Raw genomic sequence first — 111,557 nt, forward strand, 5'->3', positions numbered from 1 at the left:
GTACGTTGAGCCTCCGAGCGATGCGAGGTGCGCGAGGCGAGGAATAACTCGCCTCGCGTTTGCGCACGGGCGCGAGATGGTAAGCGTCCAGTGGAAGCCTGGCGGCCTTTTTCAACGTCCTGCTTGGTGCTACGATTCCTCGGGGGGGACCGTCAACCCATACTTCGACATGCGGTAGCGCAGCGTGTTACGGGTGATCTTGAGCAGCCGGCTCGCTTCGGAAATATTCCCCGACGCCTTGTCGAGCGCTTCCTTCAGCATGGCCTTTTCGACCTCTTCGACCGACAATCCGAGCGATAAGAGCGAGATGGGATCCGCGGTCGATTTGGGCGACGTCGATGCGGGACTCGTGCCCGCTCGCAAATAGGAGGGCAAGTGTTCGGGCTTGATCTCACCCTCGCGACAACTGATCGTGATCCATTCGACCACGTTGTAAAGCTCGCGCACGTTTCCGGGCCACTCGTGGCGCGCGAGAATCTCCAGCGCTTCAGGCGAGACGCCTCGAATCCGTAGCCCGCGTTCGCGGCACGCTTTGGTCAGGAATGCCTCGAGCAGGTCGGGGAGGTCCTCACGCCGCTCGCGAAGCGGCGGCAGGTGCAGCGGGCACACGTTGATGCGGTAATACAGGTCTTCGCGGAACTTGCCCTTCTTGATCAGCTCGCTCAAATCCTGATTGGTCGCGCCGATCACACGGATATCCACCTGGGTGCCGCGCGTCGCGCCGAGCGGTTCGACGGTGTGGTCCTCGAGCACCCGGAGGAGCTTCGCCTGCGCCGACGGGCTCATCTCGCCGATCTCGTCGAGAAACAACGTGCCCCCGTCAGCCAATTGGAATCGGCCGGGTTTCGATTTCTTGGCATCGGTGAACGCGCCTTTCTCGTACCCGAAGAGCTCCGATTCCAAGAGGGATTCGGGAATTCCGCCGCAATTGACCGCGATCAGCGGGCCGGCGGCCCGCGGGCTGGCATAGTGGATGGCCCGCGCGAGCAGTTCCTTGCCGGTCCCGCTTTCGCCGGTAATGAGGACGGTCACGTCCGCGTTCGCGACGTCCTTGGCGAGGCGTTTCAGTTCCTCCAGCACCCGAGAGCGTCCGACGATTCGATCAAAGCCGAAGCGCTCGTGGAGGCCGGCGCGCAGCGCTTGGTTATCTTGCGAGAGGCGTCGTGCCTCGAGGGCGCGCGCAATGACGATCTTGAGCTCATCATGGTCCACCGGCTTCGAAATATAGTCGTACGCGCCCTTCCGCATCGCCTCGACCGCCGATTTCACCGTCCCATACCCGGTGATGATGATCACGGGCACATCCGGCATTTGCCGCTTGGCCGCTTCCAAGACGTCCAGGCCGGACCGGTCGCCGACTTGCAAATCGGTAATAATGAGATCGAACGGCAGCCCTTCCTGGATGGCCTGAATGCCCGCCTCGCCGGAGTCGACCACATGCAGCCGATAGCCTTCGGCCTGGAGCACGAGTTCGAGCAGCCGCCGCATCCGCTCCTCATCTTCGATGATCAACAGGGTGGCGAGGCGCATAACGAGCCAATCTCAAGTGGCGAGTGATGAGCGCTGAGTGCTGAATTCAAGCTCCTGCTCCTCCCCTTAGTTCAGGGAGGCGGGGTGGGAGCCACCGCCTGCGGCCTCCCGTTCCTCCCTATTTTGAATGAGGGGACACATCACGCACCAGGACGTCCTGAATTCCCGGTAGAGTGAACTATAGTACCCGGTCGAAACCTCTGCAAGCGACGATGCACTACGGTCTCGAAGCGTCGATGAAGGCGGGCGCCTGCTCGCGGGCGTTTGCGGAGGCGATGGCGACGTTGGCGAGTAACCCCGTGTATTTGGCGCGGCGGACGGGACTGTCGGCAAAGACGGCCGTGAAGGCCGGCTCCGTCAGCGACGACAAGGAGCAGAGATCGGGCGCAAGCGTCCGGGCGGTTCCATGAAAGGCCGGCTCGGGTGTCGGTGTCGCATTGGCATTGTAGGGGCAGACGTCGAGGCAGTCGTCGCAGCCAAAAATGTGGTTCCCCATTCGCGAGCGCAGCTCCTCGGGCGCAGTGGCACCGGTGCGGGGCAATTCAATGGTGAGATAGGAAATGCAGCGGCGGGCGTCAACGACATAGGGCTCGACGATCGCCCCGGTGGGACACGCACGGATGCAGAGCGTGCATGACCCGCAGAGATCGGTTCCCGCCTCATCAGGCTCCAAGTCGAGCGTCGTGAGAATTTCCCCGAGCAGCAGCCAGGACCCAAATTGCGGTGAGACGAGATTGGAGTGTTTTCCGATCCACCCCAGGCCGGCTCGCTGCGCCCAGCGTTTTTCCATCACCGGCCCTGTATCGACGTACCACCGCATCGCCGCACCGGGTGCCAATGCCTGAATGCGCATGCCGAGCGCCTGTAGTCGCGTGCCGAGCACAGTGTGATAGTCCTGTCCCCAGGCGTAGCGTGCGATGCGCCCGTTGCTCGGCCGTTCATCGGCGTGCTGGCCGGTGTAGTAGTTCATGGCGACGACGATGATGGACCGGCAGCCTGGCAGGAGACGGCGAGGATCGGCACGCCGCTCGGGATCCCGGGCGAGCCAGGCCATGCTCCCGTAATACCCGCGGCGCAGCCATTCGGCTAATCGCGCGAACCCTGTCTGCACGCTCTGATCGGTCGATGAAAGGCGGGCAATGCCGACGGCATCGAAGCCCAGCGTGCGGGCTTCCTGCTTGATCGTCTCGGTCAGCGTCATGGCTTGGCCGGCGGAGCGGGAGCAGTGGGCGGTGGCAGGGTCCCGGAACAATCGAAGCGGACGGCGAAATGGGCCGAGCAGTGAACCGTGTTGCACTTCGTGCAGGTGCCCGTGATCCGGGTCTTCCAATCGGTTTCTTTCTCATTGAAGCGGCACGTCGTCGCGCCCCCTTTCGAGATCGTCGTCCATGGCTTCTTCGTGCCCGGAAAGTTCGCGACGATGCAGCCGGGCGGGACGGGTACCCGGCAACTCTGCCGTGGTTCGCCTTTTTCCATTCCGAAGCTACAGGACGATTCGGTGGTTGCGGATGAATCACCCAAGGGCTGGGCGGACGCAAGCCCGAAGAGGCCCGCCAGGATGAGGAGCGATAGAGGGACCCGTACGAGCAGCACACGCCGGCACAACATGCGCGCATGCTACCACAACGTCCGGCGTCAACGCGACGCCGGCGCGTGGCGCACGTTCACCCAATCGCCATGGCTTCCTAGCAACCGTGCCATGAACGCGCTATGATCCTTCGCACGAACGTCAATGCAATGACGAGAACGCAGGGAGGAATTGAGGAATTATGGAGCGGTTGTCACTGACGATCATGATCGCCGTCTTCTGTACCAGTCTCGGATGTGCCGACCGGAACGTGACCGAGACGACTGGCGCCCCGGCTGTTCTCACGCGGACGGCGACGCCTTCGACGGCCGGCATGTATGAGGCCACTCGACGCACGATCGACGTCAACGGCGTTCAGTTGAGCATTCTTGAAGGCGGGACCGGCGATCCGATCATCTTCGTCCACGGGGTCGTGACGACCAGCAACATCTTCCGGCCGTACCTCAGCGCCTATTCGCCGGCGTTTCGAGGCATTGCGGTCGACTTGCGAGGCTACGGCGATTCGGACAAGCCGCCCACCGGGTTCACCATCGATCAATTTGCCAACGATCTGATCGCGCTCGCTGATCGGCTTGGCATCGATAAACCCGTCTGGGTCGGGGTCTCGATGGGCGGGATGATTCTGCAACGCCTCGCCTTGAACCACCCCGACCGCGTGCGGGCGCTCGTGCTGGTCTCGACGGTGGATGGTCCGATGATTTTGGACAAGGATGTGGACACCATCGGCGCGCCGCGTGAGTATCGCGCGGTGTCGACGACCATCATTCAGGAGAGCTTCCCCCCGGGCACCGCGCGGGCTGTCTATCAGCCGCTCCTCGACAAGATCCCCACGTGGAACGCCACGGTACTGCGTGAAGCGCTCGGCTCCATGGCGCGCTTTCATGTTCATGGACGGCTGTCGGCGATCCATGTCCCCACGTTGATCATGGTCGGGGAGAAGGACGATGTGGCGACGGTTGAGATCGCCAAGGGAATTCAGGACCAGATCGAGGGCGCGCGGCTCGCCATCTTCAACACAGGCCATTTCATGATGGCGGAAGACCCCGACGGGTTCAGGCGGGAATTGGGCCGGTTCCTGGATGGATTGAGGCGATGACGCGCCGTCTACTGATCGGCGGCCCGCAACGGTAACCGCGCACAGGTTGTCTGCGCTCCCGTGCCTGCTTGCCGGTCGATATACTCACTGCGCCGAGTGCCGCGACGCTTGTCTCTTGGAGGTTTGCCTCGGGATCACCGTGCTCGGCGGTATCCTCACTTGGCTCTGAATGTGCTTCTCCACCATCCCACGGCGACGAGCCCGCTGGCGAACAACACGGCGGTCGCAGGCTCCGGCACGGCAGTGAGCGAGCCGACGCCTCCTGTTTCGCCGGCGATCGTCGTGCTGCCATAGACCGATTGCACTGCCGCCACATCGTTCGCCGACGGAGTCGTTTTTGCGCCCGTGTAGTAGGGATACATGATATCGTTGGGATCGCCGGTATGTCCGAGGCCCAGCCCGTGGCCCACCTCGTGTGCGGCCACCGTAAACAGATTCAGCGTCCCGGGCATATTCGTCCCCATAGACAAGTCCCAGCGTTCACTCGAGTCCAACAGCACGAACCCTGAGCTGATGTGCCAAGCACTGCCGGCATTGGTGTAGGTGTACCCGCCTTGCCCCACCACGTTCCACGGGCCGTCGATGGGACTCGCCCCGATGTTGAGGATCGAGGACGTCGGCGCCCAGAGGTTCTGAACGAAATGCACATTGGTAATACCGCTCCAGAAGTTGAGTGCGGCGACGGCCACGTTGGCTTCCGCCGGGGTGATCTGGTTCGGCATGCCGGCAATCGTCGGTCGAAAATCGTACATGATGTCGGTGGCTGGTGTGTCGGGAAGCGCATCCGACCAGGAGAGAGCCAATGCGCCCGCTGGCACGCTCAGCACGATGAAGAGGACGACGACCGTCGCGACGCGAGAGTTCAGCATGATGACTCCTTCACTGTTCCTGAGTAAGGGAAACGGGGTCGCGGGAAGATAGTATGGGCTGCGGGGAACGTCTATCGGAGCTCTGCCGACGGATGAAGGCCTAAGGACAAGGACGGGCTCACCGGTCGTCAATGTGACCGGTGGAGTCGCGCAATGCCGATTCCGATCAGTCCGCTCGCGAACAAGATCACACTTGCCGGCTCTGGAACCGTTGACGGATTCAACGACGGGACGATAGATGGATTGGTGAACGCGACGGAAGGATTGCCGACTTGCCCGAATCCGGAGAAGCCGAGATTAAAGGACTGTCCGAATCCGAGTACGTCGAGCGAGTGAAACGCGCCGATCAGTTCGATGGTACTGGTTTGACCCTCGAAGACCCGAAAACTCCCGAATTGCGGAAAGTTGGTGAAGTAGACGTAATCGGCGTCGGCAACCGGGTCGCCGACGTTGATCGTCTGCACGATCGTAAGGTTGAGCTGCGCAGTCTGCGTGAACGTCGGATCACCGTTGAGCGCCGTGCTCTGTAGACGAAGGTCCACGCGATCGATATTGTTTGTGGTGGAACTGTTTTGGAACTGTAGCAAGCCCAACACAAAAGGTTGGCCCAGCGCGGCCGAGAAGCCACGCCCGGTAAACGACAGATTGTTCGGGGGGAGATTCGGCTCGGGGTCACCCCAAAACATGCTGCTGGTCCCTGCACCGCTACACGTCGCCGGCATAAGGAGTTGGATTCAAAAACTGGCCCGTCACCATGCCGGTTCCTACCGGCTCGGCCGAAACGTGCTGAGCCGAAATGACGACGACGGAAACCAAGGCGGCGAGCAGCCGACGCATCTTCATACAGCCTCCGGCATTGGCAATTGCGACTGACATAGCGCGAATTCAGCGAGTGAGGATGTCGGCCGCTCGCGGGTTCTTCGTACCGGCGAACGAGTATTGACGGTACGGCGGCCACTGTACGCATTTGGCCTCTGCCGGACTTTGAAGGCTGGGGTAAGATGAAGACACGAACGAGGGGAACATGACGAATCCGAATCCGTCACCGACGATCAATTATCCCAAGAAATGCGGTCATCCCGGTTGCAACTGCCTGACGTCGGGCGCCAGTTCCTATTGCAGTGAGCAATGCGGGCGATCCCATAAATGGACGCCCGACGGTCCCTGCACCTGCGGCCATCCCGAGTGCAGCGCCGTGAAGACAGGATGAGGATGAGTTGAGGCGAGAGAAAAGATCGAGGCAGGGGTCTTCGGAACGGAAAGCCGTCTATCCCTCCGCCTTCTCCAAGTCGGCTTTCTGAGGGCGCCCTTGAACGTACAGCACCTGCTGATCGCCGTGCTGCGCCACATGGCAGGCGATCCGCAGCATCACCAGGGAGCGATCCTTCTTCATGAGACCGGCGGTACCGGCGGAAAAGGGGGTGCCATGCTTGCGGTCTTGAGCGGGCGCGCAGCGACTGATGATGGCCTGAAGCGCCGGCCCATCGAGCAGGTCACCGAGGCGTTTCCCACGGACCTCCTCTGTTGTATACCCCAAGGTCCGATAGGCGGCCCTATTGGCATCAATCACTGCTAAGCTGGGAAGGTCCACGATGAAAATCGGATCAGTGGACTCCTCAAAGGCAGAAGGCATTTGCTCCAGTAGATAGCAAAAATTTACGGGGAATTCTGTTCGGTTCTAACGCTTCCTTGAAAAAACCAGCCCTGATGTCGGTATTCAGCTGACAGATTTTCACGCCGCCATCCGGTAGCCTTCGTGCTCCGTTGCCTTCCTCGTACTGACACATTCATCCTGACACGTGCAGTAGCTACACAATGTCCGACGCCGACGCCACGGGTCCCACCTTTCACTCGATGCCGCCGCATCTTCTCCTCGTCGATGATGACCCGACCCTTTTAGCCGCCCTCACCACGACGATTGCCCTGCGTATCCCGGGAAGCGATGTCCACACAGCGTCGTCGGCTCAGTCGGCCCTGTCCATGATCGAGGCCATCGATTTCGACGCGATCGTCAGCGACATCAAGATGCCGAGGATGGACGGCTTCGAATTGATGGCCGCGGTACTGAAAATTCGTCCCACGACGCCTACCTTACTCATCACCGGCCACGGCGACCATGAGTTGGCTGTCAACGCCCTCAACGCCGGCGCGTATGCGTTCATTCCCAAGCCGATTGATCGCGACTTCTTCATCGCCTGGCTCAAGCGGGCCATTCAGTTGCGGCAGCTCAGCCGAACCGTCGAGCGGCAGAACGAGCACCTCGAGCGGACGGTCCAAGCCCGCACCGAAGAACTGGAAGTGCGCAATCAGGAACTCAAGGCCGTCATCGCCGCGCAAGCCGAAAGCGCCAAGGCCTTGCGAAAGAGCGAGGACATGATGGCCCGTGCCCAACGGGCTGCTCACGCCGGCACATGGGAAATCGATCTCTTGACCGGGCGGATCACGTGGTCGGACCCATACCGGGCGCTGTTCTCCATCGACCGTGAGACGGAGCCATCGGTCGATGTCTGGCTCGCTCGCATTCATCCTGATGACCGACCAAGGATCGCCGCCGAGTATCAAGATGCGATCGAGCACGAGCGCGATCACAACATGCAGTTCCGTGTCCTCCTGCCCGAGGGGACGATTCGATGGATGCATCGCCAAGGACAGGTCGAACGCGATGCGGACGGCCGGGCGGTGCGTGTCAGCGGCATTACGCTGGACATTACCGCCCGCAAGCACGCCGAGGAGGCGTTGCGGTGGAATGAGGCACAGATGCGCCTCATTACCGACGCGTTGCCAGTTCTTATTTCATACATTGACGGCGAGCAGCGCTATCGCTTCGTCAACCGCGCCTATGAAGAATGGTTCGGCCAATCACGAGCGGCGATTACCGGCTGCATGATGCGTGACATACTTGGCGAGGCCGCCTATGAAACTCTGCGGCCCCACGTAGAAGAGGTGTTGAAGGGCGTGCCGCAACGATTCGCGGGATGGCTTCCATACAAGCATGTCGGCGAACGCTATGTGGACGTAAGCTATGTTCCGGACACCGAGGCCGGCGGACGGGTCTGCGGCTTCTTTGTCATTGTCGTCGATATTTCAGAGTACAACAGGAGCGAGACGGCGCTGCGCGAGAGCGAGGAGCGTTTCCGGCAGACTGTGGAGGCAAATCCGAACGGGATCTTGTTGGTCGATGAGCACGGGCACATCGCGCTGGCGAATGCAGCCATCGAATCGATGTTCGGATACGATCGCAATGAACTCGTCCATCAACCCGTCGACATACTCGTGTCGGAACGCTCTCGCGGCGCCCATCCCGGCCACCGAGCATTATTTGCGAAGGCTCCGAGTGCCAGGCCCATGGGGGCGGGTCGCGACCTGAAGGCCACGAGAAAGGACGGAACAGAATTTCCGGTCGAGATCGGACTGACGCCGATCAAGATGGCGAACGCCTCCATGGTGCTGTGCTCGGTTGTCGACATTACCGCGCGTAAGCGGGCGGAAGAAAAGGCGCGTGCCAACGAGCGGCTGTTGAGTCTCATCTTTAATCAGCAGTTCACGTTTAGTGCGCTGCTCTCACCTGAGGGTCGGGTGCTGAAACTCAGCGAATCGGTCTATCGGAACAATCGCAGTACGGACATTCGGCCGGAAGCGCTCATCGGGCAGATGTTCCTCGATGCACCGTGGTGGCAAGACTTACCCGAAACCGTGGCGGAGTGGCGTCGGCAAATCCAGGAGGCATTGGAGCGCCCCGGTCCGGCGCGCGGCGAAGCGCCCTACCGGCTCGCCGGTGAATGGCGATACGCGATCAATTCGGTCACCGCGCTGCGCGATGAGCAAGGCCACGTCGAATACCTGCTGGCCGAGGGCGTGGACATCACGCCGCAAAAGCTCGCCGAGGAACGACTGCGCGCCCGTGAAGCGGAATTGCGGCTTATCACCGACAACGCCCCCCTCTACATCGCCCACTGTGACACCGACGGTCGTTACAAGTTCGTCAACAAGCCCTATGCGGAGCGATTCGGTCTGCGCCCGGAGGACTGCATCGGGAAGCGCATCTCTAACATCGTCGGCGAGGCGGCCTACGAGAGCTTCCGCCACTACATCGATGAAGCGCTGGCCGGACGTCGCGTGGAGTTTGAAGTCGAAGTGCCGTATAAAGCGGCGGGCCCGCGGTTCGTGCAGTGCTCGTACGTGCCCGACATCGCTCCGGACGGGACCGTTCGTGGTCTCGTCGCGGTCATCCTCGATGTGACGTCTCGTCGGTACGCCGAGGTGGCGCTGCAAGAGAGCGAGGCGCGGTTCAAGGCGCTCGCCGACAACATGAGCCAACTCGCCTGGATGGCGGACGGAACCGGCTGGATCTTCTGGTACAACCAGCGCTGGTACGACTACACGGGCACGACGTTCGAGGGGATGCAGGGCTGGGGGTGGCAACAGATTCATCATCCCGAGCACGTGGATCGAGTCGTTGCGGGGTGGAAGCGGGCCCATGCGACCGGCGAGCCCTGGGAAGATACGTTTCCGTTGCGGGGAACCGACGGGCGGTTTCGCTGGTTTCTCTCTCGCGCCATGCCTATTCGGGACGCCGAGGGACGGGTCACCCGGTGGTTCGGCACGAATACGGACGTGACCGACTTGCGGGAAGCCCAAGAGGAGATTCGGCATTTGCTGGATGAAGCGCGGCGGCGGGAGCAGGAGCTGCGGGTCAAGCACGATCAACTGATCCAGGCCGCGAAGCTCGCGAGCATCGGCGAGTTGGCGAGCGGCGTGGCGCACGAGCTGAACAACCCGCTCAACAACATCGGCCTCTTCGTCGGCAACGTGATGGACGATTTGCGTCACGGCTCGACGGAGCGCGATCGTATGCTGCAGCATCTCGACCTGGCGCGCCAGCAGGTGAACAAGGCGGCGTCGATCATCACTCATCTGCGGACTTTCGCGCGGCGGCCGAAGGCCTTCCATGAACCTGTCTCCGTCAACGACATTCTCCGCGCCGCCGTCTCCCTCATGGATGTGCAATTGCAAGTGCAAAACGTCTCGCTCCGTCTCGATCTCGATCCGAACGACCCGATGGTCAGCGGAAATCCGATTCAACTCGAGCAGGTGTTCCTCAATTTGCTAGGCAATGCCCGTGACGCCCTTGAGGGCTCGATCGATAAGCGCATCACGATGACCTCACGTTGCCGGCGGACACATGTGGATGTCACGATCACCGATTCAGGCCCCGGCATTCCAGCGGATGTCCAAGCGCACATCTTCGAAGCCTTCTTCACGACGAAGGACGTGGGGAAGGGGACCGGCTTGGGACTCTCCATCAGTCATGGCATCATCACGGAACACCAAGGCGCCATCCTCGTCGAGAGCGAAGTGGGTCAGGGCGCCACCTTCACCGTCCGCTTGCCGCTCAGTACTGGCTACCAGTAGCAACCGTCGCCGCGCTCGGGTGTCATTGCCCTCGGAACGTCTTGTCCTGATTCGGACAAGTCTTTCCCGTATTGCCCGTCTTCTCCCGACGCGCCGATTGCCCGCGCGGCTGACTCGCCGCGCGTGTCCGTTGCCTGGTGCTTCCAAACTCCCCGAAAATGAGTCTGTTCCTTTCGCGCTGCCGTGCCGCATGCCGGTGATCGAGTCCTGCTCGGTGTTGCTCGCCTCCGGCCTGCCGCTTGCAGTCTCTCAAGAGTGCTCGCGACGGGAACTCGCTTCTGGTTCGTCGCGGCTTCGCAAGAAACGAGGTGTTACATGGGCAAAGCATTCGTGCTGTGGTTACTGGGAGTGCCGGTCAGCCTGATCGTGATCCTCTGGCTCGTCGGCATCCTACGATAACAGGGCGTGACGGTTTCATCGCGATCCGTGAGAGTTCCTCTATTCTGTGAGAGTCCCTATATAAGGAGGTTGCACGATGTACAACGAGTACGAGGATCAAACATCGGGGTGGTCGGCGTTTCTGGCGGGCGCGCTTATCGGTGCCGGAGTGGCCCTCCTGCTCGCACCGCAGACTGGTGCGGAGCTTCGCGGCATGCTGCGTAGCTACGCGAATCGTGCCAAGGATGAGGTCATGGAGCGTGGCCGCGAGGCGTGGGACACGGCCGTCGAACGCGGCAGAGAATATATGGATACCGCGGTGGAGCGGGGGAAGGAGTACGTCGATCGCGGCAAAGAGTACGTGGAATCCGGCCGTGAAACGCTTCGTGAGGCCGGCCGGCGTGTGAATGAGGGCATCGAGCGAGGAAAGGAAACGGCTAAGGATATGGGCCGCGAGGCCATGAATCGCGGGTAATGATCACCGGGAGGCAAACATGGTGAAGAATGTCGCGGCGTTGATCGCGTCGTTCGGCCTGTTGGCGAGTGTCGCGTGCCAGTCCACGACCGGGAAGACGGCAGGCGAGACGATGAGCGACAGCGCCATCACGGCGGCAGTCCAAGGCAAGTTGACGAGTGATCGCGTGTCGAACTTCACGCGCGTGGACGTCGACACCGAGCGCGGGATCGTCAACTTGACCGGCGTCGTCCAGAGTGCGGATCAGAAGGCCCGGGCGGCGGAACTCGCGCGCCAGGTCAACGGCGTGAAGCGAGTCAACAACAATTTGCAAATCCAGCAAGCGAAGACCGGGAAGGTCAACGACTGACCCGGTCTTGAGGCGGCAGAGGGACCGCGGTCCCTCTGCCACAGAGGAAGCAGGTCGCGTCGATGCCCGGGGCGTTGCGTCGCCGGGCATCGTGCTTCTCGGAGGCTTGAGCCGCGCGCGGAAGGCACGCGTCATGATTCGGTGCACGGTTTGGTGAAGGAGGAGCTGCATGAATCTTCAACAGAAGCAGGACCTCGGTCGCTCCGGCTCCGTATCCCGTGAGCCGAACGTCGGTGAGGGGGAACAGCTTGCCTCCGTCGTGGCGGGCGCCGGGCTCACGCTGTATGGCGTGATGCAACGACGGATGTCCGGCGTGGGATTGGCGCTTCTGGGCACGGCTCTCATCTACCGCGGTGTGACCGGGTACTGCCCGTTGTACGGCCTGCTCGGTGTGACAACGGCGGAGCCGGAAGGGCCTGCTCGTCGTGAGCGGGGTGACCGCCCCCGTCGAATTGCTGCGCACTTGCTTGTTCATCGTCCGGCTGACGAACTCTACGGCTTTTGGCGTGACTTGGAACATCTGCCGAAATTCATGCATCACCTCGAATCGGTCAGCATGGGAAGCGGCGGGCGATCGCACTGGGCGGTCAAAACACCGCGCGGCATGCTGGTCACCTGGGAGAGCGAAGTCACGGCGCACGATGCGCGTCGGGTGATCGAGTGGCACACCGCGGGAACTGAGCGCCCGGACTATGCCGGCCGCGTGCAATTCGTCGCTGTCGGCGACGACCGTACGGAGGTACGGCTCATGCTCGAAATCAATCCTCGCGGCGGTCTGGTGGCGGCGACGCTCGCGGCGCTCCTCGGACAGGACCCGGCCCGCACCCTGATGGCCGATCTCGAACGCTTCAAGCAGCTGATGGAAACAGGTCATGACGTCGCCGCCTCCGCCGCCTCTGCCTGACTCTCGCCATCTGTACGACGTCATCATCGTCGGCGCCGGCCTTGCCGGCCTCTCCGCCGCCATCTATCTCGGACGCAGTCACCGCGACACGCTCGTCATCGAATCCGGGCACTCCATGGCCGTCTGGGAGTTGGACGTCCAGAACTACCTGGGCTTCTCCGACGGCGTGGCCGGGCGAACGCTGCTGGAGCGAGGACGCGAGCAAGCGGTGCGGTTCGGCGCGCGCGTTCTGACGGAGACCGTCACGGACATTGCCCGCGATCATGCCGGCTTTCACGTCAGGACCGGCCGGACTAGCTATCGAGCCAAGCGGGTCCTGTTGGCGACGGGTCTGACCCACCTGCCGCCGGAGATTCCCGGCGTGCGGGAATGCTTGGGCAAGAGTCTTTTCTTCTGCAAGGACTGTGATGCATTTCGCGTCGCCGGCAAGCGGATCGCGATCATTGGGCGCAATAACGAGGCGGCGGATTACGCGCTCGCGATGCTGGCCTACTCACCGAGCGTCGTCATCGCCACGAACGGGAAGCCGCCCCGGTGGGACTCGGCGCACGAGCAGTGGCTTCTGGAGTACCGGATTCCGGTTCAACCGTCGGCCGTTCGGGACATTGTGCATGACTGCGGACAGCTCTGCGCGATGACGTTGGAGGATGGTCGATCCCTGGCGATCGACTGTGCCTTTACCACGCGAGGCGATGTGTACCACACCGATCTGGCCGAAGCCTTGCAAGCGGATTTGGACGAGGCGGGCGAAGTGAAAGTGGATCAGGACATGCGGACCACGGTGCCGGGCTTATACGCGGCCGGCTGCGTCACGCCGGCCAATTGCCAGATGATTATCGCGGCGGGGCAAGGCGCGACGGCCGCCCAGGCGATCAATCGCGATCTGTTCGAAGAGAGTTTGCGGACGCATCGGTTACCGATTTTTCGGGCCATGCCGGAGACCGGCCGGCGTGTCCCTGCGCAGTCCGTCGCCGGCGACTCGTGAAGGAAGGAGGAGGAATGGCCGACGGTTCCGAGCATCGACGCATCGCCGCGGTCGCCGATCTCCATTGCCCGCGGGCCTCGCGAGAATCCATTCGGGCGTGCCTCGCGGCGGCTGCAGCGGAAGCCGATGTGATCCTGCTCGGCGGGGACTTAACGGACTACGGCAAGCCCGATGAGGCGAAAATTTTCGTGGACGCGCTGCCGACGCCGGCCCGGGTTCCCATCGTCGCCGTCCTCGGCAATCATGACTACGAGTGCGGCGCGCAGGATGAAGTGGAGCGAATTTTGAAGGAGGCCGGCATCACGGTGTTGAACGGGACCGCGGTCGAGGTCGCCGGGATCGGCATTGCCGGGGTGAAAGGGTTTGCGGGAGGCTTCGGCGATCGTGCCCTGCACCCGTGGGGAGAGCCGACGCTCAAGCGGTTCGTGCAAGAAACGGTGGACGAGGCGCTGCGATTGGAATCGGCCCTGGCGAAGCTGCAGGCGGTCCAACGGATCGTGCTGCTTCACTATTCCCCGATCCTCGATACCGTCGTCGGCGAGCCGGCCGAGATCCTCCCCTTTCTCGGTTCCAGCCGGCTGGAAGAGCCGATCAACCGATACGGCGTGACGGCCGTGTTCCACGGTCACGCTCACCACGGGGAACTGGAAGGGCGGACGCGGGACGGCATTCCGGTGTACAACGTCGCGATGCCGCTGTTGCTGCGGCGCGCCCCGGAGCGACCGCCGATCCGCTTCCTCGATGTGCCGATTGCCAAGGAGTCCGTGCTGCGATGAGCCAGCAGGCGGTCTCGGTCGAGAGTCATGCGAGCGGAGCGGCGCAGGAGTTCTATCGTGAGTCGCTCCGCGTCTTGAAGGACACACAGATCCCGTTCCTCGTCGGCGGCGCGTTCGCCCTGGAGGTCTACACGGGCGTCTCGCGACACACGAAAGACCTCGATGTCTTCGTCCGTCCCAACGACGTCGAACGGCTGCTCCTTGTCCTGACGCAAGCCGGCTATCGGACCGAACTGCGGTTCCCCCACTGGCTGGCCAAAGCTTACAAGGACGAGCATTTCGTCGATCTGATCTTCGGCTCGGGTAACGGCATTTGCACGGTCGATGACGGCTGGTTCAACCATGGATATCCCGCCGAGGTGGTCGGCGTCCCGGTCGTCTTGACGCCACCCGAGGAAATGATCTGGTCCAAGGCCTTCATCATGGAACGGGAGCGCTACGACGGAGCCGACATCGCGCACCTGTTCCGCGCGCAGTCCAAATCGCTGGATTGGTCGCGGCTGCTCTATCGCTTCAACGGGCATTGGCGAGTCCTGTTCAGCCACCTCATCCTCTTCGGGTTCATCTACCCGTCGCAGCGCCTTCAGATCCCGAGTTGGATCATGGAGGAGCTGATCCGCCGGCTTCGTCTCGAAATGCATTCGGCGCCGTCTGACGACAAATTGTGCCAAGGCACGCTGCTGTCGTGGTCGCAGTATCTGATTCACACGGAGGACGGTGAATATGAAGATGCGAGACACAGGCCCCGAGGGACATTGAGCTCGCAGGAGACGACGTACATTACGAACAGGATGACCGAGGATCAGGAGAAGAAGGCAAGCTGACCGAAGGCGCCTTGTCGTACGCCTCCTCGTCAGCCTGAACCTTCACCCTGTAGGACGAGGTTTCCCATGATCGATCGTACCGTGAAGAAGGTCAGTTCCGCCTTTTCGCCAAAGGGTCAGATGGGACAGAAGTATTTGGTCTCGGGAAAAAGCCTCTCGATGCGGCTGTGGGAGAGCGAGCCGGCCGGCCCGGCGAAGGAGCCGAGTCAGCGTGAGTACGAGACGGTCGGGTACGTGATCAAAGGCCGAGCGGAATTGCAATTGGAAGGGCAAACGATCTTGCTCGAGGCCGGGGATTCCTGGTTGGTCCCCAAAGGGACTTCCCACAGCTACACGATTCTGGAACCCTTTACGGCGGTGGAAGCGACGAGTCCGCCGGCAGAGGTGCATGGGAGAGATGAGTGAGGTGACCTATGGGTACCTATCCTTTGACCACGCTGATCGGCCGCGTGTTGCTGGCCGCGATTTTCATCATGTCGGCGCTGAACAAGATCGCGAATCCCGCCGGGACGCAACAGTACATGCAGGCCATGGGCATTACGTGGGCGACGTGGCTGTTCTTGGTTGGAGCGATCATCCTCGAGCTGGGCGGCGGCTTATCCGTGCTCGCCGGCTTGTGGACCCGGGTCGGTGCCGCCGCGTTGGTGCTGTTCATGATCCCGACGACGTGGATCTTCCACACGAACTTCGCCGATCAGAATCAGATGATCCACTTCATGAAGAACCTCGCGATGATCGGCGGGCTCTTGTACGTGGCGGGTTTTGGCCCCGGACCGCTGAGCGTGGACGCCTGGTTGACCGGCCGCGGCGCGCGGACGGCGCCTGTCACGTTGCCGTGGATGACAGGATCCGACCGGCGGAGGACGGGAACGGATTGAACGAATCGCATTGGGCCGTGAGGTCCGTTAATGGCGTTAAGTTCGTTAATTCCGTTCTACGGACCTAACGGACAAAACCGACTCAAGGGACCCAACGCCCTCAACGCTTCCATGAAAGTAGGCGCATCATGGCGCATGTGATCAACGTACACTCACGGGACAGCATCCGGGATATCTGGGGTGAGCGGACGCCGACCGTCGATGGCCAATGGCCGACCCGCGTCGATATCCACGTCGCAGAGGAGCCCGAGCGCTGGGTGCAGTCGGCCTGCGTCTTGTGCTCGAACGGCTGCGGGCTCGACATCGGGATCAAAGACGGGCGCATCGTCGGGGTGCGAGGACGCGAGGACGATCGGACGAATCACGGGCGGCTGGGGCCGAAAGGCCTGCACGGGTGGGTTGCCAATCACAGCGCCGATCGCCTGACGCGGCCGTTGATTCGTCAAGGTGGAGCCTTGCGTGCGGCCACGTGGAACCAAGCGATGGAGCTGATCGTCCGTCGCACCAAGGACATCATGGCGACGCACACGGGCAGCGCCATCGGGTTTTACACGAGCGGCCAACTGTTTCTCGAGGAATATTACACGCTGGCGGTGATCGGGAAGGCGGGCATCGGCACCCCGCACATGGACGGCAACACGCGACTGTGCACGGCGACCGCGGCGGCCGCGCTGAAGGAGTCGTTCGGCACGGACGGTCAGTCGGGCTCGTATCGCGACCTGGATGTCACCGACGCGATCGTCCACATCGGGCACAATATCGCCTCGCAGCAAACGGTCCTGTGGACGCGGATCCTCGATCGATTGGCCGGTCCCAATCCCCCCACGCTCGTCGTCATCGATCCGCGGCGGACGGAGACCGCCAAGGCTGCCTACCTCCATCTCGCGCCGAGGGTCGGGACGAACGTCGCGCTGCTCAACGGCATTGAACACCTCTTGATCACGCACGGCTGGATCGACCGCGACTACGTCGAGGCCCACACCGTCGGGTTCGAGGAACTGGCGCGGATCGTGGCGTTGTGGCCTCCGGAGAGAGTCGAACGGGTGACCCATGTGCCGGCGCGGGATCTTGAGGCGGCGGCCGAGATCATCGGGCAGAGCCCGACCCTCATGTCGACCGTCTTGCAAGGCGTCTATCAATCGATGCAGGCAACGGCCGCCTCGGTCCAGGTCAACAACATTCATCTGCTCCGCGGCCTGATCGGCAAACCGGGGTGCGGGATCTTCCAAATGAACGGGCAACCGACCTCCCAGAACACGCGGGAGTGCGGGGCGGACGGTGATTTGCCAGGGTTTCGCAATTGGGAGAACCAGGATCATCTCAACGACCTGGCGCGCATCTGGAACATCGATCCGCTGCATCTGCCGACCTGGGCGCCGCCGACGCACGCGATGCAAATCTTCCGGTATGCGGAAGAAGGCTCGATCAAGATGTTGTGGATCAACGGGACGAACCCCGCCGTCTCGCTCCCCGAACTCGGCCGCATCCGCCACATTTTGAAGAAGGCCGGCTTGTTCGTCATCGTCAACGACGCGTTCGAGACGGAGACGACGGAATTCGCCGATGTCGTGCTGCCGACGGCGCTCTGGGGTGAGAAGACCGGGTGCTTCACCAACGTCGACCGCACCGTTCACATTTCCCACAAAGCCATCGAGCCGCCGGGGGAGGCGCGCTCGGATTTCGGTATTTTTGTTGATTTCGCCCGCCGCATGGACTTTCGGGACAAGGACGGGGCACCGCTGATCAAATGGACGACGCCCGAGGACGCCTTCGAGGCGTGGAAGGTCTGCTCGCGCGGCCGCCCGTGCGATTACAGCGGGATCACCTATGAGAAGTTGAGTCGCGGGCCGATCCAGTGGCCCTGTAACGAGCAGCATCCCGAGGGGACGGAACGGATCTACACCGACGGCGTCTTCAACACCGATGCGGATTACTGTGAGACGTTCGGGCATGACCTGACGACGGGCGCGGTCAACACGCCCGAGGAATATCGCGCCCGCGATCCGAAGGGCAAAGCCATATTCCACGGCGCGGATTATCTGCCGCCGCACGAAGAGCCCGATGAAGCCTATCCGTTCTGGGTGACGACCGGGCGGATTGTTTACCACTTTCATACGCGCACGAAGACCGGCCGATCACGCGAGCTCAGCGAGGCGGCGCCGGATGCGTTCGTGCAACTGTCGGAGGACGACGCGGCACGCCTCGGGATTCGCGAAGGCGACCTGGTCGAAGTCGAAACACGCCGCGGCCGCATCAGCGCCCCCGCACGGGTCGGCGACATCCTGAGCGGCCATGTCTTCGTCCCGTTTCATTACGGGTACTGGGATCATCCGGACAGAGCGCGGGCGGCGAACGAGCTCACCATGACGGAATGGGACCCGGTGAGCAAACAGCCCTATTTCAAGCACGCGGCGGCCAAGGTCCGGAAGGTCGAGGGGCAGTCCATGCGAGAGCGCGTGGCGGAAGTCGCGGCGAGCGTCGGTGAACAATTGAAGACGACGGTGACGGAAGCGATGGAAGTCCCGGCGAAAGTGAAGAAGGCCGTGTTCGCCGCGGAAGACGAGCGCCCGCTTGCGATCTATCTCGGTCTGCTCCATCGCAGCGAAGGCCATCTTGCCGAGGCATTCATGAATGTCGCCGAGCACCACATCGCCGAGCCGGACGTCTATGCCATGTGCACGTTGTTCGCGAAGTGGTCGCGGGAACACATCGAGAAGCTGCGGCCCTTCATCGATCGATATCGGGAAGAGTCGAGCGCAGAGCCGGACCGGCTTCGAAAGGCTCTCTTCGAAGGCCCGCGCACGGGTGGGGTGGGTCTGCTGCGAGACCTCCATGACCTGTGGTTGGCGGCCTCGGAAGTCCATTTAAGTTATGAAGCGCTGGGGCAGGCCGCCAAGGCGCTTCGCGACAAGGACCTGCTCGACGGCTGTGTCAGCTTGGGTAAGGAGACGGACCGCCAGATGGCGTGGTTGCGAACGCGGATTGATCATGCAGCGCCGCAAGCATTGGTTGTAACGTAGCAGGCTGCTGAAACAGGTCTCCAGCGGCGTTCTCAGTCGCCTGCCTCCCTGCGACGTACCCCAGAGGGTACGCCTCAGTCGTCAGGCTCCCAGCGGCCTTGCTGGAGAACCTGTTTGAGCCGCCTGTATTGATATCAAAAACATGAGGCTGAAAATGGCCGCCTGCTCGCTTCGGAAAAATCCTCAACGTACCCTACGGGCAGGAACGCGTCTTGGCGCGCGTGGGGCGGGCGGCTGAAATAGGTACGCCTCCGGTGCGGGCTTCGCCTGCGGCCTTGTTGGAAGACCATTTTGAACATCCAGCAGTTGATTTACTTTTCTGTTTCGTCTTGAAGACACGCAGCACTCGCAACTCAGCACTCAGCACTTCCCCATGCAAGCTCATCTTCGATTAGGCCGGCTCTTCGGGATCGACATCGGCCTTCACTACAGTTGGCTGGTGATCGCGACGCTGATCGCGCTCTCGCTGGCGGGACATTTTGCCGACGTCAATCCGGATTGGCCGCCATCGGTCGTCTGGATGGCGGCGATCGTGACGGCGGTGCTGTTCTTTGCATCGATCGTGGTCCATGAACTGGCCCATGCGCTGGTGGCGCGGTCGAGAGGGCTCCCGGTTCGTTCGATCACCCTGTTTGCACTCGGCGGGGTCGCGTCGATCGAGAAGGACGCCGGGGATGCCAAAACGGAATTCTGGATGGGCATCGCCGGACCGTTGATGAGCCTCGTGATCGCGGCCGGCTGCATCGGGCTGGCATTTGTGCTCGGGTGGAGTGCGAAGCTGACGCCGAGCAGTCCCCCGATGGCCGTGTTGGTGTGGCTCGGCTACATCAACGTCATGCTGGCCCTGTTCAATCTGATTCCCGGATTTCCACTCGACGGCGGACGGGTGTTGCGGGCGGCGGTTTGGTGGGGGACCGGGAACGCGGATCAAGCGACGCGTCTCGCGGCGCGGATCGGGCAAGGCGTCGCGTTGTTCTTCATGCTCCTGGGGCTCTGGCAATTTTTGAGTGGCGCGGGGATCGGCAGTTTATGGATCGCGGTGATCGGGTGGTTCCTGCTCGACGCGGCGGGCGCGGCCTATGCGCAATTGGAAGTGGTGGCAGGACTCCGCGGGCTCCGCGTGCGGGACATCATGGCGAGCGATTGCTTGCGGGTGGACGGCCGGCTGACGTTGCAGCGGTTCGCGGACGACTATCTGTTGAAGACTGCCCAGCGCTGTTTCGTCGTCGAGGAGGCTGGACAGGTTGTGGGGCTGATCACGGCGACTGACCTTCGCCGGATCGAACGGGAGCGGTGGTCGATGGTTCCCGTGAGTGCCGTCATGCGGCCGTTCGCCCATCTTCGCACGGTCACGCCCGACACACCGGTGATCGACGCGCTTCAGGCGATGGGGCGCGAAGACCTGAATCAGTTGCCGGTGGTGTCGAACGGACGAATGGAAGGCATGTTGTCGCGCAGCCAAATTCTCCAGGCCCTGCAAGTGCGCGCGGAACTCAGCATGTGAAAGCCGGACGTGAATCATTACCGTGACTCGTGAACCGCTTTCCATGGTCAAGAGGTTTCTCCCCGTGTCGCGAGTCACGAGTAACGGAACGATGAAGCCCGCGGTCAGCGGCCCCGCACAGGACACGCTGTCTCTTACCAACGGCGTCGACTCCGCCAAGACAGCCGGGCTTCGGTACGTCTCCGATCAGCGTCCGGGAATCCGCCGGCAGAGGATCGGTAAGGGGTTTGTTTATGTTCGACCCGACGGGGCCCGCGTGCGCGATCCCGAGACGCTTCGGCGCATCAAGTCCCTTGCCATTCCTCCCGCGTGGCGGAACGTCTGGATTTGCCCCGAGCCGAACGGCCATCTGCAGGCCACGGGGCTCGATGCGAGAGGCCGCAAGCAGTATCGCTATCATACGCGATGGCGCGAGGTTCGCGATCAGACGAAATATGGGCGGTTGATCGCATTCGGCCGCGCCTTGCCGAAGATCAGACGGCGCGTCGAGCAGGATCTCGCGCGACCCGGACTCCCGCGTGAGAAAATTTTGGCGACGGTCGTCCGGTTGCTGGAAACGACCTTGATCCGTGTGGGGAACGAAGCCTATGCGCGCGAGAACGAGTCGTTTGGGCTGACGACGATGCGGGATCGCCACGTCGCGGTATCCGGCGGGACGCTGACCTTCGAGTTTCGTGGCAAGAGCGGCATCAAACACACGGTGGACCTCACCGACCGGCGGATCGCGAAGATCGTCAAACAGAGCCAGGACCTGCCCGGGTACGAGCTGTTTCAGTACGTCGATGAGCAGGGGGTTCGACGCAGCATCGATTCGTCGGATGTCAATGCGTACATCAAAGAGGTGGCGGGCGAGGAGTTTACGGCCAAAGATTTCCGGACGTGGGCAGGCACGGTGCTCGCCGCTCGGGCACTGGAGGAGTTTGAGCGGTTCGATTCACAGGCGCAGGCGAAGCGCAATGTCCTTCGCGCGATCGAAACGGTTGCCGCGCGGCTGGGAAATACGAAGGCCGTCTGCCGCAAATGCTATGTGCATCCGGCGGTCCTCAACGCGTACATGGACGGCGGGCTCGCCGATATGTTGCGTCGAAAAGTGTCCCGGACGTTACGGCACTCGCTGCACGGATTGCCGCCGGAGGAAGCCGCGGTGTTGGCGTTGTTGCAGGAACGGTTGACGCGCGAGGTCCGGTCGGACACCCGGGAGAAAGCGCGGTCCCTCACCACGCTGTTGCGCGCCTCGCTCAAGAAGAGAGCATCGTGACGGGCGCTTGGCGTGCGAACTCTGCATGTCGAGGAACACAGCCGGGGGATTGACCGACACGCTCACGAGCCTGTCAGCGGGGAAGCTCGACCTCTCGGACCTCCTAAACGCTAAACGTTCGGCGGCCCTCAGCAGCCCATCGCGCTCATGGAGATTCGGATCGGCACATCGGGTTGGCACTATCGCCACTGGCGCGGTCCGTACTATCCTGCCGATCTCGCGCCATCCCGAATGCTCCCACACTATCTTCTCGATTTCGATACGGTCGAACTGAATGCGACGTTTTACCGGCTTCCCACGCCCTCGGCCCTCGATGAATGGTATGCGACCGCGCCGCGCGGGTTTTGCTTCGCGGTGAAGGGCAGCCGGTTCCTCACCCACATGAAGAAGCTCAAGGACCCGGAGGCGGGGCTGGCCCGGTTCTTCCCGTTGGTGGAGAAACTTCGCGAGAAACTGGGGCCGATCCTGTTCCAGTTGCCGCCTCATTGGCCGTGCAATCCCGACCGACTCGCTGCGTTCCTCGCCGCGCTGCCGCGACGCCACCGCTATGCGTTCGAATTCGGGAAAGAAGTTGGCACTGCCCGGCTGTCTACCGTCTCCTGGAACGTTACGATGCCGCGCTGTGCGCGTACGAGCTGGCCGGTTTTCAGTCACCGGTGCTCCTGACGACGGATCTTGCGTATGTGAGGCTCCATGGGCCGGGTGGCGCGTATCAAGGGGATTACTCTCGACGGACGCTCCGAGCATGGGCGCGCCGCATCGAGTCATGGAAGGGTGAGGTGCGGGCCGTCTATGTGTACTTCGACAACGATCAAGCGGCCTATGCGGTGAAGAACGCGCGCGAGCTGAAGAGTCTCCTGAGTGGTGCGGCGGGCGTCGGCGAAAGGCGGACGGCTGCGCCGGCACCGGCGCCCAAAGTCCGACGCGCCGGTTGAACACGCGACGAGAGACGGGAGGACGGATGAATCTGGCGTGGAAATGGACCGCGGAGAACGAACGCAAAGCGATGGCGCGCCTTGGCGTGCAGCGATATCGGCCCGGTCAACGCGCGATTATCGACGCGGTCAAGCGGGGAAAGGACGTGCTCGGGATCCTCCCCACGGGCGGCGGAAAATCGTTGTGCTATCAGCTCCCGGCCTTCTTCTTTCCCCATGCGGTCCTTGTAGTCTCGCCGCTCATTGCTTTGATGCAGGATCAGCAGGAGAAGCTTGAAGACCGTCACATCGCCGCCGCCAAGTTGAACTCGACGTTGACTCGGGCGGAGGAGCGGGACGCGGTGGACGACATTCGCGAAGGAGAACCTGAACTGATCTATGTCACGCCGGAGCGGCTCGAGCAGCGTGACTACCTCGCGCTGCTCGCGCAAACCGGCATCTCGCTGTTCGTCGTTGACGAGGCGCATTGCATCTCGCAATGGGGTCACGACTTTCGTCCGGCCTACCTCTCCCTCCGTGACGCGGCGCGCGCTGTCGGGCGCCCGCCGATTCTCGCGCTCACGGCAACCGCGACCCCGGCAGTCGTCGACGATATCGTGAAGCAGCTCGACATGCGTAAGCCCGAGATCGTCAATCTGGGGATCGACCGGCCGAACCTCTCGTTTGACGTGATCCGGACGGTCAACGAAGAGGAAAAGTTTCAGGCGTTGCTCGATGTCCTCAAGGAGGCGGCGGGGCCGGCGATCGTCTATGTGGCCACCGTCAGGCTGGCCAACGACCTCTGGACCCGGTTAACCCGGGCGGGCGTGACCGTCGGTCGATACCATGGTCGACTTCGCGTTCGCGAACGGGAGGAGACGCAAGCACGGTTCATGCGGAATGCGTACCAGGTCGTCGTTGCGACGAAGGCCTTCGGGCTTGGGATCGACAAGGCCGATCTGCGGTGCGTCGTCCACTACACGATTCCTGACTCGATTGAAACGTACGTGCAGGAGGCGGGACGCGCCGGACGCGATGGGAAACCGGCTAGAGCCGTCTTGCTCTATCGTTTGGAGGATCGCCGGGTCCAGAGCTTTTTTCTCGGCGGCAAATATCCTCGGCGGGACGAATCACTCGAGCTATTCCGTGCCCTGTCGGAAATGGTTTCGCAGAGAACGGGCGGCCCAGGCGTGTCGATCCGGGCGTTGGCCGGGCAGACCGGCCTTCCCGAGAATCGCGTGAAAGTCATCGTGGCGCTCTTGGAATCGATGGGCATCGTGTCGCGCGCTCGGGGCGTCCGACAGCTTCGCAACTTTTCTAGCGCGCAGGAATTCGAAACCTTCCTGGATGAATACGAGACCCGCCATGCCGACGATCGGGAACGGTTGGAGGCCATGATGCGCTATGGGCAGACGACCCGATGCCGCGTCTGCTATCTGGCCGGCTACTTCGGGCAGGAACGTGACGAGCCGTGCGGCCGCTGCGACAACTGCCGGCGCGGCTCGGCCGAGAAGCGCGTGGATGTCGAGGCGGTGCTCCGAGGCGAACGCAAAGCCGTATGACGGGAAGCGACGTCGCGCACCTCGCTCTCGGTCGTCCGCGGACCGCGGACAAAGCCGGGATGGGGTGATGCACAGGGATGAAGCGGCGTCGCCGATAGGACGGTCAACGGCCTTTCCCTACAATGCGGGCTCAAGGAGGAAGCGCCATGAGAGGAAACGGAGGAAGGGAAAGGCCCGAGGTGGTCGTCATCACCGGTGCGTCAGCGGGCGTGGGGCGGGCGACCGTCCGCGAGTTCGCCAAGCGCGGGGCTTCCATCGGCCTGCTCGCGCGCGGTCGGGAAGGATTGGAAGCGGCACGGCGCGAGGTGGAAGAGCTCGGCGGACGAGCCGTCGTGTTGCCGACCGACGTGGCCGACGCGGCGCACGTCGAAGCGGCGGCCGCCCGGGTCGAAGAGGAATTCGGGCCGATCGATATCTGGATCAACAACGCGATGGTGTCGGTCTTGTCTCCGGTGAAGGAGATGACCGCGGAGGAGTTTCGGCGGGTCACCGAGGTCACGTATCTGGGGTACGTGCATGGGACGCTGTCCGCACTCAAGCACATGTTACCCCGGGACCGGGGCGTTATCGTGCACGTCGGCTCGGCGCTGGCCTACCGGTCGATTCCGCTTCAGTCCGCCTACTGCGCGGCGAAACACGCGATCGAAGGGTTTACCGAATCGTTGCGATCGGAGCTGATTCACGACGGCAGTCACGTGCATGTCACGATTGTTCAACTGCCCGCCGTGAACACACCGCAGTTCAGTTGGATCAAGACGCGCATGCCGCGCCATCCGCAACCGGTTCCGCCCATCTACCAGCCGGAGGTGATCGCTCGTGCCATCGTCTGGGCGGCCCACCACCGTCGACGGGAACTCAGCGTGGGTTGGCCGACCGTCAAAGCGATCGTCGGGGACAAATTCATCCCGGGTCTGCTCGATCATTACCTGGCCTGGGTCGGTTATGACGCTCAGCAAACGGACCAGCCCGTCGACCCCGACCGGCCGAACAATTTGTTCGAACCGGTGAACAAAGATTTCGGCGCGCATGGGCAGTTCGATGACCGCGCACGCACTTCCAGTCTGCAACTGTGGGCGAACATCTATCGCCGCTGGTTGGGAATTTTGGGCGTAGCATTCGCGGCCGGCGTGGCATGGCAAATGTATAGACCAGAGAGAGCGGCATACACGCGACGCCCGCTTCGCTCAGACGCACAACGGAGGACGCAGGAGGAGTACGCGGCTGCTAGGTAGGAAGTGTCCGTACGGCTTTCTCCGCCATCACGGTGGGTGTCTAAGAGACGATGAAGTGCGCTGATGGCCGGTGGCGAAGTTGTACCGGGGAGCGCTCTAGTGGCAAGTACAGAAGCGGGCAGCAACGATTCCACTTCCATGTGAAAGGCGACAAGGAGGCGTTATGAGAAGGATGCAGTATATTGCGGCGGCGGCTTTGCCCCTGGCGCTGCTCGCCGCTTGTCAGTCGACGCGTGATCGCGTTCCCGCAGACCGCTATTCGTCCGCGGAGCATGAACGCACGTTGGTGAATGAAATGAACATCAATCGGCCGGGCAAGATCGGCGAAGCGGCGGCGAGCGAGCAGGATAACCGCGCGTTGCGCGAGTCGCTCTCGACACACGCCCATCGAGCACAACCCAGTAGCAACGCGACGACCGCGACGATCAACGAGACTCCCGAGGGGAAGGCGTTACCGCGTTTGCAGGACGAGTCGATGACGGGCCCAACGGCCCTTCCTTCGGACGTCGCGCCGGCGCAGCCACCGACGGTGATCGAAGAGCGGACGATCGTGATCGTGCCGACCGAGACCCCGGAAGAAGCGATGGCGCGCCGTGACCGCGAATCTCAGGACATCGCGTTGCGGCAACAGGCGCAGCAAGGTGAGATGGAGACGGCCAAGATCGGCGATGTGATGGAGTATGAGCCGGACTTCCGGAAGAACTACGATCAAAACTATGCCGAATCCGGGTACGCCTACGAGCAGTACCGCCCGGCGTACGTCTATGGGTATGAGTTGGCCAAGGATCCGAACTATCGTTCGGTGAGGGACTGGACCGAGTTGGAGCCGCGTGTGTCTCGCGAATGGGACGAGGGCGCGATGGGACCGTGGACACGCTATAAAGATGCCGTCCGGTACGGCTGGGAACGGGCCAGGGAAGGAAGGAGCTAGCGGACGAGGAGCCGGGCGCTCGGCGCCCGGCTCTTCCCGCATCAGGCGATCAACAGACGTTATGACGCTTCTCGGGCCAGCGCAGCCGGTGTGGCGGTCACGCACAATGGGTCGGCGGGCATTCGCCGGCGTCGCAACATCGAACGGAGCAGCGCGCGACGGACGACCGAAAAGAAGACGTCGACCACGAAGGGCTTGTGGATGAAGGCATAGGCGCCGAGCCGCAACGCCTCCTTCTCGAGTTGGGGATCACCATACCCGGTAATCAGGACCACCGGCGTATCGGGCCTGACCTCCTTGCAGAGTTTCAGCAATTCGATCCCATCCATACCCGGCATCCGCACATCGCTGATCACGACATCGTACTCGACGGACCGAAGGAGGTCGGCGGCTTCATCGGCGGAAAGCGCCGTGTCTTACCGTAACCCGCCACCGGCGTAGCTCGACGGCCTCGGACAGCGCGTCGAGAAAGACCTCTTCGTCGTCGATCACTAAGATTCTCGCCATTGCCGCACCTGCTGCTGAGACATCGAGCAATGACCCTATAGCAACCACCTTACCCGATGCTGCATCCTTCCTCTATAAGAGAGAAAAATACTTACGTGTCCGTACTCGGCCGACACGATTGGTCCCGAAAGCGTGCCGTGCCGCGAGTTGGGGTCGATCCGCGCCTCGGGGCTGGCCACGGGCCTTTTTTACCGCTGGCACCTCTCGGAATGTCTGTCCCTGTTGAGACAGAGTGCTCGCCTTCTTCGATCCTCGCTCGCTCCACGGTCTCAAGTTTTTTGCGAAAAGGTGTATGTTCCGGCTGATGGCATCATTCGTCCCCCACGGAAAGTCGGTCCGCCGTTTGCACGAAGAACTCAAAAGGAACTGGAGGAGCACCATGGGACGTGCGAGCAAAGAGCGGCGCGTTGAACCGGACATCGAAACAGGCCTCGGGGGCGCGGCGATCAATCTGACCGATGTCGAGCGGGCCGTATCCGGTGTCGCAGGGCTCGCCTTGACATTGTACGGGGCGCGGCGTCGCGGGGTGAGCGGCGCAGCCCTCGCGCTCATCGGGACCGGTCTCTTGTACCGGACGCTGACGGGACATAGCCGGTTGTATGAGGCGTTGGGCCTTCATCTCGTGCGAACCACCCGAGGCGCCCAGCGAATTGAAGTCGTGCGAAACATGACCATCAATCGACGGCCGGAAGAGCTTTACCAGTTCTGGCGTCGATTGGAGAACCTGCCACGGATCATGCGTCACCTGGAATCGGTGCGCGAGGTCGACGGCAAACGGTCCCATTGGATCGCGCGAAGCCCGGGGGGCGGTACGATCGAATGGGACGCAGAAATCGTGAACGAGAAAGAAAACACGCTGCTCGCCTGGCAGTCTTGTGAAGGGTCGGACATCGCCCACTGGGGTGTCGTGCGGTTCGCCCCGGCACCGGACGACCGGGGGACCGAGGTGACGATCGAACTGGAATACGAACCGGTCGCCGGCACCTTTGGCGCGGCGATCGGCAAGCTGCTCGGTGAAGAGCCCGGCGTCCAGCTCAGCGATGATTTGCGGCGGTTCAAGCAACTGATGGAAGCGGGGGAGGTGCCGACGATCGAAGGGCAGCCGAGGGGACCGAAACGATGAAGAAGAGGAGGCGCGCCCGGGCGCCCTTCGTGCTCGCGGACCGCGCACGATCGGAATGTGCTCGGCCGACGCGCGCAGTAAAGGGCGACCCGGGCACGCCTCCAGTGAGTCGTCGACAGTGAGATAATAAGGGAAATAAAAGGAAAGATAGAAAGAAGACGAGAGCCACTGATGCCGAATCAGAAGGATCGAAAAAAGAAAGCCGGGGGAAACAAGGGCAAGAAGACCGAGCGCATGCGGAAGGCGCTGGAGGAGCGGAAGGCGCGGGCCGCGCCGCCGAAAAAATCGCGGACGGCGTCGAAATATTATTCGACGATCGACAAGCCCCAAGAACTGAAACGATTCGTCCCGGGCGGCGCGGATGACAAGTACACGAAGGGGTCGCGCGGTTGCAGTGCGCGAGGAGGGGCACGATGAAAGCCGTGTGTTGGTACGGAACCGAGCGGGTCCGGGTGGAGGAAGTGCCCGAGCCGAAGCTCCTCAATCCGCGGGACGCGATCGTGAAGACGACGCTGACGGCAATCTGCGGTTCGGATCTGCATCCACTCTATGGCGGCTATAACCCGACGATGCAGGCGGGCGATATTCTTGGCCATGAATTCATGGGCGAAGTCGTCGACGTGGGGCCCGAGGTCAAGAGCCTCCGGCCCGGCGATCGCGTGGTCGTCCCGTTCGCCATCTCATGCGGGCAGTGCTTCTACTGCAAGCGGCAGCTCTGGTCGCTCTGCGACAATACCAATCCGAATGCCTGGATGGCGGAAGCCTTGTATGAGGATTCGAGCGCCGGCCTGTTCGGGTATTCGCACTTGTTCGGCGGTTACGCCGGCGGGCAAGCCCAGTACGTTCGGGTGCCGTTCGCGGATGTCGGGGCGGTGAAAATTCCAGCCGGCCTCTCGGATGAGCGCGTGCTCTTTCTCTCCGATATCTTTCCCACTGGCTACATGGCGGCCGAGAACTGTGACATCCATCCGGACGATACGATCGCCGTCTGGGGGTGCGGCCCGGTCGGCCAGTTCGCCATACGGAGCGCGTATATGCTGGGCGCGACACGGGTGATCGCCATCGATCGGGTTCCGGAGCGGTTGGCGATGGCGAAACAAGGCCGCGCGGACGTGATCAACTACGACGAGGTGGATGACGTCGTCGAGACGCTGCGGACGATGACGGGAGGGCGCGGTCCGGATGCGTGTATCGATGCGGTCGGCATGGAAGCACACGGCGCCACGCTGGCGGCGTGGTACGATCGCGTGAAGCAAAGCATGCATCTGGAAACCGACCGGCCGATCGCGCTCAGGGAAGCGATCCGAGCGTGCCGAAAGGGTGGCACCGTGTCGATCCCCGGAGTCTACAGCGGATTCATCGACAAGGTACCGATGGGCGCCGCGTTCAGTAAGGCGCTCACCTTCAAGATGGGGCAAACGCATGTCCATCGTTACACGCGTCCCTTGCTCGAACGAATCGAGCAGGGCGAGATCGATCCCTCCTTCGTGATCACGCATCGTATTCCGTTGGAAGAAGCGCCCGCGGCCTACCGAACGTTTCAGGAGAAACAAGACGGCTGCATCAAGGTCGTGCTCACGCCGTAGCAGAATGGAACATTCCGACAAAGGAGAGACCATGGCCGAGAACGACAAAGAGGAGCGCGATGCCGACGAGGTCATCCGCGAGTACTACGAGAGCCAAGACACGTCGGATGCCGATGCCGACGAAGAAGTGAAAGAGGAGTTTCGGGAAGCACAGGCACAACGCGGTGCCGAGACCCGTCGCGGTGCGATCGAGGACTATGAACCCGGTGCGATGGCGACGGCAGGCGGCGATGTGGATGCGCGATGGGACCGCGAAGATGTCGGCGATGAGACCGTGAGCGGGCAGCATGCCATGCCGGATCAGGATATCGTCGAGGAAGTCGGCGAGGCGGTCGGGTTGACCTTTCAGGATACCGAGCCGTTGGGCGCGGCGGCGAAGATCGAGCAGCGCGACAATGAGCGATGGGAACTGAATCCGGCGTCGTCCGAAGATTACCAAGAACGGGTACGAGAGGAGACGGGAGCGCAGAATTCGGAGGAGCGCCGACGCCAGAAGCGCGCGGGATGACGCACAATGAGACGAGGCAGGATGCTCCAGGAAGCCACATCCTGCGCATCGAAAGGAGCTGGCATGCCGGAACGAAAGACACGTGAACGGGCCAGGCAGAAGAAGCGAGCAGGCAAAGCGCCATCGACTCAGGCCGGCGAGTACGTACGGGAAGAGATGCACCATATGAAGCGAGGAAAGCACCGCGTCAAGAATCGCAAGCAAGCGGTGGCGATCGGCCTGTCGAAGGCGCGCCGAGCCGGCGTGAAGGTGCGGCCGAAAAAGAGCAGCAGCTCGCGCACGGGGGCGAAAGCGACGAGTCGACGCCGTTCGTCGAGCGGAGCAGGTCGTGGGAGAGCAAAGCGGCGATCGTAGCATCGCGAAGCCTTGTGCCGAGTCTGCGGACCGTCGCGTCGTCGCGGGCCTCTTTCCCGACCTTCCCTCTGCCGCTGGGGCCGTGAAGGACCTCAAGGCGGCGGGGTTCTTGGAAGGGGACATCGGTCCTGCCCTCCGCAACACGGAGGACAGCCCGACGCCTCCGCCCATCGCTCCAGCCACACGGGCGCCTGAAGAGGCCGCGGCCGGTGCCGTCGGTGGCGGTGTGTTGGGAGGACTGACGGGGCTGCTCGTGGCCGTCGGTGCCGTCACGGTGCCAGGCCTCGGCCCGCTGCTCGCCGGTGGCACGCTGGCCGGCGTAGTGGGAGCCACCGGGGCGTCGATCGTGACGGGAGCCGGTGTCGGCGCCGCAGCCGGCGGGTTGATCGGGAGCTTGGTCGGGCTCAATATCCCGGGCGAGCACGCTCAGTACCTCGAAGCGGGTATTCGAGCGGGACGCGTGCTGGTGACCGTCGAGACACGAAACCGAGTGGAAGAGGTACGGCGCATCCTTGAACGTCACGGCGCGGACACCGGCGTAGGAGGACAACGCGCGAACGGCGAGAGGATCGCTTCCTGACGCCTATGCGCCGGGTGCTTCTCCGTTCCTCGGCGGCTTAAGTTTCAGGCCCGGTTGACGGCACGTCGCGATGCCCTTGGAAGTCTTCGAAGCCCGAGTTCGTTCCGTGCGGGATTTGACGCATGACGTGCGAGAATTGGACCTCGAGCTGATTCATCCCAAGGAGATCGTGTTCAAGGCCGGGCAATTCATCTCCTTTGAGTTGGTCTCCCCGACGAGCGGCCGTCCCGTCGTCCGTCCCTATTCAATCGCCTCGTCGCCCGCCGAACCCGACCACGTGACGCTCGTGTTCAATCGGCTCCCGGGAGGGATCGGCTCCACGTACCTGTTCGGCTTGACGGTCGGCACGACGGTGGCGTTCCAAGGGCCTGACGGGTCTTTTCACCTACACGACCGACAGCGGGACAACCTCTTCGTCGCGACAGGGACGGGCATCGCGCCGGTGCGCGCCATGCTGATGGATCTGTTGTCTTCGCCGTCGCACGGACGGGCGCGGCTCTATTGGGGGCTGCGCAGTCGACGCGATCTGTATTACCAGGAGGAACTCGAAGCATGGGCGACCGAGGATGATCGGTTCACGTTCACGACGACGCTGTCACAGCCCGATGCTGAATGGCACGGGGCGGCGGGACGCGTGACGGTCCCGGTGCAGCAACACGTGACGTCGGTCGCGAACCTCGCCGTCTACCTGTGCGGCAACCATCGGATGATCGACGACGTGACGCAGCTCATTCGTGCGAAAGGACTCTGCCCGATTTACCGGGAAATCTATTACGACGATCCGCCATCACACCCGGACTATTGAGACGGCGCGTTAGGGTTATTGATGCCCCGGCTGCTCTTGCCGCATGAAGTTCCTCGATTGATCGGGCTCGCAGTGGAACCCGCCCCGGGGCACTCGCAGGCCGTCGGTGGTGGATTCGCCGCTGTCGTCGACTTCGATGACGATGCACAGCCCGTCAGCAGAACGGCGATCAAGACGACTGGGATCATACGTCTCCTTCGCTTCAGCGTGGACCAGCACGGCCATTGTTGCCATCGGTGAATGAAGCACCGCGTGTCCCCAGGATACCGAGTCGACGCGCTGAAGTTGGCAACTCCGTTCGCACGTACCGGCGGACCTTCTCCTCGTCGTTTCGCCGATACAGCCGTCAGTCACGGGCCTATAGCGAGGCGTGCGGGTTGGGTCTAACGTCAAATTAACTGCTCCTGTGTAAGTCCGAGCAGCGAGCAACAGGAGAGGGAGGCACCGATGCATGACAACAAGCGGACACTGACCCAGGAATGGAAGGATTGTATTGCAGCGTGTTTTCGGTGTGCGCAAATTTGCGAAGAGTGTAGCGACGACATGATTGGGATGGAGCATCAACACGAGAGCCAGCTCATGGAGCAGTGTATTCGATTGTGCCGGGAATGCGGCGATATCTGCGTGCTGGCAGCCCAATGGATGAGCCGCGTGTCGCCGCTCGCCGAGCGCCTGTGCGCGTTCTGTGCCGAGGTGTGCGAACGCTGCGCCCAGGTCTGTGAGCAACACGCGCCTCACCATGCGCTCTGTGGGCCTTGTGCCGAAGAGTGCCGTCGCTGCGCCGATATGTGCCGTCGGATGAGCAAGACGACGGCGAGAGCGGCGTAGGCACGATGCGCCACGGTCGGCGTCAGGCTATGGGAGGTGGTGCCATGCTACCGAGCGTGATGATCGCGAGCGGCATGGGAGTGGGCGCGGGCCTCATGTATTTGCTCGATCCCGACCGAGGGACGCGCCGGCGGGCGCTACTCCGCGATCACGCAGCGAAGGCGCGCCGCCTTGTCACGGACGGCGCTGATGCGACGACGCGCGACCTTCGCAACCGGGCGTACGGCTGGTGGAGGGAGATCACGTCCTGCTTTCGTCGGGACGACGCTGTCGCGGACGACACTCTTCGAGAACGGGTGCGGGCAAAGCTCGGCATGCTCCTGCGCCATCCGAGCGCGGTGGTGGTCCAGGTGGACCGAGGCCGGGTGCGACTGACCGGGCCGGTGTTGGCCGATGAGGTCGACCACCTCATCGGGATCCTCAAGCGGGTGCCGGGCGTCACAGAGGTGGTGAACGAGTTAGAGGTTCACCAGGACGCGAGCGGCGTACCTGGCTTACAGGGCGGACCTGTCGAGCGCCGGATCGGCGAGCGCAGCGAGTGGATGCAGCGGCACTGGTCGCCGTCCGCTCGGCTGACGGCCGGGGTCGCGGGGACGGCGTTGACGATGTATGGGGCGTCAAAGCGTTCGCTGCCGGGTGTGACGATTGCGGCCGTGGGGGTCGGACTGTTGGCGCGCAGCGTGAGGAACCGGCCGCTGGCCGAGCAGTTGTTGTTGGTCCGTCGCTGAGCGATGGGCGTGAAGAGCCACCACGTATTCAGCGTCCAACACGAGGATTCTGGAAAAGGAGGATACGATGGCGGAGGTGAACTTCAAAAAGGACAAGGGCAGGCAGGGAAGGCGTCGCAGGGAAGCGAAGGCGGATCAATGACCGCGCGCGAGCCCATGGCCATGAGTTCGTGGGGCCGGATGCCGTCGCTCTTCGCCATGACACCGAGAGAACTGTTCAGCGCGAGCCCGTTCGAGCTGATGCGCCGGTTCTCGGAGGAGATGGACCGGTTTTTCGAAGGCGCCGTGCCGCGCGGTGGCGCGATGACCGAATCGCGCGCGTGGGCGCCGCCGATCGAGGTATCGGAACAACACGGCAACTACGTCGTGTGCGCGGAGTTGCCGGGCATTCGCAAAGAGGACGTGAAGGTCGAGTTGACCCAGGACGGCCTCGTGATCACGGGCGAACGCAAACGCGAGCAGGAAGAGCGGCGAGAAGGCCTGTACCGCTCGGAGCGCTCCTACGGCTCGTTTTATCGGCTGGTTCCTATCCCCGAGGAAGCCAACATCGAGCAGGCGAAGGCGCAGTTCGACAACGGGGTGCTCACGGTATCGGTGCCGATGCCGGAGTCCAAGCGCCGGCGCCGTGAGATTCCAATTGAAACCGGCGGGACCTCACAGCAGGGCGGAGGTACCAGCCGAGCGGCGTAAGTCTTTAACAGGCGTTCGAGGTCCAGGAAAAGGCGGTCTTCAACCTCGAACCTCGAACGCCTTTCCTGGAACGCGTTGCTTTGAGGGGGCACCATGAAAGCGGTGGTCTTCTACGGTGTGGGCGATATCCGGTTGACCGAGGAGCCGGAACCCAAGATCCAGCAACGGACGGATGCGATCGTGCGCCTCACGGCAAGCGCAATTTGCGGGACGGACCTCCACATGGTGCGGGGCACGATGCCGGGTATGGAACCTGGAACAATCCTCGGACACGAGGGCGTCGGCATCGTGGAGGAGGTCGGCCCGGATGTGCGGAATTTCCGAGCGGGCGATCGCGTGGTGATTCCCTCGACGATTGCGTGCGGGTCCTGCGTCTATTGCCGTGCCGGATATCAATCGCAATGCGACCAAGCCAATCCAAACGGTCCGAGGGCGGGCACCGCGTTCTTCGGAGGCCCGAAACAAACCGGACCGTTTCAGGGACTGCAGGCGGAGAAGGCGCGCGTACCGTACGCAAACGCCGGCCTCGTCAAAATTCCGGACGACGTCAGCGACGATCAGGCGATCCTGGTTTCCGATATCTTCCCGACCGGCTACTTCGGCGCCGATCTCGCGGAGATTCGGCCGGATGATACGGTCGCGGTGTTCGGCTGCGGACCCGTCGGGCAGTTTGCGATCGCGAGTGCCAAGCTGCACGGAGCGGGACGCGTGATTGCGGTCGACACGATTCCGTCACGCTTCGCGATGGCGCAGGCCCAGGGCGCCGAGGTCGTCGACTACGAAGCCGAAGACCCCGTCCAAGTGATTTTGCGCCTCACCGGCGGCATTGGCGTCGATCGGGTGATCGATGCCGTCGGCGTGGATGCCTCTCGGCCGCACCACGGTCCTGCGGCCGCCTCGCTCGAGGCGGAGCAGCGCCATTTCGATGAAGAGCAAAAGGAGGTCGCTCCGACGGCGCGCCCGCAGGGCGACAACTGGCATCCCGGCGATGCCCCCTCACTCGCCCTGTCGTGGGCGGTCCAAGCGCTGGCGAAAGCCGGCACGTTGGCGATCATCGGCGTCTATCCGCAAACCGCGCGGGTGTTTCCGATCGGCGAGGCGATGAACAAGAACCTTACGGTCAAGATGGGGAATTGCAATCATCGACGATACATCCCGCGGCTGCTCCATCTCGTCCAAAGCCGGGTCATCGACCCGGCCGTCGTGCTGACGCAGACGGAACCATTGATGTCGGCCATTGAGGCGTACAAGGCGTTCGATACGCGGCAACCCGGATGGCTGAAGGTCAAGCTGGATCCAGCGGCCGTCCATGCGATGGCGTCGTAAACGGAGAACGCGCGGTGCGGATCATGACGATAGCACTTGCAATCGGGTTGATGGTCCTTGTTGGGCCGCTGCCGGCAACTGCCGCCGATCCCACGCCGAGTCCCGGTCCGACCGACCCGACGCCGAAACCGGGGAGCCCGTTCCCGGGCCCGGCGCCCAGCCCGCTGCCGACACCGCTGCCGCCTCCACCGACGCCCTTGCCGCCACACGGGACTGCTCGATGACGGCTGTTGAATGTTGAATCGATCCTGAACGTTCAACATGACATCGATGGTTCCCATGACGGAGCCTACCTACCGGGAATCAATCCGAATCGGGTGGTCGCTGCTCTGGCGGGCGGTGGGAAGTTTTATCGCGTTGCTGTTCCTGATCAACGTGCTGCTGCTGTTCGCGATGCCCGAACTCGCGCGTACCGGGCCCTCGCTGTGGGCCTCGCTCCTTCCGCTCGCCGTCGCGAGCGCCGTGTCGCTTCTGCTCATCATGCCGCTGATCGTGCGCGCGCTCTTGGCGAAGCGGTTTTGCGGCTTTCATCTTCAGCTCGTCCATGATGGTTCTCGCACTCAAGGCCTCGGACCATTGGGGACGGTCGACGCCTCTAAGACGGGTCAGGAGCCAGTGGCCGAGCGCAAATCGGGCTGAACTGTAACGGTGAACGAATGGACCAGGTCTTCCGCGATCGTCGGGATGCCGGTCGCTGCTTGGCCGGCCGGCTGGCGGCCTATGCGAATCGCCCTGATGTGCTCGTGCTCGCGTTGCCGCGAGGCGGGGTTCCGGTCGGCTACGAGATCGCGCACGCCCTGCACGTGCCGCTCGATGTGATGATCGTGCGGAAACTGGGCGTGCCGGGCCATGAGGAGTTGGCGATGGGCGCGATCGCAAGCGGCGGAATTCGCGTCATCAATGATGAGGTCGTCCGGCTTCTCACGATCGCCGAGTCCGTCATCGGCGCCGTAGCGGCAAGGGAGCAGCAGGAATTGGTGCGGCGAGAGCGCGAGTATCGAGGGGATCGCCCGTCACCGTCGCTCGAGGGCCGGGTGGTCATGCTCGTGGATGACGGGCTGGCGACGGGATCGACGATGCGGGCGGCCATCGATGCCGTCCGATCCCAACGGCCGGCGCGGGTCATCGTGGCGGTTCCGACCGCTGCAGCCGAAACGTGCGATGCCCTTCGCGCCAAGGTGGACGAGGTGCAGTGCCTGATGACCCCCGAGGCGTTCTATGGCGTCGGCCAATGGTACGAGGACTTTTCGCAGACCTCCGACGAGGAGGTGCGACGGCTCCTCGATGAGGCCGCGTCCTTTCGACTGAGGAAGACAGGATGACGACGACGATCACTGAAGCCGCCGACCTGCTGCGCGAAGCGGCGTGTCGGCTCACCGGCCCGCGCGCCGATTATGATCCGCTACTCGACCGTATCGGTGCGGCGAGCGTCGTCCTCATCGGCGAGGCGTCCCACGGCCCGCGCGAGTTCTATCGCGAGCGTGCGGCGATCACGAGACGGCTGATCGAGGAAAAAGGCTTTACGATGGTGGCGGTCGAAGCGGACTGGCCGGACGCGTATCGCGTGAACCGCTACGTCAGCGGACGGAGCGCTGACCGGTCGCCGGATGACGCGCTCCGGGGCTTCACACGCTTTCCCATCTGGATGTGGCGGAATATCGAGGTGCAGGACTTTATCGCCTGGCTGCGCGCGCACAACGAGGCCCGGCCCGAGCCGCGGAAGGTCGGCTTCTATGGGCTGGATCTCTACAGCCTGCATGCCTCGATGCGCGCCGTGCTCGGTTATCTCGATCACATCGATCCGGACGCCGCCCGTCGCGCGCGCTTCCGATACGCCTGCTTCGATCATTTCGGGGAAGACAGCCAGCGTTACGGCTATGCGGCCGGCTTCGGCCTGACGAAGACGTGTGAGGATGAGGTGGTGACCCAATTGACCGACCTGCACCGCCGTGCCGAGGACTACTTACGGCGGGACGGCTTCGTGGCGGAAGACGAGTTCTTCTATGCCGAGCAGAACGCGCGCTTGGTCAAGAACGCCGAGCGTTACTACCGCAGCATGTTCCACGGGCGGGTGTCCTCCTGGAATGTGCGCGATCAGCACATGGCCGAAACGCTTGATGCGTTGATGACCCACGCCCGTCGCCGGGAGCCCGAGCCGAAGGTGGTCGTGTGGGAGCACAACTCGCATCTCGGCGACGCTCGCGCGACGCAAATGGCTGAGGCCGGGGAGATCAACGTGGGACAACTCGTGCGCGAGCGGTACGGCCGAGCGGCCGTCCTTGTTGGATTCACGACGTACGACGGGTACGTCACCGCGGCGTCCGACTGGGACGGCGAGATGGAGCGGAAGGCGGTGCGCCCGGCCCTTCCCGACAGCTACGAAGCCCTCTTCCATCAAGTCGGTCTGCCCGCGTTCCTCCTCCGCTGGGATGACACCCGCATCCGCCGCGTGCTCGAGGAGCGCCGCTTGGAGCGCGCGATCGGGGTGATTTACTTGCCGGAGACCGAGCGGATCAGCCATTATTTCTATGCCAAGCTCCCGGACCAGTTCGATGCGCTGATCCACATCGATCGCACGCATGCGGTCCAGCCGCTTGATGTCAATCCGCCTCATCCGTGGAAGGACAGTGAGGCGCCCGAGACCTTCCCGACGGGCGTGTAGCTCGTTATTCCTGACTCGTGAATCCTTCTCGTAAGATCGGAGCGGCACATCTTCACTGTTTCACGGCGAACGATCACGAATAACGACCCACGAATATCGACCCGATGAACGAGTGCGCCATCAACATTCCTGTCGGACGCGCTACGCTGTCCGGTGATCTGTCCATGGCCGACGGAGCGACGGGACTCGTCATGTTCGCGCATGGAAGTGGGAGTGGTCGTCTGAGTCCCCGAAACCGTTTTGTGGCTCACACCCTTCAGACCGCCGGCTTGGCCACGCTCCTGGTGGATTTATTGACGGAAGAGGAAGAGCGTGTGGACGCCTATACGATGGAGCATCGCTTCAATATCCGCCTGCTCGCCGATCGGCTGGTGGCACTGACCGATTGGCAAGAGAGCGTCCGCGATATTGGCCGCTTGCCGCTGGGGTATTTCGGCGCCAGTACCGGAAGTGCGGCGGCGTTGATCGCCGCGGCCGAACGGCCACGGGGCGCGAAGGCGATCGTATCCCGCGGAGGTCGGCCGGACCTCGCGCGTGAGTTCCTGTCGAACGTGTCTGCCCCAACCCTGTTGATCGTCGGTGGCGACGACGTGCCGGTGATCGACATGAACCGGGAAGCGCTCGCCGTCTTACAGTGCGAGAAACGACTGGAGATTGTTCCGGGCGCGACCCACCTGTTCGAGGAGCCTGGCAAGTTGGAGATCGTCGCGCGCCTAGCCCGGGAATGGTTCGGTCGGTTCTTAAATGCTGGTCAGGAGGTACGGTGATAAAGCGGTAAACAGTTCTCTGCGTGTATCCCAACGCACAGTCGCTTCCTCTACCGCCGTCCTGCCTTACCTATCGCCACTTACTCCTTCTGAGCCGCGTCACGAGGTGCGACCCCGGTCTCCAGCCGGCTCTTCATCCGCACGAGATCTTCATCGAGCAAGCGCTTCCGATCTTCGCCGAGCATGCGGGCGACGCTGTGTCCGATCGCGCCGGCTGGCGGATTGTAGGTCATCCGGATGTGAATCGTCGTCGTGCCGTCGTTGTTGTCCGAGAATGTCACGATCCCGGCGTGCTGGATCGCGGAGTCTGGCTCCGTCTTCCAAGCCAGCTCTCGATTCGGGACGAACCGGGTGAGGACGGCGTTCCAGGTCAGCGGCACGCCGCCTGGGCCTTCCAGCCGCCAGCGTGACCGCCCCTCACCGGTTTTCTCCACTTGCCGCACGCGGCTCATGAAGTGGGGAAAGTTCTCGTAATTGGCCCAAAAGCTAAAGACGTGCTCGAGCGGCGCGGACACGGTGATCGTCTTCGTGATGTCGACCGCGCGGCGCCCGGCTGCGACACCCGTGAGGCGCTGGAATTCAAGATTCGTCACGGCCCGCGCGATCAACGCCAAGCCTACCACGGCCAACCCTCGCCCTCGTAGGCTGCGATGAGACAGGCCGTAGGCCACCATCGCTGCTCCGAGCGTGCCTGCCGTCATGCGTGCCGATGGCGACCAGTTCGTCTGCAGAAATTCGAATTGGCGGCGGCGCGGGATTTTCGCCGGCTGGCCCTGTAGGCCGGGGATGTTGCCCGGCTCGTCGTGGACCTCCAAACGGTTCTCGATGTCGGCGAGGCCGGGTACGCGTTCGATCTCGGACAGCAGCCGCTCGACCTCGTCGCGAAGGACCGGTCCACTCAAGATGACGCGGCCCTGCCGGACGTCCACCTCGACGGAACTCGGGTGGCGGACCAGGAATCCAAGCCGCGACCGCACCCGTTCGCGGAGTACCCGATCGTCGGCCGGTCCGCGACCGACGCGTGACTGAAGCGCACGTGCGACACCCACCGCCCGGTTGCGTGCATCGCGCCACGTGGTTCCCATCGCTTCTTGCGTCACATTGGCCGAACGGCGGACTTGATCTCGGAGTAGCGCGCGACGCCGGTTCCCGGTCTCCGGGTCGAGCAGATACATCAACCCGGCCCCCACGCCGATTCCACTCAACGCGAATATCGTCTTGTTCATGGCGTCACCTTTGTCTTCATATTCGATCTCTCACTGGTACCCTGTTCCGCTCAGGTGGCCTAGAGGCCAAGCGGCATCATCCTGTCGGCATGGGGGCTGACAGGCCGTTTCACGGTGACTTCCATGAGTCTTCCTCATCGACTCTGGATTAGCACGGCGCAAGGGGGGGAGAATGCCTGTTCGAGACGCTGAAATGGCAACCTGGTATCGGAGGATGCCATGAACATCAAAGACGTGATGACGACGAGTCCGAACTGTTGTCTTCCCTTCGATACGGCGGTGCGAGCGGCCCGCATGATGAAAGAGAAGAACATCGGCGTCGTACCGGTCATCGAAAACGAGCAGACCCGCCGTGTCGTCGGAGTGGTCACCGATCGCGATCTGTGCCTGGCTGTCGTGGCGGAGGGCCTCGACCCCGCTGCAGTCCAAGTCAAGCAGTGCATGACACCCAATGTCGTGGCGTGTCGGCCCGACGACGACGTGAACAAGGCGGTGGAATTGATGCGTGAAAATCAGGTGCGGCGCATTCCTGTGGTGGACGACGAGGGCGTCATCCAAGGCATGGTCTCAACGGCCGATCTTCTCCAGCGGTCCGATATCTCCACGAGCGACACCCACGAAACACTCAAGAAGGTCACCGAACCGACCGAGGCACCGAGCAAGCCGCGTGGAGCGGTGTTGCGACAAACGGCGTAGTTGGCATCGCAGAATCGAGGGACGCTATGGATCGACAACATACCATCGTGCTCTGTACGGTGGCGTTCGTGCTGTGTCTCGTCGCGGCCGCTCCGAGCCCCGGTGATCAACCGGAGGTCGTGACCGGCATTCTCGAGGAGCTGGACTTGAGCAAAGCGAAAGGCAAACTCAGAACCGATCTGGGGAAGCCGATTTTCTTCGAGGTCGCCAAGCCTGAGCTGTTCGAAGGACTGACGGTGGGAGAGCGGATCACCATTCGGGTGGACAATCAGGGACGTGCGGTCAAGGTGACCGATGTCCCGGCGCCCGAACTCAAACAACCGCTTCCGTGAACCGGAACCGGCGAGGAGAGCTCCGCGAAGACATGCACGCCTTCGTGAAGGCAGGCAGGGCGCACGGACCATGGAGGTGTGATGAGGGGACAGGGAAAGCCGAGCCGATCTGCCCGGCGTCGTACGCCCACGACCCGCTCAAGACGACGAAGCGGTAAAGGAGGCGGATCGACGACTCGCCGGTATTGGTCCGCCGACGTCATGCGGCGCAGTGATGCGTTGGATTTGGAGCCCGGTGTGTTCCGATTCACGAACCCGCAGCAGATTGCGGCGTCGCTGAAACGTTCGGCCGAGCGCAGCACCAGGCGGAAGGGGACGCCCTATCAGTCCGCCATGTCGATGCTGAATTTCTACATCAACCGGGCCGGAAAAACCTTGAGCCCATCTCGCAAACGTATTCTCGAACGCGCGAAGCCCGAGCTGCGGAAAGCGTTCGGGCGGACGTAGCATTTCAGAACGTTCATCAACGGAGTGGAGGACTACCGATGAAAGTGACCATGCCGAGTCCAACCGAGGCGAAGGAATATTTTGAAGTCAAGCTGCAGTGTACGACCGGGCCGGTGGAGCTGGACCGGATGATTCAAGACGGCGAAGACATCAATGTCGTCGATGTCCGAGCCGCGGAAGACTACGCCGAGGGCCACATCCCGTGCGCAATCAACCTTCCGAAGGAGAAGTGGAAGACATTGGCGGGACTGTCGAGAGATCGCGTCAATATTCTCTACTGCTATTCCCAAACGTGCCATTTGGCGGCCGCGGCGGCCGTCGAGTTCGCACGGCAGGGATACTCCGTTATGGAGATGGAAGGCGGATTCAAGACGTGGCGAGACCTTGATCTGCCCGTCGAGAAGTAAGCCGTCGTACCGCCGACGATTCTGTTGATTCCAGCGATCCACGGAAATTTCAAGACGAGATCAGCAATGGCACTTGTGAAACATCTGGAAGACGCGGCAGACAGGCTCAAGAAAGCTGCCACGCAGGTCGAGGAGGCCAGAGGACAGCCTGTAACGCCGGACAATACACGCGTCTGGCTGGAGGCGCTCACCGAATATGTCTTCGCTCTCTCTGCGCTTCAGGATCTGACGACCGAAGCGTTGGAGGAGAAGCTGGAAGAGCTGCGGACGCGGCAGCGCCAGGCGGGGCGTGGAGCGGAAGTATGACGACCAGGCGGAGGTTCCCTCTCTGGATAGAGCAAGCCGGTGGCGCTCTGCGTGACCGGCTTGCGGTTCTCATGAAAACTGGCGGGCCTGGATCGATCGAAGAGAAGATGGCAAACAGCCTTATACTCGTCGTGTTCCTCAATTGCGTGTTCCCTCGAGAGTCGACTGCGCTGCTGTCGAGTTTAATGAGCAGTCCTCCCCGGACCGGCAGTCCTAAGCGGTTTTCGGAATTGCCACCGACGCTCGGCTCTCGGTAATCTTTCCCGGACTCACCGGATCCTTGATGGTACGTCAAGAGATCCACCCCATTGCGACTGCGTCTCAGGCCACATCGTCACGGTTCGTCGTTCTGGTTGTCCGGATGGCTTCATCCGTGCCCAAGCCGATTCTGCTGATCGTGGAGAACGATGACGAAACGAGGCGGCTCTATGCCGATGCGCTGCACCGTCTTGGCGCCACGATCATCGAGGCGGCGAATGCCTACGAAGCCTACGACCATCTGAAGAAGGCGCCCGTCTCGCTCATTCTGACGGACATCAATATGCCGGGAGGAGGGATCGACTACCTGACTCGATTGCGGGAGCGAGTCCCGAGGTGTCCGATTCTTGCCGTATCGGGCATGGCCGGAGAGACCATCCGACAGGCGGCCCTGGAGGCCGGGGCCGATCTATTTCTCGCGAAGCCGGTTTCGACTCGCGAGCTGCAAGAAGCCGTCAAAGACGCCCTGAAAAAGCGAGGTGGGCCATGACGCTCACCATGACGGAGCCAGGTATTGTTCTCCTTCTGCTGTCATCTATCTAAGGCTTCCACCGAATAGACGTACGCCTACACGGCGTAGGAAAATCCCTCCTGACTGATGACAACAATGTCTACGAACCATATCTTGAGTATTCCATGGTGACACCTGTGTCCCTTTTGATCCTTGATGACGATCCGGCGCTGTTGCAAGGCCTCGCGGACATGTTGGAATTTCGCTTACCCGGTGTGGTGGTCGACACGTGCAGCGATCCCAGCCGTGCGGTCTCGCTCGTGCGCGAACGGTCCTACGCGGTGATCCTGTGTGATCTTTGGATGCCCACGCGAAATGGGCTCGAGCTGTTGCCCGAACTACGCTTGGCAGCGCCGGATGCGACTGTGATCCTGATGAGTGCCGTCGACGACGAAGCGATTCGTCATCACGCGACCAGGCTCGGAGCGGCGACCTTTATCGCCAAACCGTTTGACCGCGACGCCGTCTGCGCGGCCGTGAGGCGCTGTCTTACGCCCTTGCCCCAAGAAGCAGGCGTGAAGCGGCCGCGAGTCACGCTGAGGACGACCGCGGCTCAGCCGTTCGGTTCTTTCTGAGTCACAGCACCGCGGCCTTGGCCTACCACTCGATCACCGCCTTGAGCGGCAGGTGATCGGACGCTCGGCGCGCGAGAGGGCTCTTATGGGTCTTTACCTCCACAAGCGTGCCGGGCGGCCGGATCCAAATACGATCGAGCGCAAAGACGGGCAGCCTTGACGGGAACGTCGGCGGAGCCGGCGAGTGGCCGAAGGTCGCCTTGATCCAGTGTAACGGCCGTCCCCACAAAAACCATTCGTTGAGGTCTCCCATCAAGACGCAATGGGTCGTCCCGAACCGCGCGAGCAGCCGTTGCACCTGTACCCTGCGCTCGGCCGGCTTCAGGCCGAGGTGCGTGACGATGAGCTGCAGCATCTCGCCCTCACAGTCGAGGTCGGCATCGATCGCGCCGCGTGGCTCTCGGTCATGCAGACTCAAATCGACGCGCCGGACCGCCGTGATCGGACAGCGGGTCAAGAGCGCGTTGCCGTAATGCCAAGGATCCTGGAGCAGCGTCGGCCCGGCCACCGGGTGCAGTTTCGTCTCATCTGCAAACCACTGCAGCAATTCCAGCCCCCGATGCTCGCGTGAATTGACCTCCTGCAGGCCGATGATATCGGCATTCAATTCGAGAAGGACGCCGAGCACGCGGTCCGGATCGTACCGTCCATCCAACCCGCGGCATTCGTGAATGTTATAGGTCGCAATCGTCAGGCGCATGGCGCATGCATCGCGATTCGTGAGCCGTCACGTCGCAAGGTTCAGATGACGGATGTCCCGGCACTCTGTGTCGATCTTGATTCACGATGCTCGAATCACAGTTCACGAGTCACCCTCCTGCCCGCCTAGCCAACGGCGAAGGATCAGCGTGCCGGCGACGATGATCGACACGATGATGGCCAGCACCGTCACACTTCCGATGCCCGGATCGCGCACGGCCTCGGTGACCTGATCCACGAACAGCGACACACCGAGCAGACCGGGTAATTCGCCGATGATGCTCCCGATGAGGAAATCCCGGAACCGGATATGTGAAGCGCCGGCGACGAGGTTGACGATCGAGAACGGCGCGACCGGAATGATGCGAATCGCGATCACCGCCAGCACGCCCCGGCGGGCTAACCGATGGCTGATGGTGTTCAATCGTGAACCCGAGAGCCGCTTGACCGTGTTGTGCCCCACGACGTGACCGATGCCGAACGTCATGAGTGCGCTCAACGTCATCCCGAGAAACGAGTAGAGAAAGCCTTGCCACGCGCCGAGCGCAAGGACGGTGACGGCAATAAGCGCGGTGACGGGCATCACGACCAAGCCGCCGGCGAGAAAGGCCGTGACCGTCATGAACGGTGCGAGGGGGCTGTCTTTGAAGCGCTCGGCGTACTGAACGAGCAGCGGGATATCGAGCCACTCGCGCAGCGAGGTGTAACGCCAGGCGAGGGCAAGCACGACCAGCGCCAGAAGCACCGCGGCGCCGAGCACGACCTGTCGGCGTGCCGGCCGTCGATGGTCACGAGGCACCACCTGATCGGCCACCACGTCCGCATCCAAGGGACGGTCGGGGTCGATGATTTCGGCATCGGGAATCCAGGTGTCGACCTCGGCAGGGATGCAACTGTCGAAGATCTCCAACGTCCGTTCGCCTCCGGAGAGCGCGCTCACGGCACCGAGCAGCGAGCGATGCCGTGCGGCGGTCTCGGCTACTACCTCGGGCGACGTCCCGAGGTGTTCGGCAAGCAGCCGATGACGGAACCCCGCGATCGCCCGGCTCACCGTCTCGTCGCCACACGCTTCGACGGCGACATCGCATTCGGTGTCGAAGCCCATGGAGCGATTGCTCAAGTTCGCCGATCCAACGCGAACGAGCTCGTCATCGACGATCAAGACCTTGCTGTGAACGCTCAAGCATTGACCGTCCAAGCCGGGGACCCGTGGATAATACAGCTCCAAGCGCTGATGGCGGTCGGCGGCACGGAGGCGCTTGAGCAGACGGCCGCGCAGCACATCCATCGTATGCTGCTCCAGCCACCCGTCACTGTTCGGATGAAGCACGATGAGAATTTCCGGCCCATCGGGCTCCTCGATCCGGCGGCGGAGTTCCTCGCCGATGAGGCGGGACGTGAGATACTGCGTTTCGATGTAGAGATATCGCCGTGCAGCACGGATCGCATCGAGAAACAAATGCTCGACTTCACGCACCTCCGGCCGGCCGTTGTGAGCCGGCTCGGTGCGCGCGATCGCGACCTCGACGTTCCTGAAGTCGGGAAGCACATGCGGCGGCCACGGGTCCTGCGTCGACGGTTGTACCGGCGGTAGCCGTCGGCCCGTCGCGCGTGCCCACCGTTCGCGGGCCAGCTCGCCCAGCGCGTTCGCCGCCATTCCGTCGACCACGACTTGGACGTCGTGGAACGGCCGGCACGGCCTGCCATCGGGAAACCGTCGAAGCGGATGGCGAGGACGATGCTCGGGGGTATCCCACCGGCACTGGGCAAAGTCGAGGCCTCCGACAAACGCCAGCGCATCATCGATGACGACGACCTTCTGATGATGAGAAGCCCAGAGCGGGTGCTGCGCGTCCGTTGTGAAGTGCAGGCGCCGGCTGCTGCCCAGGTTCGACAGCGGCCACCATTCCCGCTCAAGCGCATAAATCACATGGAAATCCCACGTCAGGACGTAAACGTGCAGGCCGCGACGTCGAACGACGAGCGCCCGAAGAAACTCACCGAGGCCCACCGGCAGTCCGTCCGACTCCTCACCATCCTGCAAGCGAATCCGCGTGTCGAAGTCCCACCCGAGAATCACAATTCTCCGCTCGGCCCGTACGGCGGCAACCCGAAACGCTTGGAAGTATGCGGCCCCGTCGATCAGGAACGCGGCACGGTTGGCCGGCTCCATTCGCCAACAGTTCCGTCCGGGCATGAGTGTCCGCGGAGAGATGCGAAGACAGGGGTCAATCAAGAGCAGCTCTCGGCATGCAGGGGTGCGGGAACGATCGCGGGCGGTTGTGTCGCCATGGCTGTTGGATACAGGCAGCAGAGCAGTCGCAAGCGACGCACTACATGCATGTATCGTAAACGTTGACACGCCCCGTCTTTAGTGCAGATAGCAGAGGCGCCGTGTCGGCGGCAGGATGACAATTGGGAGTGCTGTGTGATGAGTGCTGAGTCATAACGTCGGGAACTGGCCGCTCGAATTATGAAGCGTCTTCTTTGCTCCGCGTCTGTCACTCATCACTCAGCACCCAGCACCCAACACTGTTATTCGGGAACGCAGCACTGTCTGAGCGACCAATGGACGCCTACGCGCTTTGGCCGAATCTATGCTCGAACGGGAGAGCCGGTTGGCGTAGCCGCCGCTTCGCTGCCGGTGATGCTCGTGCATGGCCTGGTCGTGTCGAGCCGCTATATGGTTCCAACGGCAGAGCGACTTGCGGGATCGTATCGGGTCTTTGCCATCGACTTGCCGGGGTATGGGAAGAGCGACAAGCCCTCCGTGCGCTTGTCGCTTGCAGAGCTGGCGGATGCGATCGCGGAGTGGATGGATCGACAAGGATTCGCGCGGGCTGACTTCATCGCGAACTCGTTTGGCTGCCAAGTGCTGGCCGAATTCGCCGTTCGGCACGCCGATCGCGTCAGCCGATTGGTGTGGCAAGGGCCGACGATCGATCCCGCGGCCCGAACTCTCTGGCAACAACTGCGGCGGCTCCTTAAGAATTCGCGGCGCGAGTCGCCACGGTTAGGATGGATCACGTTGCGCGACTATCTGGCCGCCGGGCCTCGCCGTGTTGTGCATACGGTCCGTATCGCGCTGGCCGATCGCATCGAGGGGAAGCTTGCGCACGTGAAGGCGCCGGTGCTGGTCGTCCGCGGGGAGCGCGATCCGGTCGTGACACAGAAATGGGCGGAGACCGTCGTGCGTCTGCTTCCCCGCGGGCAACTCGCGGTGATGGCGGGCCTCGCTCATACGATCAACTATACGGCGCCTGACCGGTTCGTTGAGGTCATTCGACGTTTCTTGAAACGTTGAGAGGACGATGATCAAAGAGCCGCCGTATCTCGCCGATTTCGACTCCGCGCTGGGGATGCTGCGCGCGCTGTCGCGGTACCTTCGTGGCGAAGATTTCCCCATGCTCGGCGCCGTCCCGCGATGGAGTGGCCCCGCGATGCGAAGCCTCGGCAAGCTGGTGAACCGCTTGCCCCGTTGGGCCGCCGAGCAGGTCTATATTTGGAGCGGGTGGCTCGAAGCGATCTCCGCGAGGCAGATCGATGACATCGATCAGGACGCGATGGCCGAGTGGATCGTGAGCTGCTATCCCAGGCGGCGGTATCCCGCCGTCGTCATCGGCTCGGCCAACGGCGCGGCCACGCACTTGTGGGCGGCACTCGGTATCCCGTGGCTGCCGCAGACCGTGCTCGTGCCGGTGGCCCGCTCCGGTATTGCGCCGGATGAACCACAACGGGAGTTTGAATGGGGACGGCGCCATGCCGCCCGCGTCTTGTCGCGCAACCCGGCGCTGCAACTCCATCACATGCACGATCCCGTGCAGGATCGGCTGATGGTCCAGCGCATGAGCTACTTTCGCTTCAAGCGTCTGGCCCTCGGCCCGAGTTACGAGCGGTTCTTGAAGGAATGCTTGGAGCCTGGTGGGACGATCATCACCTGCGAGTGCACGCTGACCTGGCCGGTGACCCAGCGCGCCGAGCGGGACCTCTTTCAGTTCGGTGCGCTGGGCGGGGCGACCATCGAAGAGATGCACTGCGGGGGACCGCGCGTGGCGGAGTACCTCGAGCGCCATGGTTCCGGACACCGACGGTGGCACCCGCTGGCAGTGAGCCGGTGGGCACCGGAGGCCGAATGGGGATTTGAACCGGCCCTGTTGGACGACATTCTCCGCCTGGCCGCCGAGCAAGGCTGGCAGGTTCGTCGCCTGCTCTTTGAGCAACCGGAAACCGTGAGTGGGCTCGTCGCCGACCTGTACACCTGGTGGAACGAGCGACGCAGGATCCGAGATCGACGGCTGATCGTTGAGTCATTCATCTTGATGGAACCGTACTGGACGGTACGGACGGGCTCGGTGCCGTTCTGGATGGTGTTCAACAAGCAGCCGTCGCTCGAAGCGTTAGAACGGTACCTGAGCGATCGCGTCTTCGATGAAATCTATCTGATGCTCTTCTCGCACGGCGTCGATTCCATCGGCCTGGTCCCGATCCGTCGGTGGCGGGACACGCTGGCCCGCGCGAGACGACGAGGCGCATTCCTCGGGGGCGATGAGCGAGCGTTTCCTCGCGACTTCGCGGTCTACAGCCGATACCATCAGGCGCTTGTGAGAACGATCAAGGCGCGCTATCCCTTTCCGCCGCCGTTGACTCTTGCAGATCTCGACGTGGTCGTTCGGGGATGGGACTCCTATGGCGTTCGGTGGACTCGCGCGGCGTAACTGGAAGGATTGACCCATGCAGCCCCTGCAACTCGGACGAGTGACGCGCGGTGTCTTGTCTCGGCTCGCGGTTCATGTGCCGCCGCTCGTTCGGTGGTTGCCGGTTGGTGACTCGTTGGTCGCCGAATATCACCCGAGCCTCCACCGCGCCGGTGAACGTGATTTGTTGGTGCTCCTTCCGGGCATCGGTGATATGCCGCGAGATTTTTCTCGGTGGGGCTTCATCGAAGAATTGCACGGACGCGCGTTTCCCATGGATGTCGTCGCCGTCGATACCCATTACGGGTACTACGCGCGCCGCACAGTCATCGAGTGTTTGCATCGTGACGTGATGAGGCCCGCCGGGCGCGTGTACCGGCGTATCTGGCTCGGCGGCATCTCGCTCGGCGGCTTCGGCGCGCTCTATTACGCCTCGCACTATCCCCACGACATCACCGGAGTGATCGCCATGGCGCCGTTCCTGGGCGGCGGCCCCTGCTGGAAGAGATCGCTCGGGCCGGCGGCCTCTTGCGTTGGCAGCCTCGCCCTGAAGAGCGGGATGAGATTCGTCGGCTATGGAGCTGGCTCAAGGATTACGGGGTCGCGGGTCGCGTTCAACCGTCGCTCATGTTGGCGTACGGCGACCGTGACACGTTCGCCATGGCTCATCAGCTCTGGGCCGTCGTGCTGCCGGGCGAGCGCGTCTTTGTCGAGCCGGGCGGCCACGATTGGAAGACCTGGCGCCGACTCTGGGACCGGGTCGTCCAATCGCGTCCCTTCGCGTTGCATCGTGAGCCGGCGACGTGAGCGTGGTCACACGAGATGAAGCGCATCGAGTACCTGTCCGGCCCTGTCTCTTGGGACCATCAGGTAGTTCAAGTGCGTGTAGGTGGGATCGCCTTCGATTCTTGGCTTGGCGATCAGACCGTCGCGCGTGATGATGAAATACGAATAGCCGAGCGGATCCAGCAGCGTGTGAAGCGCCGGCTCGGTCAAGCCGCGCAGGACCTCGCAGATGATGATCGGGCGATCCCGTTCAAGACAGCGCCTGGCGCCGCGTAGCACCTTGTCCTCGGTACCCTCGGTATCGATCTTCATAGCGTCCGGACCACAGCCGTGTTCGGCGGTAAACGAATCGACGGTCACTCCCGACACCGTGATGGTCTCGGCGGGTTCTCTGAATCCAGGCAAGGTCGACGCTTCTGTCGGAAATTGTCCTTTCGGAACGAAGAGCCGAAGGTCACCTTCCCGGTCGCTCACCGCATACGGAAATGTCTGAACGTTCGAGGCGCGATTCAAACTGATGTTGCGTCGCAACCGATGATAGATGCGGGGCACCGGCTCGAACGCGTAGACCGATCGCGACGGATCCTGTACGCCGGCCATGATGGCATAAATTCCCGTATGACTTCCGATATCGAAGACGGTGCCCACATGCGGCAATAACCGCGCAAAGAGATCGAGCGTCTCGCCGCCATGGGTCTCGGGACCTTCGGCTTCGAGATGCATGGCATTCCAATCATCCGTTCTTTCCAACACGAGCTTCGAACGGAATGACGGGATTCGTGGACTGAACAGACCAAAGAGATACGAGTGCGAATTGATCACATGGGCGGGGAGCATGCGGACCGCGCCATGCGGCATCCGTCGGAGTGCCGCACGCAAGAGCGGCTTGAACGGGCGTAGAACGGTTCTCGCGACCCGATCGTCACTGACGGTTCGATGACGTGTCTGCATCCGCTCTTGTAGAGCGAGAATGACACGATGAAAATCGGCAGCGGGCCTACGCTCATTCCCGCCTCCAACCATCCGTCCCGCTCGCCTCGATCCAGATGAGCGGAGCCATCGGGGTGAACTTGCGCACACTCGAATCAGTGCGGACGTGAGCGCGAGACGAAGGGCGAGCGCTATTCATGGTTCCGACATTCAAAAAGCGGACGACGACGCAATGGCGCTCGCTTATCGTTGACTTAAAAGTTCGATGATCTTCCAACCTTTTTTAGCGACGCGCGCCCTGTACGGTTTGGCTCCTCGGTATGCTCATCACGCGGCACGGCATCGGTACATGCTTTGCACCCGTCGTTTAACCATAGCATTCCGGCCCTGGCGCATCCGTCGCCTTTTGATGGCCGACACTGCGTCGAGTATCGGGGCCCGCCGAACCACGGCTGCTTGCTTGGGTGTCTGTTGTGAACCAAGTCGTTCTCATCGCCCTACGCAGACCCTTCACCTTCGTCGTGATGTCCATCCTCATCATGATATTCGGAACGCTGACCGTTCTCCATATGCCGACCGACGTCTTGCCGAATATCACGATCCCGGTCACCTCGGTGGTCTGGATCTACTCGGGCCTACTGCCGCAGCAGGTGGAGGGGCGCATCACGTATCTGTTCGAGCGCTTCCTGACCTCGACGGTGGAAGGCATCAAGTACATCCACAGCAACTCCTACTTCGGGAGCAGCATCACGAATATTTATCTGCAGGACGGAGTCAATGTGGGCAGGGCCGAAGCGGACATCACCGCGATTGCTCAGACCGTCGTCAAGGCGCTGCCGCCCGATATTTCGCCGCCCATGATCATGCGTCTCGCGCCCTCCTCGATCCCGGTGGCCATGCTCGAAGTCAGTGCGGACAACATGACGCCGGGGGAGCTCTTTAACCTCGCCTACATGCGTATCCGTCCCCTGCTCGTGACCGTCAACGGCGCGATCCTGCCACAGCCATACGGCGGCCAAGCCATGCAAGTCATGGTCAACCTCGATCCACGGAAATTGCTTGCACGTCATCTCACGCCGGCCGACGTGCACACGATCCTCAGCCGGCAATACCGGGTGCTCCCGACCGGCGACATCAAGATCAAGTCGACGGACTGGATTGTCCAGACCAACGCTTCGCCGATGAAGATTCATGATTTTGCCAGCATTCCGATCAAGCGAGAAGGTAACGCGTTCGTTTATCTATGCGACGTCGCCACGGTGCAGCTCATGGGGCGGGTGCAACAGAATGCGGTGTTGGTGAAGGGCAAGCAGATCGTCATCATTGTGGTGATGAAGAGCACCGAGGCGTCGACGTTGGCGGTGGTGGATGGGATCAAGAAGATGATTCCGAGGGCTCAGCAAATCGTCCCGGAGGGCGTGAAGATCCGGCTCCTCGACGATGCCTCGACGTTCGTCAAGGACGCCATTGCGGACGTGTTGCATGAAATGCTGACCGCCGGCGCCCTGGTGGGTCTCATCGTGCTGCTGCTGCTCGGCTCATGGAGGGCCACCGTCATCGTGTGGACGTCGATCCCTCTGTCGATCCTGACCGCCCTCATCGGCCTGCATTGGCTCGGGGAGACGATCAACGTGATGACGTTGAGCGGTTTGGCACTGGCCGTCGGTATCCTGGTCGACGATGCCACCGTGATGATCGAGAACATCGACCGCCATATCGAGATGGACAAGGCGCTCGAGCCCGCGATTATCGATGCCGCGAATCAGATCGTGGTCCCGACGCTCGTCGCCACTCTTTGCATCGCCATCGCCTGGTTCCCCCTCTTCGGCCTCGGCGGCGCCTCCGGCTATCTGTTCAAGCCCATGGCGGAGGCGGTCATGATCGCGATGCTCGCTTCCTTCATCCTGTCGCGCACGCTCGTGCCCACCATGGCGAAATACATGATGAAGAGTCACCATAGCGGCGCATCATCCGACAGCGCCGCGGCATGAGGTGCCGGCAAGGACCAGGCGGGCTTCAGATCGAGGACGAACCTGCTCGTGCACCAGGCCGGTAATGCCTCGGACGCATCAATTGCCCGGCAGACCCGCTCGATCGCTCGATCGAGTGCCTGATCGCCGAACATACCTCCATTCGCCAAAAGGACGCGGTCGGGCGTTACAAGGCCCGCATGAACGCGACGAGCGCGGTCTTCTCTTCACGATTGAGCTGGAGGCCGCCGACGACGTTAAAGAATTCGACGGTGTCTTCGAGCGTCAGCAAGCGACCATCATGGAAATACGGCGGCGAGTCCTTGATGCCGCGAAGGACGAAGGTCTTGATCGGCCCATCTCCCTGCGCACCGAATCGCTCGAGCTTCAGGTCGTGCATCTGATGGTCGGTGTACGCGGGCGGTTTGTGGCACGCCGCGCATTGCGCTTTTCCAAAAAACAGCTCCTCGCCCTTGATCTCCTGCTCGGTGGCCTTCGCGCGGTTCAGCCGACCCGTCATCGGATTCAGTTTCGGGGCCGGCGGAAAATCGATCATGTTCTGCATCTGCGCCATATGCGGGACGAGTAGACGATCGATCGGCACCATCCCTTTTTTTGCCGCCCGGATGTGATCGCCGTTGAAGTACGCCGTGCGTTGCTCGAACTCGGTAAAATCCTCGACCGATCGAATGCTGCGCTTCGAGCCGTGGATCTGCTGGTTGAACATGCCGCGAAGACTGACAGTATCGAGGCGCAACCGGTCGAGCTGGGGACGGGTGTCGGGATTCAAGTGAAACTGCCCGGTCGTATGGAAGTTGACATGGCAATCGAGACACGCCACGCCTAAGCTCGGCTTGGTCGACTTGCGATCCGGCGTTCCATTGAACTCTTCTTGCGGCAACTGCATCACGAGCATCCGAAGGCCATCCAACTGGACCGGTGTCACCAGTCCCCGGAAAAGGCGATCGAAGTTCTCCGCACTTAACACCTCGCCTTGCGACACGTCGCCAAGCTCGGGATGCGTCGTTAAAAAGATCGGCGGCGGAAATTCCGGCAGGAAACAGTCCGGGAGATCGAACTCGACGTCGAACCGCTCCAGCCGTGGAAATTGCTTGGTCTGAACTTGCGGAAATACTTGCCCGCCCACTTCCTGTTTCACATGGGGCAAGCGGTCGAATCCGGCCGGGAACAGCTGCTTGCTCTTGATGTCGTCCGCCTCCATCTGTCCCAGCTTCTCCCAGGTCAGGCCGCTCTTGAGCTTCACGGTCGGGCCGATCGGTTGCGACTTGCCCTTTGTCATCGTCACGCCCGGCTTCGACTCGCATCCGAGATCATAGCGCTCTTGAAGCAGGTGCTTTTGTCTATTCATCACCTTCGGCTTGTCGGCGAGATCTTTTGCCATCACCTCTTCAGCGATCTTGTAGGCGTCCTGCCCGGGCGGGGCGCCGAAGAGGTCATGGGAGAAGTCCACTCCGTCAAAGCCTTTCCGTTTGGTCTCGGCGATGTCGGCCGCAGCGGATTCCTTTGATTGGGCTGCGGCGCGGGGCTCATGGCGCGGTTCGGCAGCTCTCAGGTGGCCGGTCCACCACAATATGGCGGTGGTTCCGACGGCGAGGAGAACGGACAGTAATGCTTTCGCGTTCGGCATAGCGTTCCTCTCGTGCGCAGTGTGCAATCGCGCTCTGAGGGTACCTGGAGTCGAAGAGTGGCGACTATCCGAAGCGCGGGCGTACAGATGTCAGTGGAGAAGGATCGGAAACCAGGCGCGAAAGATCGTGGCCAACGCGGCCCTTCCTACAGTAGGGGGCAAAACGGTGGAATCGGCCGTGCAATTGTCTTCAGGTCAACGCGACCGTGCAGTTTAAGTTTAAAGAGTTCCTCACTCGTTACGTCCCGACTCACGGGCCAGCCCGGCGCCATACGCTCTTGAAGAGGCCGACTGCGGCGGTGTTCCGTCGAATCACCTCGTCGGCAAAACCCCGGCATGAGGAGCCCCGTCCGGCTGATGGTCGTGGCGCTTCTGTTCCGACACCATAGGGCCCAGGCCTCAATCAGGGAGGGTCAAGGATGAAAATGGTGGCACCGTATCCCGTCAAATCATTCGATCTCCACAGCCTGAACGGTATTTCGAATCCGACACTGGAGATGCACCTGAAGCTGTATGAAGGGTATGTGAAGGCGACCAATGACCTCGTGGCGCGCATTCGCGAATTTTTAAAGGATGGCAAAGTCGACCAGGAGGAAATGCCGGCCTATTCCGAGCTGACGCGCCGGCTGGGATTCGAATACAACGGCATGGTGCTCCATGAATATTACTTCGAAAACTTGACGCGCGGCGGATCGAATGAACCAGGTCGGGACTCAGGGTTTCGCAAAGCGGCGGAAGAGAGCTTCGGCAGTTATGACGTCTGGAAGGCTGATTTCATCGGCGTGGGGAAGATGCGCGGGGTCGGTTGGGCGATCTGCTATCTGAACCCCGCGAACGGTCGGCTTTCCAATCATTGGATCACGCTGCACGAGATCGGCAACGTGGCGGGATTCGTGCCGGCGCTGGTCATGGACGCCTGGGAGCATGCCTTCATTTTGGATTACGCGCCGTCGCAACGGGCGGAGTACATCGAAGCGTTCTTCTCGAATGTCAATTGGCGGGCAGTCGAGGAGCGGCTCAATGCGCGCCCGGCCTATGCGAGAGCGGGATGAAAGGACGTGATGAGTGTGAGTGCTGGGTGAGCATTCTTAGCGCTCTTTAACTCAGCACTCAGCACTGAAGCATTGTTATGCGTTACCTTGCATTGGCCGCAGATTACGACGGAACGCTGGCGCACGACGGAAAGGTCGATTCAGCCACGGTCGAGGCGCTGGAGCGATTGATCGCGTCCGGCCGACGGCTCATCCTCGTGACCGGCCGCGAGTTGGACGAGCTGATCAGTATCTTTCCGGCGATCGAATTGTTCGAGCGCGTGGTCGCGGAAAACGGCGGGCTGCTGTATCGTCCGGCCACGCGCGAGCATACCGTCCTGGGGCAGGAGCCGCCGAAGGCATTTGTCGACGAGCTCCGGCAACGTGGGGTGCAGCCGTTGTCGGTCGGGCGGTCCATTGTCGCCACCGTGCATCCCAACGAAACGACCGTGCTCGAGGTGATCCGCGATCTCGGGTTGGAATTGCAGGTGATCTTCAACAAGGGATCGGTGATGGTCTTGCCGGCGGGCGTGAACAAGGCGAGCGGCTTGATGGCGGCGCTCCGCGAGCTTACTCTCTCGCCGCACAACGTCGTGGGCGTCGGCGACGCCGAGAACGACCACGCCCTGCTCAAGCTGTGTGAATGCGGGGTGGCGGTGTCGAATGCCGTCGCCACGTTGAAAGAGACGGCGGACTGGGTGACCGAGGCCGATCATGGCGCAGGCGTGGCCGAATTGATCCGAGCGCTGATCGAGGATGATCTGGCACGGCTTGCGGGCAAGCTGACCCGTCACCATATCACGATCGGCCATCGGGACAACGGCGACGCCGTCACGTTCGTGCCCTATGGCACGAATCTCTTGATCGCGGGATCTTCGGGGAGCGGGAAGTCGACGGTCGCGACCGGATTGCTCGAGCGGCTTGGTGAACGAGGCTATCAGTTCTGCATCATCGATCCGGAGGGCGACTACGAAGGGTTCGAAGGGCCCGTCGTGCTCGGTACCAGTGACCGGCCGCCGACCGTCGCCGAGGTGCTCCAGGTGCTTGAGACTCCCGACGCGAACGCCGTGGTGAATCTCGTCGGCCTGCCGCTCCAGGACCGCCCGACGTTTTTCGTGGGTCTCCTCCCGCGACTCCAGGAGCAGCGCGCGAAGACCGGCCGGCCCCATTGGATTCTTGTCGACGAAACCCATCATCTGCTGCCGTCCGGCTGGGACCCGGCGCCCTTGGCGCTCTCGCAAAAGCTTGCGGGCATGATGTACATCACCGTCCATCCGGATCATGTCGCCAATCCCGTGTTGGAAAGCGTCGACCTCATCCTGGCCCTGGGCGAGAACCCAGAGGAGACGATCAAGTGGTTCGCGACGGCGATGGGGCATCGCATTCCTTCTATCGAACCCGTGGAATTGAAGCCGGGCGAGGCATTGATCAGCGCCAGGCCGTGGAGGGAACCTCCCTCGAAGATCCACATCGCGCCGAGCAAGTTGGACCGTCGCCGTCACCAGCGCAAGTATGCGGAAGGGGAGCTGCCGAGCGAGCGCAGTTTTTATTTTCGCGGTCCGGACGGCAAGTTGAATTTACGTGCTCAGAACTTGATCCTGTTCATGCAAATCGCGGATGGCGTGGACGATGAGACGTGGCTCTACCATCTTCGGCAAGGCGACTATTCGCGGTGGTTTCGCGACGCGATCAAAGATGAAGTCTTGGCCGAGGAGGCGAAGCGCATCGAATCACGCCATGACGTGCCGGCGGCGGACAGCCGCCGGTTGATGCGGGGCGTCATCGAACGCCATTACACGATTCCGGCGTGACGGGATCAAGCCGAGCTAGGGTGAGTGGCGAGACCGTGAGCAACAAGTGTTCTTGATCCATCAAGCCGCTTTGCAGTGAAAGCCTGCCCTCAGTGAACCGAATTCGCTCATCGTTCGTGTCGCGGAAGCTGCTCATGCTGACGGCTCTAACTTGCGCGTTCATGATCGGCGGTCCGGCCGACGCTCACGCCTCCGGCAAGTGGGTCAAGCGCGCTCCATTCCCGGAGCCATCGGAGGAACTCGTCGGGGCTGCGGCCGGCGGTACGTTGTATGTGTTCGGCGGGCTCGCGCCCGGATGGGTCCCTCAAGGCCTCGTGTACGAGTATGATTCGTCAACCGACAAGTGGACGAAGAAACAGCGGATGGCCTTGCCGGCGCATCATGTGGCGTTCACCGAGTTGAACGGGAAGCTGTACGCGTTCGGCGGCTTTGTTCTGCCTGAGTCCGGCCCGCCCGCATGGGTCCCGATCAATCACGCGTGGGAGTACGATCCAACCGCGGACACCTGGAAGGCCTTGGCTCCTATGCCGACGAAACGCGGCTCGGCGGTGGCCGCTACGGTGAACGGCAAGATCTACGTGATCGGAGGCGCTGCGGGTCATCGCGCGCTGGGGACGGTGGAAGAATACGACCCGAAGACCAATGCCTGGCGTGAGCGCGTCTCGATGCCGACCGCGCGCAATCATGCGGCGGTTGGTGTCGTGAACAACAGGATTTACGTCATCGGCGGTCGGCTCAGCAGCGCTTTCATTTTCAACGCCAGCAACACGAACGTTGTCGAGGAATACGACCCGGTGACCGACCAGTGGGGGACGGTAAAAGCTCGGATGCCGACGCAGCGAAGCGGGGGCGCGTGGGGCGTGCACGGCGGGCGAATCTACGTGGCCGGCGGAGAGCACCAGGACGGCCAGCTGATGGCCGCGTTTCGCGCCCTCGAAGCCTATGATCCGACCACGAACACGTGGAGCCAGTTACCGATGATGCCCATACCGCGGCACGGATTGGCCGGCGCGGTCGTTGGCGATCGGTTGCATCTCGTGAGCGGCAATGTTCAATCGGCCGGGATCCCAGGGATGCATCTCGATACCGATTCACATGATGTGTTCGAGTTCGCCGACCGCTGATCCGCACCCGGCCGGCGGTGCAGCGAAAGGCCCGAAGAGCTTTCCGCTGGCTCGCGATAGTCGGAAGATACGAGAGAGGGGCGTACCCTCTTGCCGGCACGGCTCAAAACGGAGCGTCACGGATTCGTGACGCCGGGCGCCTCTGCACTCAGCGCGCCTGCGCGACGGCCGGGTCCTGGGGGAGCTTCTCCAGCTCGCTGATGACTGCTTTGACGGCCGGATGCTCGCTTCCGAGAATCTTCTCGCGAATCGCGAGCGCACGCTTGAGCGCCGCCTCGGCCTGCCGCTGATCTCCGAGCGCCGCATAGGCGACGCCCAACCTCGCCAACGTCGCCGCGACCGACAGATTGTCCGAGCCGAGCGTCTGCTCACGAATGAGGAGGGTCTTCTCGAGGAGGGGCACGGCCATGGCCGGGTGGCCTTGGCCCACATAGAGACCGGCGGTCCGCTCAAGGCTGATGGCGGCACGCGGGTCAGCGGGTGACCTGACGGATGACTCGGATAGAGACGCCGTCTCGGGGGCCGACCAAGACGGTGTGACGTAAAGGAATGCCAAGACGACGTACAGAATGAATGGTTTCATACGATGAAAAAGGTCAGCCCCACTCCATCGTAAAAGCAACGAAAGTGCCGCTCGCAGCCCCACGTATCTTCAACAGGGTCGGCGACCAGGAATGTCAAAGGCGAGCGGCACCGCACGTCTCGCACTGCGCGGTTTTGGAGGAACGTGGAACTCGTCCTTTAGCCGATCGCCGTGACCATCATGTGAATAATGCCGATGATCGGCTCCGGATAGACGCCGATGGCGATGAGCAAAAGGGTGAGGGCTGCAAGAGAGAGCGTCCCCATCCAAGCCGTTCCGCCCTGCGACTGAGCCTGCATGGTCGCCTGCACCGGCTGCGGCTCTGCCGCCATCACGACGATGACCCGCAAATAGTAGAACAGCCCGATGACGCTGTTGACGGCGAGGAGAATGACGAGGAGCCACAAGCTGGCATCGGCACCAGCGGCAATCACGTAGAACTTACCCAGAAATCCCCCCGTCAGCGGGATGCCGGCGAGTGAGAGCAGCATGATCGTCAACGAGGCGGCGAGCCAGGGCCTGCGCCAGAAGAGCCCTCGATACTCTTCGAGCGAGTCGGCATCCCGGCCGGGGACCGAAAGCTCGATGACGACGCCGAACGCCCCGATCGTCATGATGAAGTACACGATCAGATAGAACGTCACGGCCTCCACGGCCAGTGGGCCGGCAGCCAACAGTGCGACGAGCAGATAGCCGAGGTGCGCGATCGAGGAGTAGGCCAAGAGGCGTTTGAGGTTGAGCTGGAGCAGGGCGAGCAGGTTCCCCGCGAACATCGACAGGATCGCAATTGAACTCACGATGATCCAGACGGCGGGATAGTGGAGGGCGCCGAGCGTGTAGACGTAACGCAGCAGCACGGCGAAGATCGCGCCCTTGGACACCGTGGCGACGAAGGCGGTCACCGGCGCCGGCGCGCCTTCATAGACATCGGGCGTCCACATATGGAACGGCACGACCGCGAGCTTGAATCCGAGCGCGGTGAAGATCATCGCCATCCCGGTAAAGAACACGGCCGGGCTGACAGCGGGGGATTCGACGGCCTCGGCGATCCCGGCAAACGTCATCGTGCCGGTCTCGAAATACAGCAGCCCCATCCCGAAGAGCAGGAACGCCGACGAGGCGGCGGAGAGAATCAGATATTTGATTGCGGCTTCAATCGGCCGCGAATACGTCCGGAGATACCCGATCAAGGAATAGAGCGACACGCCGATCAATTCGAGCCCAAGGAACAGAGCGACGAAATGACTCGCGGCTACGAGCACCGCGGCTCCCAGCCCGGCGAGCACGAAGAGGACGTAAAACTCTTCGACCTCTTCCCGCTGCTCATGTTGCCGATCGAGATAGCCATAGGACAAGGTCACGACCAGCGCCGTGCCGACGAGGATCAGCGCCATGTAGAACAGCGCGTAGTGGTCGATCATCAGCAAGTCGGTGACCTGACGCGGTGCGACTGTCGCGGCGAGGGGCAGGCTGAGCAGCGCGAGACCACACGCGCCGCCGGCGAGCCACGCGGCAAGTGCGTGCCGCCGGACGAACGCGACCACGACCATCGTGATCACCGCCATGCCGGCAAGGATGAGGATGGGGAGCAGAGCGATGAAATCGGCGACTTGCATCTTACCGTTCGACCATGACGGGTGATGTGAACGGCGCTTGAAGCCGCGCCTGAATCCGATTGAGCGCGGGCTCCGCTGTCGAGAGGACCGGCTGCGGATAGAGGCCGAGCCAGACTTGCACAACGATCATGATCGCGAACGCCGCGGTCGCCACGGGTGACAGATCGGGAACAGGCTGGCGCTCACGTGTTGGTCCATAAAAGGCACGCTGGATGAGCGCCAAGGCATAAATCGTCGCGGCCACGATCCCAAGTGTGGCGAGCACCGTCCCCAGCGCGGTGACTTGGAACGACCCGATCAGCACCAGAAACTCGCCGACGAAATTCGCGAGACCCGGCAAGCCGAGCGACGCGATCGCAAAGAACAGCGCGATGGCGGCCAACCGAGGCATCGTGGCCCACAGGCCGCCCATTTCTCTGGCGTCGCGCGTGTGCAGCCGTTCCTGTAATGCGCCGACGAGCATGAACAACGCGCCCGTACTCACGCCGTGCGCGAGCATCTGCATCGCCGCGCCTTGGAGCGCCACGGTGTTCCACGCGTAGATGCCGAGCAGGACGAAGCCGAGGTGGCTCACGCTGCTGTAGGCGACCAGACGTTTGAGATCGCGTTGCGCGAACGCCAGGACCGCGCCGTACAGAATGCCGATCACGGCCAACGACATTGCGATCGGCGCGAAGGCGAACGACGCGTCGGGGAACAGCGGGACCGCGAATCGCAGCAAGCCGTACGCACCGGTCTTCAACAGCAAGCCGGCGAGAAGAACGCTTCCACCGGTCGGCGCTTCGGTGTGTGCGTCGGGCAACCAGGAATGAACGGGGAACGCCGGCAGCTTGACGGCAAAGGCGGCGAAGAAGCCGAGCATCAACCACATCCCCGTCCGAGAGGACACCCGAGTGTCGCCCAGCGCGGCGGCATCGAAGGTCAGGACGTGCGTCTGCTCGAAGTGAAGGAAGGCCAGCCCGACGATCGCGATGAGCATCAGCAAGCTGCCGGCCTGCGTGAACAGAAAGAACTTCAGGGCCGCATAGGTTCTGTGTTCGTGGCCCCAGATGCTGATCAGGAAGTACATGGGGATGAGCATGACTTCCCAGAAGACGAAAAACAGGAACAGATCCATCGACAGAAAGACGGCGATCGTCCCGGCGATCACCCAGAGTAGATTGAAATGGAAAAACCCGATGCGTTCCCGAATCTCCGTCCACGAGGCGACGATCGCCATCAGGCCGAGGAAGGCGCTCAGAAGGATCAGCAACAGGCTGATGCCATCCATCGCAAGATGGCCGGTCACGCCCCATCGCGGGATCCAGGATCCAGTCCATTCGGCGAGCCATGTCCCAGCGGGAGTGGGACGATCGCCAACGGCGATCCAGACGCCGGCAGCGATCAGGAGATCGAGCGCCAGCGCCCCGCATGCAATCCACCGGGGCCAGCGCGGGCCGCGCTGCTCGGCGATCCAGGCCACCGGCCCGGCGAGGAGCGGAATCAAGATCAGCGACACGAGCATCATGGTTGTGACCACCACAAGGCAACGGCGATCATCGCCACCGAACCGCCGGCCATGGCGGCGGCGTACCAGCGCACGCGCCCTGTTTGGGTTTCCTGGAAGCGGAGCGACAGAAGGCGGCTGAGATCTGCAATCCCCGAGAAGAGCCGGTCGACCACATCGGCCCGGTTCACCTCGGCCAGCCACAGGAACGGCCTGACGAAAAGGCGCTCATACAGTCGGTCGAATCCCCAGCCCTGGAACCAGAAGCGCGACGCGGCGGCGTTCAGGCGAACCTGCGCGACGCGTTCCGCAAGATCGGGCCGAGCGAGGAAGAGGACGTAGCCGAGGAGAATGCCGGCCAGCGCGACGAGCATGACCGTCAATTGCTCCAGCGATTCGGTGGCCTCGATTCCCTCGAGAGGTGTTGGCGCCGGCAGGGCTGTCTCGATGAAGTCCCGGAAGAGCGTGACGTGCCCGAGCGAGCCGGGCATCTCGAGGAATCCCGCAGTCAACGCGAGTCCTGCCAGGACGAGCAGGGGCAGCCGCATAGGGAACCCCGGCCGGCCGTGCGGCACCGTTTTCATCTCGCCAAAAAAGACAAGGAAGACCAGCCGGGCACTATAGACGGCCGTGATGAAGGCGCCGAGAAGACCGGCGGCCCACAACCATCGCGCGCCGCTCGATGAGGCCCACGCTTGCCACAGAATCAAGTCCTTGCTGTAGAAGCCGGCCGTTAGCAATGGAAGCCCGGCCAACGAGGCGGCCCCGATCAGGAAGGTCCAGAACGTCAATGGAAGTGCCTGCCGGAGACCGCCCATGCGAAAGATGTCGTGCTCCTCATGCAGCGCCAGGATGACCGCACCGGCGCCCAGGAACAGCAGCGCCTTGAAGAAGGCGTGCGTCATGAAGTGAAAGAGCGCCGCCGACCACGCGCCCACACCCAGCGCCAGGAACATGTAGCCGATTTGGCTCATCGTCGAATAGGCGAGCACGCGTTTGATGTCGCGCTGCACGAGCGCGCTCGCGGCGGCGAGCAGCAGGGTGGCCGCGCCGATCACGCCGACCATGAGCTGAACCGTCGGTGCCAACTCGTACAGGGTATGCAGACGTGCGATCAGATAGACGCCGGCGGTCACCATCGTGGCTGCATGGATGAGCGCGCTGACCGGCGTCGGACCCGCCATCGCGTCGGGCAGCCACGTCTGGAGCGGGAGCTGCGCCGATTTGCCGACCGCTCCGCCGAGCAGCAACGCCGTGACGAGGACAGCCGAAGTCGCACCGACCGGCCACTCGCGCGGCGCGCGGGCCAGAATGTCTTGAATGTGCAAGGTGCCGAAGTGCGCAAAGAGCAGAAAGAGGCCGACGGCAAACGCCGTGTCGCCGAGCCGGGTAACGATGAACGCTTTTTGCGCCGCGCGGCCGTTGGCGGAGTCTTCATACCAAAACCCGATGAGCAGGTAGCTGCACAGGCCCACACCTTCCCAGCCGAGGTAGAGCAGCAGCAGGTTGTCGGCGAGGACCAGCGTCAACATCGAGGCGACGAACAGATTCATGTAAGCGAAGAAGCGCCGGTATCCCCGGTCGTCTTGCATGAACTCCGAGGAATAGAGATGAATCAAAAACCCAACGAACGTGATGACGCCGATCATGACGAGCGAGAGCGCGTCGAGCTGAAAGCCGATCGCCGGATTGAAGCCGGAGGTGCTGATCCACGTCCACAGGACCTGCGTGTACCGGTTGAGTGGAGGCGGTGAGCTGAGATAAGAGCCGACCACCAGTCCAGTCAGCAGCGCAGACACGCCAACCGAGCCGACGCCGACGAGCGCGATGCCACGGTGAGACAGCCGCCCGCCGACCACCGCGAGGATCACGAATCCGGCGAGTGGAAAGGCGGGTATGAGCCAGAGAAGGTCAAGGATCATTTTCTATCATGTCCTCCCCACCCAAGGACTTGGCTGGAAAGAACGGCGCCTGCCGGAGACGGCCACCTTTCGCCGGCCAAGCGCTTCCTTTTCACCCGCCCTCCGCAGCCGCGCCAAGACGCGGCCCATCCGAACTCACCCTCTCATGACGCTCGCCGCATCGGTGTCAAGCGTTTTGAAGCGATAGTAGAGTTGCAGCAGCAACGCCAACGCGACCGACACCTCGGCAGCGGCGAGGGTGAGGATGAACATGAACATCACTTGGCCGTCGGGTTGTCCCCACCGCGCCCCCGCAGCGATGAAGGCGAGGCCGGCCGCATTCACCATGATCTCGACGGACATCAAGATGAACACCAGGTTTCGCCGCACGAGCAGGCCCACGAGCCCGAGCGCGAACAAGATTCCGGCCAGTATCAGCGCGTGTGTCGTCATCTTGGGTCCTTATTAATCTTTGAGGATGTTCAAAACGGTCTCCAGCAAGGCCGCAGGAGCGCGGCGACTGAGGCGTAGCCTCGGGGCTACGTCGCAGGGAGACGCGCGACGAGAACGCCGCTGGAGGCCGTTTTCAACATCCTGCTAACCCTTTCGCAAGCGCCGCCCCAAGTGATACGCGCCGATCAATCCAGGGAGTAACAACAAGGACGCCAGCTCCACGCCGATTACGTAAGGTCCGAAGAGGCTGATGCTGACCTGCTTCGGATTGATGGCGCCCGCAATGTCGCCCGGCGAGCCTTCGACGTTCATGGCCATGTAGATCAGCTCTCCAAGTAAGACGAGCGCGAGCATGGACGGTCCAACGTACATGCCGGGCTGGAGCCAGGCCCGTTCCTGCTCGATCGCCTTTGGCCCCAGATTCAGCATCATCACGACGAAGATGAACAGCACGATGATCGCGCCGGCATACAGGATGACCTCCAAGGCTCCGATGAACGGTGCCCCAAGGATGTAAAAAATCAGCGCGACGGCCAACAGCGAGACCGTCAGATACAGCAACGCATGGACGGCATCGACATGGGTGATGACCCGGAGCGTCGCCAGGACGGCTACGGTGGCGGCGATGTAGAAGATGAATTCCATGTTATGAACCGCTTCGTCGTTCACTCAGCGCTCAGCACTTTTCGCTCCGCACTGTTGCGCTTACGGCAGCAAGCTCCGGACATCGACCGGCGGTGCTTCGTGTTCGGCTTCGCCTTTGTCCTTCCCGCCGATCGTGACCCCCGAGACCCGGTAAAAGTTGTAGCCCGGATATTTGCCCTGGCCGGCGATCAGCAAGTGCTCCTTTTCGTACACCATGTTCGCGCGCTGGTACTCACTCATCTCGAAGTCCGGGATGAGCTGGATGGCATACGTGGGGCATGCTTCTTCGCAGTGCCCGCAGTAGATGCAGCGTGAAAAGTTGATGCGAAAGAAGGCCGGATACCGGCGGTCGTGCTCCTCGGGGTCTTCGGTCGCCTGGAGCGCAATGCAATCCACCGGACAGGCGACCGCACAGAGATAACACGCGACGCATCGCTCTTTGCCGTCCGGGTCACGGGTCAGCACGATCCGTCCCCGAAACCGAGGCGGGAGATACGGCTTCTCATCCGGATACTGAACGGTGATCGGGCGACGAAACGTGCGCTTGGCGACCACCCACAGTCCTTTGAGCGCGTCAAGAAAGGCTCGAATCAGAGTCATGGTCGGTGTCCAACGTTAGATGCATCTCGGCACACGGTTTAACTGATCAGCCAAAGCTTCACCATACCGGTCACCAGCACGTTCACCAACGTGAGGGGCAGCAAGACTTTCCAGCCCAGGGAGAGGAACTGATCGAACCGCAAGCGAGGCAACGTCGCGCGGATCAAAAAAAACACTCCCATGAAGAACAGCGTCTTGATGAGAAACCAGACCACGGGCGGAAGCCAGGGCCCGTGCCAGCCGCCGAAGAACAGGACGACGATCATCGCTGAAATCAACATCACGCCCGCGTATTCACCGACGAAGAACATCCCGAACTTCATGCCCGAATACTCGGCATGATAACCGGCGATGAGTTCGGTTTCGGCCTCAGGGATGTCGAACGGCGCACGGTGCGTCTCCGCCAGCCCGGCGATGAAGAAAATGATGAAGCCGAGAATTTGCGGAACGATGAACCAGTAGTCCCGTTGCGCCTCGACGATCTCGCGCAAATTGAAGGTCCCGGCGAGGATGACGACTCCCATGAGCGACAATCCCATGAAGACCTCATAGCTGAGCAACTGCGCGCTCGCCCGCATGCTCCCGAGGAACGGATACTTGCTGTTCGATGCCCAGCCGCCGAGGATGACGCTGTAGGCGGCCAACGAGGACATCGATAAGAAGAACAGCAATGCGATGTTGAAATCGACGACTGCGAGGCCCGGGCCGAACGGCACGACGGCAAACGACAGGAGCGTCGTGATGATGACCACCGTGGGGGCCAAGATGAACACCGGCTTGTCCGCGAAGGGCGGCGTCCAATCTTCCTTGAAGAAGATTTTGATCATGTCCGCGAGAGACTGGAGGATGCCGAACGGGCCGACGCGGTTCGGCCCGAATCGCTCCTGCCAGATGCCGAGGAGCCGGCGCTCTATCCAGATCGCGAGCGCGCTCAAGGTCAACACGCCGCCGAGGACGCTCATGATAAGGAGAAGGGTGGCCATCATTCGCTCAACCTGATTCGCCTGGGACGATCGTCGTCCATGTCGGCACTGCGCCACGCGGGAGCTGGCCCACCATCGTGATTCCGGCGGCGCCGCGCGGGATTCCCGGTGACACCGACACCGGAACGGTGATGTTCGATCCGTCGATGGCGACCCGAGCGTCGTGGCCTCGCTCGAGTCCCAGCCGCTGGGCGTCGTCAGGGTGCAGCACGAGAGACGGCTGGGGGACCCGAGAGTGGACCGCGGGCGCACGGCGGCTCAACTCGTCACTGCCGAAAATTTCCCACACGGGCAGCAGCAGCCATTGATCTTCGCGGGGTGCGAAGGCCGGCGGAATATCGGTGAAGTACTGGCCGGCCCAGGTGCCCAGGCCGCGTTTGCGTTCGATGAGCCGGACGCCGGGCACTTCCTCGCGCAGCGGCCCGCCGACCTCGCTTTGGAATTTGTTCAGCGCTTGAATCGAATTCCAACCCGGCGCCCAGAACTGCGGAATGAGCGGCGAAGGCATTGGACCTCGATACCCCTCCATCGAAAAGGCGAGGGGCGAATCGGGATCGGATGGGGGCGCCGGCTCATGAACGGTCACGTTGGCGAACATCGCCGTGCGGCCGCTGTACCGCTCCGGTTGGCGCGGCACTTTGCGATCGACGAAGCGGGCGGTCGCCGGCGGCGCGGCCTTCTCGATGCCGGCGAATGCCGGCATCTCCGTTGAGAGGGCCGTCATGACGTCATCGAGATCGCGCCACTCGACGCGCCGGCCGCAGGCCGAGGCGAGATCGCGGAGCCACCGCCAGCTTTCCTGAACGTCGCCACCCGGCGTGAACACCTGGTAGAACCGTTGCGCGCGGCCTTCGTAGTTCAGAAACGTCCCATCGCCTTCCGCAAACGTCGCGGCAGGCAGCAGCACATTGGCGCGCTCGGTGGTGCGGGTAACGACGCTGTCGAGCACGATGACGGTTCGAGCGCGGCTCAGGGCCGCATCGACAGTGCGCGCAGCCAGGTTCTCGTAGAGGTCGTGTTCCAGAATAATGACCCCCTCGACGTCTCCGCGCTCGATCAACGCGAAGCCTTTCTCCACCTCCATTCCGCCCAAGAGCGCGACGCCCATCGTGTTGCAGTCCGGCACGGCATAACAGAGCTTCGTCGAGGGATTGTGCTTGTGCAGCGCCCACGCGATATTCGCCGCGGCATGGATGAGGCCGTCGTGGCGGGCTCCCATTCCGGAAATGACGACCGGAACGTGTGCCGCCTTCAACACGTCGGCGATCTGTTGCGCCACGCGGGCGAGCGATTCATCAAGATCACTGACGGCCGGTGCCGTACGGTCGATAGCATGCGCGACAGCGAATCCCAAGCGTGCGGCATCGTCCGGTGTGAGTACGACATCTGCCGTCGCACAATCGTGCAACCAGGTGCGACGGGACCCCGCGATGAAGAGAGGACCTTGACGGCCGTGCGTCGCTTCACGCACGGCCGCGTCATGCCACCGTGGGATACCGAGGGGCGCGATCTGCTCCAACGGTTGCTGGCGTATGGATTGGAGGAGAGCCAGGGCCATGCGCGGGGCCGTGTTGAGCAGATCTTCTCCGAGGACGAGCACGGCGTCCGACTCCTCGATGTCGTGAACCGACGCGGCGGGCGCGGTCCCGGTCTCGAGGATGTCCACGATCGTGCGGGCCAACGCGTGATCGCGGGATGAGAGGCCCGTCGAGAAGCGGTCGGCGCCGACGAGTTCCCGCAGCGCGAAATTGGATTCGATCGAGGCGCGCGGCGAACCGATACCGAGGAGCCGCGATCCCTGACCGAGACGTGAGGCCGCTCGCTCGATCGCCTCACGCGCGCTGACCGGAGTCGGCTCTACGGAACGCGTCTCGCGGAATGCAGGTTGAATGATCCGATCCCGATCGTTGACGAAATCGTAGCCGAATCGCCCTCGGTCGCAGAGGAAGTAGCCGTTGACCTGGCTGTTGTAGCGATTCACGATCCGCCGCAGTACCCCGTAGCGCTCGCCGGGGGTCGTATTACACCCCACCCCGCAATGCATGCAGATGGACTGGGCCGTCTGCAGGTCCCACTTCCGGGTGTAGTGGTGAAAAAGCGTGTTGTCGTTGAAGACGCCGGTGGGGCAGACCTCCACGAGGTTGCCGCTGAACTCGTTCTCCAGGATGCCGTCTTCGTGCCGTCCGAAGTAGACGTGGTTGTGCGAGGCGAACACGTCGAAGTCGCGCCCTCCGGCATAATGGCGATAGAACCGGACGCAGCGGTAGCACTCGATGCACCGGTTCATGTCGTGTTTGATGAACGGGCCGAGGTATTGATTGCGGAACGTGCGCTTGGAGAACCGATAGCGCCGATAGGCGTGCCCCGTCATCACCGTCATGTCCTGGAGATGGCATTCGCCGCCTTCGTCGCACACCGGACAGTCGTGCGGGTGGTTGGCCATGAGCCATTCGATCACGGTTGCGCGGAAGGCCTTGGCCTCGGGATCGTCAATCGAGATCCGTGTGCCGTCGACGGCCGGCGTCATGCAGGCCATCACGAGGCGTCCATGGCCGTCGTGCTCGTCGCGAAACTGTTTCACCGCGCACTGCCGGCACGCGCCCACTGATCCCATCGCCGGGTGCCAGCAGAAGTAGGGGAGGTTCAAGCCAAGCGACAGGCAGGCGGCCAGGAGATTCTGCCGGTCGTCGACCTCGTGCGGCCTTCGGTCGATGTAGATCGTCGCCATCGTCACTCCCTGCTCTACCGATCACGCGGAGCGCTGGTATCTCACGTGCGCGGTGGTGTCCTTCCAGGGACAGCGCCGCTCGCGGATGTGCCGCTCGAAGTCATCCGCAAAATATCTGAGCGCGCTCGCCAACGGGTCCATCGCCCCCGGCGCGAGCGCGCAAAATGTATGGCCCGGGCCCAAGAACTTCGTATGCATCCGGAGCAGGTCGAGATCGGCCGAGGTTCCGCGCCCGTCTTCGAGTGCCTGGAGGATCAGCCCGACCCACGGGAGCCCTTCCCGGCACGGCGTGCACCAGCCGCACGATTCCTGTGCGAAGAACTGTTCGAGGTTCAGCACAAAACCGACCGGGCAGATCGCATCGTCCATGACGATCATCGTGCCCGTCCCCAAGCGGCTGCCGGCCTGAGGGACCGACTCAAAGTCCATGGCCACGTCGAGGTGCGCGTCGGTGAGAAAGGCCGTCGAGGCGCCGCCCGGGAGCACACCGCGCAGCGTCCGTCCCGCCCGCATGCCGCCACCATGCGTGTCGAGAATCTCCCGGAGCGTCGTCCCCATCGGTAATTCCCAGAGCCCCGGCCGTTTCACCGGCCCGCTCAGACCGTAGAGTTTCGTGCCGCCGTCCTTCCCTTGCGCGAGCCCGCGATACCAGTCGGCCCCGTTCAGCACGATGTGGGGGACGTTGTACAGGGTCTCGACGTTCTGCACGACCGTCGGCTTGCCCCACAGGCCGGAGACCTGTGGGTACGGCGGTTTCGACCGGGGAATCGCCCGCTTTCCTTCAAGCGCGTTCAGCAGCGCCGTCTCCTCTCCGCAGATGTACCGACCGGCGCTCGTGTGCAAATGAATGTCAAAACTGAAGTTGGTACCGAGAATATGATGACCGAGATGCCCGTGTTCGCGGGCCTCGGCGATCGCGCGCATCAACCGTTGCGCGGCGAGATAATATTCCTGGCGCAAGAAGATGTAGCCGACGTCCGCCTCGATGGCATAGCCGGCCACGATCATGCTTTCGATCATCTGATGCGGATCGCCCTCCAGCAGGTAGCGGTCCTTGAAGGTGCCCGGTTCCATCTCGTCGGCGTTGACGACCAGGTATTTCGGCCGCGGCGCCTTCTCGCCCATCGGGACGAAGCTCCACTTCTTGCCCGTCGGAAATCCTGCGCCCCCGCGCCCGCGCAGCGTCGACTCAGTGACGACACGCTGGACGTCGTCCGGCGCCATGGTCAGTAACGCCTTCCGTACCGACTCGTATCCGCCGGCCTTCTCATAATCGGCAATCCAGAGTGGCTCTTGGCCGGGATGGATGGTTTTCGTCAGAACACGTCCAGCCATTGTAACTATTCAGTTTTGGGTTGTAAGTCCGTACTGTGGACTTAACTCACACTTAGCACTCAGCACTCATCACTGTTCTTATCGGTATCGATCTAAAATTGCGTCCACCTTGTCCGGCTCCACCTTTCCGTGCAGATCCTCGTCGATCATGATGACAGGGGCGTGGTCGCAGGCGCCAAGGCAGACAATGGGAAGGACCGTGAAGCGTTTGTCGGGAGTCGTTTGGCCGAACGTGACGCCGAGTCGTTGTGTGATCGCATGCCGGATGACGTCGTATCCCATCGTCCAACACGAGATGCTATTGCAGATGAAGACGACATGGCGGCCGACGGGCTTGCGAAAGATGAGGTTGTAAAAAGTGGCGACCCCGTCCAACTCATCGGCCGTCATGCCGAGCAACTCCGCCACGCCCTTGAGGTTCTCATCCGAGACCCACCCGTGGCGCCGTTGGACGATCTTCAACGCCTCCACGCACGCCGCCCGCCTGTCGGGGTAATGCTTGAGCTCGTGCTCGATCTCGCGGCGTTCAAGGTCGGTCAGCATGATTCGTTAATTAGTTTAGTCCGTTGTGTCCGTTAGTTCCGTTAATTCCGTCACAGACCGAAACGGACTCAACGGACCAACGGACTCAACGTCCTCCTCATCGATCCACATCCGACAGCACGAAATCGATGCTGCCCAGTATGGCGAGGAGGTCGGACAACAATTCACCCCGTGCAATGAAGGGCACCATCTGAATATGGGGAAAGGACGGCGTTCGAACCCGTGTCCGGTACGAGGTTTGGGCGCCGTCGCTCACGAGGTAGTAGCAGACCTGCCCCTTGGCTCCTTCGATTTGCACGCCGGCTTCTCCAGCCGGAATCACCGGCCCCCAGCTCACGCCGAGGAAGTGTGTGATCAGCGTTTCGATGTCATGCATCGTCCGTTCTTTGAGCGGAGGAGTCGCGAGCGGGTGCAACGCCTTGTACGGCCCTGCCGGCATCTCCCGTAGACATTGCTCGATGATCCGGAGCGACTGGCGCATCTCCTCGACGCGCACGACCGCGCGGTCGTAGCAGTCCCCGTTGGAGGCGACGGGGACATCGAACGACAGATGCTCATAGCCGGAATAGGGCCGTCGCTTGCGGAGATCCCACTTCAAGCCGCACGCGCGTAGCCCGGGACCGGTCACGCCGCACTCGATCGCTTCGTCCAGCGTGTACGTGCCGATCCCGACCGTCCGATCCTTGAAGATCGGATTTTGCATCACGAGGGCGTCGTACTCGTCCAATCGTCTCGGGAAATAGTCGAGGAACTGTTGCACGAGGCGCTCCCAGCCGTCAGGCAGATCGCTCGCCACGCCGCCGATGCGAAACCAATTGGGATGCATGCGCGCGCCGCACACGGCTTCGGCGATGTGATGGACGCGCTCGCGGTCATTGAACATGTAGAACACGGGCGAGAGCGCGCCGACGTCCTGTGCAAAGGTCCCGTACCAGACAAGGTGGTTGGCGATGCGGTAGAACTCGGACATCATGATGCGGATGAGCTTCACGCGATCCGGGACCTCGATGCCCGCCAAGGCTTCCACGGACTGCACGTACGCGAGCTCGTTCAGCAGGCCCTGGAGATAATCGACGCGATCGGTGTAGGGAATGTAGGTGTGCCAGGTTTGGCGCTCCCCCATTTTTTCGGCCGCCCGGTGATGGTAGCCGATGTCCGGGACGATGTCGGCGATCGCTTCCCCCTCGAGTTGCACGACCAGCCGCAGTACCCCGTGGGTCCCGGTGTGCGCCGGGCCCAAGTTGAGGAACATGTAATCGAACCGATCATTCTCGGAGATGGCAAGTCCCCAGTCCTCGGGTCGGAATTGAAGCGCCTCCTCTTCGGCCTCTTTCTTCTCTTCCGGCAACGTGAACCAGCCCATCTCGGTGGCGCGGGCCGGGTGCTCTTTTCGTAACGGATGGCCCTTCCATGTCGGCGGCATCAGCAACCGGCGCAAGTGCGGATGCCCGTCGAAGCGGATGCCGAACATGTCCCAGACTTCCCGCTCGTACCAATTCGCATTCGGCCACAGATCGGTGATGCTCTGGATGGAGGGATGGTCGCCGAGCAGCGGGACCTTCACGCGGACGTCTGCGTTCCGCTCGAACGAGAGGACGTGATAGACGAGGGTGAAATCACTTGCCGGCTGGCCCTCGCGGTTTGTGCGCAGGCGTTCATCGATGGCGGTGACGTCGAACAGCAACCGGTACGGCTGTGGGACCTCGCGCTTGAGACAGGACAGGACGCGCTTGGCGTCCTCCGCCCGGAGCCACATGGTCGGGACACCGTCACGCGTCTCTTGCACCGCGAGCAGCTTCACTCCCGACCTCGCGGTCACCTCTTCGACGATCGTCGGCTGTTCGGTGACGATTACTGATTCAGCCACCGGCTCGGGCTCCATTGGTTTGGCGTGTGTTCGCCGGGCCGGCGCTCGCCGGGACGCCGCCACAGGGCATCCGTATTGGGCAGCGTATCGACCGGGGGATAATCGGTGGCGTGCCGGCGCTCGTCGCGCTTCTTGTCACGCAGGGCCGGCATGACTGGTTTCTGAACGTCCGAGGGTCCGAACAGCCAACTCAACGGCCGCCGCTCTCTGCCCACCTTCTCCTGGAGCAACAGCAAACATTCCATGAAGGCATAGGGTGGCGGCGGACAGCCGGGCATGTAGACATCGACGGGCAAGAACTTGTCCACGCCCTGGACGACTGAATAGATGTCGTACATGCCGCCGGAGTTCGCACACGAGCCCATCGAGATGACCCAGCGTGGCTCCATCATTTGCTCGTACAACTGTTTGATGATCGGTGCGACCTTGATGAAGACCGTCCCCGAGACCACCATGACGTCGGCTTGCCGCGGTGAGCCACGGACGACTTCGGCGCCGAACCGGGCGATGTCGTACGCGCTCGTGATGCTCGTCGCCATCTCCACGTAGCAACACGACAGGCCGAAATTCAGCGGCCACAGCGAATTCTTGCGGCCCCACGCAATGAGGTCTTGCAGGCGTGCGAGCAGGACGGATTCGCGCACCGCGTCCGCCGTCGATGCCGTGTAATCCTGCGTCGGCGATGCCCGGCTTCCTTTGACGCCGCTACGCGACCATCGGTTCTCGCTCACGTTGACGTGCCTCCTTTCCACGTGGCTTCCGCTCATACTGAGCACCCCAATTCAGCGCGCCAACCCGCCAGAGATAGGCGAGCGCGGCGAGCAGGATCGCGATGAACACCGCGATCTCGCCGAAGCCGAGCCACCCGGTTTCGGGCACGGCAATAGCCCACGCGTAGATGAAGACCGCCTCCACATCGAAAACCACGAACAGCATCGCCGCGAGATAGTATTGAAACGGAAGGCGGAGCCGGGCGGTGCCCGTCGGCAGCATGCCGGATTCAAAGGGGAGCGCGGTGCCCCGCTCTCCGACTCGGTCGCGCTTCTGCCTGTGTCGTTCACCCAAGAGCCAAGGCAAACCCACCATCCCGCCCACGATGAGCAGGACCGCGCCGGCATACAGTACGAGCGGAACGAGGTTGTCTTCGCTCACGGCACACTTTCCCTTGCGCTCAAAGGATGCAAGGCTCGGGCCACTGAGAGTTCCACGGCGGTTTGACCCTTGCCGCTGATCGATGCGATTCATCATGATCGCTCTATCGACGATGCAAACTGTCAAAAGTAACGGCTGGGATCGTGGACAGCGTCGGAGACGACGATCCACAAGCCAGGATCATGGGATGTGCGATGCCGAGGAGGGCCGGAGATCACGGCATAGTGCTGTCCATCATTGGGGAAGCAGGCACGGCGTCATTGGGGAAAAATTGGAACGGACAGAGGAATGCGAGAACAGCCTGTCCTCGCGTGGAACAAATGTTTCGAGTTCAGGAGGTGGCCGGGAACCGAGCAGTAAAGAAGGTGCGAGTGACGGACAGATGGCGGTGAAGATCGGCGTCCAATTTCGCGGCGCCGTCTTCCCACTGCTCGGTGGTATAGCCGACGCGCCGCGCGAGAAACACGAAGGCTTCGGAGTCCCGGCCTGGGAGCACGAGATCCTTCGCATGACCGCGGACGATTCGCAGCCCGTCGATGAGCGTGCGAAAGAACACATAGGCCGCGCGGAGGCTGCTCGCTTCTTCCTTCGTCAGAAGCATTGTGGCGGCTAATGCTTCGATGGCCTCCAGCGTGTTCGGGGTGCGGAGCGATTGGTATTGATGGCCGTGGAGGAGTTGAAGGTACTGGACACCGTATTCGAGGTCCAGTAAGCCGCCCGGGCTATATTTAATGTTGAACTGCCCCGGCTCCACGAACTCCTTGATCTGCCGTCGACGCAACTCCAACGCTTCCGCGAGATGCCACGGCTCGGCACTGTAGACAAATCCGTCTCGATGGCGTTCGACCGCTCGGCCCAACTCAGCGTCTCCGACCGCGTGCCGCAGCTTGATGAGGGCCTGTCGCTCGAACGGCGCCGCCAGCCCTTCGGCGCTGTAATATCGTCGAATTTCATCGACGCTGTTGGCGAGCGGGCCCTTGCCGCCGTGCGGGCGAAGGCGCACGTCCAAATGAAAGATTCCTTCCTGCTTGGCCTCGATCCATTGCAGGATGAGATGCACGAGCCGCTCGAAATATTCGCTGTTGTCGATCTTCTGCCGGCCGTTGGTTTCGCCGGCCCCGCCGTAGACGAAGAGCAATTCGATGTCGGAGGCGTAGCCCAGTTCTCTTCCGCCGAATTTCCCCATCCCAAAGACCGCAAAGGGGCAGGGGCTGCCGTCGGCTAGTTGCGGCGCACCGTGCGCGTGCGACAGCTTCGTCTGGCACTCGCGAATCGTCTCCGCGAGGACGACCTCGGCGAGATCGGTGAGCGCCTGTGAAAAATCGACGAGCGTCGAGGTCTCCAAGAGGTGCTTCATGTCGATTCGAAACATCTCTTGGTCCTTGTACTGATTCAGTGTTCGCCGCCGCTGCTCGTCGCTCCGTGCCGATGCCAGTCGTTTGCGCAACTCGCGCATCATCTCGCCTTTTGGCCGGATGAGCGGCAGCTCGTCGTAGCTTTGCAGCATGGGCAAGAGGTTGGCGTGTTGGCGGCGGAGAAAGTCCTCCCAGAGGAAATCACTGGTGCCGAGCAGCTTGGCAAGCGTCGTCAGGGTCTTCTTCTCCTTCAGAAAATCCAGCGCGCGCCCCGAGCGGCGTTCCTCGAGCAATTGATCGAGGAACCGGTCGAAGTGGTCGAGCGCCTTCGCGGGGTCGGGCGCCCAGGTGAGAAAGTGCGTGAACTGCTTGATCAAGGTCGCCGTGAGCTTCAATTCTTGCTGCTCGGCCGGATCGTCGATCTTGCCGCCGTGCCGGCCGCGCACGTAAAAGCGGTCGTGCACCTCGTTGCCATGCTGGTGCACGCGGGCTTTGCGCACGTAGATTCCCCGGATGGCAAGGGCGTTGGCAAACGCATACAGGAAGGCCGGCGTATCGATCGACCGGATATCCATCACCGTTTCACCAGGAGACTGCCGATTATCGAATTCGATATGAATCGGATGGAGGAGGCCGGAGAATCGGCTGCGCACACGGTCGAGCGTCTCGACGAGGCGGCGATTGACGCGATGGCGTGCTTCCTCCACACGATGCGCCTCGAGCAGTCGAATCATTTCGTCGAGGTGCTGAGCCAAGCGATCTTGCTCATGCTCGCCGAACGACACGGCGGGCATGGGGATCACGTGAAACACGTCGACGATCGTTTTTCTCGACAGGCCTGATGGCGGGGACGGACGTTTCCGGACAGGACCTGGCGGGCGGGGCGGGGCGGGGGCGGAGTCGCCCGAGGTGTAGATGCGGCCTTCGCGAATATCCAGCCCGAACACCGAGAGCAGACCACAAATCACGGCGAACTCGGAGAAGTAATCGTAGGCGACGATCGTGAGCTCAAAGGTCGCGTCGTCCTGTCTTCGACAGGTGAGCTGAACGGGGTGGTCGAGGTCGAGACGAGCCGCGAGCCGGATGTGTTCGGCAATCGCCTCGGGTGAGTTCTCGGCGAGATATTCGCGGTCCATTCTGCAAACAAAGTCACGAATGACCTCGGGGGGAACGCCTTCGCACAACGGCTGGACGAGCGGCAGGAGTTGCTCAGCGACAGGAGACGCCATAGGAGGCAGTATACATAACATGAGTGTGCAACGCGCGCTATCTGTCTGTTCCGTGTCGACACCTGTATAATTTCCCGCATGCCACGCCCCGACCCGAGACCGCTGCTCCTCGCCTCTCGACTGGAGCCCGAGGCGGTTGCGCGACTCCTCACTCCCTACGGCATTCAAGACTGCAAACGCGCCGACGCGAACATTCAATCTCTTGCCGGCGACCCGCGCTCGCGGCAACGGCTTGCCGCCATTCTTCCCGATCTGCTGGATGCAATCGCCGAGACGGCGGATCCCGACACCGCGCTCACGCATTGGGACCGACTCGTCGAGGCGGGCGCCAATCGGCTTTCGCTGTTCACCTATCTCTCGAGCGCCCCGCGCATCCTGCATCTGCTCTGTACGATCATGGGGAATAGCCCCTATCTCGCTCAGACACTGATTCGCGACCCGCTCCTCGTCTACTGGCTGGCGGAGGAGCCGGTGCTGACCAAGCGGGCTTCGCACCGAGAGCTGCACAGCGGTCTGCGAACGATGCTCAAGAACGTCACGGCGACCGAGTTGAAGCTGGAAGCGTTGCGCCGCTTCAAGCGGCGGGAGATGCTGCGCATCGGCGTGCGTGATCTGCTCAAGCTCGCCGACGTGTCGGAAACGACCGAAGCGCTGTCCGATCTCGCCGACGTGTTGATTCAGGCGGCGTATGAGATCGTCGAGGCCGATCTCAAGCGCCGGTACGGGACACCGATGCATCGCGACCGGACCGGGAAATGGGTGGAGACGGGTTTCGTGGTGATCGGCATGGGAAAGCTTGGCGGCGGAGAATTGAACTATAGCTCCGATGTCGACCTGATCTATGTCTACGCGTCAGATGAGGGAAGGACGCGGTCCAGGTGCCACGGGCGGTCGGAGTCCATTTCCAATGAGGAGTATTTCGAGTATCTCGCCCGCGATCTCACCAAGGCGCTGACAGATCACACGCACGAGGGCACCGTCTTTCGCGTGGATCTTCGGCTGCGCGCCGAGGGCTCAGTTGGCCAACTGGCGAGGTCGCTGAAAGGCTATCAACAGTATTACGGCAGCCGGGGAGAAGGCTGGGAGCGCCAAGCGTTGTTGAAGGCCAGACCCGTGGCCGGCGACCCCGCAGTGGGACGCGCCTTTCTCCGCATGATTCGCCCCTTCATCTTTCCTCGCAACAAGGAGAAATGGGCGCCGCAGTCGGTCATCGACCAAATCAAATCGATCAAAGCCATGATCGATGAGAAGATGGCCGACCGCGGCCATGAACGCCGCAACGTCAAGCTCGGCATCGGCGGGATTCGCGAGATCGAATTCCTCGTCCAAGGCATGCAGATGCTCTACGGCGATCGGCACCTGTCGATCGTGAATCGCAATACGCTGGCGAGCCTCGTCGCCCTTCGCGAAGCCGGCCTTCTATCTCGCGACGATGCCGACGCCTTGCGGGCCGCCTACATTTTCCTGCGCGATGTCGAGCACAAACTCCAGATGGTCCATGATTTTCAGACCCACGCGATCCCCGATTCTCAAGAAGAGCTGAGCCGGTGCGCAATTCGGCTGAGCTATGGAGGGCGAACGAGGGAACAGGCTACGGAAAGGTTTTTGCGTGATTATCACAGTCATACGAACAATGTGAATCGAATATTTCGCACCGTAGTTGGTGCACCGAGTCGCGTTGGATAATCTGATCGAAGCATTACGAGTGAGGAGTTGTCCTTTTTGGGTGAGACCATGGCCATTGATCGGTCCAACATATACTGGGACTTTTTGCTGAACGGCATTGCTTGGGATTTATCTAGGCCAAATTGGATCAGGTACTGTAGGGAGCATTTTGAAGAAAAAGCAGCGGCAGATCCTGACTTTACGGCTTGTATGCGGGAGGTAGCGCTTGAGGCGATTCAGCATCAGGATGTTTCTGTGATTCGACGGGGGCTGATTGCGCTAGCTTTTGTCGGTAATGACGCCGATGCCACGAAAATCGAAGTCCTCACGAATCATCCATGCGACGAAATAAAAAAGGAGGCGAAAACCTGTCTCTTCGAGCTTCGCCGGATAGGAATTAAATCTGAGTGAACAACAACACGGCCGGATGGCATGCGCCATCCGGCCGTGTTCTCTTGCCTGACAGTTACTCGCTGCCGGCGTCCAGCTTAGTACATGTCGAGCATGTGACCGCCCGGAGGCATGGCCGGTTCCTTCTTCTCTTCCGGCAGCTCTGTGATCATCACCTCGGTCGTCAGCATCAGCCCCGCGACGCTGGCTGCGTTCTGCAGCGCGCTGCGGGACACCTTGGTCGGGTCGATGATGCCAGCCTCGATCAGACCATAGTGGTCTGGCCCGCCGCATCAAAGCCGGGGTCGGTTCGCTCTTCTTTCGAACCTTCCCGGACGACTGACTTCTGGCCTAGAGCCATTGGATCCTCAGGTCATGCTCGACATGGCGAAACTCTGGATCACCCGTGTAGAGATCCTGCTTTCTGATCCTTGCGAGCGCCGCAGCGAAACAATCAGCAAGTGACATTTTCCTAGTTGCTTTAAATTCTCCTGCTACTTCCGCAAGCCCTTGGTCGGCAGGGATAATCTCGATGGGTAACCCGAGAAGCTTAACCCGAACATCCTTCCATTGTTGCGCGCTCGTCTTTCGCTCAACCATATAACGAACTTCAGACCAGTTCACTGCAGTAATAAGCAGCGGGGTGTCCGCTTCTGCGGCTCGCTCAAGCAGCGTGACGATTTTTTCATGGCCGCTTTCCTTGAAGAGCAAAGCGAGTATGGCGTAGCTATCGAGAACGGCGCTTTTCAAGCTTTGCTTCCTCTCGTTCTTTGTCTCGCGCTCGCTCCTCTAAAAGTTCCTCTGTGGCTGAAGTTGTGCTCTTCAGCATGCCGCAGACATTCCGAATGTAATCTTTCGTCACGGGCTGGAAGATGATTTGACCCTCTCGCTCGATGAAGCAGACCTTTGTGCCAGGCTTTATGCCGTATCGTCTACGCAGCTTGGCCGGGACAACGAGCTGCCCCTTACTCGTGACGTAAGCTTCATCCATATTTATCCTCCAATATGGAGGTATCTTACTTTGACTGGAAATGTACGTCAATAGACGAGCAGGGTGAATATTAGAAACGTTGGTTACGACAATGGAATCCTTTCGACGCAACAGCTGCGGCGCTAGAGCAGCGCAATGGGGTTGTTCTTCGAGCAGGTATCAATAACTGAGTCTGCGAATCGACTCGGATGTCGGCTCAAGCGGCTGTGGCAGCGATGGCGAGGATTGTTCGAGGCGGTACGGCAGTGGAAGAACCTAGCAACTTCGTCAGCGAAGCTGAAGCCAGGCCAGGAGTTCGCGGAACTATGGCCTAACCAGCATTATTCATGAACAGTTCTGCTGCAATCGCCGATCAGCTGCTGCGGCTGGCGTCCTAGCCACTCGGTGAGTCACATACTGCAGTGAGTATGCCTCCTTCCCTCGCGGCTACGCTTGTCCGTCTCGCGCGCGGCTCGCCTCCACACCCGCCCGCCCTAGCGCGCCAAGAAGCGCCCGTCGCGAAATTCGCGAAGAACCGTCATGAATTAGGGAATCAAAAATGAAGAGGGCCGAAAGGTTTTCACCCTCGGCCCTCCGGTGCGCCTACAGCTACTCGCTGTCTGCGCTCAGCTTAGTACATGTCGTGCATATGGCCGCCGGCCGGCATGGCCGGTTCCTTCTTCTCTTCCGGCAGCTCTGTGATCATGACCTCGGTCGTCAACATCAACCCCGCGACGCTGGCCGCATTTTGCAGCGCGCTGCGGGACACCTTGGTCGGGTCGATGATGCCGGCCTCGATCAGGTCGACATACTGTTCGGTGGCCGCGTCGAAGCCGAAGGACGTCTTCGATTCCGACCGGACCCGGTTCACCACCACCGATCCCTCGACGCCGGCATTTTCGGCGATCTGGCGGATCGGCTCCTCAAGCGCCCGGCGGACGATGGTCACGCCCACTTGCTGCTCCTCGGATACCTTCACCTTGTCGAGAGCGGGAATGCAGCGCAGGAACGCCACACCGCCGCCCGGCACGATGCCTTCCTCGACCGCGGCCTTCGTCGCGTGCAGCGCGTCCTCGACGCGGGCCTTCTTCTCCTTCATTTCCGTTTCGGTCGCCGCGCCGACATTGATCACCGCGACGCCGCCCACGATCTTGGCCAGCCGCTCCTGCAGCTTCTCCCGATCGTAGTCAGATGTCGTCTCCTCGATCTGCGTCTTGATCTGCTTGACGCGCGCCTCGATCTTCTTCGGATCGCCGTAGCCCTCGACGATCGTGGTGTTGTCCTTGTCGATCGTCACCCGCTTCGCGCGGCCGAGGTCGGTCAGCTTCACGTTCTCGAGCTTCAGGCCCAACTCCTCTGAGAGCACCTGGCCGCCGGTGAGAATGGCGATGTCCTCGAGCATCGCCTTCCGGCGATCGCCGAAGCCCGGAGCCTTGACGGCCGCGACGTTCAGCGTGCCGCGGAGCTTGTTCACGACGAGGGTGGCGAGCGCTTCACCTTCCACTTCCTCGGCGATGATCACGAGCGGCTTGCCCATCTTGGCCACCTGCTCGAGCAACGGCAGGAGGTCCTTCATCGCGCTGATCTTCTTCTCATGGATGAGAATGAACGGCTCCTCGATCGAGGCCTCCATCCGCTCGGCGTTGGTCACGAAGTACGGCGAGATGTAGCCGCGGTCGAACTGCATGCCTTCGACCACGTCCAAGGAGGTCGTCATGGATTTGGCTTCCTCGACCGTAATGACGCCGTCCTTGCCGACCTTCTCCATGGCCTCGGCAATGAGGTCGCCGATCGTCTTGTCGTTGTTCGCTGAGATGGTCCCGATCTGGGAGATTTCTTTCTTGGTCTGGCAGGGCTTGCTGAGCTTCTTCAATTCCTGCACGACGACTTCGACGGCCGCATCGATCCCGCGCTTGATGTCCATCGGGTTGCCGCCGGCCGTGATGTTCTTCGCGCCCTCGCGGTAGATCGCCTGCGCGAGCACGGTCGCGGTGGTCGTTCCGTCGCCCGCCACATCGCTCGTCTTGCTCGCCACTTCGCGGACGAGCTGGGCGCCCATGTTCTCATAGGGATTCTTCAGCTCGACTTCCTTCGCGACCGTCACCCCGTCCTTCGTGATGGTCGGCGCGCCGAACTTCTTATCGAGAATGGCGTTCCGGCCCTTCGGACCAAGCGTCGCCTTCACGGCGTCCGCGAGCTGATTGACGCCTTTCAGGATCGCAGCCCGCGCCTGGTCACTGTACAAAAGTTGCTTTGCCATCGTTGTCCTCCATTAACTGATAGTCGAATCTTCGTGGCTCAGAGGCCAATTGCTCCACAATGGAGCTGCTCGCCGAGTTAGCTCGTAAAGACGCCGAGAATGTCTTCTTCCTTCAGGATCAAGCAGTCCTCGTCGTCGATCTTCAGCTTGCTGCCCGAGTACTTATCGAACAGGATCTGATCGCCGACCTTCACGTTCTTCACGTCCTTGCCGACCGCCTGGATCTGACCGCGCTGCGGCTTTTCCTTGGCGGATTCGGGCACGTAAATGCCCCCGGCCGTGCGCTCCATCTCCTCGGTATAGGTGACGAACACGCGGTCGCCCAGCGGCTGGAAGCCCTTCGCGACGTTCTTTTTCTCCTTGGTCTCTGTTGCCATACGCTACCCCTCCTTCACGAATAAGAGTGAAACGTTCTGTGGAGCTTCAGGACTGCCGGGGATCACTGCGATTTCCCTGGCGGGTGTACAACCGGGGCATTAGATAGTCCCGCTCCCTACCAAGTCAAGGGGCGGGAAGAACTTTATTTTGGCCGAGTGGACGGGGGTTGTCGAACCAGGTCAACACCGAAGCTGATCGAAGTCCTTGACTTCCTTTTTCAGATAGTCGCGCAGGCGTTTGATGATGCGAGATTCGAGCTGACGGGTGCGTTCCTTGGTAATTCCATACTTCCGTCCGAGGTCCTCCAGCGTGACCGGTGTTTCGGACAGGATGCGATTGCGCAGAATGTCCTCTTCCCGTTCATCCAACGTTCGGGCGAACTCAGCAAGCTTCTCCCGGAACAGTTCCCGTAACTGTTGGTCGCCGAGTCGTTCATCGACCGCCGGCTCCTGTGAGGGCAGCACATCCAACAGCGTGCCTTCGGACTCCTCGCTGAGCGGCTGATCCAGCGACAGGTCCCAACTACCCAGACGCTGATCCATCTCAATCACGTCCCGTTCACGGACGTTCAGCCGATCGGCGAGCAGCTTCGTATCCGGGGCAAACCCTTCGCGTTCGAGCTTCGCCTTTTCCTTGCGCAAGTTATAAAACAAGCGGCGCTGATCCTGGGTGGTACCGACCTTCACCAACCGATAATTGTTGAGCAGATAGCGCAGAATATAGGCACGCACCCACCAGGCGGCATACGCGTGGAAGCGGACGTTCTTTGTGGGATCGAATTTCTTGATCGCCTGCATCAACCCGACGTTGCCCTCCTGGATCAGATCCATATGGTCGGCGCCGGTATGGAGGTACTCGGAGGCAATGGCGACGGACACCCGAAGATTGGCCAGGATCAGCTTGACGGCCGCCTCGCGGCTACCCAGACGTCGGTACTCATCGAAGAGCCGGAGCTCCTCCTCGCGTGACAGGAAGGGATACCGCCGGACCTCGGCAAGGTACTGCTGGAGTGTGGTCGTCGGAGCCAGCGCGGTGGAGGCGTCGACGGGTTCCCGCTCCGATGGCAGGGCCGGCAGAAGGGCCGATGCCTGGTCCGCCGCGTGTTCCTCGGTCGGCGGTGCTCCGTCGAAATCTTCGGATTCGAAGTCTTCGGGGACCGCGTCGATTGGTTCGGTCCGCTGTTTCTGGGGACGTGTCGTTTTTGCCATGGCAGAGAGCGTTACAATGAATTTCGATTATAAACGGAACGAGCGTCAGAACAAAGTTTACAAACGTGATGTATCCACCGCTCGACGGCCTACAGGAATGCTGCTCGCTCGAGCCTCGCCGTTCCTTGCCGAGAACAAACGCCGCCATCTATAGTGCTTTCCTTATCGGGAGCGCACAGCATGACCAACGTTCTGGCAGCCATTGAAACCGGACACATGCAAACGTTGGTGGCCGCATGGCTTCACCTCACGCTCAGTTTTATGGTCTGGCTCCTGATCGGGGCGCTCGCTGTTCCCATCGGAGAGGCGGTCGGGCTGTCGGACGGGCAACGAGTCATCGCCGTCGCGCTGCCGTTGTTGGCCGGTGCTCTGTTTCGAATCGTCGCGGGGTGGGCGTCGGACCGGTTTGGGGCAAAAGTGACCGCGATGCTCATTCTGCTCTGCGAATGGCTCGGTACGGTGTACGGATCGATCGGTCTTCGTTCCTTTGCGGATGTCCTTGTGCTCGGCGTCTTGCTCGGGAGCGGAGGGGCGAGCTTTGCGGTGACCTTGCCGCTGGCAAGTGTTGCCTACCCGACGCTACACCGAGGGCTGGCCATGGGACTGGTCGCCACAGGCAATGCCGGGGCCGTTCTTGTCGCCTTCATCGGTCCCTGGGTCAGTGCGCGCTGGGGGTGGACCGCAATGTTCTCCCTCATGGCCGGGGCCGTGCTCGCCACGCTCGTGTTCTTTACGATGGTGGTTCCTTCCGATCGACGAACACAGACAGCGTCCATTAACCAATGGGGAACCGCCGTCGCGACACTGCTCGGCGACCCGACGATGGCTCGACTGGCGTTCATCTACGCCGTCACCTTCGGCGGCTTTGTTGGGCTCTGCAGCGTGTTGCCGATGTTCTTCCATGAACAGTACGGCTTGGATTTCGTTGCGGCCGGCAGCATGACGGCCTTGTCAGCACTGGTCGGAAGCCTTATTAGACCCGTGGGTGGCCATTGGGCTGATCGCTGGGGCGGGATTCGCGTTCTCGAAGTCGTCTGTCCCGCGCTCGCTGTTATAGCACTGGCGCTGGCCTCGTTGCCGCCCGTCGGCTGGGCGTTGATCCTCTTGATCACGGGGATTGCGGTGATGGGGGTGGGCAACGGTGCCGTATTTCAACTGGTCGGCGTGACGATGAGCAAACAGATCGGGCTCGCGTCGGGACTTATAGGTGCCGTCGGCGCGGTCGGTGGATTTCTGTTCCCCATCTCGCTTGGGATACTGGGGACCTTGAGCGGATGGTACGGGAGCGGCTTCTTGCTCTTCGGCACCACCGCTGCGGCAGCCGGCATGATCGTTTATAGAATGGCACGACGCGAGTACGTCCTTCACCGAATTTCTCATTAGTCCGATGCATTTGACATTCGCGCGCGAAAAGCTTTAAGTGGATCGGCACCCGCGCCGGACATCATGGCCCAAGAACCCGTCTTCGATACCATCGAACAGGCCCTGAAGGAGATCAAACGCGGCCGGATGGTGATCCTGGTCGACGACGAGGACCGCGAGAACGAAGGCGACCTCGTCATGGCGGCCGAAAAGGTCACGCCGCATGCCATCAATTTCATGGCGAAGCATGGCCGCGGTCTGATCTGTCTGGCTCTGACGCCGGAACGCGTGGAAGAACTGCAACTGCCGCCCCAAGCGGCTGAAAATACCGCGAGCTTTGGGACCGCGTTCACGGTCTCGATCGATGCCCGGCGAGGCATTACGACCGGCATCTCGGCCGCCGACCGCGCCACCACGATTCGCGTGGCGATCGATCCCAAGACGAAGCCGAACGATCTCGCTCGCCCCGGTCATATTTTTCCCCTGAGGTCGCAGAAGGGTGGGGTGTTGAAGCGCGCCGGCCAGACCGAGGGGTCCGTCGATCTCGCGCGATTGGCCGGGTTGTACCCGGCCGGCGTCATCTGCGAGATCATGAACGAAGACGGCACGATGGCCAGCGTGCCCGAGTTGATGCAGTTTGCCAAGCGCCACGGCCTGAAGATGATTACGATCAAGTCGCTGATCGAATATCGATTGCGCCGAGAAACGTTCGTCAAACGGGTCGCGAGTGCACGACTGCCGACCCTGTTCGGCGAGTTCGACGCGGTCGTCTTCGAAAACGAGGTCGACGGGGGGACCCACATCGCCTTGGTGAAGGGCCGGATCGAACCAAACGTCCCGACGATGGTACGAGTGCATTCGGGTTGCGTGACCGCCGATGTATTCGGCTCGCTGCGGTGTGACTGTCGCGATCAACTGCACCACGCCATGGAAATGATCGAGAAGGAAGGCCGCGGGGTGTTGCTCTACCTCAATCAGGAAGGCCGCGGCATCGGCCTGATCAACAAGATCAAGGCGTACGGACTTCAGGACCAAGGCAGCGATACCGTGGAGGCGAACTTGCAGCTCGGGTTCAAAGCGGATCTTCGCGACTACGGGATCGGCGCACAGATCCTGGTCAACCTTGGTGTCAAAAAAATTCGGCTGCTCACGAACAACCCGCGCAAGATCGTCGGTATCGAGGGGTACGGCTTGAAGGTCGTCGAACGGATTCCCATCGAGATGGCGCCGCGTGCCGCCAACGTGCGCTATCTGCGAACGAAGAAGACCAAGTTGGGGCACATTCTCAATAAAGTCTAAGCGGCTAATTTGAGGCGGACAATTCACCGCTGTCACACAGGTAGGTGTCCCGCCGTACCTTTCACCTCCGCCGCCAAACGTACCGGCCCGGATGAATATCTTTGAAGGGCAGAGTGACGGCACCGGTCTTCGCATCGGCATTGTCGTCAGCAAGTTCAATGAATTCGTCACCGAGCGATTGCTCGCCGGGGCGATCGAAGTCTTACAGAAGGCGGGTGTCGAGGAACAGCACATCGCAATGGCGAAGGTGCCGGGCGCGTTCGAGATTCCGCTCGTGGCGCGACGATGGGCGCGATCGGGCCGATTCGATGCCGTCATCTGTTTGGGCGCGGTCATTCGCGGTGAGACTCCGCATTTCGAATACATCAGCCACGAGGCGAGTCGCGGCATTGGGCAAGCAGCGCTGGACGCGGACATCCCGGTCATCTTCGGCGTCCTGACGACCGAGAATGTGCAGCAAGCATTGGCACGCGCACAGGGCATTGAGCAGAACCGGGGCGCCGAGGCCGCAAGGACGGCGCTGGAGATGGCGAGCCTGATGCGACAAGTGGGCGGACGGCCTCGATCCGTGCATCGGCGGGCGTCGAAGCGGGCAAAGGGACGACGATGACGAGCGGCCGGCGGCGGGCACGCGAAAAGACGCTTCAAATCCTTTTCCAATGGGACGTGCACGGCAACACCGAGCACTGGCTTACGGATTTTTGGGCCAACAACGCCGTGTCGCCGGAGGTCCGCGAGTTCGCGGATCGGCTCACCGATGGCGTGATGGCGCACCGCGACGAACTGGATCGCCTCATCGAACAATATGCCACGAACTGGAAGGTAAGCCGCATGCCGATCGTCGATCGCAACATCCTTCGCGCGGCGCTGTGCGAATTGCTCTGGATGCCGGAGGTGCCGGCCAAGGTGACGGTGAACGAGGCCGTCGAGCTCGCCAAAGAGTTCGCGGATGACGAGACACGCCGCTTTGTCAACGGCGTGCTGGACAAGATCATTGCGACCGATGGTCGGCTCGAAGAGAAGCGTGCGGGCATGGGACTGCAGGAATCGGCCAAGGGCGAGACGAGTGGCGCAAGTGGCGACAGATTGCCGCGGTAAGAGTACGCGATGATCGAGCGTTACACGCTGCCTCGGATGAAGGCGATTTGGGAACTCCAGCACAAGTATGAAATCTGGCTGGAGGTGGAGCTGTACGCCTGCGAGGCGTTGGAGCGTGCCGGGGAGGTGCCGAAAGGGACGACGGCCCGGATCCGCAAGAAGGCGCGGATCGACGTGGCTCGCATCGCCGACATCGAGAAGGTCACCAAGCACGACGTCATTGCGTTCCTCGAATCGCTGATCGAGCCGGTGGGTCCCGACGCGCGCGTGCTGCACAAGGGCCTTACATCATCCGATGTCGTCGATACGTCGCTCGCCGTGCAGATGAAGGAGGCGCTCGACCTCATCTTGGGCGACCTGGATGAATTCATCGGCGTCTTGAAGCAGCGGGCATTAGAGCATCGTGACACCGTCATGGTGGGACGCTCGCACGGGATTCATGGCGAGCCGATTTCGTTCGGCTTCAAGCTGGCCATTTGGTACGAGGAGTGCCAGCGACATCGGCGGCGGCTCCAGGCTGTGCGCGAGGAGATTGCAGTCGGCAAGCTGTCGGGTGCCATGGGGACGTTCGCGCATCTGGCCCCGGAGGTCGAGGCTTATGTGTGTGCGAAGCTCGGCCTCAAGCCGGATCCGGTATCGAGCCAGATCGTGCAACGCGATCGACATGCGGCGTATCTCTCCGCGTTGGCGCTGCTCGCGGCGAGCATCGAGAAGTTCGCGACGGAGATCCGGCATCTCCAGCGGACCGAGGTGCTGGAGGCGGAGGAATTGTTCTCAGAGGGGCAAAAGGGCTCCTCTGCCATGCCGCACAAGCGGAACCCGATCGCATCGGAGAACCTGTGTGGGCTGGCGCGACTCGTGCGGGCGAACAGCGTCGCCGGGCTGGAGAACGTGGCGCTCTGGCACGAGCGTGACATCAGCCACTCGTCGGTGGAGCGGGTGGTGATGCCGGACAGCACGATTCTCGTCGATTACATGCTCGTGCGGATCACGGACCTCGTTCGCCATTTAGTGATCTACCCGGAGCGGATGCAGCGCAATCTCGACCTCACCGGCGGGCTCGTCTACTCACAACGCCTGTTGTTGGAGTTGATCGAACGCGGCGCGCAGCGAAAAGAGGCGTATGAAGCCCTGCAGCGCAATGCGATGGAGACATGGAAGACGGGAAGGCCCTTTCGGGAACTCGTTGGCAAAGACCCGTTCATCACCAAACATCTGACCGCCACCGAGATCGAAGCGCGCTTTGATCCCAAGCATTACCTGCGGCACTTGGATGAGATCTATCGGCGCGTGTTTGGTGTGAGCCCGCGTGCAACGAGTCGCAAGAGGTCGCGATGATCAAGGGCGCGATGCTGTATGAGGGGAAGGCGAAGAAGATTTTTGCGACCGACCAGCCCGATCGCGTGATCCAGTATTTCAAAGATGATGCGACGGCGTTTAATGCCCAGAAGCGCGGGACGATCATCGAGAAGGGCGTGGTCAACAACAAGGTGTCCGAGCGACTGTTTGGTTTGTTGGAATCGGCCGGCGTCCCGACCCACTTCATCGAGCGCCTCAGCGACCGCGAGATGCTGACCAAGCGGGTGATGATCGTCCCGATCGAGGTCGTCGTGCGGAATATCGTCGCCGGGAGCCTGGCCAAGCGCTTGGGGTTGAAAGAAGGTGAGGCGATCCAGCCGCCGCTGGTCGAATTCTATTACAAGAACGATGCGCTGGGCGATCCGCTGATCACGGATGACCACGTGCGCCTGCTCAAGCTTGCGGAGCCGAAGGTCGTCGAGGAGATCAAGCGGCTGGCGCTGAAGATCAATGAACTACTGGTGCCGTTCTTTCGCGAGCGCGGCATGGTGCTGGTCGATTTCAAGATCGAGTTCGGGCTACACAATGGCCAACTGATCCTCGCGGACGAGATCTCGCCGGACACGTGTCGGTTTTGGGATCAGAAGACGGGGGAGTCGATGGACAAGGATCGGTTTCGGAAGGACTTGGGAAAAATTGAAGAAGCATATCAAGAGGTGTTGCGGCGGGTATGTGGGTAATTCGGTTAGAGGGAGGCTAGGGCAGTCTCCGTGCTCGCAGAACGCGCACGATCGGAATGTGCATCGTTCGATGCGCGCAATAGAGTCTGCCCTAGCCCCCCTCTCACGCCTTTGTGGATTTCCAAGTCCGACAGAGGGTGAGGGAAGAAGAGAAGAAAGAGTGAAGAAGTTTCTCGTCAAATTCATGGAGCAGGGGTTGCTGTGGGCGATCATCGTCTGGGCGGCGGCGGTGGCGATGATGGCGATCAATATCCCTGATCCGGTGTGGCGCTGGTCGTTCTTGGCGTTGTCCGTTGCAGGCATCGCGCTCGTGTTCGTCATCAACTGGGCGAGGAAGAAGCTGGTGATCGCGGGGCAGGCAAAAGATGGGTGCAAATAGTCATAAAGAAAGAGAGAGGCGGCATGGGTGCTCTTTGTGCTCGCAGAACGCGCACGATCGGAATGTGCTCGCACGGGAGAAAGCGCGTCTTGGCGCGCTGAGGCGGGCGGGTGAAATAGTTGCGCGCAGTGAAAAGCACCCATGCCGCCTCTCGGGCTCGGAGCGAGGAAACGAGCGGCGATCGGGAGGACATGAGTGAAGGCGAAGATTCATGTGACGTTGAAGCCGGGCATTCTCGATCCGCAAGGGAAGGCGATTGAGCATGCGTTGGAGACGTTGGGATTCAAGAATGCGAGCAACGTGCGCGTCGGCAAGTACATGGAGCTGGAGTTGAAGGAGGTGGCCAAAGACAAGGCGGAAGCCGAGGTCAAGGCTATGTGCGAGAAGTTGCTGGCGAACACGATTATTGAAGAATATAGATACGAATTGGTGCCATAAGGATGGCGGGTCCTGTCACGGCGAACAGCCCAGCCGTGCTCACTCCACCCATCCCCCAGTGGGTCCCTTTCGTTGCGCGCGGCTAGGCGTCCGTTCGCCCTGCCACCCGCGAAAGAGCCAATTTCGTAGTAGAAAAAGTTTGAAGAGGAAGCGATGAACATCGGCGTCGTGACATTTCCAGGCTCGAACTGTGACCAGGACTGTCGGCATGTGCTGGCGGACGTGCTCGGGCAGCATGTGCAGATGATCTGGCACAAGGAGACGTCGCTCAAAGGGCTGGATGGGATCGTGCTTCCCGGCGGGTTTTCGTATGGGGATTATCTGCGTACCGGCGCCATCGCACGGTTTTCGCCGGTCATGGGGGCGGTGAAGGAATTTGCGGCGGCGGGAGGGTTCGTCTTGGGCATCTGTAACGGCTTTCAAATCTTGCTGGAGGCCGGCTTGCTCCCAGGCGCGATGCTCCGGAACGAGTCCTTATCCTTTATATGCCGCGACGTCTACGTGCGGGTCGAAAATGCCGCCACCGGCTTTACAAGCCGGTGCGAGCCCGGCCAAGTCTTGAAGATTCCGATCGCCCACGCTGACGGCAACTACTACGCGGACGAGGTGACCCTCTCGCAGTTGAAAGCGAACGCGCAGGTCGTCTTTCGCTATTGCACCCCGGACGGCGACGTGACAACGGAAGCGAACCCCAACGGCTCGCTCGACAACATCGCCGGCATCATCAACGCGAACGGCAACGTCCTCGGCATGATGCCGCATCCCGAACGCTGCGCGGAAGACCTACTCGGCAACGACGAAGGGCGTCTGATTTTGCTGTCGATGTTGGACGCATTAAATACGAAGAAGCGAGAGGCTCCGGTAAGCGTGCTTCGCGCTACGGAGTAAGGAGAACCAATGGCGTCCCCGGTTCGGGCGTGACGTTCATGACAACACCCTTTCTCAGATAGCTGCTCACTTCGAACAAGTATTTAGCATATGTCTACTCACGCTGCCCGAAATAATCCCGAATACGTGGCTCAGCGTGAGAATTTCCTTACTCAAATCGATTCTCAGCTTGAGCAGCTTCTACAGTATTGGTCACCTCTTGTAACGGCTGCAATTAAAGCCAGAGGATTTCTACATGACGAGGGAATTCGAAAGGAGTATCAGCGGACTATCGATTCGTTGAAGGAAGAATCGTCTGCTGCCCTTAAGTTAGTGAAGGACGAAGCAGCGAAGACAATTGAAGATGCGAAGCAGCTCGCACATCAGATCGAAGAAAAAGCAAGACGAACTGCGGCCCGTATTTCAGTAGAGGCAGCTCAAGAACAATTTCGCTTGGCTCAAACGGACCTGAAGAAACAACTTATATTGTGGGGCTCTTTGAGCGGGGTTGCGGTAATTGCCTTTCTTCTAGCAGCTTGGTGGATGTCCCATCTCGACTTACCCAAAGGAGATGCTCCTTGGCACATGGTTTACTTTGCCGCCATCCGTATTACGATTCTCACCGCTGTTGGTGCTGTTGCGGCTTTTTGCTTAAAAATTCTCCGCGCTCATATGCATATGTATCAACATAATCTCCATCGACAAAGGATTGCCAAACAGCATGGCAGCATTTGTCGAATCTGCGATTACTCCTGAGCAACGCGATTTAATTTTAGCGCATCTTGTCGATGCTGTTGCATCTTTTGGCAGTTCAGGTCTTCTCCATAGAGAGGATGATTCGCCCAATGCAGCGAAGATGACAATCGATAACATTACAGAACTTTTGGGCCTCCTAGTAAATAGGATGTCGTGAGGCTGAGAGCCAAATGACTCCAATCGAATTCGACGCAATTATCTTTCAGGAAGGACAGACCTATGTCGCCTATTGCCCTGAACTCGACGTGTCGAGTTGCGGGCAGGACGTGGATCAGGCGCGCCGGAATCTCAAGACGGCTGTCCGGCTGTTTGTCGAGGAGGCGCAGAAGCTCGGAACCTTGGATGAGATACTTCGCGAGGCAGGGTATCACCGTGATGCTCAGGGCAAGTGGCAGTCACCACGAATCGTGGCCACTGAGGTGATGTCTCTTTCGACTCAGCCATAATGCCGCGGATCACTCCTCTTCCTGCCTGGAAGCTGCGCAAGGTGATGGAGAAGGCCGGATTCAAATGCGTTCGAGTTGAAGGAGATCATTTTGTCTATGTAAAGCCCGGTGCGCCAAGGCCGGTCGTCATTCCAGACTGGGATGAGCTCCCGGTCTTCATCATCAAGAACAACCTACGTACTGCCGGTCTCTCACGGGACGAGTATTTCTCTCTTTTGGAAGGCGTCTGACGTTACGATGAAACCAGCGACTCAATCGATCACCAAATCCCTCATCGCGCAGCACAATCTCACCGACGACGAGTATAAGAAGATCGTCGAGGTTCTCGGGCGCGAGCCGAATCTCACCGAGTTGGGCATGTTCTCGGTGATGTGGTCGGAGCATTGCTCGTACAAGAGTTCACGCGTGCACTTGAAGCGCTTGCCCACGACTGGGCCGCGCGTCGTGCAGGGGCCGGGGGAGAATGCGGGCGCGGTGGACATCGGGGATGGTCTCGTCGCCGTGTTCAAGATGGAGTCGCACAACCACCCCTCGTTCATCGAGCCCTACCAGGGCGCGGCCACGGGGGTCGGTGGGATTCTGCGAGACATCTTCACGATGGGTGCGCGGCCGGTCGCCCTGCTCGACTCCCTTCGGTTCGGGCTGCTGGACCATCCCAAGAACCGGCATCTTTTCAAAGGCGTCGTGGCGGGCATCAGCGGCTACGGCAACTGCATGGGCGTGCCGACGATCGGGGGCGAGGTCGTCTTCAACGAAATCTACAACCACAACCCGCTGGTCAACGTCTTCTGCCTGGGCATCGCCAAGAAGGACCGGATCTTCAAAGGCAAGGCGGCGGGAGTCGGCAACCCGGTGATCTACGTGGGGTCGAAGACCGGTCGCGACGGCATCCACGGCGCGACGATGGCCTCCGATTCATTCGATGCCGAATCGGAATCCAAGCGGCCGACCGTGCAGGTCGGTGATCCGTTCACCGAGAAGCTACTGCTCGAAGCCTGTCTCGAGATTATGTCCTCGGACCTACTCGTCGGCATTCAGGACATGGGGGCGGCCGGGCTCACGAGCTCATCATGCGAGATGGCTTCCCGTGCCGGCACAGGCATCGACCTCGATCTCACGCACGTACCGCGCCGCGAGCCGGGCATGACGGCGTATGAATTGATGCTCTCGGAGTCGCAAGAGCGGATGTTGATGGTGGCGCAGCAGGGCAAGGAAGACGAGGTCATTCGTATCTGCAAGAAGTGGGACCTTGATGTGGCGGTCATCGGTCACGTGACGGATGACGGCGTGTTGCGCGTCCGTGACCACGGTGACGTCGTGGCGGAGATTCCGGCGAAGGCGCTCGCCGATGACGGACCACGCTATGAGCGGCCAAGCGCGCCGCCGGCATATCAGGAGTATTTGCAGTCGCTCAATCTGGATGCGATTCCGGACGTGAAGGATCCGAACGCCGCATTGCTGGCGTTGCTGGAAGCGCCGACGATCGCGAGCAAACGCTGGGTCTACGAGCAGTACGATCATATGGTGCAAACGAATACGGTAGTGAGGCCGGGCTCGGATGCCGCCATCATTCGTGTCAAGGGAACGAACCGCGCGCTCGCGATGACGACCGACGGCAATGGGCGATACTGCGTGCTCAATCCGTACATCGGTGGATCGATTGCCGTGGCGGAGGCGGCGCGTAATCTCGTGTGCTCGGGCGCGGAGCCGATCGGGCTGACCGACTGCTTGAACTTCGGGAATCCCGAACGGCCGGAGGTCATGTGGCAATTCGTCCTGGCCATCGAGGGGATCGCCGACGCCTGTCAGGCGTTCAATGTCCCGGTGGTGAGCGGCAACGTCAGCTTCTACAACGAAACGAACGGCCTCTCGATCTATCCCACGCCGATCCTCGGCATGGTGGGACTCATCGATTCAGCCGACCGCGCCATGACGCAATGGTTCAGGCAGGAAGGCGATGCGATCGTGCTGCTCGGCTCGACCCGGGAGGATTTGGGCGGGACGGAGTATTTGCGCGTCATGCATCACCGCGAGCAGGGCTCGCCGCCGTATCTCAGCCTCGAGGCCGAGAAGGCGCTGCACGACTGCGTGCTGCAAGCGATTCGAGAAGGATGGGTGCATTCGGCGCATGATTGCTCTGACGGCGGGCTCGCAGTCGCGCTCGCGGAGTCGTGCATCACGGGGCCTTCGCGGCGCCTTGGCGCTATGATAACATTAAACCTCCACGGCCTTCGACGCGACGCCTTGTTGTTCGGAGAGTCCCAGTCGCGTGTCATCCTGTCCGTTCCCGTTGTGCATGTCGAGCGAGTGCTCGCCGCGGCACTGGAGCGCCGTGTGCCGGCCGCTCAGATCGGGACGGTGGGCGGGAGCAAGGTGATCATCGAGGTGAACGGCGACGAGCGAACAGCCGGCTGCCGAATCGATCTCGACGTCGAGATGCTGTGGGATCGGTGGGCGCGCGCGATTGAACGAAGCATGACACTGCCCGAATCGTGAGCCCGTATTTTTGGAGCACGAATGTCCATGTCGCTGATCATGCCCGAAAAGACGCCGGACAAACTGCACGAAGAGTGCGCGGTGTTCGGAATCTATGACCACAAGGAAGCCGCGAACCTGACGTATCTCGGGCTTTACGCGTTGCAACATCGCGGGCAAGAAGGCTCGGGCATCGTCTCCTCTGACGGCGAGCACTTTTACACAGAGAAGGGCATGGGACTGGTCGCCGACATCTACACCAAACAGGTGTTGAAGAATCTACCGGGCCACATGGCGATCGGGCACAACCGCTACTCAACGGCGGGGGCCAGCAATCTCAAGAACGTCCAGCCGTTGGTGGTCAATTTCGCGTTCGGCAATCTCGCGCTCGCCCACAACGGCAACCTCATCAATGCCGCAATGCTGCGCAATGAGCTCGAGGCGTACGGGGCGATCTTTCAGTCCACGACGGACAGTGAGGTCATCGTGCACTTGATCGCACATTCGCGCGCCGATTCGTTGTTGGCGCGAATCATCGATGCACTGAGCCAGGTCCGAGGAGCTTTCTCGGTCGTTCTGCTGACCGACACGTCCGTGATCGCGGCGCGTGATCCCTACGGCCTCCGGCCGCTCTGTCTGGGCCGGGTGCGGGATAGCTGGACCGTGGCCTCGGAGACGTGCGCGTTCGATTTGATCGGGGGGGAATATGTCCGGGATGTCGAGCCCGGTGAGGTCGTCGTGCTCGATGACAAGGGTGTCACCTCGCACAAACCCTTCGTGCACGCCCAACCCGCCATGTGCGTGTTCGAGTACGTGTACTTCTCGCGACCGGACAGCAAAATTTTCGGCGGGCATACCGTCTATGCTACTCGAAAGGCCTTGGGGCGACAATTGGCGTTGGAGTCGCCGGTGGAAGCCGATATCGTGATCCCCGTGCCGGATTCCGGCGTGCCCGCAGCGCTCGGCTATTCCGAGGGTTCCGGCATTCCGTTCGAGACCGGGCTCATCCGCAATCACTACGTCGGCCGCACATTCATCGAGCCGGAACAGTCGATTCGCCATTTCGGTGTGAAGATCAAGCTCAATGCGGTACCGGAAGTGCTGACCGGGAAGCGCGTCGTGGTCGTGGATGACTCGCTGGTCCGCGGCACGACGAGCCGAAAGATCGTGAAGATGCTCCGGCACGCGGGGGCGAAAGAAGTCCACATGCGGATCAGCTCGCCGCCGATCGTCTCGCCCTGCTTCTATGGGATCGACACGCCGACCAAGAAGGAGCTGATCGCGGCGAGCCACACGACGGCCGAGATCAAAAAGTACATCACCGCCGACAGCCTCGCCTACCTGAGCTTGCAAGGCATGCTGAACGCCTCACCCGGCAAGCCCGATCATTACTGCAACGCCTGCTTCACCGAGCAGTACCCGATTCCGTTTACGAAGGCGGAGGAGCTCCAGCTCGGGCTGTTTTGAGGCTGCTGAAAACGGCCTCGGGAGCACCCGCCCACCCCTATGCGCCAAGACGCATGTCCTCCCGTGCTTCGTTCTCGGCTCGCAGAAATCCTCAACGTACCCCTGCACGGGAAAAGTCTGTCTTGGCAGACTGAGGCCGGGAGGGTGAGATCAATGCCTCCGGTTTCTGCTCGCCTGCGGCCTTGCCACGGGAACTGGCGCGTCTTGGCGCGCTGGGGCGGGCGGGTGAGAAGGACCGTTTTGAGCAGCCTCTCTTGTTTTCCTATTTTCCACTTGGCGTTCAGTGAGTCGTTGCTCATCAAAAAAACCGCGTGCTAGGATACCTGCATCGTCGACGTGCTGTGAAGGAGGAGTGCCATGAAACGAACGCTTGCGTTGCTCCTGATTCCGCTCCTGGCGGTTGGCGTCTGGTCGGCGGTGTCGGCGAAGAGTTTTTTCAAGACGGGTGAGAAGGCCCCGACCTTTACACTGACGTCGTTGAACGGCGAGACGATCTCCCTCGACAGCTTCAAAGGCAAGGTCGTGGTTCTGGGGCTGTTTCATATCTGTGAGCCATGCATGATGCAGGGCACGAACTTGCAAAAGGTCTATGAAGCGACGCGAGGGAAGGACGTTGTGGTCGTCGGCGTGAACTCCAGCGGGGATTCAAAGAAAGCGGTGACAGAGTTTCTCTCGCACTTCCCTGTCAAAGTGACGTACCCGTATCTGCTTGATCCGGGGAAGACCACCGATAAGCTCTACGGCGGCGGGCGCTTCATTCCGAACGTCTACATCATCGATCAGAACGGCGTCATTCGCTGGCAGCGTGTGGGGAACATGGATCTCGCTGGATCGGACGTGATTCTTGCCGAAGTGGACAAGCTCCTCAGCGGCACGAGCAGCGGGCTGTGATCAGGAAGGGTTGACTCATGGATGAATGGGCGGCTGGGAAGCAGCAATTTCTCGACCTGGTGCGGCGGGTCGACGGCGGGGTCCAAGTCGTCATTCCGGTGACCCCGTCCAACAGCATGTTCTTGATCTCCCTGACCAAAGGCGCGAATCGGAAATTCATTACCGTTCCCGAGGATGACATCATCGATCTCGCCGAGGATGCGAGCATCGCGACGAAGGTCGAGAAGATGGTCAAGGAGGCGGTTGCGGGACTGTAGGGTCGTTATGAAGCAGCTGCTCCCCCACATTTGGCAATGGTCGTGGTTTTCGGCCGAGAAGCAGTTGGACTTCAACGGTCTGCTGTTGGCGGTCGGCGAGCATCGCATTCTCGTCGATCCGCCGCCGATGTCCGAGGAGGACGCGGGGCAGATTGCGCGGGGTGGCCGGATCGATTACGTCGTCGTCACCAACCGCGATCATGTCCGCGAGGCCGCAAGCTGCAAGACCCGCTTCGGCTGTCAGATCTGGGTGCCCGAACTGGACGCGTCGCAGATGGACATCAAAGCCGACAAGACCTACAAGGATGGCGAATTGTTACCTGGCGGTCTCTGGGTGGTGCACCTCAAAGACCAGAAGTCGCCGGGCGAATGCGCGCTGTACCTGCAACAAGGCGGCGGGATTGTGATCGTGGGTGACGCGCTGATCGGGAAGCCGCCCGGGTCGGTGTCGATGTTGCCGGCCGAGAAATTTCCTGATGCGGCGAAGGCACGCGAGGGCCTGCGCCGGTTGCTCAAGTACAATTTCACCACGCTCCTCGTCGGTGATGGCGTATCAATCCTAAGCGGCGCCAAGCCGATCGTCGAAAAATTCCTCACCTGATCCATGCATTCGCCATCCGAAGAACTCAACCGGCAGGGGAATGAACGCTTCGCCCGCGGCGACTACACTCAGGCGTACATTTGTTATATCCAGGCACTGGAGTGCGATCGGCTGAGCGGCGACCGCCGTGCGCTCGTCGCCACGCTGGGGAATCTCGGGAATATCTGCGCGGTCAGCGGCCGCCGTGAGCAGGCGCAGGCGTACTATCAGGAGGTGCTGGAGCTGCAGAAGATTCTGGGTGACGAGCGCGGGATCGGCACGACGCTCGCGAATCTCGGCAATCTCCGCGCGGATGCCGGCGAATGGGAGCGCGCCAAGGCGTATTACCTGGAAGCCCTCGACTTGATGAATCGCACAGGGGACCTTGCCGGCAAGGCCGTGCTCTTTTCGGACTTGGGCCTGGTTGCGCGCGAAAACGGCCGATTTGATGAAGCCATGCAGTACTACGAACAGTCGCTGACCTTGATGCGGCGGACCGGGAACCACGGCGGCATGGCGGATGGCTGGCGCATGATGGCGCGCACGTATCTGCTGCAACATCGGCCTGAGGAAGCACTCGCCTGCTGCCGTACGAGCCTCGCGATCGCCGAACGGATGAGTGATGAGCTGCGCATGGGCGGCGCGTGGTACTTGATGGCGCAGTGCTACGATCAGACCGGTCGGCTCGATGAAGCCGTGGAGTTGCTCGAGCGCGTGGTGCGGATCGATCGCAAGTATCAGTTGCCGAAGCTGGCGGAAAACACGAACTGGCTCGAGTCGTTGCGCACGCGGGCAGCCGCGCGCGATCACCGTCCCGTTCCCTGTGAGGAGCCGAATCGATGAGTGCTGCGTCACCTCGTTCTTGGCAAGAGACGCGCGCCGAGCTGAGCTGCCAAGAACCCGAGTTGTATGAGCTCGAACCGGGCGGCGCGCTCGCCATGACGTTGGGAGAGGACGGCTGGGTGCTCGAGATGACGCCCGACGGTCGCCTCATCTGCCAGATCGGGATGGAGATGGACGATATTCAAAGTCTGTTGTCGGACGGTACGGCCGAGGATCTGGGGACCGACGAGCTGGCCAAGCAAGCCAAGTACTATCTCCAGCCGATCGTGTCCAAGTTTCGGAAGGTCCTGACCGCCGCGGGGTTCGAGGAGACGACGGAGATGACCGATGAACACGTGGCCGTGCTCTTCCAGCAACCCGTCGACTTTGAAGATTTGGATGCCGTCAAGCGGCGGATCCACTGGTGCCGGGAGCAGTTCACATCTTCCCGCTGACCATGGCGACGCGCCCCACGACCCATCGCATCCAGCCGCTCGCGAGCTTCGAACAGTTTCGCGACCTCGTCTCCGGCTATCAATTGCCTCGTGTCCTTCTCACCGCTCTCGAGCTGGATCTCTTCACGGCCATCGGCACCCGCAATTGGACGATCTCGGATCTCGCCAAACAGCTTCAGGTCAGCGAGCGTGGGCTCGGTATTCTGTGTCGCAATTTGGCGAGCGCCGGCGTGCTTCAGAAAAAGGGACCGGAGTACCGGAACGGTCGCATTGCCGCGGCCGCGCTCAACGCGAACAGTCCCGAGTATCGGCGCGGCTATCTCAGCCTGATTCGCGATCACTGGATGAATTGGGGCAAGCTGACCGAGTCGGTGAGAACAGGTCAACCGATTGAGGATGACACGCCGCCCGATGACCCCGAGTACCGCAAGGAGTTTAGTTGGGCGATGCATCATCGCTCGGTCGATATCGCGCCGGCCGTTGCCGCGCAGATCAAGTTGGGTCGAGCCTCGCGGCTCCTCGATCTGGGTGGTGGCCCCGGGACGTACGCGCTGGAATTTCTCAAGCGCAACCCGAAGCTCGAGGCGACCGTGGCCGATCGGGCACCGGCGTTGGAGGTGGCGAAGGAGCTCGCGGCGAAGGTTCGGCACGGTAAACGGCTGTCGTATCTGCCGCTGGATTTTCTGACCGAAGATATTCCCGGACCCTATGATGTGATTTGGTACTCGAACGTGCTCCATATCTATTCGCCCGAGCAGAATCAACTGATCTTCGAGAAGATGGCGAAGGCCCTGGTTCCCGGCGGCCGGGTCCTGATCCAGGACGCGTTCTTATTGGATCGCGAGGGCCTGTATCCGCTCGACGCAAATCTCTTTGCCGTGACGATGCTGCTCTTCACCGACGAAGGCAACACGTATTCCATCTCCGACACGACCGGCTGGCTTCGGCAGGCCGGATTCGAGCGGATCAAAGGGATTCCTTTGAAGAAGGGGACGGGGGATTGGCAGGAGGGGATACAGGAAGCGGTGTGGCCGGCCCCACGTCGAGGAAGCCGTGGCCGCCGATCGTGATGATCAGCGCGTTGACGAGGCCCGTGATCACGCTGAGCCACAAGGCCACCGTCGCCTCGTCCGCTCGCGAGAGCTCCTGAATGATCGTCGAGATGTCGAGAGCAAGGCCGATCGTGCCGTACATTACCCCTACGATCAGTGACCACCGCGCGCCGATGAGGGCGGCGGCTGCGAGCACGAGCGGGAGGCCGAAGAGGAACGTCATCCACACGAAGTGGTTCAGCGCCGAGCGGTGCGTGGGCGGGCCTTGGAGCCACCAGGAGACGCCGGCGAAACAAGCGAGGGCGACGAGGGCGAACGCCATCCGCCGTTGCGCCAACCGGGTCCGCATGCGGCATCCTAGCATCTCGCTGAGACCTCTGCCAGCCGCCTGAGTTTCAGACCGCTGAGGGCCACGATGGGCACGGCCGACTCCGTGAAAAGCCAACCGGCAGCCGGTGACACGTCCGATCGGATCCTCGTGTATGACGGGCAGTGCCGGCTGTGCGTGACGGCCAAGGAAGGATTCATACGCGTCGAACAGATGGATACGGACGTGCGGTGGGTGCCGTATCAAAGCGAGGAAGCGGCGTCTCGTCTCGGCTCACTCTATCGTCCTGGCCGACCGGACGTCGCGTTTCTCATCGAGTCGGACGGGACCATCAAGCAAGGGCTCGAGGCCTTTTTGGCGCTGTTGCCTGGCGTGCGAGGCGGCCGACTGCTGGCATCCATCCTCCGCCTGCCGGTTCTCCGCCCACTCGCCCATCTCGCCTATCGCATGATTGCGCGCTATCGCTATCGCTGGTTCGGGAGCGTGTCTCCGTCCTAGCGGTCATGTGCGCCCGCTCCGGATCATTTGATTGAGATTCTCGACCCACCGCTGCTGGAATTCGTCGAATGAAATGTAGACGCGATTCTTGAACGCCGAGGGGAACGGGTCGCCCTTCGCCAATTGCTCGATGAGATCGCGCACGATTCCCATCCCGAAGCGATCCATCAGGTACCGCGTGGCCGAGTTCCCTTCCAGATAGGCGATTTGTGCTTGATACGGATTGAACCCCGCCCATGACCCTTCCAAATAGCTCAGGTTGACGAGCGAGACCTGCCCGCGCACGACCGCCGGGATGTCGGGCGGCGGATCGCCGGCCAACTGCATTGCCAATCCTTCATTCAGCCATTGCGGCATACCGTGGCCGGTCAGCCGGTCATGGAGCAGCGCATGGACGTACTCGTGCCGAAGTACGCGGGTCAGCCAGGCTTGATCGGTGAGCGCGCCTTGCGTCGGAATCTTGATGCGTCCCAGAAGCGGATCGAAAAGGCCGTCCGACCAGGCCGGACCCCCCGTCGCGTCGTGGAACCGCTCACGAGTGTGCAGCACGACCAGGATCGGCGAGCTGGGATAATGGCCTAATTGCCGGCCGATGTCCCGATACGCATCTTCGAGAATCTCGAGCACCCGCGTCCAGACCGCATAGTCCTCCCCGCCGTCGTATTTCACCGTGAAGTGACTGCTGTCGCGCGCCTGGAACTTCTGCTCGGATTTGCGCGACCGCTCGATGTACGCGATCTGGGCGTCAAAATATTGTTGGGTCTCCGGCGACGTGGCGGCGTGAGCGCGAGCGTGCTCGAGATGCGTGGTTGCCGTCGCGAGGTCGTCCTTTTCGATCAATCGCCGTGAAAGAATGAGATGCGGCATGGGATCGTCCGGGACGAGGCGAATCGCCTGCAGGAGCATCTCATCGGTCAGTGCGGGGTCCTTTGCTGCCCAGTAGCCCACGACGAGGTTCACATAGGCGGTATGGTTGTTCGGATTCACGGCGAGCGCGGTTTTGTAGGAGGCCGTGGCGGCTCCAAGGCTCTGCTCCGATTTGGCCTGCGACATGCCGAGATTGTTCCATAGTGTAGAGACGCTGATGCGGACGGACAGATCCCGCAGGGCCTCCGCCGGCAGGGCGCTCAGCTTGGTCTGCGCTTCTGAGAGCTTGTTGTCTTTGATCAACCGATCGATGTCCGTGAGAGTCGCGCTGTAGTCCGTGATCGGCAAGGAAGGCGGTTGTTGCGGGGGGCGCAAGTCGAGCTGCATGCGCTCGTCGGTAAAGCGTGGAGTCGGAGCGGCCGGTAAAGGACCGGTGGCAGGTTGCGGCGGTCGAGCGTGGCGCGAGGACAGCCAGAATTGACGCGCGGCGATGAGTCCCACGAGGAGGACCAGCACGATCGCCAGCACCGCAACGTTGCCTCGCTCGTTTCGGACGTGAGTCATCGATTCCCTTCGGCGTCTCGCGACGATTCGTGTCCTTAGTATAAGCGGAAAACCGTAGCTGTCCACGTCCATGGTCTGAACTGCCTCGATGTGCGCGGTGTCCTCAAGCCCACATTATGACCGCGCCTGAACCGACTTTCGCCTTGACAAGCCTCCCCCGACTTTCCTATTGTGCTGCCAACAGAACCGTTCGGGTGTAGGGAAGAGGGTGCGACTCCCTCGCGGTCCCGCCGCTGTGACTGGGACGAAACCCGCATGAGCCACTGTCGAGGAGGCATGGCCCCCAAGATGGGAAGGCGCGGGGAGTAGAGCCAACCAGAAGCCAGAAGACCTGCCCGGACGATGGCCGTCCATCCCTCGAGGCTGGGGATACGGTTGAGGGTGAAGGAGCGGGTGCAATCCTCAGGGCCACACAGCCTTGAGGATTTTTTGTTTTGGAGACGAAGCGCCGCAGCCATCTCGGCCCGATTGCGATCACCGCGCTCTGCTTCTTCGCGGCAAGCGTCGGGCATGTCCTCGCCGATCCTTCTGCCACGGAGCACATGAAGCGTCGCCCGCAAGGAATCCTGACCGGTATGCCGTTCATGGCGAACGTCGCCTCCCGGACGTTCGTCGACGATCTCGGCCGAAAAATCTATCTCGCAAAGGAGCCGCAGCGCATCGTCTCCTTGGCGCCCAGCGTGACCGAAACGCTGTACGCGATCGGCGCTGGGGACCGCGTCGTGGGCGTCACGGAGTTTTGCGATTATCCTCCTGATGCCCGCTCCAAACCGAAAGTCGCCTACTCGAATCCGAACCTCGAAACGATCGTCGCGCTCAAGCCCGATCTGGTCCTGGCCCCGCGCGACTTCATCCGGCCCGACATTCTCGCCAAGCTCGAGCAGCTCAAGATTGCCGCCTTTGTCATCGACGCCAAGCGGCTCGATGACATTCCAACCGAGATGCAGACGATCGGTCGGATCCTGGGACGCTCGGATGAGGCCAATCGTGTCGCGCTCGAGATCCGGCGACACATCTTGGAGGTCAAAGCCAAGACCGAACGCCTGCCCCGACTGCGCGTCTTGTATGTCCTCAATACGGAGCCGTTGATCTCCGTAGGCCCGGGGAGCTTCATCCATGAATTGATCGAGATCGCGGGCGGCCAGAACGTCGCGGCTGGGGCGTCGACGCCGTACCCGCGTCTCAGCATCGAAGCGGTGCTTAAGGAAGACCCGCAGCTCATCATCTTTCCGCACGGCTCAACCGAGGGCATTCCGCAGGGCGAGCGGGATCTCTGGAAGCGGTGGGTCGGTATGAGCGCCGTCAAGGCGAGCGCGTTTCATCAGGTTCCCAGTGATGTCCTCAATCGTCCCGGTCCTCGCGTCGTCGAAGGCCTAGACGCGCTGGCTGCCATCATTCACCCGGAGTTGTCCGGCTCCGCACGAGCCGCCAATCCCGCACCGTAGCGGTTGACGATGAGCGAGACGTCCGTCGGTACGGCGACGACTAGTTCCCCCATTCCCTCAGGAGTGAGCGTACGTGGGGCGCTGACCTCCGCACGCTGGATGACGGTCATGCTCGTATTGGTGGCGGGGAGCGCGGTCGTGTGCCTCGCCGCGATCCGAATGGGGACGGAAACGATTCCGCTAGCCGATGTCGCTCGGGTGGTTCATGGGATTCTCGAAGCGCGCTCTGTCGAGATGGACACGCTCGGGACGAGCGGCGTGATTCTCGTCCACGTCCGGTTACCGCGCGTGCTGCTGGCGTTTACCGTGGGTGGCTGCCTTGCGGCAGTCGGCGTGACACTCCAAGCGCTGCTGAGGAACCCGCTCGCCGATCCCTACGTCCTTGGGATCTCCAGCGGCGCGGCGCTCGGCGCGGCCGTCGCCATGCTGTTGGGAGTCGGGACGACGGTCTTTTCGTTGTCGACCTTGCCGCTGTACGCGTTTGCCGGCGCACTGTTGTCGATCGCGGTCGTGTATCGGATCGCCGTCTCCTATGGCCATCTTCCGATCCACACGCTGCTGCTGGGTGGCGTGGTCCTCAACGCGATCTGTTCCGCGCTGATCATGTTCATCACCTCCATCATGGACCCCAACCGTTCATACGGGATGATGGCGTGGTTGATGGGCACCTTGCTCGCCCCGACGTATTCCGTGCTTGCCGTGGTGGCTCTCTACCTGACCATCGGAGGCGTGGCCCTTGCGGCTCAAGCCTCTGCATTGAATATTCTGACGCTCGGTGAAGAGCCGGCTCGCTCGTTAGGTGTCGACGTCGAGCGCGTCAAGAAGACCGTGTTCGGTGTGGGTGCCTTGCTCACGGGGGCAGTCGTCTCGGTGAGCGGCCTGATCGGGTTCGTCGGCATGGTGGTCCCTCACGCCGTGCGCCTGATGATCGGTCCCGATCATCGATTGCTCCTGCCGGCGTCTGCGTTGGTGGGCGGGATGTTTCTCACGTTCGCCGACTCGATCGCGCGGACGATCTTCTCGCCCAACGAGATTCCCGTCGGCGTCGTCACGGCCTTGATCGGTGGGCCCGTGTTTCTTGGGCTGCTGGTACGGCGGAAAGGCCAAGGGCTATGAGGATGACGATGACGCGCGTGTCACTCGCCTATCACGCGCACGACGTCCGGTTCTCGTACCGACGACGCCCGGGGCCCGAGGTGCCATGGGCGGTCCACGGTGTATCGTTCGATGTCCGAGAAGGCGAGGTTCTGGGGATCGTCGGGCCGAACGGATCAGGCAAGACCTCGCTGCTCAAGCTGCTCGGGAAAGTGCTCCTCCCGCAACGCGGCACGATCGAACTGTTCGGACGTGATCTCCATGCCATGGCCCAGAGGGACGTGGCGCGCCAGGTGGCCTTCGTGCCGCAGGAGCATCAGCAGGTCTTCCCTTTCACGATCCTCGAAACGGTGCTGATGGGCCGGTTTCCGCACGGCGAACGACGCGTTGGTTTGGCGAGCGCCGCCGATTTGGAGGTCGCGTGGGCCGCCATGCGCGACCTGGACATCGAAGGGCTCGCGGAACGGTCGATCCAGGACGTGTCGAGCGGCGAGCGGCAGCGGGCCGTCATCGCGCGCGCGTTGGCGCAAGAGCCGCGAGTGCTGCTGCTGGATGAGCCGACCTCGTTCCTCGATCTCAGCCATCAGATCGACATCTGTCGCATTCTTCGAACGTTGAACGAGGAGCGCGGCCTCACGGTCGTGCTCATCTCTCATGACCTCACGCTCGCAAGTCAGTATTGCGATCGGCTGTTGCTGATGGATCGGGGGCAAGCGGTCCGTCTCGGGACGCCGGAGGAGGTCGTCAGGCCGGACGTGCTCGAATCGGTCTTCCACTGCACAGTACTCGTCGATCGGCATCCCGACTCCGGCCTGCCGCGAGTCACCTTGCCGACGCGCCGGACGCCGGGCGCTGTTCCGGTTCGTCAACTGCGGGATGGATTGGTACCCGTTCGTTCCGTTCATTCACTGGGTACGAAGAAGAGGGAATGCTGAGAAGAAGTCGGCAGTGACGGGGAAGATGGTGCAAAGCCATCACGGTGCCGCCACTGTAAGCGGGGAGTGACCCTGCACGTTGCCACTGTTTGCCGGGCGTGAATCGCCCTGGAGACGGGAAGGCGCAGGCGAACGAAGATCCGCGAGTCAGGAGACCCAACTGCCGACGAGACGCTCCAGTCCTTCGTGCAAAAGGGAGGTGGGCATGCGTGGGGGTCAGGCGATCGCGGCGGTCGTGTCATGTGTCATCCTGTGCTCGAGCAGTGCTGGACACGCTGAGGAGCCGTCGGACGAAGTGGTGGACGTGACGGACGTCGTGATCAGCGCGACGAAAACGCCGTTGTCGGTGAGCCAAGTGACGAGCGCGGTCGAAGTTATCACCGGGGAAGAGATGCAGCAGAAGAAAATGAAGACCGTGATCGATGCGCTTCGCCTCTCGCAAGGGCTCGCGGTCTTCCAGCAAGGCGGGTTCGGCACACTCGCCGAAGTCCGCATTCGAGGCGCTCAACCGAGACACACGTTGGTGCTGATCGATGGCGCCATCGTGAATCAGGCCACGACGGGCGCCTACGACTTCGCGAATCTGACCGTGGACAATATCGACCGGATCGAAATTCTCAGAGGCGCACAGAGCATGCTCTGGGGCTCGGATGCCATCGGCGGCGTGATCAACATCTATACGAAACGAGGCGCCGGGACGCCGACGGCGGGTGGATTTGTCGAGTATGGCTCCTTCGCGACCATTCGGGAAGGGGCCAATGCCGCTGGCGCCAAAGGGCCGTTCGATTTTGCGGTGTCGCTCTCGCGGTGGGATACGAGCAGCTTTTCGGCGATTGATTATCGCCGGGGCGCGGCGGAGCGCGACGGCTTTCACAACTGGCAAGGATCGGGAAAAGTCGGCGTGACGTTGCCGAAGGACGGTCGGTTGGAATTCAATCTGCGGTGGTACGACTCGGATGTGAACTTTGACGGGTTCGATGGCAACGGCCGGCCAGCCGACATCTTCGGCGCCCGGCAAACGGATCGGAACCTCATTCTGACCGGCAGCTACGTCCAGCCGTTGACGTCGTGGTGGACGCAGCGGCTCACAGTCGCACGCGCAGACGAACGACTGCTCGCGACCAGCGGGTCGGTCGGCCGGAGTCTCGATACCGGCCTGACGATTACCGCCGACCCGAACTGCGGACTCACGACCGCACCGCAGACCTGTTTCTCACCATTCGCCACGAACCTGCGCATCCTCAATCAGCGGCTCGAGTGGCAACACAACGTCCAAATCGGCAAGCCGCTGTTGCTCACGGCCGGCTACCAATTTCGTCAAGAGCAAGGCGACGCAGCGGGATTCTTCGGCGGCGCGCAACCGAACCGCCTGTTGACGTCTAATGCAGGATTCGCTCAAGCACAGGTGAATGGTTGGGATCGGGTGTTTTTCACGGCCGGTATTCGTCAAGACAGTTACAACGTCTTCGGCGACGCGACCACCTATCGCGTGACCGCGGGTTACATGGTGAAAGAAACGGGTACGAAGTTCCGGACGAGCTACGCCACAGGTTTTCGGGCCCCGACGCTCAATGATTTGTTCTTCCAGGGATTCGGCAATCCCAATTTGCGACCGGAGAAGAGTAAGAGCTTTGACGTCGGGGTCGATCAAACCCTCTTTCAAGGCCGGCTGCAATTGAACGCCGGATACTTCTGGAATCGCTATCACGATTTGATTCAGTTTGCGTCCGCGCCGTCGCTTTTGTGCCCTCCGAACACGTTCGGTTTCTGCCCGATCAACGTCGCGGATGCCAAGAGCCAAGGGTGGGAACTCGGCTTCAAGGCGACGATCATGAAAGGGCTCGAGGCGTGGGGCCAGTACACCTACACGTTGACCCGGGACTTCGACCGGCCGGACAACCCATTAGGCGGCGACAAGCGACTCCCACGATGGCCCATGGATCAGTTCAGTGTCGGTGTCGGGTATCAGCCGATCGACTCCGTCCGTGTCACCCTCGACTATCGTTTCGTCGGTGCACGAAATAACGATCTCACCAACACACCGGCGCAGAAGCAAGGCTCGTTCGGCGTCGTCAATGCCGTCGCGACGTATGATGTGACCAAGCGTGTTCAGCTTTATGGCCGCGTCGATAATCTCCTCAATCAGAAATACGAAGAGGTCCTCTATTTTGGCACGCCGATCCGCTCGGTGTACGGCGGCATGCGGATCACGCTCTAACGACCATGAATATCCCGCGATTGATCATTGCTGGCACGCACAGTGGGGTCGGGAAGACGACCGTCACACTGGCGCTCCTCGCCGCGCTCCACGTGCGCGGCCGTGCGGTGCAAGCGTTCAAGGTCGGGCCCGACTTCATCGATCCCGGACATCACAGTGCGATTACCGGCCGCCCATCGAGTAATGTGGATGGCTGGATGCTGGGTGCCGACCGGAATCGCGAGATCTTTTGTCGGGCGGCGCGCGGTGCCGACCTCTGCATCATCGAAGGCATGATGGGCCTGTTCGATGGGAGTTCAGCGACGAACGACATCGGGAGTACCGCCGAGCTGGCCAAGCAGCTCCGCGCGCCCGTACTGCTCGTGATGGACGGCAGCGCGATGGCGAGGTCGGCCGCGGCGATGGCCTTGGGCTATGCGCGATTCGATCCTGATGTTCAGGTGGCCGGCGTCATCGTAAATCGCGTGAGCGGCGAGGGGCATTTTCGACTACTCAAGGACGCGATCGAACACGGCGCGCGACTGCCGGTCGTCGGCTATCTCCGGCCGGACGCCTCGATCGAGATTCCCGATCGCCACTTGGGGCTGCTCACGGCGATGGAAGCCCGCTCCAAGCGACTCTATCAACGCTTCGCGGATGCAGTTGTCGACACCGTCGATCTCGACCGGCTAGAAGCACTCGCGAACAGCGCGCCGGCGCTCACATCCGTCGATCTTGCGGGTGATCGGTTCTCACACAAGGTATCCGAGGGCCGTTCAGCGCGAGTCGGCGTCGCGTATGATCCGGCATTTTGCTTTTACTATCCCGAAAATCTCGCACTCCTCGAGTCGGAAGGAGCGGAAATCATCCGATTCTCGCCACTCGACGATCGTGCGCTGCCGGACGTCGATTTGATTTATCTCGGCGGGGGGTATCCCGAGGTCCACGCTGCACGGCTCGCTGCCAACGCGTCGATGCGGCGGACGATCTATGAATTTTCCGACAGCGCCCGCCCCGTGTATGCGGAATGCGGTGGATTGATGTACCTCACTGAAGCGATCCGGGATGCGGAGGGACGCCGGCATGAGATGGTCGGTCTTCTTCCTGCTGAAGCCGTCATGCACCCATCGACACTTACCATCGGGTACCGTGAGGTCAAACTGACCGAGCCTAGCATTCTGGGCGAGCCCGGGGTCACTGCTCGGGGCCATGAGTTTCACTACTCCACTCTGCAGCTCAGGTCGACCCCGCACTACGTCGCTCGGCTCACTGATGCCGAAGGTCAGGCTCGCGCGCAGGATGGGCTCATCTTCAAGCAGACCGTCGCTCTGTACACGCACCTGCATTTTGGCAGTCGGCCGTCGCTGGCGCGCGCGCTGATACAGGCAGCTCGTCGTGGCCGGTATGCCAAGCCGCAGATGTCATGAAGTTGGAAGGGTGGGAAGGTGCTGAATATGACCGGGCCGGTCGAGAAAACCTGCGGGCGCTGCGGCGAGCGCTTCCATTGCGGCCAGTATGGGTGCTGGTGCAATGACATCTTCATTACGGAGCGACAGTACGATTGGATCGCGGCTCGGTATCAGGATTGCCTGTGTTCCCGTTGCCTGCGCGCCGTCGCTGATGGGACCATCGGCCCTGCACATGCGGCGTCGTCTTAGGAATGCCATGGGGAGTCCTTCACGATCGCGAACGAAGTCACGATTGATCCTGGTCATCGGCGGCGCGTCATCGGGGAAGAGTGACTATGCCTTGTGCCTGGCGGGCAAGGCGAGGCCCCGGGCATTCGTGGCGACCGGAGAGCCGCTGGACGATGAGATGCTGCAACGCATCCGTCGCCATCAAGCGACGCGGAGCCGTGAGTGGGACACCGCCGAGGTTCCCCTCGACGTCGTGAAGTGGTTCGAGCACGAGGCTTCCCGGTATTGTGTGATCGTGATCGATTGCCTGACCTTGTGGCTCAGCAATCTGCAGATCGCCGGCATGTCAGCGACCGACATCCATGCGGCGGTGGAGAATGTGATCTTGGCTGCGCGAACCTCGAATGCTCGCGTCATTGCCGTGACGAACGAATTGGGCATGGGCCTCGTCCCCTGTGAGGCGGAACCCCGCGCGTTTCGCGAACTGGCGGGCGCCGTCAACCGGCAGTTTGCGGGTGCAGCCGATGAGGTTCATTTGGTCGTCGCAGGTTGCTCACTCCGACTGAAATAGGGTCACGATGACATTCACCGAAGCGATCCAACGCATTCCACCCATCGATCCGATGCTCGTGCAACGGGCACAGGCGAGACTCGATGCCCTCACGAAGCCGCTCGGGAGTCTCGGTCGCCTGGAAGAATTGGCGAAGCAATACGTGGCAATGACCGGCATCGAATCACCCAAGCCCCCGCGCTCGGCGGTCTTCGTCTTTGCGGCGGACCACGGGATCAACGCGGAAGGCGTCAGCGCCTATCCAAGCGCGGTTACGGCGCAGATGGTCTTGAACTTCCTGCGCGGCGGGGCGGCCATCAATGTGTTGGCAAATCACGTCGGCGCAGAAGTCCGCGTGGTGGATATCGGCGTGGCGGCCGACTTCGACGACCTTCCGGGCCTGCTCAAACGAAAGGTCGCGCCCGGGTCGAACAATTTTGCGCGCATGCCGGCTATGAGCCGGCATGAGGCGCAGCAGGCGCTCGACATGGGCGTAGACCTCGCCGCATCGGCGGTGGAAGACGGTATCAGGCTCATTGGGACGGGGGACATGGGGATCGGCAATACGACGCCGAGCACCGCGATCACAGCGATTATGACAGGCTGTCGTGTTGCGGAAGCGACAGGCAGGGGAACCGGGATTGACGATGAGATGCTGGCGCGAAAGATCGCGATCATCGAGCAGGCGCTTATGCTCCACGACCCCGATCCAGACGATCCGCTCGATGTTCTCATGAAAGTCGGCGGGCTGGAAATTGCGGGCCTCGCGGGACTGATTGTGGGAGCGGCCGCGCATCGCGTGCCGGTGGTGCTGGATGGCTTCATTGCCGGCGCGGCGGCGCTTCTCGCCATCGCGTTCGCTCCTCGATGCCGGGAATATCTGATCGCCTCGCATCTGTCCGTCGAGTGCGGTCATCGCATCGCGCTGGAGCGTCTCGGCCTACGACCACTATTGGATTTAAACCTTCGCCTCGGTGAAGGGACGGGCGCATGTTTGGCAATCGGGCTCGT

General features: G+C 61.7%; 113 protein-coding genes, 3 pseudogenes and 2 riboswitches (1 of these 118 running past the window's edge). Of the genes and pseudogenes, 79 read left to right on the forward strand and 37 right to left on the reverse strand.

Translation table 11 applies throughout. The annotated features are described in order from the left end of the window. Nucleotides 1-129: 129 nt before the first annotated feature. The 3 genes from AC1U7K_RS14585 to AC1U7K_RS14595 form a co-directional block, all read right to left on the reverse strand. Nucleotides 130-1,530 (reverse strand): sigma-54-dependent transcriptional regulator, encoded by a 1,401-nt coding sequence (locus AC1U7K_RS14585; protein ID WP_480252210.1) that lies wholly within the window; start codon nt 1,528-1,530, stop codon nt 130-132. A 217-nt stretch (nt 1,531-1,747) separates the two neighbouring features. Further along, the gene (queG, locus tag AC1U7K_RS14590; RefSeq protein WP_480252212.1) at nt 1,748-2,731 is read right to left on the reverse strand and encodes a tRNA epoxyqueuosine(34) reductase QueG; all 984 of its coding nucleotides are present in this window, start codon (nt 2,729-2,731) and stop codon (nt 1,748-1,750) included. Next, nucleotides 2,728-3,138: a hypothetical protein gene (locus AC1U7K_RS14595; protein WP_480252214.1), complete on the reverse strand. Its 411-nt coding sequence runs from the start codon at nt 3,136-3,138 to the stop codon at nt 2,728-2,730. Before AC1U7K_RS14595 ends, queG begins: the two co-directional genes overlap by 4 nt. Nucleotides 3,139-3,299: 161 nt before the next feature. On the opposite strand from AC1U7K_RS14595, the gene AC1U7K_RS14600 reads away from it, so the two are divergent. After that, entirely contained in the window at nt 3,300-4,214 is a 915-nt protein-coding gene (locus AC1U7K_RS14600; RefSeq protein ID WP_480252216.1) for an alpha/beta fold hydrolase, read from the forward strand. Between the two features lie 155 nt (nt 4,215-4,369). Here AC1U7K_RS14600 and AC1U7K_RS14605 read toward each other — a convergent pair whose 3' ends face one another. The 3 genes from AC1U7K_RS14605 to AC1U7K_RS14615 all read right to left on the reverse strand — a co-directional run bounded on the left by AC1U7K_RS14605 (nt 4,370) and on the right by AC1U7K_RS14615 (nt 5,926). Continuing rightward, nucleotides 4,370-5,083 carry a matrixin family metalloprotease gene (locus tag AC1U7K_RS14605; protein ID WP_480252218.1) on the reverse strand — a complete coding sequence of 238 codons (714 nt, stop codon included), beginning with the start codon at nt 5,081-5,083 and terminating at the stop codon, nt 4,370-4,372. Between the two features lie 128 nt (nt 5,084-5,211). Beyond that, on the reverse strand, nt 5,212-5,769 hold the full coding sequence (locus AC1U7K_RS14610) for a choice-of-anchor K domain-containing protein (protein ID WP_480252219.1): 558 nt from the start codon (nt 5,767-5,769) through the stop codon (nt 5,212-5,214). Nucleotides 5,770-5,788: 19 nt separating this feature from the next. After that, nucleotides 5,789-5,926, reverse strand: coding sequence for a hypothetical protein (locus tag AC1U7K_RS14615; protein WP_480252221.1), 138 nt, complete (start codon nt 5,924-5,926; stop codon nt 5,789-5,791). 181 nt (nt 5,927-6,107) lie between these two features. Here AC1U7K_RS14615 and AC1U7K_RS14620 point away from each other — a divergent pair, with 181 nt between their 5' ends. Then, nucleotides 6,108-6,293: a hypothetical protein gene (locus tag AC1U7K_RS14620; protein ID WP_480252222.1), complete on the forward strand. Its 186-nt coding sequence runs from the start codon at nt 6,108-6,110 to the stop codon at nt 6,291-6,293. A 57-nt stretch (nt 6,294-6,350) separates the two neighbouring features. Here the strand turns inward: AC1U7K_RS14620 and AC1U7K_RS14625 are convergent, their stop codons facing one another. Next, entirely contained in the window at nt 6,351-6,716 is a 366-nt protein-coding gene (locus AC1U7K_RS14625) for a PAS domain-containing protein (protein WP_480252223.1), read from the reverse strand. Between the two features lie 182 nt (nt 6,717-6,898). On the opposite strand from AC1U7K_RS14625, the gene AC1U7K_RS14630 reads away from it, so the two are divergent. The 16 genes and pseudogenes from AC1U7K_RS14630 to AC1U7K_RS14705 all read left to right on the forward strand — a co-directional run bounded on the left by AC1U7K_RS14630 (nt 6,899) and on the right by AC1U7K_RS14705 (nt 26,485). After that, nucleotides 6,899-10,495 (forward strand): PAS domain S-box protein, encoded by a 3,597-nt coding sequence (locus AC1U7K_RS14630; protein WP_480252225.1) that lies wholly within the window; start codon nt 6,899-6,901, stop codon nt 10,493-10,495. Nucleotides 10,496-10,970: 475 nt separating this feature from the next. Continuing rightward, nucleotides 10,971-11,348 carry a YtxH domain-containing protein gene (locus AC1U7K_RS14635; protein ID WP_480252226.1) on the forward strand — a complete coding sequence of 126 codons (378 nt, stop codon included), beginning with the start codon at nt 10,971-10,973 and terminating at the stop codon, nt 11,346-11,348. Nucleotides 11,349-11,367: 19 nt separating this feature from the next. Further along, the gene (locus AC1U7K_RS14640; protein WP_480252227.1) at nt 11,368-11,697 is read left to right on the forward strand and encodes a BON domain-containing protein; all 330 of its coding nucleotides are present in this window, start codon (nt 11,368-11,370) and stop codon (nt 11,695-11,697) included. Between the two features lie 169 nt (nt 11,698-11,866). Continuing rightward, complete coding sequence (locus tag AC1U7K_RS14645; protein ID WP_480252229.1) at nt 11,867-12,601, forward strand: YgaP-like transmembrane domain; 735 nt, start codon at nt 11,867-11,869, stop codon at nt 12,599-12,601. Further along, nucleotides 12,570-13,586 (forward strand): NAD(P)/FAD-dependent oxidoreductase, encoded by a 1,017-nt coding sequence (locus AC1U7K_RS14650; RefSeq protein WP_480252230.1) that lies wholly within the window; start codon nt 12,570-12,572, stop codon nt 13,584-13,586. Before AC1U7K_RS14645 ends, AC1U7K_RS14650 begins: the two co-directional genes overlap by 32 nt. A gap of 14 nt (nt 13,587-13,600) precedes the next feature. Further along, nucleotides 13,601-14,362 (forward strand): metallophosphoesterase family protein, encoded by a 762-nt coding sequence (locus tag AC1U7K_RS14655; protein WP_480252231.1) that lies wholly within the window; start codon nt 13,601-13,603, stop codon nt 14,360-14,362. Next, a complete protein-coding gene (locus AC1U7K_RS14660; RefSeq protein WP_480252232.1) occupies nt 14,359-15,186 on the forward strand; it encodes a nucleotidyltransferase in 828 nt (275 codons plus the stop codon). The genes AC1U7K_RS14655 and AC1U7K_RS14660 overlap by 4 nt, the downstream gene beginning before the upstream one ends. Before the next feature lie 66 nt (nt 15,187-15,252). After that, nucleotides 15,253-15,591, forward strand: coding sequence for a cupin domain-containing protein (locus tag AC1U7K_RS14665; RefSeq protein ID WP_480252233.1), 339 nt, complete (start codon nt 15,253-15,255; stop codon nt 15,589-15,591). 8 nt (nt 15,592-15,599) lie between these two features. Continuing rightward, complete coding sequence (locus AC1U7K_RS14670) at nt 15,600-16,064, forward strand: DoxX family protein (RefSeq protein WP_480252235.1); 465 nt, start codon at nt 15,600-15,602, stop codon at nt 16,062-16,064. Nucleotides 16,065-16,192: 128 nt separating this feature from the next. Beyond that, nucleotides 16,193-19,084, forward strand: coding sequence for a molybdopterin oxidoreductase family protein (locus tag AC1U7K_RS14675; protein WP_480252237.1), 2,892 nt, complete (start codon nt 16,193-16,195; stop codon nt 19,082-19,084). A 373-nt stretch (nt 19,085-19,457) separates the two neighbouring features. Beyond that, nucleotides 19,458-20,588 (forward strand): site-2 protease family protein, encoded by a 1,131-nt coding sequence (locus tag AC1U7K_RS14680; protein ID WP_480252238.1) that lies wholly within the window; start codon nt 19,458-19,460, stop codon nt 20,586-20,588. 91 nt (nt 20,589-20,679) lie between these two features. Next, nucleotides 20,680-21,846, forward strand: coding sequence for a DNA topoisomerase IB (locus tag AC1U7K_RS14685; RefSeq protein WP_480252239.1), 1,167 nt, complete (start codon nt 20,680-20,682; stop codon nt 21,844-21,846). A gap of 231 nt (nt 21,847-22,077) precedes the next feature. After that, nucleotides 22,078-22,781: pseudogene (locus tag AC1U7K_RS14690) on the forward strand (DUF72 domain-containing protein). 26 nt (nt 22,782-22,807) lie between these two features. Beyond that, entirely contained in the window at nt 22,808-24,322 is a 1,515-nt protein-coding gene (locus AC1U7K_RS14695) for a RecQ family ATP-dependent DNA helicase (RefSeq protein WP_480252241.1), read from the forward strand. Between the two features lie 146 nt (nt 24,323-24,468). After that, on the forward strand, nt 24,469-25,554 hold the full coding sequence (locus AC1U7K_RS14700; protein ID WP_480252242.1) for an SDR family oxidoreductase: 1,086 nt from the start codon (nt 24,469-24,471) through the stop codon (nt 25,552-25,554). Between the two features lie 163 nt (nt 25,555-25,717). After that, nucleotides 25,718-26,485 carry a hypothetical protein gene (locus AC1U7K_RS14705; protein ID WP_480252243.1) on the forward strand — a complete coding sequence of 256 codons (768 nt, stop codon included), beginning with the start codon at nt 25,718-25,720 and terminating at the stop codon, nt 26,483-26,485. Nucleotides 26,486-26,544: 59 nt separating this feature from the next. On the opposite strand, the gene AC1U7K_RS14710 is transcribed toward AC1U7K_RS14705, so the two are convergent. Beyond that, nucleotides 26,545-26,841 carry a response regulator transcription factor gene (locus AC1U7K_RS14710; protein WP_480252245.1) on the reverse strand — a complete coding sequence of 99 codons (297 nt, stop codon included), beginning with the start codon at nt 26,839-26,841 and terminating at the stop codon, nt 26,545-26,547. Between the two features lie 530 nt (nt 26,842-27,371). Here AC1U7K_RS14710 and AC1U7K_RS14715 point away from each other — a divergent pair. The 7 genes from AC1U7K_RS14715 to AC1U7K_RS14745 all read left to right on the forward strand — a co-directional run bounded on the left by AC1U7K_RS14715 (nt 27,372) and on the right by AC1U7K_RS14745 (nt 31,948). Further along, nucleotides 27,372-28,115, forward strand: coding sequence for an SRPBCC family protein (locus tag AC1U7K_RS14715; protein WP_480252246.1), 744 nt, complete (start codon nt 27,372-27,374; stop codon nt 28,113-28,115). 171 nt (nt 28,116-28,286) lie between these two features. Further along, nucleotides 28,287-28,532, forward strand: coding sequence for a hypothetical protein (locus tag AC1U7K_RS14720; RefSeq protein WP_480252248.1), 246 nt, complete (start codon nt 28,287-28,289; stop codon nt 28,530-28,532). Next, on the forward strand, nt 28,529-29,701 hold the full coding sequence (locus AC1U7K_RS14725; protein ID WP_480252250.1) for a zinc-dependent alcohol dehydrogenase: 1,173 nt from the start codon (nt 28,529-28,531) through the stop codon (nt 29,699-29,701). Before AC1U7K_RS14720 ends, AC1U7K_RS14725 begins: the two co-directional genes overlap by 4 nt. Before the next feature lie 31 nt (nt 29,702-29,732). After that, a complete protein-coding gene (locus tag AC1U7K_RS14730) occupies nt 29,733-30,209 on the forward strand; it encodes a DUF6335 family protein (RefSeq protein WP_480252252.1) in 477 nt (158 codons plus the stop codon). 63 nt (nt 30,210-30,272) lie between these two features. Beyond that, nucleotides 30,273-30,563, forward strand: coding sequence for a DUF6496 domain-containing protein (locus AC1U7K_RS14735; protein ID WP_480252254.1), 291 nt, complete (start codon nt 30,273-30,275; stop codon nt 30,561-30,563). After that, on the forward strand, nt 30,538-31,143 hold the full coding sequence (locus tag AC1U7K_RS14740; RefSeq protein ID WP_480252256.1) for a hypothetical protein: 606 nt from the start codon (nt 30,538-30,540) through the stop codon (nt 31,141-31,143). The genes AC1U7K_RS14735 and AC1U7K_RS14740 overlap by 26 nt, the downstream gene beginning before the upstream one ends. Before the next feature lie 70 nt (nt 31,144-31,213). After that, the gene (locus AC1U7K_RS14745; protein ID WP_480252257.1) at nt 31,214-31,948 is read left to right on the forward strand and encodes an FAD-binding oxidoreductase; all 735 of its coding nucleotides are present in this window, start codon (nt 31,214-31,216) and stop codon (nt 31,946-31,948) included. Nucleotides 31,949-31,963: 15 nt separating this feature from the next. Here AC1U7K_RS14745 and AC1U7K_RS14750 read toward each other — a convergent pair whose 3' ends face one another. Further along, nucleotides 31,964-32,182, reverse strand: a complete 219-nt coding sequence (locus AC1U7K_RS14750; RefSeq protein WP_480252258.1) for a hypothetical protein — start codon at nt 32,180-32,182, stop codon at nt 31,964-31,966. Nucleotides 32,183-32,395: 213 nt separating this feature from the next. On the opposite strand from AC1U7K_RS14750, the gene AC1U7K_RS14755 reads away from it, so the two are divergent. From AC1U7K_RS14755 to AC1U7K_RS14795, 9 genes are all read left to right on the forward strand, one after another. Further along, nucleotides 32,396-32,776 carry a four-helix bundle copper-binding protein gene (locus AC1U7K_RS14755; RefSeq protein ID WP_480252259.1) on the forward strand — a complete coding sequence of 127 codons (381 nt, stop codon included), beginning with the start codon at nt 32,396-32,398 and terminating at the stop codon, nt 32,774-32,776. 44 nt (nt 32,777-32,820) lie between these two features. Next, entirely contained in the window at nt 32,821-33,504 is a 684-nt protein-coding gene (locus AC1U7K_RS14760) for a BON domain-containing protein (protein WP_480252261.1), read from the forward strand. Between the two features lie 138 nt (nt 33,505-33,642). Next, nucleotides 33,643-34,194, forward strand: coding sequence for an Hsp20/alpha crystallin family protein (locus AC1U7K_RS14765; protein ID WP_480252262.1), 552 nt, complete (start codon nt 33,643-33,645; stop codon nt 34,192-34,194). 93 nt (nt 34,195-34,287) lie between these two features. After that, on the forward strand, nt 34,288-35,520 hold the full coding sequence (locus AC1U7K_RS14770; RefSeq protein WP_480252263.1) for a zinc-dependent alcohol dehydrogenase: 1,233 nt from the start codon (nt 34,288-34,290) through the stop codon (nt 35,518-35,520). Nucleotides 35,521-35,543: 23 nt separating this feature from the next. After that, entirely contained in the window at nt 35,544-35,744 is a 201-nt protein-coding gene (locus AC1U7K_RS14775) for a hypothetical protein (protein WP_480252265.1), read from the forward strand. 55 nt (nt 35,745-35,799) lie between these two features. Continuing rightward, nucleotides 35,800-36,159 carry a hypothetical protein gene (locus AC1U7K_RS14780; protein ID WP_480252266.1) on the forward strand — a complete coding sequence of 120 codons (360 nt, stop codon included), beginning with the start codon at nt 35,800-35,802 and terminating at the stop codon, nt 36,157-36,159. 17 nt (nt 36,160-36,176) lie between these two features. After that, nucleotides 36,177-36,842, forward strand: coding sequence for a phosphoribosyltransferase (locus AC1U7K_RS14785; RefSeq protein ID WP_480252268.1), 666 nt, complete (start codon nt 36,177-36,179; stop codon nt 36,840-36,842). Next, complete coding sequence (locus AC1U7K_RS14790; protein WP_480252270.1) at nt 36,839-38,182, forward strand: erythromycin esterase family protein; 1,344 nt, start codon at nt 36,839-36,841, stop codon at nt 38,180-38,182. Before AC1U7K_RS14785 ends, AC1U7K_RS14790 begins: the two co-directional genes overlap by 4 nt. A 104-nt stretch (nt 38,183-38,286) precedes the next feature. After that, complete coding sequence (locus AC1U7K_RS14795) at nt 38,287-38,949, forward strand: dienelactone hydrolase family protein (protein WP_480252271.1); 663 nt, start codon at nt 38,287-38,289, stop codon at nt 38,947-38,949. 80 nt (nt 38,950-39,029) lie between these two features. Here AC1U7K_RS14795 and AC1U7K_RS14800 read toward each other — a convergent pair whose 3' ends face one another. Next, nucleotides 39,030-40,175 (reverse strand): SRPBCC family protein, encoded by a 1,146-nt coding sequence (locus AC1U7K_RS14800; RefSeq protein WP_480252272.1) that lies wholly within the window; start codon nt 40,173-40,175, stop codon nt 39,030-39,032. Between the two features lie 219 nt (nt 40,176-40,394). Between AC1U7K_RS14800 and AC1U7K_RS14805 the strand changes: the two genes are divergently transcribed. The 7 genes from AC1U7K_RS14805 to AC1U7K_RS14835 all read left to right on the forward strand — a co-directional run bounded on the left by AC1U7K_RS14805 (nt 40,395) and on the right by AC1U7K_RS14835 (nt 43,707). Next, on the forward strand, nt 40,395-40,871 hold the full coding sequence (locus AC1U7K_RS14805; RefSeq protein WP_480252274.1) for a CBS domain-containing protein: 477 nt from the start codon (nt 40,395-40,397) through the stop codon (nt 40,869-40,871). 26 nt (nt 40,872-40,897) lie between these two features. Further along, nucleotides 40,898-41,203 carry a hypothetical protein gene (locus AC1U7K_RS14810; RefSeq protein ID WP_480252276.1) on the forward strand — a complete coding sequence of 102 codons (306 nt, stop codon included), beginning with the start codon at nt 40,898-40,900 and terminating at the stop codon, nt 41,201-41,203. Between the two features lie 81 nt (nt 41,204-41,284). Continuing rightward, nucleotides 41,285-41,650, forward strand: coding sequence for a DUF3175 domain-containing protein (locus AC1U7K_RS14815; RefSeq protein WP_480252278.1), 366 nt, complete (start codon nt 41,285-41,287; stop codon nt 41,648-41,650). Nucleotides 41,651-41,688: 38 nt separating this feature from the next. Then, complete coding sequence (locus AC1U7K_RS14820; protein WP_480252279.1) at nt 41,689-42,057, forward strand: rhodanese-like domain-containing protein; 369 nt, start codon at nt 41,689-41,691, stop codon at nt 42,055-42,057. Nucleotides 42,058-42,123: 66 nt separating this feature from the next. Continuing rightward, complete coding sequence (locus AC1U7K_RS14825) at nt 42,124-42,363, forward strand: hypothetical protein (RefSeq protein ID WP_480252281.1); 240 nt, start codon at nt 42,124-42,126, stop codon at nt 42,361-42,363. A gap of 283 nt (nt 42,364-42,646) precedes the next feature. Then, entirely contained in the window at nt 42,647-43,111 is a 465-nt protein-coding gene (locus tag AC1U7K_RS14830) for a response regulator (protein WP_480252282.1), read from the forward strand. Nucleotides 43,112-43,257: 146 nt separating this feature from the next. Next, on the forward strand, nt 43,258-43,707 hold the full coding sequence (locus AC1U7K_RS14835; protein WP_480252284.1) for a response regulator: 450 nt from the start codon (nt 43,258-43,260) through the stop codon (nt 43,705-43,707). A gap of 22 nt (nt 43,708-43,729) precedes the next feature. On the opposite strand, the gene AC1U7K_RS14840 is transcribed toward AC1U7K_RS14835, so the two are convergent. Together AC1U7K_RS14840 and AC1U7K_RS14845 are read right to left on the reverse strand one after the other, a co-directional pair. Continuing rightward, the gene (locus AC1U7K_RS14840; RefSeq protein WP_480252286.1) at nt 43,730-44,407 is read right to left on the reverse strand and encodes an endonuclease/exonuclease/phosphatase family protein; all 678 of its coding nucleotides are present in this window, start codon (nt 44,405-44,407) and stop codon (nt 43,730-43,732) included. Nucleotides 44,408-44,509: 102 nt separating this feature from the next. After that, the gene (locus AC1U7K_RS14845; RefSeq protein ID WP_480252288.1) at nt 44,510-46,579 is read right to left on the reverse strand and encodes a VTT domain-containing protein; all 2,070 of its coding nucleotides are present in this window, start codon (nt 46,577-46,579) and stop codon (nt 44,510-44,512) included. 474 nt (nt 46,580-47,053) lie between these two features. Here AC1U7K_RS14845 and AC1U7K_RS14850 point away from each other — a divergent pair, with 474 nt between their 5' ends. From AC1U7K_RS14850 to AC1U7K_RS14860, 3 genes are read left to right on the forward strand one after another with little or no spacing between them, the layout of a single operon-like run. Beyond that, complete coding sequence (locus tag AC1U7K_RS14850) at nt 47,054-47,710, forward strand: alpha/beta fold hydrolase (RefSeq protein WP_480252290.1); 657 nt, start codon at nt 47,054-47,056, stop codon at nt 47,708-47,710. 7 nt (nt 47,711-47,717) lie between these two features. Then, entirely contained in the window at nt 47,718-49,121 is a 1,404-nt protein-coding gene (locus AC1U7K_RS14855) for a hypothetical protein (RefSeq protein WP_480252292.1), read from the forward strand. 16 nt (nt 49,122-49,137) lie between these two features. Beyond that, nucleotides 49,138-49,926: an alpha/beta hydrolase-fold protein gene (locus AC1U7K_RS14860; RefSeq protein ID WP_480252293.1), complete on the forward strand. Its 789-nt coding sequence runs from the start codon at nt 49,138-49,140 to the stop codon at nt 49,924-49,926. Here the strand turns inward: AC1U7K_RS14860 and AC1U7K_RS14865 are convergent. Beyond that, complete coding sequence (locus tag AC1U7K_RS14865) at nt 49,914-50,837, reverse strand: FkbM family methyltransferase (RefSeq protein ID WP_480252295.1); 924 nt, start codon at nt 50,835-50,837, stop codon at nt 49,914-49,916. The genes AC1U7K_RS14860 and AC1U7K_RS14865 overlap by 13 nt on opposite strands. Before the next feature lie 452 nt (nt 50,838-51,289). Here AC1U7K_RS14865 and AC1U7K_RS14870 point away from each other — a divergent pair, with 452 nt between their 5' ends. Beyond that, entirely contained in the window at nt 51,290-52,807 is a 1,518-nt protein-coding gene (locus AC1U7K_RS14870) for an efflux RND transporter permease subunit (protein WP_480252296.1), read from the forward strand. 166 nt (nt 52,808-52,973) lie between these two features. Here the strand turns inward: AC1U7K_RS14870 and AC1U7K_RS14875 are convergent, their stop codons facing one another. Next, the gene (locus AC1U7K_RS14875; protein ID WP_480252297.1) at nt 52,974-54,434 is read right to left on the reverse strand and encodes a cytochrome B6; all 1,461 of its coding nucleotides are present in this window, start codon (nt 54,432-54,434) and stop codon (nt 52,974-52,976) included. 419 nt (nt 54,435-54,853) lie between these two features. On the opposite strand from AC1U7K_RS14875, the gene AC1U7K_RS14880 reads away from it, so the two are divergent. The 3 genes from AC1U7K_RS14880 to AC1U7K_RS14890 all read left to right on the forward strand — a co-directional run bounded on the left by AC1U7K_RS14880 (nt 54,854) and on the right by AC1U7K_RS14890 (nt 58,400). After that, a complete protein-coding gene (locus AC1U7K_RS14880) occupies nt 54,854-55,486 on the forward strand; it encodes a superoxide dismutase (RefSeq protein ID WP_480252299.1) in 633 nt (210 codons plus the stop codon). Nucleotides 55,487-55,563: 77 nt separating this feature from the next. Then, entirely contained in the window at nt 55,564-57,276 is a 1,713-nt protein-coding gene (locus AC1U7K_RS14885; protein WP_480252301.1) for an HAD family hydrolase, read from the forward strand. A gap of 134 nt (nt 57,277-57,410) precedes the next feature. Further along, nucleotides 57,411-58,400 carry a Kelch repeat-containing protein gene (locus AC1U7K_RS14890; protein ID WP_480252303.1) on the forward strand — a complete coding sequence of 330 codons (990 nt, stop codon included), beginning with the start codon at nt 57,411-57,413 and terminating at the stop codon, nt 58,398-58,400. 148 nt (nt 58,401-58,548) lie between these two features. Here AC1U7K_RS14890 and AC1U7K_RS14895 read toward each other — a convergent pair whose 3' ends face one another. The 15 genes and pseudogenes from AC1U7K_RS14895 to AC1U7K_RS14965 form a co-directional block, all read right to left on the reverse strand. After that, nucleotides 58,549-58,983, reverse strand: coding sequence for a tetratricopeptide repeat protein (locus AC1U7K_RS14895; RefSeq protein WP_480252304.1), 435 nt, complete (start codon nt 58,981-58,983; stop codon nt 58,549-58,551). A gap of 158 nt (nt 58,984-59,141) precedes the next feature. Continuing rightward, entirely contained in the window at nt 59,142-60,599 is a 1,458-nt protein-coding gene (locus tag AC1U7K_RS14900) for an NADH-quinone oxidoreductase subunit N (RefSeq protein WP_480252305.1), read from the reverse strand. 1 nt (nt 60,600) lies between these two features. Then, nucleotides 60,601-62,106, reverse strand: a complete 1,506-nt coding sequence (gene nuoM / locus AC1U7K_RS14905; protein WP_480252307.1) for an NADH-quinone oxidoreductase subunit M — start codon at nt 62,104-62,106, stop codon at nt 60,601-60,603. Continuing rightward, entirely contained in the window at nt 62,103-64,007 is a 1,905-nt protein-coding gene (gene nuoL / locus AC1U7K_RS14910) for an NADH-quinone oxidoreductase subunit L (RefSeq protein ID WP_480252308.1), read from the reverse strand. The genes nuoM and nuoL overlap by 4 nt, the downstream gene beginning before the upstream one ends. Before the next feature lie 135 nt (nt 64,008-64,142). Then, the gene (gene nuoK, locus AC1U7K_RS14915) at nt 64,143-64,439 is read right to left on the reverse strand and encodes an NADH-quinone oxidoreductase subunit NuoK (RefSeq protein ID WP_480252309.1); all 297 of its coding nucleotides are present in this window, start codon (nt 64,437-64,439) and stop codon (nt 64,143-64,145) included. Between the two features lie 144 nt (nt 64,440-64,583). Further along, nucleotides 64,584-65,084, reverse strand: a complete 501-nt coding sequence (gene nuoJ / locus AC1U7K_RS14920) for an NADH-quinone oxidoreductase subunit J (RefSeq protein ID WP_480252471.1) — start codon at nt 65,082-65,084, stop codon at nt 64,584-64,586. A gap of 60 nt (nt 65,085-65,144) precedes the next feature. Beyond that, nucleotides 65,145-65,684, reverse strand: a complete 540-nt coding sequence (nuoI, locus tag AC1U7K_RS14925; RefSeq protein ID WP_480252310.1) for an NADH-quinone oxidoreductase subunit NuoI — start codon at nt 65,682-65,684, stop codon at nt 65,145-65,147. Nucleotides 65,685-65,722: 38 nt separating this feature from the next. Then, nucleotides 65,723-66,670, reverse strand: coding sequence for an NADH-quinone oxidoreductase subunit NuoH (gene nuoH, locus AC1U7K_RS14930; RefSeq protein WP_480252312.1), 948 nt, complete (start codon nt 66,668-66,670; stop codon nt 65,723-65,725). A 4-nt stretch (nt 66,671-66,674) separates the two neighbouring features. Continuing rightward, on the reverse strand, nt 66,675-69,395 hold the full coding sequence (gene nuoG, locus AC1U7K_RS14935) for an NADH-quinone oxidoreductase subunit NuoG (protein ID WP_480252313.1): 2,721 nt from the start codon (nt 69,393-69,395) through the stop codon (nt 66,675-66,677). 21 nt (nt 69,396-69,416) lie between these two features. Beyond that, nucleotides 69,417-70,730, reverse strand: coding sequence for an NADH-quinone oxidoreductase subunit NuoF (nuoF, locus tag AC1U7K_RS14940; RefSeq protein WP_480252314.1), 1,314 nt, complete (start codon nt 70,728-70,730; stop codon nt 69,417-69,419). 78 nt (nt 70,731-70,808) lie between these two features. Further along, complete coding sequence (gene nuoE / locus AC1U7K_RS14945) at nt 70,809-71,273, reverse strand: NADH-quinone oxidoreductase subunit NuoE (protein ID WP_480252315.1); 465 nt, start codon at nt 71,271-71,273, stop codon at nt 70,809-70,811. Nucleotides 71,274-71,370: 97 nt separating this feature from the next. After that, on the reverse strand, nt 71,371-73,155 hold the full coding sequence (nuoC, locus tag AC1U7K_RS14950; RefSeq protein ID WP_480252317.1) for an NADH-quinone oxidoreductase subunit C/D: 1,785 nt from the start codon (nt 73,153-73,155) through the stop codon (nt 71,371-71,373). 65 nt (nt 73,156-73,220) lie between these two features. Then, a pseudogene (locus tag AC1U7K_RS14955) lies at nt 73,221-73,871 on the reverse strand (NADH-quinone oxidoreductase subunit B); the annotation flags it as partial. Beyond that, on the reverse strand, nt 73,846-74,226 hold the full coding sequence (locus AC1U7K_RS14960; RefSeq protein WP_480252472.1) for an NADH-quinone oxidoreductase subunit A: 381 nt from the start codon (nt 74,224-74,226) through the stop codon (nt 73,846-73,848). The pseudogene AC1U7K_RS14955 and the gene AC1U7K_RS14960, both read right to left, overlap by 26 nt. A 397-nt stretch (nt 74,227-74,623) precedes the next feature. Then, complete coding sequence (locus AC1U7K_RS14965; protein WP_480252318.1) at nt 74,624-76,876, reverse strand: [protein-PII] uridylyltransferase family protein; 2,253 nt, start codon at nt 76,874-76,876, stop codon at nt 74,624-74,626. A gap of 78 nt (nt 76,877-76,954) precedes the next feature. On the opposite strand from AC1U7K_RS14965, the gene AC1U7K_RS14970 reads away from it, so the two are divergent. Then, nucleotides 76,955-78,562: a [protein-PII] uridylyltransferase family protein gene (locus AC1U7K_RS14970; protein WP_480252319.1), complete on the forward strand. Its 1,608-nt coding sequence runs from the start codon at nt 76,955-76,957 to the stop codon at nt 78,560-78,562. A gap of 48 nt (nt 78,563-78,610) precedes the next feature. Next, nucleotides 78,611-78,952 (forward strand): hypothetical protein, encoded by a 342-nt coding sequence (locus tag AC1U7K_RS14975; protein ID WP_480252321.1) that lies wholly within the window; start codon nt 78,611-78,613, stop codon nt 78,950-78,952. Nucleotides 78,953-79,029: 77 nt separating this feature from the next. Here the strand turns inward: AC1U7K_RS14975 and groEL are convergent. The 6 genes and pseudogenes from groEL to AC1U7K_RS15005 form a co-directional block, all read right to left on the reverse strand. Next, nucleotides 79,030-79,200, reverse strand: a pseudogene (gene groEL, locus AC1U7K_RS14980) (chaperonin GroEL); the annotation flags it as partial. Between the two features lie 82 nt (nt 79,201-79,282). Next, nucleotides 79,283-79,681 carry a PIN domain-containing protein gene (locus tag AC1U7K_RS14985; protein ID WP_480252322.1) on the reverse strand — a complete coding sequence of 133 codons (399 nt, stop codon included), beginning with the start codon at nt 79,679-79,681 and terminating at the stop codon, nt 79,283-79,285. Further along, nucleotides 79,659-79,922, reverse strand: coding sequence for an AbrB/MazE/SpoVT family DNA-binding domain-containing protein (locus tag AC1U7K_RS14990; protein ID WP_480252323.1), 264 nt, complete (start codon nt 79,920-79,922; stop codon nt 79,659-79,661). The genes AC1U7K_RS14985 and AC1U7K_RS14990 overlap by 23 nt, the downstream gene beginning before the upstream one ends. A 610-nt stretch (nt 79,923-80,532) precedes the next feature. Then, complete coding sequence (gene groL / locus AC1U7K_RS14995) at nt 80,533-82,161, reverse strand: chaperonin GroEL (protein WP_480252325.1); 1,629 nt, start codon at nt 82,159-82,161, stop codon at nt 80,533-80,535. 77 nt (nt 82,162-82,238) lie between these two features. Continuing rightward, the gene (locus tag AC1U7K_RS15000; protein ID WP_480252326.1) at nt 82,239-82,538 is read right to left on the reverse strand and encodes a GroES family chaperonin; all 300 of its coding nucleotides are present in this window, start codon (nt 82,536-82,538) and stop codon (nt 82,239-82,241) included. Between the two features lie 180 nt (nt 82,539-82,718). Next, nucleotides 82,719-83,747: a sigma-70 family RNA polymerase sigma factor gene (locus AC1U7K_RS15005; protein WP_480252328.1), complete on the reverse strand. Its 1,029-nt coding sequence runs from the start codon at nt 83,745-83,747 to the stop codon at nt 82,719-82,721. A gap of 180 nt (nt 83,748-83,927) precedes the next feature. On the opposite strand from AC1U7K_RS15005, the gene AC1U7K_RS15010 reads away from it, so the two are divergent. From AC1U7K_RS15010 to AC1U7K_RS15105, 20 genes are all read left to right on the forward strand, one after another. Then, complete coding sequence (locus AC1U7K_RS15010; protein WP_480252329.1) at nt 83,928-85,130, forward strand: MFS transporter; 1,203 nt, start codon at nt 83,928-83,930, stop codon at nt 85,128-85,130. A gap of 63 nt (nt 85,131-85,193) precedes the next feature. Continuing rightward, on the forward strand, nt 85,194-86,408 hold the full coding sequence (locus tag AC1U7K_RS15015) for a bifunctional 3,4-dihydroxy-2-butanone-4-phosphate synthase/GTP cyclohydrolase II (protein ID WP_480252332.1): 1,215 nt from the start codon (nt 85,194-85,196) through the stop codon (nt 86,406-86,408). A gap of 91 nt (nt 86,409-86,499) precedes the next feature. After that, on the forward strand, nt 86,500-87,018 hold the full coding sequence (gene ribH, locus AC1U7K_RS15020; RefSeq protein WP_480252333.1) for a 6,7-dimethyl-8-ribityllumazine synthase: 519 nt from the start codon (nt 86,500-86,502) through the stop codon (nt 87,016-87,018). Then, on the forward strand, nt 87,015-87,506 hold the full coding sequence (gene nusB, locus AC1U7K_RS15025; RefSeq protein WP_480252334.1) for a transcription antitermination factor NusB: 492 nt from the start codon (nt 87,015-87,017) through the stop codon (nt 87,504-87,506). Before ribH ends, nusB begins: the two co-directional genes overlap by 4 nt. Before the next feature lie 9 nt (nt 87,507-87,515). Continuing rightward, nucleotides 87,516-88,844, forward strand: coding sequence for an adenylosuccinate lyase (purB, locus tag AC1U7K_RS15030; protein WP_480252336.1), 1,329 nt, complete (start codon nt 87,516-87,518; stop codon nt 88,842-88,844). Then, nucleotides 88,841-89,545, forward strand: a complete 705-nt coding sequence (purC, locus tag AC1U7K_RS15035; RefSeq protein ID WP_480252338.1) for a phosphoribosylaminoimidazolesuccinocarboxamide synthase — start codon at nt 88,841-88,843, stop codon at nt 89,543-89,545. Before purB ends, purC begins: the two co-directional genes overlap by 4 nt. Before the next feature lie 160 nt (nt 89,546-89,705). Beyond that, the gene (locus AC1U7K_RS15040) at nt 89,706-89,924 is read left to right on the forward strand and encodes a hypothetical protein (RefSeq protein ID WP_480252339.1); all 219 of its coding nucleotides are present in this window, start codon (nt 89,706-89,708) and stop codon (nt 89,922-89,924) included. Nucleotides 89,925-90,119: 195 nt separating this feature from the next. Continuing rightward, the gene (gene purS / locus AC1U7K_RS15045) at nt 90,120-90,362 is read left to right on the forward strand and encodes a phosphoribosylformylglycinamidine synthase subunit PurS (RefSeq protein WP_480252340.1); all 243 of its coding nucleotides are present in this window, start codon (nt 90,120-90,122) and stop codon (nt 90,360-90,362) included. A gap of 153 nt (nt 90,363-90,515) precedes the next feature. Then, a complete protein-coding gene (gene purQ / locus AC1U7K_RS15050) occupies nt 90,516-91,250 on the forward strand; it encodes a phosphoribosylformylglycinamidine synthase subunit PurQ (RefSeq protein WP_480252342.1) in 735 nt (244 codons plus the stop codon). A 90-nt stretch (nt 91,251-91,340) separates the two neighbouring features. Next, nucleotides 91,341-91,985: a hypothetical protein gene (locus AC1U7K_RS15055; protein ID WP_480252344.1), complete on the forward strand. Its 645-nt coding sequence runs from the start codon at nt 91,341-91,343 to the stop codon at nt 91,983-91,985. A gap of 170 nt (nt 91,986-92,155) precedes the next feature. Next, nucleotides 92,156-92,431: a type II toxin-antitoxin system HicB family antitoxin gene (locus AC1U7K_RS15060; RefSeq protein WP_480252346.1), complete on the forward strand. Its 276-nt coding sequence runs from the start codon at nt 92,156-92,158 to the stop codon at nt 92,429-92,431. Next, on the forward strand, nt 92,431-92,661 hold the full coding sequence (locus AC1U7K_RS15065) for a type II toxin-antitoxin system HicA family toxin (RefSeq protein ID WP_480252348.1): 231 nt from the start codon (nt 92,431-92,433) through the stop codon (nt 92,659-92,661). The genes AC1U7K_RS15060 and AC1U7K_RS15065 overlap by 1 nt, the downstream gene beginning before the upstream one ends. A 7-nt stretch (nt 92,662-92,668) precedes the next feature. Next, complete coding sequence (purL, locus tag AC1U7K_RS15070) at nt 92,669-94,927, forward strand: phosphoribosylformylglycinamidine synthase subunit PurL (protein WP_480252349.1); 2,259 nt, start codon at nt 92,669-92,671, stop codon at nt 94,925-94,927. A gap of 27 nt (nt 94,928-94,954) precedes the next feature. After that, nucleotides 94,955-96,373, forward strand: coding sequence for an amidophosphoribosyltransferase (gene purF, locus AC1U7K_RS15075; RefSeq protein WP_480252473.1), 1,419 nt, complete (start codon nt 94,955-94,957; stop codon nt 96,371-96,373). Nucleotides 96,374-96,730: 357 nt separating this feature from the next. Next, complete coding sequence (locus AC1U7K_RS15080; protein ID WP_480252350.1) at nt 96,731-97,264, forward strand: peroxiredoxin family protein; 534 nt, start codon at nt 96,731-96,733, stop codon at nt 97,262-97,264. A gap of 17 nt (nt 97,265-97,281) precedes the next feature. Next, nucleotides 97,282-97,521 (forward strand): hypothetical protein, encoded by a 240-nt coding sequence (locus AC1U7K_RS15085; protein ID WP_480252351.1) that lies wholly within the window; start codon nt 97,282-97,284, stop codon nt 97,519-97,521. 7 nt (nt 97,522-97,528) lie between these two features. Next, a complete protein-coding gene (locus AC1U7K_RS15090) occupies nt 97,529-98,122 on the forward strand; it encodes an MBL fold metallo-hydrolase (RefSeq protein WP_480252352.1) in 594 nt (197 codons plus the stop codon). 3 nt (nt 98,123-98,125) lie between these two features. Continuing rightward, on the forward strand, nt 98,126-98,944 hold the full coding sequence (locus AC1U7K_RS15095; protein WP_480252353.1) for a tetratricopeptide repeat protein: 819 nt from the start codon (nt 98,126-98,128) through the stop codon (nt 98,942-98,944). Beyond that, entirely contained in the window at nt 98,941-99,378 is a 438-nt protein-coding gene (locus tag AC1U7K_RS15100; protein ID WP_480252354.1) for a hypothetical protein, read from the forward strand. The genes AC1U7K_RS15095 and AC1U7K_RS15100 overlap by 4 nt, the downstream gene beginning before the upstream one ends. Further along, nucleotides 99,348-100,448: a class I SAM-dependent methyltransferase gene (locus AC1U7K_RS15105; protein WP_480252355.1), complete on the forward strand. Its 1,101-nt coding sequence runs from the start codon at nt 99,348-99,350 to the stop codon at nt 100,446-100,448. The genes AC1U7K_RS15100 and AC1U7K_RS15105 overlap by 31 nt, the downstream gene beginning before the upstream one ends. Here the strand turns inward: AC1U7K_RS15105 and AC1U7K_RS15110 are convergent. Beyond that, nucleotides 100,345-100,779 (reverse strand): hypothetical protein, encoded by a 435-nt coding sequence (locus AC1U7K_RS15110; protein ID WP_480252356.1) that lies wholly within the window; start codon nt 100,777-100,779, stop codon nt 100,345-100,347. The two genes, AC1U7K_RS15105 and AC1U7K_RS15110, sit on opposite strands and share 104 nt — an antisense overlap. Before the next feature lie 66 nt (nt 100,780-100,845). Between AC1U7K_RS15110 and AC1U7K_RS15115 the strand changes: the two genes are divergently transcribed. Further along, nucleotides 100,846-101,256, forward strand: a complete 411-nt coding sequence (locus AC1U7K_RS15115) for a thiol-disulfide oxidoreductase DCC family protein (RefSeq protein WP_480252357.1) — start codon at nt 100,846-100,848, stop codon at nt 101,254-101,256. A 3-nt stretch (nt 101,257-101,259) separates the two neighbouring features. Here AC1U7K_RS15115 and AC1U7K_RS15120 read toward each other — a convergent pair whose 3' ends face one another. Continuing rightward, the gene (locus AC1U7K_RS15120; RefSeq protein WP_480252358.1) at nt 101,260-102,687 is read right to left on the reverse strand and encodes a gluzincin family metallopeptidase; all 1,428 of its coding nucleotides are present in this window, start codon (nt 102,685-102,687) and stop codon (nt 101,260-101,262) included. A 175-nt stretch (nt 102,688-102,862) separates the two neighbouring features. After that, nucleotides 102,863-103,040: riboswitch (cobalamin riboswitch) on the forward strand. An 81-nt stretch (nt 103,041-103,121) separates the two neighbouring features. On the opposite strand from AC1U7K_RS15120, the gene AC1U7K_RS15125 reads away from it, so the two are divergent. The 8 genes from AC1U7K_RS15125 to cobT all read left to right on the forward strand — a co-directional run. Further along, the gene (locus AC1U7K_RS15125) at nt 103,122-104,132 is read left to right on the forward strand and encodes an ABC transporter substrate-binding protein (protein ID WP_480252360.1); all 1,011 of its coding nucleotides are present in this window, start codon (nt 103,122-103,124) and stop codon (nt 104,130-104,132) included. Between the two features lie 108 nt (nt 104,133-104,240). Continuing rightward, nucleotides 104,241-105,248: a FecCD family ABC transporter permease gene (locus tag AC1U7K_RS15130; RefSeq protein ID WP_480252361.1), complete on the forward strand. Its 1,008-nt coding sequence runs from the start codon at nt 104,241-104,243 to the stop codon at nt 105,246-105,248. 8 nt (nt 105,249-105,256) lie between these two features. Then, the gene (locus tag AC1U7K_RS15135) at nt 105,257-106,162 is read left to right on the forward strand and encodes an ABC transporter ATP-binding protein (protein ID WP_480252362.1); all 906 of its coding nucleotides are present in this window, start codon (nt 105,257-105,259) and stop codon (nt 106,160-106,162) included. Continuing rightward, a riboswitch (cobalamin riboswitch) is annotated at nt 106,157-106,320 on the forward strand. It overlaps the preceding gene by 6 nt. A gap of 47 nt (nt 106,321-106,367) precedes the next feature. After that, a complete protein-coding gene (locus AC1U7K_RS15140; RefSeq protein WP_480252364.1) occupies nt 106,368-108,380 on the forward strand; it encodes a TonB-dependent receptor in 2,013 nt (670 codons plus the stop codon). Between the two features lie 5 nt (nt 108,381-108,385). After that, nucleotides 108,386-109,786, forward strand: coding sequence for a cobyrinic acid a,c-diamide synthase CobB (locus AC1U7K_RS15145; RefSeq protein ID WP_480252365.1), 1,401 nt, complete (start codon nt 108,386-108,388; stop codon nt 109,784-109,786). A 27-nt stretch (nt 109,787-109,813) separates the two neighbouring features. Then, complete coding sequence (locus tag AC1U7K_RS15150) at nt 109,814-110,017, forward strand: cysteine-rich CWC family protein (RefSeq protein ID WP_480252366.1); 204 nt, start codon at nt 109,814-109,816, stop codon at nt 110,015-110,017. Nucleotides 110,018-110,024: 7 nt separating this feature from the next. Further along, the gene (locus tag AC1U7K_RS15155) at nt 110,025-110,567 is read left to right on the forward strand and encodes a bifunctional adenosylcobinamide kinase/adenosylcobinamide-phosphate guanylyltransferase (RefSeq protein ID WP_480252367.1); all 543 of its coding nucleotides are present in this window, start codon (nt 110,025-110,027) and stop codon (nt 110,565-110,567) included. A gap of 7 nt (nt 110,568-110,574) precedes the next feature. Beyond that, on the forward strand, nt 110,575-111,557 hold the 5' portion of the coding sequence (gene cobT / locus AC1U7K_RS15160) for a nicotinate-nucleotide--dimethylbenzimidazole phosphoribosyltransferase (protein ID WP_480252368.1). 73 nt of this gene lie beyond the right edge of the window; the window shows 983 of its 1,056 coding nt (coding positions 1-983); the start codon lies at nt 110,575-110,577; the stop codon falls past the right edge of the window.

This window comes from Nitrospira sp. Vd2 (assembly GCF_979581665.1).

Excerpts from the sequence above, each read along its gene's own strand:
- AC1U7K_RS14585 (WP_480252210.1), bottom strand. The coding sequence starts at position 1,530 with ATGCGCCTCGCCACCCTGTTGATCATCGAAGATGAGGAGCGGATGCGG.
- queG (WP_480252212.1), bottom strand. The coding sequence starts at position 2,731 with ATGACGCTGACCGAGACGATCAAGCAGGAAGCCCGCACGCTGGGCTTC.
- AC1U7K_RS14595 (WP_480252214.1), bottom strand. The coding sequence starts at position 3,138 with ATGTTGTGCCGGCGTGTGCTGCTCGTACGGGTCCCTCTATCGCTCCTC.
- AC1U7K_RS14600 (WP_480252216.1), top strand. The coding sequence starts at position 3,300 with ATGGAGCGGTTGTCACTGACGATCATGATCGCCGTCTTCTGTACCAGT.
- AC1U7K_RS14605 (WP_480252218.1), bottom strand. The coding sequence starts at position 5,083 with ATGCTGAACTCTCGCGTCGCGACGGTCGTCGTCCTCTTCATCGTGCTG.
- AC1U7K_RS14610 (WP_480252219.1), bottom strand. The coding sequence starts at position 5,769 with ATGTTTTGGGGTGACCCCGAGCCGAATCTCCCCCCGAACAATCTGTCG.
- AC1U7K_RS14615 (WP_480252221.1), bottom strand. The coding sequence starts at position 5,926 with ATGAAGATGCGTCGGCTGCTCGCCGCCTTGGTTTCCGTCGTCGTCATT.
- AC1U7K_RS14620 (WP_480252222.1), top strand. The coding sequence starts at position 6,108 with ATGACGAATCCGAATCCGTCACCGACGATCAATTATCCCAAGAAATGC.
- AC1U7K_RS14625 (WP_480252223.1), bottom strand. The coding sequence starts at position 6,716 with ATGCCTTCTGCCTTTGAGGAGTCCACTGATCCGATTTTCATCGTGGAC.
- AC1U7K_RS14630 (WP_480252225.1), top strand. The coding sequence starts at position 6,899 with ATGTCCGACGCCGACGCCACGGGTCCCACCTTTCACTCGATGCCGCCG.
- AC1U7K_RS14635 (WP_480252226.1), top strand. The coding sequence starts at position 10,971 with ATGTACAACGAGTACGAGGATCAAACATCGGGGTGGTCGGCGTTTCTG.
- AC1U7K_RS14640 (WP_480252227.1), top strand. The coding sequence starts at position 11,368 with ATGGTGAAGAATGTCGCGGCGTTGATCGCGTCGTTCGGCCTGTTGGCG.
- AC1U7K_RS14645 (WP_480252229.1), top strand. The coding sequence starts at position 11,867 with ATGAATCTTCAACAGAAGCAGGACCTCGGTCGCTCCGGCTCCGTATCC.
- AC1U7K_RS14650 (WP_480252230.1), top strand. The coding sequence starts at position 12,570 with ATGACGTCGCCGCCTCCGCCGCCTCTGCCTGACTCTCGCCATCTGTAC.
- AC1U7K_RS14655 (WP_480252231.1), top strand. The coding sequence starts at position 13,601 with ATGGCCGACGGTTCCGAGCATCGACGCATCGCCGCGGTCGCCGATCTC.
- AC1U7K_RS14660 (WP_480252232.1), top strand. The coding sequence starts at position 14,359 with ATGAGCCAGCAGGCGGTCTCGGTCGAGAGTCATGCGAGCGGAGCGGCG.
- AC1U7K_RS14665 (WP_480252233.1), top strand. The coding sequence starts at position 15,253 with ATGATCGATCGTACCGTGAAGAAGGTCAGTTCCGCCTTTTCGCCAAAG.
- AC1U7K_RS14670 (WP_480252235.1), top strand. The coding sequence starts at position 15,600 with ATGGGTACCTATCCTTTGACCACGCTGATCGGCCGCGTGTTGCTGGCC.
- AC1U7K_RS14675 (WP_480252237.1), top strand. The coding sequence starts at position 16,193 with ATGGCGCATGTGATCAACGTACACTCACGGGACAGCATCCGGGATATC.
- AC1U7K_RS14680 (WP_480252238.1), top strand. The coding sequence starts at position 19,458 with ATGCAAGCTCATCTTCGATTAGGCCGGCTCTTCGGGATCGACATCGGC.
- AC1U7K_RS14685 (WP_480252239.1), top strand. The coding sequence starts at position 20,680 with ATGAAGCCCGCGGTCAGCGGCCCCGCACAGGACACGCTGTCTCTTACC.
- AC1U7K_RS14695 (WP_480252241.1), top strand. The coding sequence starts at position 22,808 with ATGAATCTGGCGTGGAAATGGACCGCGGAGAACGAACGCAAAGCGATG.
- AC1U7K_RS14700 (WP_480252242.1), top strand. The coding sequence starts at position 24,469 with ATGAGAGGAAACGGAGGAAGGGAAAGGCCCGAGGTGGTCGTCATCACC.
- AC1U7K_RS14705 (WP_480252243.1), top strand. The coding sequence starts at position 25,718 with ATGAGAAGGATGCAGTATATTGCGGCGGCGGCTTTGCCCCTGGCGCTG.
- AC1U7K_RS14715 (WP_480252246.1), top strand. The coding sequence starts at position 27,372 with ATGGGACGTGCGAGCAAAGAGCGGCGCGTTGAACCGGACATCGAAACA.
- AC1U7K_RS14720 (WP_480252248.1), top strand. The coding sequence starts at position 28,287 with ATGCCGAATCAGAAGGATCGAAAAAAGAAAGCCGGGGGAAACAAGGGC.
- AC1U7K_RS14725 (WP_480252250.1), top strand. The coding sequence starts at position 28,529 with ATGAAAGCCGTGTGTTGGTACGGAACCGAGCGGGTCCGGGTGGAGGAA.
- AC1U7K_RS14730 (WP_480252252.1), top strand. The coding sequence starts at position 29,733 with ATGGCCGAGAACGACAAAGAGGAGCGCGATGCCGACGAGGTCATCCGC.
- AC1U7K_RS14735 (WP_480252254.1), top strand. The coding sequence starts at position 30,273 with ATGCCGGAACGAAAGACACGTGAACGGGCCAGGCAGAAGAAGCGAGCA.
- AC1U7K_RS14745 (WP_480252257.1), top strand. The coding sequence starts at position 31,214 with ATGCCCTTGGAAGTCTTCGAAGCCCGAGTTCGTTCCGTGCGGGATTTG.
- AC1U7K_RS14750 (WP_480252258.1), bottom strand. The coding sequence starts at position 32,182 with ATGGCAACAATGGCCGTGCTGGTCCACGCTGAAGCGAAGGAGACGTAT.
- AC1U7K_RS14755 (WP_480252259.1), top strand. The coding sequence starts at position 32,396 with ATGCATGACAACAAGCGGACACTGACCCAGGAATGGAAGGATTGTATT.
- AC1U7K_RS14760 (WP_480252261.1), top strand. The coding sequence starts at position 32,821 with ATGCTACCGAGCGTGATGATCGCGAGCGGCATGGGAGTGGGCGCGGGC.
- AC1U7K_RS14765 (WP_480252262.1), top strand. The coding sequence starts at position 33,643 with ATGACCGCGCGCGAGCCCATGGCCATGAGTTCGTGGGGCCGGATGCCG.
- AC1U7K_RS14770 (WP_480252263.1), top strand. The coding sequence starts at position 34,288 with ATGAAAGCGGTGGTCTTCTACGGTGTGGGCGATATCCGGTTGACCGAG.
- AC1U7K_RS14775 (WP_480252265.1), top strand. The coding sequence starts at position 35,544 with ATGACGATAGCACTTGCAATCGGGTTGATGGTCCTTGTTGGGCCGCTG.
- AC1U7K_RS14780 (WP_480252266.1), top strand. The coding sequence starts at position 35,800 with ATGACGGAGCCTACCTACCGGGAATCAATCCGAATCGGGTGGTCGCTG.
- AC1U7K_RS14785 (WP_480252268.1), top strand. The coding sequence starts at position 36,177 with ATGGACCAGGTCTTCCGCGATCGTCGGGATGCCGGTCGCTGCTTGGCC.
- AC1U7K_RS14790 (WP_480252270.1), top strand. The coding sequence starts at position 36,839 with ATGACGACGACGATCACTGAAGCCGCCGACCTGCTGCGCGAAGCGGCG.
- AC1U7K_RS14795 (WP_480252271.1), top strand. The coding sequence starts at position 38,287 with ATGAACGAGTGCGCCATCAACATTCCTGTCGGACGCGCTACGCTGTCC.
- AC1U7K_RS14800 (WP_480252272.1), bottom strand. The coding sequence starts at position 40,175 with ATGAACAAGACGATATTCGCGTTGAGTGGAATCGGCGTGGGGGCCGGG.
- AC1U7K_RS14805 (WP_480252274.1), top strand. The coding sequence starts at position 40,395 with ATGAACATCAAAGACGTGATGACGACGAGTCCGAACTGTTGTCTTCCC.
- AC1U7K_RS14810 (WP_480252276.1), top strand. The coding sequence starts at position 40,898 with ATGGATCGACAACATACCATCGTGCTCTGTACGGTGGCGTTCGTGCTG.
- AC1U7K_RS14815 (WP_480252278.1), top strand. The coding sequence starts at position 41,285 with ATGAGGGGACAGGGAAAGCCGAGCCGATCTGCCCGGCGTCGTACGCCC.
- AC1U7K_RS14820 (WP_480252279.1), top strand. The coding sequence starts at position 41,689 with ATGAAAGTGACCATGCCGAGTCCAACCGAGGCGAAGGAATATTTTGAA.
- AC1U7K_RS14825 (WP_480252281.1), top strand. The coding sequence starts at position 42,124 with ATGGCACTTGTGAAACATCTGGAAGACGCGGCAGACAGGCTCAAGAAA.
- AC1U7K_RS14830 (WP_480252282.1), top strand. The coding sequence starts at position 42,647 with ATGGTACGTCAAGAGATCCACCCCATTGCGACTGCGTCTCAGGCCACA.
- AC1U7K_RS14835 (WP_480252284.1), top strand. The coding sequence starts at position 43,258 with ATGGTGACACCTGTGTCCCTTTTGATCCTTGATGACGATCCGGCGCTG.
- AC1U7K_RS14840 (WP_480252286.1), bottom strand. The coding sequence starts at position 44,407 with ATGCGCCTGACGATTGCGACCTATAACATTCACGAATGCCGCGGGTTG.
- AC1U7K_RS14845 (WP_480252288.1), bottom strand. The coding sequence starts at position 46,579 with ATGGAGCCGGCCAACCGTGCCGCGTTCCTGATCGACGGGGCCGCATAC.
- AC1U7K_RS14850 (WP_480252290.1), top strand. The coding sequence starts at position 47,054 with ATGCTCGTGCATGGCCTGGTCGTGTCGAGCCGCTATATGGTTCCAACG.
- AC1U7K_RS14855 (WP_480252292.1), top strand. The coding sequence starts at position 47,718 with ATGATCAAAGAGCCGCCGTATCTCGCCGATTTCGACTCCGCGCTGGGG.
- AC1U7K_RS14860 (WP_480252293.1), top strand. The coding sequence starts at position 49,138 with ATGCAGCCCCTGCAACTCGGACGAGTGACGCGCGGTGTCTTGTCTCGG.
- AC1U7K_RS14865 (WP_480252295.1), bottom strand. The coding sequence starts at position 50,837 with ATGCAGACACGTCATCGAACCGTCAGTGACGATCGGGTCGCGAGAACC.
- AC1U7K_RS14875 (WP_480252297.1), bottom strand. The coding sequence starts at position 54,434 with ATGCCGAACGCGAAAGCATTACTGTCCGTTCTCCTCGCCGTCGGAACC.
- AC1U7K_RS14880 (WP_480252299.1), top strand. The coding sequence starts at position 54,854 with ATGAAAATGGTGGCACCGTATCCCGTCAAATCATTCGATCTCCACAGC.
- AC1U7K_RS14885 (WP_480252301.1), top strand. The coding sequence starts at position 55,564 with ATGCGTTACCTTGCATTGGCCGCAGATTACGACGGAACGCTGGCGCAC.
- AC1U7K_RS14890 (WP_480252303.1), top strand. The coding sequence starts at position 57,411 with ATGCTGACGGCTCTAACTTGCGCGTTCATGATCGGCGGTCCGGCCGAC.
- AC1U7K_RS14895 (WP_480252304.1), bottom strand. The coding sequence starts at position 58,983 with ATGAAACCATTCATTCTGTACGTCGTCTTGGCATTCCTTTACGTCACA.
- AC1U7K_RS14900 (WP_480252305.1), bottom strand. The coding sequence starts at position 60,599 with ATGCAAGTCGCCGATTTCATCGCTCTGCTCCCCATCCTCATCCTTGCC.
- nuoM (WP_480252307.1), bottom strand. The coding sequence starts at position 62,106 with ATGATGCTCGTGTCGCTGATCTTGATTCCGCTCCTCGCCGGGCCGGTG.
- nuoL (WP_480252308.1), bottom strand. The coding sequence starts at position 64,007 with ATGATCCTTGACCTTCTCTGGCTCATACCCGCCTTTCCACTCGCCGGA.
- nuoK (WP_480252309.1), bottom strand. The coding sequence starts at position 64,439 with ATGACGACACACGCGCTGATACTGGCCGGAATCTTGTTCGCGCTCGGG.
- nuoJ (WP_480252471.1), bottom strand. The coding sequence starts at position 65,084 with ATGGAATTCATCTTCTACATCGCCGCCACCGTAGCCGTCCTGGCGACG.
- nuoI (WP_480252310.1), bottom strand. The coding sequence starts at position 65,684 with ATGACTCTGATTCGAGCCTTTCTTGACGCGCTCAAAGGACTGTGGGTG.
- nuoH (WP_480252312.1), bottom strand. The coding sequence starts at position 66,670 with ATGATGGCCACCCTTCTCCTTATCATGAGCGTCCTCGGCGGCGTGTTG.
- nuoG (WP_480252313.1), bottom strand. The coding sequence starts at position 69,395 with ATGGCGACGATCTACATCGACCGAAGGCCGCACGAGGTCGACGACCGG.
- nuoF (WP_480252314.1), bottom strand. The coding sequence starts at position 70,730 with ATGGCTGGACGTGTTCTGACGAAAACCATCCATCCCGGCCAAGAGCCA.
- nuoE (WP_480252315.1), bottom strand. The coding sequence starts at position 71,273 with ATGCTGACCGACCTTGAACGCCGCGAGATCGAGCACGAGCTCAAGCAT.
- nuoC (WP_480252317.1), bottom strand. The coding sequence starts at position 73,155 with ATGGAGCCCGAGCCGGTGGCTGAATCAGTAATCGTCACCGAACAGCCG.
- AC1U7K_RS14960 (WP_480252472.1), bottom strand. The coding sequence starts at position 74,226 with ATGGTGGGTTTGCCTTGGCTCTTGGGTGAACGACACAGGCAGAAGCGC.
- AC1U7K_RS14965 (WP_480252318.1), bottom strand. The coding sequence starts at position 76,876 with ATGGCGTCTCCTGTCGCTGAGCAACTCCTGCCGCTCGTCCAGCCGTTG.
- AC1U7K_RS14970 (WP_480252319.1), top strand. The coding sequence starts at position 76,955 with ATGCCACGCCCCGACCCGAGACCGCTGCTCCTCGCCTCTCGACTGGAG.
- AC1U7K_RS14975 (WP_480252321.1), top strand. The coding sequence starts at position 78,611 with ATGGCCATTGATCGGTCCAACATATACTGGGACTTTTTGCTGAACGGC.
- AC1U7K_RS14990 (WP_480252323.1), bottom strand. The coding sequence starts at position 79,922 with ATGGATGAAGCTTACGTCACGAGTAAGGGGCAGCTCGTTGTCCCGGCC.
- groL (WP_480252325.1), bottom strand. The coding sequence starts at position 82,161 with ATGGCAAAGCAACTTTTGTACAGTGACCAGGCGCGGGCTGCGATCCTG.
- AC1U7K_RS15000 (WP_480252326.1), bottom strand. The coding sequence starts at position 82,538 with ATGGCAACAGAGACCAAGGAGAAAAAGAACGTCGCGAAGGGCTTCCAG.
- AC1U7K_RS15005 (WP_480252328.1), bottom strand. The coding sequence starts at position 83,747 with ATGGCAAAAACGACACGTCCCCAGAAACAGCGGACCGAACCAATCGAC.
- AC1U7K_RS15010 (WP_480252329.1), top strand. The coding sequence starts at position 83,928 with ATGACCAACGTTCTGGCAGCCATTGAAACCGGACACATGCAAACGTTG.
- AC1U7K_RS15015 (WP_480252332.1), top strand. The coding sequence starts at position 85,194 with ATGGCCCAAGAACCCGTCTTCGATACCATCGAACAGGCCCTGAAGGAG.
- ribH (WP_480252333.1), top strand. The coding sequence starts at position 86,500 with ATGAATATCTTTGAAGGGCAGAGTGACGGCACCGGTCTTCGCATCGGC.
- nusB (WP_480252334.1), top strand. The coding sequence starts at position 87,015 with ATGACGAGCGGCCGGCGGCGGGCACGCGAAAAGACGCTTCAAATCCTT.
- purB (WP_480252336.1), top strand. The coding sequence starts at position 87,516 with ATGATCGAGCGTTACACGCTGCCTCGGATGAAGGCGATTTGGGAACTC.
- purC (WP_480252338.1), top strand. The coding sequence starts at position 88,841 with ATGATCAAGGGCGCGATGCTGTATGAGGGGAAGGCGAAGAAGATTTTT.
- purQ (WP_480252342.1), top strand. The coding sequence starts at position 90,516 with ATGAACATCGGCGTCGTGACATTTCCAGGCTCGAACTGTGACCAGGAC.
- AC1U7K_RS15055 (WP_480252344.1), top strand. The coding sequence starts at position 91,341 with ATGTCTACTCACGCTGCCCGAAATAATCCCGAATACGTGGCTCAGCGT.
- AC1U7K_RS15060 (WP_480252346.1), top strand. The coding sequence starts at position 92,156 with ATGACTCCAATCGAATTCGACGCAATTATCTTTCAGGAAGGACAGACC.
- AC1U7K_RS15065 (WP_480252348.1), top strand. The coding sequence starts at position 92,431 with ATGCCGCGGATCACTCCTCTTCCTGCCTGGAAGCTGCGCAAGGTGATG.
- purL (WP_480252349.1), top strand. The coding sequence starts at position 92,669 with ATGAAACCAGCGACTCAATCGATCACCAAATCCCTCATCGCGCAGCAC.
- purF (WP_480252473.1), top strand. The coding sequence starts at position 94,955 with ATGTCGCTGATCATGCCCGAAAAGACGCCGGACAAACTGCACGAAGAG.
- AC1U7K_RS15080 (WP_480252350.1), top strand. The coding sequence starts at position 96,731 with ATGAAACGAACGCTTGCGTTGCTCCTGATTCCGCTCCTGGCGGTTGGC.
- AC1U7K_RS15085 (WP_480252351.1), top strand. The coding sequence starts at position 97,282 with ATGGATGAATGGGCGGCTGGGAAGCAGCAATTTCTCGACCTGGTGCGG.
- AC1U7K_RS15090 (WP_480252352.1), top strand. The coding sequence starts at position 97,529 with ATGAAGCAGCTGCTCCCCCACATTTGGCAATGGTCGTGGTTTTCGGCC.
- AC1U7K_RS15095 (WP_480252353.1), top strand. The coding sequence starts at position 98,126 with ATGCATTCGCCATCCGAAGAACTCAACCGGCAGGGGAATGAACGCTTC.
- AC1U7K_RS15100 (WP_480252354.1), top strand. The coding sequence starts at position 98,941 with ATGAGTGCTGCGTCACCTCGTTCTTGGCAAGAGACGCGCGCCGAGCTG.
- AC1U7K_RS15110 (WP_480252356.1), bottom strand. The coding sequence starts at position 100,779 with ATGCGGACCCGGTTGGCGCAACGGCGGATGGCGTTCGCCCTCGTCGCC.
- AC1U7K_RS15115 (WP_480252357.1), top strand. The coding sequence starts at position 100,846 with ATGGGCACGGCCGACTCCGTGAAAAGCCAACCGGCAGCCGGTGACACG.
- AC1U7K_RS15120 (WP_480252358.1), bottom strand. The coding sequence starts at position 102,687 with ATGACTCACGTCCGAAACGAGCGAGGCAACGTTGCGGTGCTGGCGATC.
- AC1U7K_RS15130 (WP_480252361.1), top strand. The coding sequence starts at position 104,241 with ATGCTCGTATTGGTGGCGGGGAGCGCGGTCGTGTGCCTCGCCGCGATC.
- AC1U7K_RS15135 (WP_480252362.1), top strand. The coding sequence starts at position 105,257 with ATGACGCGCGTGTCACTCGCCTATCACGCGCACGACGTCCGGTTCTCG.
- AC1U7K_RS15140 (WP_480252364.1), top strand. The coding sequence starts at position 106,368 with ATGCGTGGGGGTCAGGCGATCGCGGCGGTCGTGTCATGTGTCATCCTG.
- AC1U7K_RS15145 (WP_480252365.1), top strand. The coding sequence starts at position 108,386 with ATGAATATCCCGCGATTGATCATTGCTGGCACGCACAGTGGGGTCGGG.
- AC1U7K_RS15150 (WP_480252366.1), top strand. The coding sequence starts at position 109,814 with ATGACCGGGCCGGTCGAGAAAACCTGCGGGCGCTGCGGCGAGCGCTTC.
- AC1U7K_RS15155 (WP_480252367.1), top strand. The coding sequence starts at position 110,025 with ATGGGGAGTCCTTCACGATCGCGAACGAAGTCACGATTGATCCTGGTC.